The 113,793-nt window shown below is 73.2% G+C and carries 99 protein-coding genes and 1 riboswitch (1 of these 100 only partly in view); of the genes, 29 read left to right on the plus strand and 70 right to left on the minus strand.

The window, feature by feature from the left end; all coding sequences use genetic code 11:
• The first annotated feature begins 355 nt into the window (after window positions 1-355).
• Both AB0927_RS16595 and ptsP read left to right on the plus strand, forming a co-directional pair.
• Window positions 356-805 (plus strand): PTS glucose transporter subunit IIA, encoded by a 450-nt coding sequence (locus tag AB0927_RS16595; RefSeq protein ID WP_366668302.1) that lies wholly within the window; start codon window positions 356-358, stop codon window positions 803-805.
• Window positions 806-885: 80 nt separating this feature from the next.
• A complete protein-coding gene (gene ptsP, locus AB0927_RS16600) occupies window positions 886-2,556 on the plus strand; it encodes a phosphoenolpyruvate--protein phosphotransferase (protein ID WP_366668303.1) in 1,671 nt (556 codons plus the stop codon).
• A gap of 67 nt (window positions 2,557-2,623) precedes the next feature.
• On the opposite strand, the gene AB0927_RS16605 is transcribed toward ptsP, so the two are convergent.
• Entirely contained in the window at window positions 2,624-3,517 is an 894-nt protein-coding gene (locus tag AB0927_RS16605; protein WP_366668304.1) for a hypothetical protein, read from the minus strand.
• A gap of 161 nt (window positions 3,518-3,678) precedes the next feature.
• Entirely contained in the window at window positions 3,679-5,646 is a 1,968-nt protein-coding gene (locus tag AB0927_RS16610; protein ID WP_366668305.1) for an acetoacetate--CoA ligase, read from the minus strand.
• A gap of 211 nt (window positions 5,647-5,857) precedes the next feature.
• Here AB0927_RS16610 and AB0927_RS16615 point away from each other — a divergent pair, with 211 nt between their 5' ends.
• Window positions 5,858-8,206, plus strand: a complete 2,349-nt coding sequence (locus AB0927_RS16615) for a glycoside hydrolase family 31 protein (protein WP_366668306.1) — start codon at window positions 5,858-5,860, stop codon at window positions 8,204-8,206.
• Window positions 8,207-8,243: 37 nt separating this feature from the next.
• Here AB0927_RS16615 and AB0927_RS16620 read toward each other — a convergent pair whose 3' ends face one another.
• The 6 genes from AB0927_RS16620 to AB0927_RS16645 all read right to left on the minus strand — a co-directional run bounded on the left by AB0927_RS16620 (window position 8,244) and on the right by AB0927_RS16645 (window position 16,932).
• On the minus strand, window positions 8,244-8,777 hold the full coding sequence (locus AB0927_RS16620) for an NUDIX domain-containing protein (protein ID WP_366668307.1): 534 nt from the start codon (window positions 8,775-8,777) through the stop codon (window positions 8,244-8,246).
• A gap of 106 nt (window positions 8,778-8,883) precedes the next feature.
• The gene (locus AB0927_RS16625; protein WP_366668308.1) at window positions 8,884-9,489 is read right to left on the minus strand and encodes an ATP/GTP-binding protein; all 606 of its coding nucleotides are present in this window, start codon (window positions 9,487-9,489) and stop codon (window positions 8,884-8,886) included.
• Window positions 9,470-13,174, minus strand: coding sequence for a hydantoinase B/oxoprolinase family protein (locus AB0927_RS16630; protein WP_366668309.1), 3,705 nt, complete (start codon window positions 13,172-13,174; stop codon window positions 9,470-9,472). The genes AB0927_RS16625 and AB0927_RS16630 overlap by 20 nt, the downstream gene beginning before the upstream one ends.
• 24 nt (window positions 13,175-13,198) lie before the next feature.
• Window positions 13,199-13,594, minus strand: a complete 396-nt coding sequence (locus AB0927_RS16635) for a DUF742 domain-containing protein (RefSeq protein ID WP_366668310.1) — start codon at window positions 13,592-13,594, stop codon at window positions 13,199-13,201.
• 9 nt (window positions 13,595-13,603) lie between these two features.
• Complete coding sequence (locus AB0927_RS16640; RefSeq protein ID WP_366668311.1) at window positions 13,604-14,038, minus strand: roadblock/LC7 domain-containing protein; 435 nt, start codon at window positions 14,036-14,038, stop codon at window positions 13,604-13,606.
• Window positions 14,035-16,932 carry a nitrate- and nitrite sensing domain-containing protein gene (locus AB0927_RS16645; protein WP_366668312.1) on the minus strand — a complete coding sequence of 966 codons (2,898 nt, stop codon included), beginning with the start codon at window positions 16,930-16,932 and terminating at the stop codon, window positions 14,035-14,037. The genes AB0927_RS16640 and AB0927_RS16645 overlap by 4 nt, the downstream gene beginning before the upstream one ends.
• A gap of 407 nt (window positions 16,933-17,339) precedes the next feature.
• Here AB0927_RS16645 and AB0927_RS16650 point away from each other — a divergent pair, with 407 nt between their 5' ends.
• The gene (locus AB0927_RS16650; protein ID WP_366668313.1) at window positions 17,340-17,780 is read left to right on the plus strand and encodes a hypothetical protein; all 441 of its coding nucleotides are present in this window, start codon (window positions 17,340-17,342) and stop codon (window positions 17,778-17,780) included.
• 201 nt (window positions 17,781-17,981) lie between these two features.
• Window positions 17,982-18,761, plus strand: a complete 780-nt coding sequence (locus AB0927_RS16655) for an IclR family transcriptional regulator (RefSeq protein ID WP_366668314.1) — start codon at window positions 17,982-17,984, stop codon at window positions 18,759-18,761.
• A 31-nt stretch (window positions 18,762-18,792) separates the two neighbouring features.
• Here AB0927_RS16655 and AB0927_RS16660 read toward each other — a convergent pair whose 3' ends face one another.
• From AB0927_RS16660 to AB0927_RS16675, 4 genes are all read right to left on the minus strand, one after another.
• The gene (locus AB0927_RS16660) at window positions 18,793-23,436 is read right to left on the minus strand and encodes a hypothetical protein (protein ID WP_366668315.1); all 4,644 of its coding nucleotides are present in this window, start codon (window positions 23,434-23,436) and stop codon (window positions 18,793-18,795) included.
• 55 nt (window positions 23,437-23,491) lie between these two features.
• Entirely contained in the window at window positions 23,492-24,370 is an 879-nt protein-coding gene (locus AB0927_RS16665; RefSeq protein WP_366668316.1) for a hypothetical protein, read from the minus strand.
• 94 nt (window positions 24,371-24,464) lie between these two features.
• Window positions 24,465-25,988, minus strand: a complete 1,524-nt coding sequence (locus AB0927_RS16670; protein ID WP_366668317.1) for a hypothetical protein — start codon at window positions 25,986-25,988, stop codon at window positions 24,465-24,467.
• Between the two features lie 129 nt (window positions 25,989-26,117).
• A complete protein-coding gene (locus AB0927_RS16675) occupies window positions 26,118-26,819 on the minus strand; it encodes a GntR family transcriptional regulator (protein WP_366668318.1) in 702 nt (233 codons plus the stop codon).
• Window positions 26,820-26,945: 126 nt separating this feature from the next.
• On the opposite strand from AB0927_RS16675, the gene AB0927_RS16680 reads away from it, so the two are divergent.
• From AB0927_RS16680 to AB0927_RS16700, 5 genes are all read left to right on the plus strand, one after another.
• Window positions 26,946-28,247 carry an MFS transporter gene (locus AB0927_RS16680; protein ID WP_366668319.1) on the plus strand — a complete coding sequence of 434 codons (1,302 nt, stop codon included), beginning with the start codon at window positions 26,946-26,948 and terminating at the stop codon, window positions 28,245-28,247.
• The gene (locus AB0927_RS16685) at window positions 28,244-29,083 is read left to right on the plus strand and encodes a putative hydro-lyase (protein ID WP_366668320.1); all 840 of its coding nucleotides are present in this window, start codon (window positions 28,244-28,246) and stop codon (window positions 29,081-29,083) included. The genes AB0927_RS16680 and AB0927_RS16685 overlap by 4 nt, the downstream gene beginning before the upstream one ends.
• 92 nt (window positions 29,084-29,175) lie before the next feature.
• Entirely contained in the window at window positions 29,176-29,934 is a 759-nt protein-coding gene (locus AB0927_RS16690; protein WP_366668321.1) for a 5-oxoprolinase subunit PxpA, read from the plus strand.
• Window positions 29,931-30,548 carry an allophanate hydrolase subunit 1 gene (locus AB0927_RS16695; protein ID WP_366668322.1) on the plus strand — a complete coding sequence of 206 codons (618 nt, stop codon included), beginning with the start codon at window positions 29,931-29,933 and terminating at the stop codon, window positions 30,546-30,548. The genes AB0927_RS16690 and AB0927_RS16695 overlap by 4 nt, the downstream gene beginning before the upstream one ends.
• Window positions 30,545-31,414, plus strand: a complete 870-nt coding sequence (locus tag AB0927_RS16700) for a biotin-dependent carboxyltransferase family protein (RefSeq protein ID WP_366668323.1) — start codon at window positions 30,545-30,547, stop codon at window positions 31,412-31,414. The genes AB0927_RS16695 and AB0927_RS16700 overlap by 4 nt, the downstream gene beginning before the upstream one ends.
• A gap of 97 nt (window positions 31,415-31,511) precedes the next feature.
• On the opposite strand, the gene AB0927_RS16705 is transcribed toward AB0927_RS16700, so the two are convergent.
• Together AB0927_RS16705 and AB0927_RS16710 are read right to left on the minus strand one after the other, a co-directional pair.
• Window positions 31,512-32,930, minus strand: coding sequence for a HEAT repeat domain-containing protein (locus AB0927_RS16705; protein WP_366668325.1), 1,419 nt, complete (start codon window positions 32,928-32,930; stop codon window positions 31,512-31,514).
• Between the two features lie 301 nt (window positions 32,931-33,231).
• On the minus strand, window positions 33,232-33,624 hold the full coding sequence (locus tag AB0927_RS16710) for an ankyrin repeat domain-containing protein (protein WP_366668326.1): 393 nt from the start codon (window positions 33,622-33,624) through the stop codon (window positions 33,232-33,234).
• Window positions 33,625-33,888: 264 nt separating this feature from the next.
• Here AB0927_RS16710 and AB0927_RS16715 point away from each other — a divergent pair, with 264 nt between their 5' ends.
• Entirely contained in the window at window positions 33,889-34,083 is a 195-nt protein-coding gene (locus tag AB0927_RS16715; RefSeq protein WP_366668327.1) for a hypothetical protein, read from the plus strand.
• Window positions 34,084-34,130: 47 nt separating this feature from the next.
• Window positions 34,131-35,786: a hypothetical protein gene (locus AB0927_RS16720; protein ID WP_366668328.1), complete on the plus strand. Its 1,656-nt coding sequence runs from the start codon at window positions 34,131-34,133 to the stop codon at window positions 35,784-35,786.
• A 77-nt stretch (window positions 35,787-35,863) separates the two neighbouring features.
• Here the strand turns inward: AB0927_RS16720 and AB0927_RS16725 are convergent, their stop codons facing one another.
• Entirely contained in the window at window positions 35,864-37,375 is a 1,512-nt protein-coding gene (locus AB0927_RS16725; RefSeq protein ID WP_366668329.1) for a PLP-dependent aminotransferase family protein, read from the minus strand.
• Window positions 37,376-37,476: 101 nt separating this feature from the next.
• Here AB0927_RS16725 and AB0927_RS16730 point away from each other — a divergent pair, with 101 nt between their 5' ends.
• The 4 genes from AB0927_RS16730 to AB0927_RS16745 all read left to right on the plus strand — a co-directional run bounded on the left by AB0927_RS16730 (window position 37,477) and on the right by AB0927_RS16745 (window position 40,966).
• Window positions 37,477-38,130 (plus strand): hypothetical protein, encoded by a 654-nt coding sequence (locus AB0927_RS16730; RefSeq protein ID WP_366668330.1) that lies wholly within the window; start codon window positions 37,477-37,479, stop codon window positions 38,128-38,130.
• Window positions 38,127-38,894 (plus strand): glycerophosphodiester phosphodiesterase, encoded by a 768-nt coding sequence (locus tag AB0927_RS16735; RefSeq protein WP_366668331.1) that lies wholly within the window; start codon window positions 38,127-38,129, stop codon window positions 38,892-38,894. Before AB0927_RS16730 ends, AB0927_RS16735 begins: the two co-directional genes overlap by 4 nt.
• Before the next feature lie 57 nt (window positions 38,895-38,951).
• A complete protein-coding gene (locus AB0927_RS16740) occupies window positions 38,952-40,313 on the plus strand; it encodes an MFS transporter (RefSeq protein WP_366668332.1) in 1,362 nt (453 codons plus the stop codon).
• Window positions 40,314-40,591: 278 nt separating this feature from the next.
• On the plus strand, window positions 40,592-40,966 hold the full coding sequence (locus AB0927_RS16745; protein ID WP_003977404.1) for an RNA polymerase-binding protein RbpA: 375 nt from the start codon (window positions 40,592-40,594) through the stop codon (window positions 40,964-40,966).
• A 94-nt stretch (window positions 40,967-41,060) separates the two neighbouring features.
• Here the strand turns inward: AB0927_RS16745 and fxsA are convergent, their stop codons facing one another.
• The 4 genes from fxsA to AB0927_RS16765 form a co-directional block, all read right to left on the minus strand.
• Window positions 41,061-41,624, minus strand: coding sequence for an FxsA family membrane protein (gene fxsA, locus AB0927_RS16750; RefSeq protein WP_366668333.1), 564 nt, complete (start codon window positions 41,622-41,624; stop codon window positions 41,061-41,063).
• A gap of 61 nt (window positions 41,625-41,685) precedes the next feature.
• Window positions 41,686-42,483, minus strand: a complete 798-nt coding sequence (locus AB0927_RS16755; RefSeq protein WP_366668334.1) for a polyprenol monophosphomannose synthase — start codon at window positions 42,481-42,483, stop codon at window positions 41,686-41,688.
• Between the two features lie 609 nt (window positions 42,484-43,092).
• The gene (locus AB0927_RS16760) at window positions 43,093-44,682 is read right to left on the minus strand and encodes an amidohydrolase (RefSeq protein WP_366668335.1); all 1,590 of its coding nucleotides are present in this window, start codon (window positions 44,680-44,682) and stop codon (window positions 43,093-43,095) included.
• A gap of 112 nt (window positions 44,683-44,794) precedes the next feature.
• Window positions 44,795-45,235: an Lrp/AsnC family transcriptional regulator gene (locus tag AB0927_RS16765; RefSeq protein ID WP_146468978.1), complete on the minus strand. Its 441-nt coding sequence runs from the start codon at window positions 45,233-45,235 to the stop codon at window positions 44,795-44,797.
• A 215-nt stretch (window positions 45,236-45,450) separates the two neighbouring features.
• On the opposite strand from AB0927_RS16765, the gene AB0927_RS16770 reads away from it, so the two are divergent.
• The gene (locus tag AB0927_RS16770) at window positions 45,451-45,885 is read left to right on the plus strand and encodes a hypothetical protein (protein WP_366668336.1); all 435 of its coding nucleotides are present in this window, start codon (window positions 45,451-45,453) and stop codon (window positions 45,883-45,885) included.
• A gap of 100 nt (window positions 45,886-45,985) precedes the next feature.
• The gene (locus tag AB0927_RS16775) at window positions 45,986-46,228 is read left to right on the plus strand and encodes a hypothetical protein (RefSeq protein WP_366668337.1); all 243 of its coding nucleotides are present in this window, start codon (window positions 45,986-45,988) and stop codon (window positions 46,226-46,228) included.
• On the opposite strand, the gene AB0927_RS16780 is transcribed toward AB0927_RS16775, so the two are convergent.
• Window positions 46,191-47,363, minus strand: a complete 1,173-nt coding sequence (locus tag AB0927_RS16780; RefSeq protein ID WP_366668338.1) for an acyl-CoA dehydrogenase family protein — start codon at window positions 47,361-47,363, stop codon at window positions 46,191-46,193. The genes AB0927_RS16775 and AB0927_RS16780 overlap by 38 nt on opposite strands.
• A 466-nt stretch (window positions 47,364-47,829) precedes the next feature.
• Here AB0927_RS16780 and AB0927_RS16785 point away from each other — a divergent pair, with 466 nt between their 5' ends.
• On the plus strand, window positions 47,830-48,003 hold the full coding sequence (locus AB0927_RS16785; protein WP_366668339.1) for a hypothetical protein: 174 nt from the start codon (window positions 47,830-47,832) through the stop codon (window positions 48,001-48,003).
• A gap of 9 nt (window positions 48,004-48,012) precedes the next feature.
• Here AB0927_RS16785 and AB0927_RS16790 read toward each other — a convergent pair whose 3' ends face one another.
• The 4 genes from AB0927_RS16790 to AB0927_RS16805 all read right to left on the minus strand — a co-directional run bounded on the left by AB0927_RS16790 (window position 48,013) and on the right by AB0927_RS16805 (window position 52,433).
• The gene (locus AB0927_RS16790) at window positions 48,013-48,153 is read right to left on the minus strand and encodes an SCO1431 family membrane protein (RefSeq protein ID WP_366668340.1); all 141 of its coding nucleotides are present in this window, start codon (window positions 48,151-48,153) and stop codon (window positions 48,013-48,015) included.
• 102 nt (window positions 48,154-48,255) lie between these two features.
• Complete coding sequence (locus AB0927_RS16795; protein ID WP_366668341.1) at window positions 48,256-49,641, minus strand: peptidase C39 family protein; 1,386 nt, start codon at window positions 49,639-49,641, stop codon at window positions 48,256-48,258.
• A 214-nt stretch (window positions 49,642-49,855) separates the two neighbouring features.
• Window positions 49,856-51,385: an amino acid permease gene (locus AB0927_RS16800; protein ID WP_366668342.1), complete on the minus strand. Its 1,530-nt coding sequence runs from the start codon at window positions 51,383-51,385 to the stop codon at window positions 49,856-49,858.
• 91 nt (window positions 51,386-51,476) lie between these two features.
• Entirely contained in the window at window positions 51,477-52,433 is a 957-nt protein-coding gene (locus tag AB0927_RS16805) for a hypothetical protein (protein WP_366668343.1), read from the minus strand.
• 279 nt (window positions 52,434-52,712) lie between these two features.
• On the opposite strand from AB0927_RS16805, the gene AB0927_RS16810 reads away from it, so the two are divergent.
• Entirely contained in the window at window positions 52,713-53,333 is a 621-nt protein-coding gene (locus tag AB0927_RS16810) for a hypothetical protein (RefSeq protein ID WP_366668434.1), read from the plus strand.
• 427 nt (window positions 53,334-53,760) lie between these two features.
• Window positions 53,761-55,623 carry an AAA family ATPase gene (locus AB0927_RS16815; RefSeq protein WP_366668435.1) on the plus strand — a complete coding sequence of 621 codons (1,863 nt, stop codon included), beginning with the start codon at window positions 53,761-53,763 and terminating at the stop codon, window positions 55,621-55,623.
• Between the two features lie 97 nt (window positions 55,624-55,720).
• Here the strand turns inward: AB0927_RS16815 and AB0927_RS16820 are convergent, their stop codons facing one another.
• The 9 genes from AB0927_RS16820 to AB0927_RS16860 form a co-directional block, all read right to left on the minus strand.
• Window positions 55,721-56,800, minus strand: coding sequence for a hemolysin family protein (locus AB0927_RS16820; protein WP_366668344.1), 1,080 nt, complete (start codon window positions 56,798-56,800; stop codon window positions 55,721-55,723).
• Complete coding sequence (locus tag AB0927_RS16825) at window positions 56,797-58,131, minus strand: hemolysin family protein (RefSeq protein ID WP_366668345.1); 1,335 nt, start codon at window positions 58,129-58,131, stop codon at window positions 56,797-56,799. The genes AB0927_RS16820 and AB0927_RS16825 overlap by 4 nt, the downstream gene beginning before the upstream one ends.
• 225 nt (window positions 58,132-58,356) lie before the next feature.
• Window positions 58,357-58,812, minus strand: a complete 456-nt coding sequence (locus AB0927_RS16830; protein WP_366668346.1) for a PH domain-containing protein — start codon at window positions 58,810-58,812, stop codon at window positions 58,357-58,359.
• Between the two features lie 10 nt (window positions 58,813-58,822).
• The gene (gene hisG / locus AB0927_RS16835; protein ID WP_366668347.1) at window positions 58,823-59,680 is read right to left on the minus strand and encodes an ATP phosphoribosyltransferase; all 858 of its coding nucleotides are present in this window, start codon (window positions 59,678-59,680) and stop codon (window positions 58,823-58,825) included.
• A 66-nt stretch (window positions 59,681-59,746) separates the two neighbouring features.
• Window positions 59,747-60,019, minus strand: a complete 273-nt coding sequence (locus tag AB0927_RS16840; RefSeq protein WP_007491392.1) for a phosphoribosyl-ATP diphosphatase — start codon at window positions 60,017-60,019, stop codon at window positions 59,747-59,749.
• 34 nt (window positions 60,020-60,053) lie between these two features.
• Window positions 60,054-60,539: a 6,7-dimethyl-8-ribityllumazine synthase gene (gene ribH / locus AB0927_RS16845; RefSeq protein ID WP_366668348.1), complete on the minus strand. Its 486-nt coding sequence runs from the start codon at window positions 60,537-60,539 to the stop codon at window positions 60,054-60,056.
• 48 nt (window positions 60,540-60,587) lie between these two features.
• Window positions 60,588-61,931 (minus strand): bifunctional 3,4-dihydroxy-2-butanone-4-phosphate synthase/GTP cyclohydrolase II, encoded by a 1,344-nt coding sequence (locus tag AB0927_RS16850; RefSeq protein ID WP_366668349.1) that lies wholly within the window; start codon window positions 61,929-61,931, stop codon window positions 60,588-60,590.
• Window positions 61,928-62,569 carry a nicotinamide mononucleotide transporter family protein gene (locus tag AB0927_RS16855; protein ID WP_366668350.1) on the minus strand — a complete coding sequence of 214 codons (642 nt, stop codon included), beginning with the start codon at window positions 62,567-62,569 and terminating at the stop codon, window positions 61,928-61,930. Before AB0927_RS16855 ends, AB0927_RS16850 begins: the two co-directional genes overlap by 4 nt.
• Window positions 62,566-63,171: a riboflavin synthase gene (locus AB0927_RS16860; RefSeq protein ID WP_366668351.1), complete on the minus strand. Its 606-nt coding sequence runs from the start codon at window positions 63,169-63,171 to the stop codon at window positions 62,566-62,568. The genes AB0927_RS16855 and AB0927_RS16860 overlap by 4 nt, the downstream gene beginning before the upstream one ends.
• Window positions 63,172-63,331: 160 nt before the next feature.
• Window positions 63,332-63,462: riboswitch (FMN riboswitch) on the minus strand.
• A 342-nt stretch (window positions 63,463-63,804) separates the two neighbouring features.
• On the opposite strand from AB0927_RS16860, the gene AB0927_RS16865 reads away from it, so the two are divergent.
• Window positions 63,805-64,551, plus strand: a complete 747-nt coding sequence (locus AB0927_RS16865; RefSeq protein WP_366668352.1) for an NAD(P)H-binding protein — start codon at window positions 63,805-63,807, stop codon at window positions 64,549-64,551.
• 217 nt (window positions 64,552-64,768) lie between these two features.
• Here the strand turns inward: AB0927_RS16865 and AB0927_RS16870 are convergent, their stop codons facing one another.
• Window positions 64,769-66,484 carry an ROK family protein gene (locus AB0927_RS16870; RefSeq protein ID WP_366668353.1) on the minus strand — a complete coding sequence of 572 codons (1,716 nt, stop codon included), beginning with the start codon at window positions 66,482-66,484 and terminating at the stop codon, window positions 64,769-64,771.
• A gap of 113 nt (window positions 66,485-66,597) precedes the next feature.
• On the opposite strand from AB0927_RS16870, the gene AB0927_RS16875 reads away from it, so the two are divergent.
• Complete coding sequence (locus tag AB0927_RS16875; RefSeq protein WP_366668354.1) at window positions 66,598-67,800, plus strand: MFS transporter; 1,203 nt, start codon at window positions 66,598-66,600, stop codon at window positions 67,798-67,800.
• Here the strand turns inward: AB0927_RS16875 and AB0927_RS16880 are convergent.
• The gene (locus AB0927_RS16880; protein WP_366668355.1) at window positions 67,760-68,218 is read right to left on the minus strand and encodes an acyl-CoA thioesterase; all 459 of its coding nucleotides are present in this window, start codon (window positions 68,216-68,218) and stop codon (window positions 67,760-67,762) included. The two genes, AB0927_RS16875 and AB0927_RS16880, sit on opposite strands and share 41 nt — an antisense overlap.
• Before the next feature lie 213 nt (window positions 68,219-68,431).
• Between AB0927_RS16880 and AB0927_RS16885 the strand changes: the two genes are divergently transcribed.
• The 3 genes from AB0927_RS16885 to AB0927_RS16895 all read left to right on the plus strand — a co-directional run bounded on the left by AB0927_RS16885 (window position 68,432) and on the right by AB0927_RS16895 (window position 71,562).
• Complete coding sequence (locus AB0927_RS16885; protein WP_366668356.1) at window positions 68,432-69,829, plus strand: solute carrier family 23 protein; 1,398 nt, start codon at window positions 68,432-68,434, stop codon at window positions 69,827-69,829.
• A gap of 79 nt (window positions 69,830-69,908) precedes the next feature.
• On the plus strand, window positions 69,909-70,604 hold the full coding sequence (locus tag AB0927_RS16890; protein WP_366668357.1) for a DUF5995 family protein: 696 nt from the start codon (window positions 69,909-69,911) through the stop codon (window positions 70,602-70,604).
• A gap of 28 nt (window positions 70,605-70,632) precedes the next feature.
• Window positions 70,633-71,562, plus strand: coding sequence for an LLM class F420-dependent oxidoreductase (locus AB0927_RS16895; RefSeq protein ID WP_366668358.1), 930 nt, complete (start codon window positions 70,633-70,635; stop codon window positions 71,560-71,562).
• A gap of 26 nt (window positions 71,563-71,588) precedes the next feature.
• Here AB0927_RS16895 and AB0927_RS16900 read toward each other — a convergent pair whose 3' ends face one another.
• The 10 genes from AB0927_RS16900 to AB0927_RS16945 form a co-directional block, all read right to left on the minus strand.
• Window positions 71,589-73,301 (minus strand): FAD-dependent oxidoreductase, encoded by a 1,713-nt coding sequence (locus AB0927_RS16900; RefSeq protein ID WP_366668359.1) that lies wholly within the window; start codon window positions 73,299-73,301, stop codon window positions 71,589-71,591.
• A gap of 78 nt (window positions 73,302-73,379) precedes the next feature.
• Window positions 73,380-74,168, minus strand: a complete 789-nt coding sequence (locus AB0927_RS16905) for a carbon-nitrogen hydrolase family protein (RefSeq protein ID WP_366668360.1) — start codon at window positions 74,166-74,168, stop codon at window positions 73,380-73,382.
• Between the two features lie 204 nt (window positions 74,169-74,372).
• Complete coding sequence (locus AB0927_RS16910) at window positions 74,373-75,041, minus strand: DUF4232 domain-containing protein (protein ID WP_366668361.1); 669 nt, start codon at window positions 75,039-75,041, stop codon at window positions 74,373-74,375.
• A 102-nt stretch (window positions 75,042-75,143) separates the two neighbouring features.
• Window positions 75,144-75,527: a DUF742 domain-containing protein gene (locus AB0927_RS16915; RefSeq protein ID WP_366668362.1), complete on the minus strand. Its 384-nt coding sequence runs from the start codon at window positions 75,525-75,527 to the stop codon at window positions 75,144-75,146.
• Window positions 75,528-75,534: 7 nt separating this feature from the next.
• The gene (locus AB0927_RS16920; RefSeq protein ID WP_366668363.1) at window positions 75,535-75,972 is read right to left on the minus strand and encodes a roadblock/LC7 domain-containing protein; all 438 of its coding nucleotides are present in this window, start codon (window positions 75,970-75,972) and stop codon (window positions 75,535-75,537) included.
• On the minus strand, window positions 75,962-78,487 hold the full coding sequence (locus tag AB0927_RS16925; RefSeq protein ID WP_366668364.1) for a nitrate- and nitrite sensing domain-containing protein: 2,526 nt from the start codon (window positions 78,485-78,487) through the stop codon (window positions 75,962-75,964). Before AB0927_RS16925 ends, AB0927_RS16920 begins: the two co-directional genes overlap by 11 nt.
• A gap of 180 nt (window positions 78,488-78,667) precedes the next feature.
• Window positions 78,668-79,120 (minus strand): Lrp/AsnC family transcriptional regulator, encoded by a 453-nt coding sequence (locus AB0927_RS16930; protein WP_366668365.1) that lies wholly within the window; start codon window positions 79,118-79,120, stop codon window positions 78,668-78,670.
• Window positions 79,121-79,151: 31 nt separating this feature from the next.
• Window positions 79,152-80,609, minus strand: coding sequence for an amino acid permease (locus tag AB0927_RS16935; protein ID WP_366668366.1), 1,458 nt, complete (start codon window positions 80,607-80,609; stop codon window positions 79,152-79,154).
• A gap of 82 nt (window positions 80,610-80,691) precedes the next feature.
• Entirely contained in the window at window positions 80,692-82,134 is a 1,443-nt protein-coding gene (locus tag AB0927_RS16940; protein WP_366668436.1) for a GuaB1 family IMP dehydrogenase-related protein, read from the minus strand.
• A gap of 160 nt (window positions 82,135-82,294) precedes the next feature.
• Entirely contained in the window at window positions 82,295-82,723 is a 429-nt protein-coding gene (locus tag AB0927_RS16945) for a hypothetical protein (protein WP_366668367.1), read from the minus strand.
• 1,528 nt (window positions 82,724-84,251) lie between these two features.
• Here AB0927_RS16945 and AB0927_RS16950 point away from each other — a divergent pair.
• A complete protein-coding gene (locus tag AB0927_RS16950; RefSeq protein WP_366668368.1) occupies window positions 84,252-84,554 on the plus strand; it encodes a hypothetical protein in 303 nt (100 codons plus the stop codon).
• 7 nt (window positions 84,555-84,561) lie between these two features.
• On the opposite strand, the gene AB0927_RS16955 is transcribed toward AB0927_RS16950, so the two are convergent.
• The 7 genes from AB0927_RS16955 to fmt all read right to left on the minus strand — a co-directional run bounded on the left by AB0927_RS16955 (window position 84,562) and on the right by fmt (window position 92,464).
• The gene (locus tag AB0927_RS16955) at window positions 84,562-86,571 is read right to left on the minus strand and encodes an NB-ARC domain-containing protein (RefSeq protein ID WP_366668369.1); all 2,010 of its coding nucleotides are present in this window, start codon (window positions 86,569-86,571) and stop codon (window positions 84,562-84,564) included.
• A 105-nt stretch (window positions 86,572-86,676) separates the two neighbouring features.
• Window positions 86,677-86,997, minus strand: coding sequence for a barstar family protein (locus tag AB0927_RS16960; RefSeq protein ID WP_366668370.1), 321 nt, complete (start codon window positions 86,995-86,997; stop codon window positions 86,677-86,679).
• Window positions 86,994-87,476 carry a ribonuclease domain-containing protein gene (locus AB0927_RS16965; protein WP_366668372.1) on the minus strand — a complete coding sequence of 161 codons (483 nt, stop codon included), beginning with the start codon at window positions 87,474-87,476 and terminating at the stop codon, window positions 86,994-86,996. The genes AB0927_RS16960 and AB0927_RS16965 overlap by 4 nt, the downstream gene beginning before the upstream one ends.
• A gap of 391 nt (window positions 87,477-87,867) precedes the next feature.
• Window positions 87,868-88,911 (minus strand): sugar-binding domain-containing protein, encoded by a 1,044-nt coding sequence (locus tag AB0927_RS16970; RefSeq protein WP_366668373.1) that lies wholly within the window; start codon window positions 88,909-88,911, stop codon window positions 87,868-87,870.
• Window positions 88,912-89,001: 90 nt separating this feature from the next.
• A complete protein-coding gene (rpe, locus tag AB0927_RS16975) occupies window positions 89,002-89,688 on the minus strand; it encodes a ribulose-phosphate 3-epimerase (protein WP_366668374.1) in 687 nt (228 codons plus the stop codon).
• Between the two features lie 175 nt (window positions 89,689-89,863).
• Entirely contained in the window at window positions 89,864-91,285 is a 1,422-nt protein-coding gene (locus tag AB0927_RS16980; protein WP_366668375.1) for a transcription antitermination factor NusB, read from the minus strand.
• Between the two features lie 246 nt (window positions 91,286-91,531).
• Window positions 91,532-92,464, minus strand: a complete 933-nt coding sequence (gene fmt, locus AB0927_RS16985; RefSeq protein WP_366668376.1) for a methionyl-tRNA formyltransferase — start codon at window positions 92,462-92,464, stop codon at window positions 91,532-91,534.
• Window positions 92,465-92,746: 282 nt separating this feature from the next.
• On the opposite strand from fmt, the gene AB0927_RS16990 reads away from it, so the two are divergent.
• Window positions 92,747-93,289 carry a hypothetical protein gene (locus tag AB0927_RS16990; protein WP_366668377.1) on the plus strand — a complete coding sequence of 181 codons (543 nt, stop codon included), beginning with the start codon at window positions 92,747-92,749 and terminating at the stop codon, window positions 93,287-93,289.
• Window positions 93,290-93,400: 111 nt separating this feature from the next.
• Here the strand turns inward: AB0927_RS16990 and AB0927_RS16995 are convergent, their stop codons facing one another.
• From AB0927_RS16995 to pyrR, 14 genes are all read right to left on the minus strand, one after another.
• Window positions 93,401-95,566 (minus strand): primosomal protein N', encoded by a 2,166-nt coding sequence (locus AB0927_RS16995; RefSeq protein ID WP_366668378.1) that lies wholly within the window; start codon window positions 95,564-95,566, stop codon window positions 93,401-93,403.
• Window positions 95,567-95,681: 115 nt separating this feature from the next.
• Window positions 95,682-96,899 (minus strand): methionine adenosyltransferase, encoded by a 1,218-nt coding sequence (metK, locus tag AB0927_RS17000; RefSeq protein ID WP_366668379.1) that lies wholly within the window; start codon window positions 96,897-96,899, stop codon window positions 95,682-95,684.
• A gap of 248 nt (window positions 96,900-97,147) precedes the next feature.
• On the minus strand, window positions 97,148-98,350 hold the full coding sequence (gene coaBC / locus AB0927_RS17005) for a bifunctional phosphopantothenoylcysteine decarboxylase/phosphopantothenate--cysteine ligase CoaBC (RefSeq protein ID WP_366668437.1): 1,203 nt from the start codon (window positions 98,348-98,350) through the stop codon (window positions 97,148-97,150).
• 102 nt (window positions 98,351-98,452) lie between these two features.
• Window positions 98,453-98,725 (minus strand): DNA-directed RNA polymerase subunit omega, encoded by a 273-nt coding sequence (gene rpoZ / locus AB0927_RS17010; RefSeq protein WP_005319902.1) that lies wholly within the window; start codon window positions 98,723-98,725, stop codon window positions 98,453-98,455.
• 53 nt (window positions 98,726-98,778) lie between these two features.
• Complete coding sequence (gene gmk / locus AB0927_RS17015) at window positions 98,779-99,336, minus strand: guanylate kinase (RefSeq protein WP_366668380.1); 558 nt, start codon at window positions 99,334-99,336, stop codon at window positions 98,779-98,781.
• Between the two features lie 61 nt (window positions 99,337-99,397).
• Window positions 99,398-99,721, minus strand: coding sequence for an integration host factor (locus AB0927_RS17020; protein ID WP_037651003.1), 324 nt, complete (start codon window positions 99,719-99,721; stop codon window positions 99,398-99,400).
• 269 nt (window positions 99,722-99,990) lie between these two features.
• Window positions 99,991-100,845 (minus strand): orotidine-5'-phosphate decarboxylase, encoded by an 855-nt coding sequence (gene pyrF / locus AB0927_RS17025; protein ID WP_366668381.1) that lies wholly within the window; start codon window positions 100,843-100,845, stop codon window positions 99,991-99,993.
• Window positions 100,842-101,948, minus strand: coding sequence for a quinone-dependent dihydroorotate dehydrogenase (locus tag AB0927_RS17030; protein WP_366668382.1), 1,107 nt, complete (start codon window positions 101,946-101,948; stop codon window positions 100,842-100,844). Before AB0927_RS17030 ends, pyrF begins: the two co-directional genes overlap by 4 nt.
• A gap of 84 nt (window positions 101,949-102,032) precedes the next feature.
• Window positions 102,033-105,341 (minus strand): carbamoyl-phosphate synthase large subunit, encoded by a 3,309-nt coding sequence (carB, locus tag AB0927_RS17035; RefSeq protein ID WP_366668383.1) that lies wholly within the window; start codon window positions 105,339-105,341, stop codon window positions 102,033-102,035.
• A complete protein-coding gene (carA, locus tag AB0927_RS17040) occupies window positions 105,334-106,476 on the minus strand; it encodes a glutamine-hydrolyzing carbamoyl-phosphate synthase small subunit (RefSeq protein WP_366668384.1) in 1,143 nt (380 codons plus the stop codon). Before carA ends, carB begins: the two co-directional genes overlap by 8 nt.
• Window positions 106,473-107,033, minus strand: coding sequence for a hypothetical protein (locus tag AB0927_RS17045; RefSeq protein WP_366668385.1), 561 nt, complete (start codon window positions 107,031-107,033; stop codon window positions 106,473-106,475). The genes carA and AB0927_RS17045 overlap by 4 nt, the downstream gene beginning before the upstream one ends.
• The gene (locus AB0927_RS17050) at window positions 107,030-108,316 is read right to left on the minus strand and encodes a dihydroorotase (RefSeq protein ID WP_366668386.1); all 1,287 of its coding nucleotides are present in this window, start codon (window positions 108,314-108,316) and stop codon (window positions 107,030-107,032) included. The genes AB0927_RS17045 and AB0927_RS17050 overlap by 4 nt, the downstream gene beginning before the upstream one ends.
• Before the next feature lie 5 nt (window positions 108,317-108,321).
• The gene (locus AB0927_RS17055; RefSeq protein WP_366668387.1) at window positions 108,322-109,296 is read right to left on the minus strand and encodes an aspartate carbamoyltransferase catalytic subunit; all 975 of its coding nucleotides are present in this window, start codon (window positions 109,294-109,296) and stop codon (window positions 108,322-108,324) included.
• Between the two features lie 89 nt (window positions 109,297-109,385).
• Window positions 109,386-109,958, minus strand: coding sequence for a bifunctional pyr operon transcriptional regulator/uracil phosphoribosyltransferase PyrR (gene pyrR, locus AB0927_RS17060; protein WP_366668388.1), 573 nt, complete (start codon window positions 109,956-109,958; stop codon window positions 109,386-109,388).
• 253 nt (window positions 109,959-110,211) lie between these two features.
• On the opposite strand from pyrR, the gene bldD reads away from it, so the two are divergent.
• The gene (bldD, locus tag AB0927_RS17065; protein WP_014671524.1) at window positions 110,212-110,715 is read left to right on the plus strand and encodes a transcriptional regulator BldD; all 504 of its coding nucleotides are present in this window, start codon (window positions 110,212-110,214) and stop codon (window positions 110,713-110,715) included.
• A gap of 254 nt (window positions 110,716-110,969) precedes the next feature.
• Here the strand turns inward: bldD and nusB are convergent, their stop codons facing one another.
• The 4 genes from nusB to AB0927_RS17085 form a co-directional block, all read right to left on the minus strand.
• The gene (nusB, locus tag AB0927_RS17070) at window positions 110,970-111,398 is read right to left on the minus strand and encodes a transcription antitermination factor NusB (protein ID WP_366668389.1); all 429 of its coding nucleotides are present in this window, start codon (window positions 111,396-111,398) and stop codon (window positions 110,970-110,972) included.
• 2 nt (window positions 111,399-111,400) lie between these two features.
• On the minus strand, window positions 111,401-111,967 hold the full coding sequence (efp, locus tag AB0927_RS17075; RefSeq protein WP_366668390.1) for an elongation factor P: 567 nt from the start codon (window positions 111,965-111,967) through the stop codon (window positions 111,401-111,403).
• A 44-nt stretch (window positions 111,968-112,011) separates the two neighbouring features.
• Window positions 112,012-113,118 carry an aminopeptidase P family protein gene (locus AB0927_RS17080; protein ID WP_366668391.1) on the minus strand — a complete coding sequence of 369 codons (1,107 nt, stop codon included), beginning with the start codon at window positions 113,116-113,118 and terminating at the stop codon, window positions 112,012-112,014.
• An 86-nt stretch (window positions 113,119-113,204) separates the two neighbouring features.
• Window positions 113,205-113,793, minus strand: the 3' portion of a protein-coding gene (locus AB0927_RS17085) for an AAA family ATPase (protein WP_366668392.1). 404 nt of this gene lie beyond the right edge of the window; 589 of the gene's 993 nt are visible here — the last part of the coding sequence; its start codon lies off the right edge, out of view — the gene reads right to left on this strand; its stop codon occupies window positions 113,205-113,207.

A 113,793-nucleotide genomic window follows, 5' to 3' on the forward strand; every position in this document is an offset into this window, starting at 1 on the left:
TATCTGGCGTTGACTTTTGGCACGCTGTTGAGTTCTCAAGGAACGGTCGCTTCCTTTGTACTCACCCTCGCGGGCTTTCCTCCGGGCGCTTCCCTCTCGTGTTTCAAACTCTATCAGGCTTTTTCCGTCTCTCTGACCACCGTTCTGCGAGCATGCAGAAGGAGATCCAGATTCAGGACCCGATGAGTTTGTTTTCGAGCAGGGGTACGACTGTACACGCGGCCTCGAACGCCGTGCAAATCCGTTGGGTTGGTGGTCTAGACCACTAGCTGCTAGCTTTCATCCGGAACCGCCACTTCACATGACATACCCTGCTGCTCAGGCCCGCGAGCAGCTCCACTTCTGGGAGGCTCCCATGACCACCGTGACGTCCCCTCTGGCCGGACGTGCCATCGGACTGGCCGCCGTGCCGGACCCCGTCTTCTCCGGGGCGATGGTCGGCCCCGGCACCGCGATCGACCCGGTGCGTGAGCCCTCCGAGGCCGTGTCCCCGGTGGACGGCGTGATCGTTTCCCTGCACCCGCACGCCTTCGTCGTGGTCGACGCCAGCGGGCACGGCGTGCTCACCCACCTCGGCATCGACACCGTGCAGCTCAACGGCGAGGGTTTTGAGGTGCTCGTCAACAAGGGCGACACCGTGACCCGCGGTCAGGCCGTCGTGCGCTGGGACCCCGCGGCCGTCGAGGCGGCGGGCAAGTCTCCGGTGTGCCCCGTGGTCGCACTGGAGGCGACGGCCGACGCCCTGTCCGACGTCCTCGAGAACGGTGAGGTGACGGCCGGCGCCGTCCTCTTCTCCTGGAACTGACAGCAGTGCCGTCATAGGGACGGCGTACAGGACGACCACCGCGGCGGCGGGGCCCGCCGCACTATCCGGAGACGGGTGAGATGGAGACAACGCTGCGAGGCGTCGGTGTGAGCCATGGCGTGGCGATCGGCGAGGTCCGGCACATGGGCACGGCGGTGCTGGAGCCGCCGGCCAAGCAGATCCCCGCGCAGGAGGCGGGGCGCGAGCAGGGCCGCGCCCGCCAGGCGGTCGACGCCGTGGCCGCGGATCTGATGGCGCGCGGCAACCTGGCCGGCGGCGAGGCCCAGGCGGTGCTCGAGGCGCAGGCCATGATGGCTCAGGATCCCGAGCTGATGGCGGACGTGGACCGGCGGATCGCCGTCGGCAGCACGGCCGAGCGCGCGGTCTACGACGCGTTCGCGGCGTACCGGGAGCTGCTGGCGAACGCGGGCGAGTACCTGGCCGGCCGGGTGGCCGACCTCGATGACGTGCGGAACCGTATCGTCGCCCGGCTGCTCGGGGTGCCCATGCCGGGCGTCCCGGACAGCGACCACCCCTATGTTCTGGTGGCGCGGGACCTGGCGCCCGCCGACACCGCGCTGCTCGACCCCTCTCTGGTGCTCGGGTTCGTGACCGAGGAGGGCGGTCCCACCAGTCACAGCGCGATCCTGGCGCGGGCTCTCGGGGTGCCGGCCGTGGTGGCGCTGCCCGGTGCGGTCGAGCTGGCCGAGGGCACGGTGGTCGCGGTGGACGGCAGCACCGGTGAGGTGTTCGTGCACCCGAGCGAGGAGAAGAAGACACGGCTGACCGCGGAGGCCGCCGAGCGCCGGGCCGCGCTGGCCGCCTCGACCGGTCCCGGCGCCACGGCGGACGGTCACAAGGTGCCGCTGCTGGCCAACGTGGGCGGTCCCGCGGACGTGCCGGCGGCGGTGGCGGCCGGGGCCGAGGGCGTCGGTCTGTTCCGTACCGAGTTCCTGTTCCTGGACGACAGCGAGAACGCTCCTTCCGAGGAGAAGCAGCTCGCGGCCTATCGGCAGGTGCTGGAGGCGTTCCCCGAGGGCCGGGTGGTCGTGCGGGTGCTGGACGCGGGCGCGGACAAGCCGCTGGCCTTCCTGACTCCGGCGGACGAGCCGAACCCGGCGCTGGGCGTGCGCGGGTTGCGGACGCTGCTGGACCACCCCGATGTCCTGCGCACCCAGCTGACCGCGCTGGCGAAGGCCGCCGAGGGGCTGCCAGTCCACCTTGAGGTGATGGCGCCCATGGTGGCGGACCGCGCGGACGCGCGGGCGTTCGCGGACGCCTGCCGTGCGGCGGGCCTGCGCGCCAAGTTCGGGGCCATGGTGGAGATCCCGTCGGCGGCGCTGCGCGCGCGGTCGATCCTGCGGGAGGTCGAGTTCCTGTCGCTGGGGACCAACGACCTCGCGCAGTACACGTTCGCGGCGGACCGGCAGGTGGGTGCGGTGTCGCGGTTGCAGGATCCGTGGCAGCCGGCGCTGCTGGACCTGGTCGCGCTGTCCGCGGAGGCGGCCCGTGCCGAGGGCAAGAGCTGCGGGGTGTGCGGCGAGGCGGCGTCCGATCCGCTGCTGGCCTGTGTGCTGACCGGTCTGGGTGTCACCTCCCTGTCCATGGGCGCGGCGTCGCTTCCCTATGTCCGGGCGACGCTCGCGAAGTTCACGCTGGCGCAGTGCGAGAGGGCCGCGGCGGCGGCGCGGGCGGCGGACAGCGCCGAGGAGGCGCGGAGCGCGGCTCAGGCCGTGCTGTCCGGCGAGTAGCGGCCGTGCCGCGCAGGGGCGTCCCGCCTTCGGGTGGGGCGCCCCTGCCGTGTCCTGGTGTCTGTGGTCAGTGGCGATGGTCGTGCGGCGCGCTGCCCTCCCCCAGGTCCGGTGGTGCGCAGTAGTCGACGCCCGGTTCCGGGGCGATGAGGTCGCCGGACTCGGCGTCGGTGCAGTAGGCGTCGAACACCTCGGCCGCGGTGAGCGGTTCGAGGGTGCCGGCGCGCAGCCGCCAGCCGTGGACCCGGTCCGCGGTGCCCGGGGCGCTGGTGCGCAGGACGAGTCCGCCGGGGCTTCGGGTGGCGAGGCCCAGGGCGAGGACGCTGGTGAACTCCAGGGCCTCGGAGTCGTCCAGTCGGGTGGCGCCGTGGGTGTCCTCCTCGCCGTGCAGGACGGCGACCAGGGTTTCCGGTGGTCCGGAGACGGTGCACACCAGGTGCCGGTCGCCGGGTGGCGCGGTGTCGAAGATGCGGACCACGAGGTCGGAGGCGCGGGTGAAGGCGGCCCGGCCGATGTCCTCGCCGCAGGTGGGGCACGGGCCGAGGCGGGTCAGGAGCGTGGTGGCGTACTCCCAGGTGGCCCGGCGTACGGCCTCGTCCACGAGGGCCGGCACCAGGGCGGCGAGCGGGCCGCCGTCGTAGGGGACCGTGGGGCCGGTGGCGGCGAGGGCCGCGGTGAACCGGGTCCGGGTCGCGGGGAGGTCGGGGTCGAGTCCGGTCTCGGCGCAGTACGCGGCGTAGTCCTCGGGGTCGAACAGGGCGAGGGTGGTGTGACCGCCGTACGCGGCGCGGTCCTTGAGGACGGCCTCGACCTGCTGGAGGTAGGTCGCGTGGTCGTCGAAGGTGAAGCTGCGGTAGCGCCGCATGGCGCGGAAGTCGTGTTCGTCGGCGAGGAGGCCGATGGTGCCGGCGATCTCGCGGCGCAGGACGCTGCGCATGGTCCGGTGGTCGGTGTGCGCCATGTTTCCCCCATGTGTGCGCGGTCGATCAATGCTCACTCACCGTAACCGGGAGCACTGACAACGGCCGGGCCGAGCGCTTTGACCTGTGGCTTTCCTGCACATGGGGTGGCCCCGGACGCCGCCGTCGTGCTCGGTGGGCCCGGGGCCGTTCGCGAGGGGGGTCAGCCGCGCTTGCGGGCCAGCTCCTCGTAGAAGGCGAGCAGGGTGAGGTCGTCGATGGAGCCGGGGTTGACCGCCTTCTCCAGCGGGGTGCCCTGGAGGAGGCGCTTGACCGGGACCTCGATGCGCTTGCCGGTGAGGGTGTGCGGGACTCCGGGCACCTCGATGATCTCGTCGGGGATGTGGCGGGGCGAGAGCTGTTCGCGGATGGCCCGCTTGACCTTGTCGAGGAGCGCGTCGTCCAGGGCGGCGCCCGGCGCGAGGTGCACGAAGAGCGGCATCCAGTAGCCGCCGTCGGGCTGTTCGATGCCGATGACCAGGGATTCCCTGATCTCGGGCAGCCGCTCGACCACCTCGTAGATGTCGGCGGAGCCCATGCGGACGCCCTGCCGGTTGAGGGTCGAGTCGGAGCGGCCGTGGATGATCACGGTGCCGCGCCCGGTGAGGGTGATCCAGTCGCCGTGGCGCCAGACGCCGGGGTAGGTGTCGAAGTAGCTGTCGTGGTAGCGGCTGCCGTCGGGGTCGTTCCAGAAGCGGATCGGCATGGACGGCATGGGCTTGGTGACGACGAGCTCGCCGACCTCGTCCACGAGGGGGCCGCCGCCCGGGTCCCAGGCCTGGAGGTCTGTGCCGAGGGCGGCGGCCTGGAGTTCGCCGGTGTACACGGGCAGGGTCGGTACGGCGCCCGCGAAGCAGGAGCAGACATCGGTGCCGCCGCTGACGGAGGCGATCCAGAGGTCTTCGCGTACCTCGTCGTGCAGCCAGCGGAAGCCGTCGGGGGGCAGCGGGGAGCCGGTGGTGGCGACGCACTTGAGGCGGGAGACGTCGTAGTCGCGGGCCGGGTGGACGCCGGCTTTGCGGCAGGCCATGACGTAGGCGGCGGAGGTGCCGTAGAGGGTGGCGCCGGTGCGTTCGGCGACCTTCCACTGGGCGCCCGTGTCGGGGTACCCGGGGCTGCCGTCGTACAGAACGATCGTCGTACCCGTGAGCAGGCCGGAGACGAGGAAGTTCCACATCATCCAGCCGGTCGAGGTGTACCAGAAGAAGCGGTCCTCGGGGCCGAGGTCGCAGTGCAGGCCCAGCTGCTTGAGGTGCTCGACCAGGATGCCGCCCTGGGACTGGACGATGGCCTTGGGCAGGCCGGTCGTGCCGGAGGAGTAGAGCACCCACAGCGGGTGGTCGAAGGGGACCTGCTCGAAGACGGGTTCGGCGTCGCCGGAGGTCAGGGCGGACCATTCGAGGGCGCCCTCGGGTGCCTCGGTGCCGAGCAGCGGGATGTGGACGACGGCCCGCAGGGTGGGCAGTTCGCGGCGCAGTTCGGCGACGATGTCGCGGCGGTCGTGTTCCTTGCCGCCGTAGCGGTAGCCGTCGACGGTGAACAGGACGACGGGCTCGACCTGCTGGAAGCGGTCGAGGACGCTGCGGGCGCCGAAGTCGGGGGCGCAGGAGGTCCAGACGGCGCCGACGGCGGCGGTGGCGAGGAGGGCGACGACGGCCTGCGGGATGTTGGGCAGGTAACCGCTGACGCGGTCGCCGGGGCGTACGCCGAGGGCGCGCAGTTCGGCGGCGAGCGAGCCGACCTGCCCGCGCAGTTCGGCCCACGTCACGGGCCGCGGCTCGTGGGTCTCGTCCACGTACAGCAGCGCGGGCTGGTCGGCGCGCTCGGCGGCGGCGCGCAGGGCGTGTTCGGCGTAGTTGAGGGTGGCGCCGGGGAACCACTGGGCGCCGGGCATGGCGCGGTCGCCGAGCACCTGGGTGTACGGGGTGGAGAAGCGGACGTCGAACCACTCGGTGACGGCCTTCCAGAAGGCGTCCAGGTGGTCGACGGACCAGCGGTGCAGCGCGGCGTAGCCACCGTCGGCCGGGGCCCCGTGGTGAGCGGCGGCCCATGCCTGGAACGCGGTGATGCGTGCCTGGGCGATCCGCTCGGGATCGGGCTGCCAGAGCGGCTGGGGGTTCGCGGTCGACATGGGCGGCTCCCGGACTGTACGCGTCGTGTGCGTCGGTCCGCGCACGGCTGGATGTGCGCGTGACGCGGCTGACAGGGACGATGCCATGTGATCGACTTCCGCACCAGGGTGAGCTTCCTATCATCCGCCCGGCGAAACGGCGGGTCCGGCTGAGGTGAACGGAAATTGAACGGCGCGCGCGGGTGCGGCGCTCGGTGGCAGGGTGAGCAGCATGGACGGTCGTGACCTGGTGCGTTCGGTGCGTGTGATCGGTTCGGGACGGGCGGCTCAGGGGGTGCGGGCGGCGTGGCGCAGACGGCGCATCGACGCCGCCGGGCTGCCCCGGCGGGGGGCGGAGCGGGCGCGGGTTCCCGGGCGGGTGGAGAGTGTGGCGCCGGGTCCCGGTGGCGGGGTGATCCGGTTCAGCCGGTCCGAGCTGCGGGTCACGGTCGCGGTGAACGGCGCGGTGTTCTGGGGCTGGGACGGGGCGGCGCCGGAGCCGTCGTACGCGCTGGCGGGGAGCTGCCCCGAGCCGGATCCGCGGGCGGTGCTCGAACCGGACAAGGACGGCGGCTGGCGGGTGGTGGCCGAGCGGGTGACGGTGGTCGTCTCGCGGCACGGTGCGGTGGAGGTGTGCACCCCGGGCGGCCTGGTGCTGCGCCGGGAGCTGCCGCCGCGCTGGTGGGAACCGGTCGGCGGGGGCCCGGCGCGGTGGATGCAGCGCTCGGAGGTGGCGGCGGACGCCCGGTTCTTCGGGCTCGGCGGGCGCGCGTCCGGGCCGCGGCTGCGGGACGGGTCGTACCGGCTGTGGAACACCGATCCCGGCGGTTCGTTCGGACCGGGTGACGATCCGCTGTATCTGACGATGCCGGTGCAGCTGGTGGTGGCGGACGCGGGGACGCATCTGGTGTTCCACGACACCACGTGGGACGGCACGGTGGTGCTGCGCGAGGGCGAGGAGGGCGCCGGGTCCGGGCACGACCGGGCGGGGCGCTGCGAACTGCGGATGGACGGCGGGCCGTTGCGCTGCTGGGTGATGGTGGGCCCGCCGGCGCGCGTGCTGCACACCTGGGCCTCGCTGACCGGGGCGCCCGCGCTGCCGCCCGCCTGGGCGCTCGGTCACCATCACGCGCGCTGGGGGTTCGGCAGCGAGCAGGAGGTGCGCCGGATCGTCTCGGGCTACCAGGAGCGCGGGCTGCCCCTGGACGCGGTCCATCTGGACATCGACCACTACGACGAGCACCAGGTCTTCACCGTCGACCGGGAGCGGTTCCCGAAGCTGCCGGTGCTCGCGGAGGAGCTGCGCCGGGACGGGATCCGGCTGGTCTCGATCGTCGACCCGGCGGTGAAGGCGGCGCCGGGCAACGCCGTGTACGACGGTGGCACGGCCGTGGACGCGTTCGTGCGGGACGCCTCGGGGCGGCCGGTGCGGGGGGTGGTGTGGGCCGGCGAGTCGGTCTACCCGGACTTCACGCACCCGCGGGTGCGCGAGTGGTGGGGCGGGCTGTACGAGGAGCGTCTGGAGCAGGGCTTCGCCGGGTTCTGGCACGACATGAACGAGCCGGTGTCCTTCCACGCCTTCGGCGAGCCGACGCTGCCGCGCTCGGCCCGGCACGCCCTGGAGGGGCGCGGCGGGGACCATCGCGAGGCGCACAACGTGTACGGGCTGTGCATGGCGCGCGCGGGCTACGAGGGGCTGCGCGAACTGGCGCCCCGGGAGCGGCCGTTCCTGTTCACGCGGTCGGGCTGGGCGGGGATGCAGCGCTACGGCGGCACGTGGTCGGGCGATGTGGCGACGGGCTGGCCGGGGTTGCGGGCGTCCTTGTCGCTGGTGCTGGGGCTCGGCCTGTGCGGGGTGCCGTACTCGGGCCCGGACGTGGGCGGTTTCGACGGCAGCCCGTCGCCCGAGCTGTATCTGCGGTGGTTCCAGCTCGGCGCGTATCTGCCGCTGTTCCGCACCCACGCGAGCCTGCGGGCCGGGCGCCGTGAGCCGTGGGAGTTCGGGCCCGAGGTGCTGGAGCACGCGCGGGCGGCGCTGCTGGAGCGCCGACGGCTGCTGCCCTACTTCGTGACGCTCTCCCATCTGGCCCGGCGCACCGGCGCGCCCTATGTGCGGCCGGTGTGGTGGGGCGCGCCGGAGGACCGGGCCCTGCGCGACTGTGAGGACACGTTTCTGCTGGGTGACGGCCTGCTGGTGGCGCCCGTGCTGGAGCCGGGCGCGGACCGGCGCGTGGTGCGGCTGCCGCGGGGGCGGTGGTACGACACGGCGACGGAGCGGGCGTACGAGGGCCCCGGGCAGGTCGTGGTGGACGCGCCGCTGTCCCGGATACCGGTGTTCGCGCGGGCGGGCGCGGTGCTGCCCGTGCGCGGCGACGACGGGCTCGAACTGGAGGTGTGGGCCCCGGCGCCCGGCCGGACCGGGGGCGGTCTGGTGGTGCCGGACGCGGGCGACGGCTGGGACGTGCCGGAGGTCGAGCGGTACGTGGCCCGCAGGCAGGGCGGGACCGTGGTGGTCACGCGGGAGGGGGAGGGCGGCGCGAGCGGGCCGGCGTGGCCGGTGCGGGTACGGGGGCTCGGGTGAGCCGGGCGCCCGGGGCGGCCCGGCTCGGTCCGGTGCCTCAGTAGCGGCCCTCGAACCACGCCCGCACGGCGGCGCTGTGCAGGGGGAAGGCGAGGTCCTCGGGGCGGCGCAGCAGGTGCCAGCCCGCCGTCTCCGCTGTGGGGCCGGAGGGGGGAAGGACGTCGGCCGGGCGTTCGGGCAGGAGGCCGAAGAGGAGGAGGTGGCCGTCGGGGGAGCTCATGGCGTCGACGAGGCGGACGTCGCGGGCGGCGGCGTCGATGCCGGTCTCCTCCTTGAGCTCGCGGACGACGGCCTGCTTCCAGTCCTCGCGGTCGTCCACGTAGCCGCCGGGCAGGGCCGTGCCGCCGCGGGCGGGGGCGATGGTTCGGGTGATGACGACCAGGGCGGTGCCCTGGGTGTCGTACACGGGCTGGAGCGCGATCGCCACGGGCAGCGGGTTGCGGTAGGCCGCGGTGCCGCAGGACGGGCAGGTGCGCGGCCAGCCGGTGACGCCCTCTCCATAGGGCACCCCGCAGGCGGAACAGTGCGATCCCGGCGCGGAGTTGGCAGTTGATTGTTGGTTTTCGGACACGCGCGGACTGTATCCGATCAAAGGAAGAGCGTCTTCGGCGCGTGGCGTTGCGCGGGCTTGCCCCCTTCCGGCGGGGCGAGCCGAGGGTCCCGGCCGGTCTCCTCGCTCAGCTGGTGACCGGCTGGCGGGGCTCGGCCGAGTACCGCATGGCGTGCTGGATGAGGTCGATGAGCACGTCCCTGGCCGACTCCCGGTCGCGGGCGTCGCACAGCAGCACGGGTACCCCGGCGTCCAGGTCGAGCGCCTGGCGGACCGAGTCGGCGGGGTAACGGGCGGCGCCGTCGAAGCAGTTGACGGCGACCAGGAAGGGGATGGAGCGCCGCTCGAAGTAGTCGACGGCGGCGAAGCAGTCCTCCAGGCGGCGGGTGTCGGCGAGCACGACGGCGCCGAGCGCGCCCTCGGACAGCTCGTCCCACATGAACCAGAACCGCTCCTGGCCGGGCGTGCCGAAGAGGTACAGCACCAGGTCGTCGCGCAGGGTGATGCGGCCGAAGTCCATGGCCACGGTGGTGGTGTTCTTGGCCTCCACCCCGCTGATGTCGTCGACCGGCCGCCCGGCCTCGGTGAGTTGCTCCTCGGTGCGCAGCGGCCGGATCTCGCTGATCGCGCCGACCAGGGTGGTCTTGCCGACGCCGAAGCCGCCCGCCACCAGGATCTTGAGCGTGACGGGCTCGACCGGGAAATTGCCGTGCTCAGAACGCCCGAGGACCATCGTTCACTTCTCCTGCTTGCTGGGGTTCGGGCGACGGCCGGCCGTAGCCGCCGCCACCGGGGGTTTCGATGACGAGGACGTCGCCGGGGCCGACGTCGGTGGAACCGCTGCCGCCGAGGTCGGTGACCGTACCGTCGGTGCGCTCCACGCGGTTGGCCCCGAGCGCTCCGGGTTCGCCGCCCGCCATGCCGTACGGGGGCACGCGGCGGTGCTGGGAGAGGGCCGAGACGGTCATCGGTTCCAGGAACCGGATGCGGCGCACCGCGCCGTCGCCGCCGCGCCAGGTGCCGGCGCCGCCGCTGGCGCCCCGGACGGCGAACTCCTCCAGGCGGACGGGCAGTCGCCACTCCAGGATCTCGGGGTCGGTCAGCCGGGAGTTGGTCATATGGGTCTGGACGACGTCGGCGCCGGGGAAGCCGTCGCCCGCGCCGGAGCCGGAGGCGACGGTCTCGTAGTACTGGTGGCGTTCGTTGCCGAAGGTGACGTTGTTCATCGTGCCGGAGCCCTCGGCCTGGACGCCGAGCGCGGCGTAGAGGGCGCCGGTGATGGCCTGGGAGGTCTCCACGTTGCCCGCGACGACGGCGGCCGGCGGTTCGGGCGCGAGCAGGGAGCCGGGCGGCACGACGATGTCCAGGGGGCGCAGGCAGCCGTCGTTGAGCGGGATGTCGTCGGCGACCAGGGTGCGGAAGACGTACAGGACGGCCGCGTTGACGACGGCGAAGGGGGCGTTGAAGTTGGTGGGGAGCTGCCCGGAGGTGCCGGTGAAGTCGATGGTGGCGCGGCGCTCGGCCCGGTCGACGCGGACCTCGACGCGGATGACGGCGCCGGAGTCGGTCTCGTAGGCGTAGGCGCCGTCGTCCAGGGCGTCGATGACGCGGCGCACGGCTTCCTCGGCGTTGTCCTGGACGTGCCGCATGTAGGCCTGTACGACGTCGAGGCCGAACTCGCCGATCATGCGGCGGACTTCGTCGACGCCCTTCTGGTTGGCGGCGATCTGGGCGCGCAGGTCGGCGAGGTTGGTGCGGGGGTTGCGGGAGGGGTGGGGCGCCTCGGTGAGCAGGCGCCGGGTCTCCTCCTCGCGGAAGCGGCCGCCCTCGGCGAGCAGCCAGTTGTCGAAGAGGACGCCCTCTTCCTCGATGGTGCGGCTGTGGGCGGGCATGGAGCCGGGGGCGATGCCGCCGATCTCGGCGTGGTGGCCGCGTGAGGCGACGTGGAAGAGGAGCCGGGGCCGGCTCTCCGGGTCCGCCGGGGCGTCGGTGTCGAACACCGGGGTGATCACGGTGACGTCGGGCAGATGGGTGCCGCCGTGGTACGGGTCGTTGACGGCGTAGGTGTCGCCCGGCCGCATCGAGGTGCCCCGGCGGCGGATGACCTCCTTGACGCTGGTTCCCATGGAGCCCAGGTGGACGGGGATGTGGGGGGCGTTGGCCACCAGGTTGCCGTCCGGGTCGAACAGGGCGCAGGAGAAGTCCAGCCGCTCCTTGATGTTGACGGACTGGGCGGTGGACTCCAGCCGGGCGCCCATCTGTTCGGCGATCGACATGAAGAGGTTGTTGAAGACCTCCAGGAGGACCGGATCGGTTTCCGTGCCCGGACGGGAACTCCCTGTGATCGCCGCCCGTTCCATGAGCAGATGTCCGTCGTCGGTGGCGGTGGCCCGCCAGCCGTCGTCCACGACGGTCGTCGCGCCGGCCTCGGTGATGACCGCGGGGCCGGTGACGTTCTCGCCGGGGGGAAGGGCCTCGCGGCGGTGCAGGGGGACGTCGCGCCAGGAGCCGCCGGTGTGCAGGCGGACGCTCCCGGGAGCGGCGGGCCGTCCTTCGTACGGGGCGAGGGCGGACAGATCGGGGGGTGCGGTGATGCCGGTGGCCTCGGCGGAGAGGGCTTCCACGACGATCGGGCGGTCGAGGGTGAAGGAGTAGGTGGCGCGATGGCGCTCTTCGAACGCGCGCCGCATGGTCCCGGGTTCGGCCAGCTCGACGGTGAGGGTGGTGTCGGTGCCGTCGTAGCGGAGCTGGGCGCGGTGGGTGACCCGGATGCGGTCCTCGGGGACGTCCTCGGCCACGAGTTCGGCGCGGGCGGCGGCCTCCAGGTCGGCGGCCGCCTTACGGATGCCGGGCATGGCGGCCTGTTCCAGGGGGGCCTCGACGGACTGTTCGCGCATGGCGGTGGTGTCGGCGAGGCCGATGCCGAGCGCGGACAGGACGCCGGCCATGGGGGGCACGAGCACGGTGCGGATGCCGAGCGACTCGGCGACCCGGCACGCGTGCTGGCCGCCCGCGCCGCCGAAGGTGGTCAGCGCGTAGCGGGTGACGTCGTGGCCCTTCTGGACGGAGATCCGCTTGATCGCGTTGGCGATGTTCGCGACGGCGATGCGCAGGTAGCCCTCGGCCACCTGCTCGGGGGTGCGGTCGTCGCCGGTGGCCCGGTGGATCTCGCGGGCGAGGGCGGCGAACCGGTCGCGGACCAGCGCGGCGTCCAGGGGCTGGTCGCCGCCGGGTCCGAACACAGCCGGGAAATGGGCGGGTTGGATCCGCCCGAGCATCACGTTGGCGTCGGTGACGGTGAGCGGGCCGCCGGCCCGGTAGCAGGCGGGGCCGGGGTCGGCGCCCGCCGAGTCGGGGCCGACGCGGTAGCGGGAGCCGTCGAAGTGGAGCACCGAGCCGCCGCCCGCGGCCACGGTGTGGATGTCGAGCATCGGGGCGCGCAGCCGCACGCCCGCGACCTGGGTGTCGAAGACCCGCTCGTACTCGCCGGCGAAGTGCGAGACGTCGGTGGAGGTACCGCCCATGTCGAAGCCGATGACCCGGTCGAAGCCCGCCCGCTGGGACATGCGGGCCATGCCGACGATGCCGCCGGCCGGCCCGGACAGGACGGCGTCCTTGCCTCGGAACTGTCCCGCCTCGGTGAGCCCGCCGTTGGACTGCATGAACATCAGCCGCACGCCGCGCAGTTCGTCGGCCACATGGCGGACGTAGCGGTGCAGCACCGGCGAGAGGTAGGCGTCGGCCACGGCGGTGTCGCCGCGCGGCACCAGCTTCATCAGCGGGCTGACCTCGCTGGACAGGGAGATCTGCGGGAAGCCGGTGCGGGCGGCGAGTTCGCCGATGGCGCGTTCGTGGGCGGGGTGGAGGTGGCTGTGCAGACAGACGACGGCGACGGCGCGGATCCCGTCGTCGTACGCCTCCTGGAGCCGCGGCGCCAGCGCGTCCAGGTCGGGGGCGCGCAGCACCGTGCCGTCGGCCGCGATGCGTTCGTCGGCCTCGATCACCCGCTCGTAGAGCAGTTCGGGCAGGTCGATGCGGCGGGCGAAGATGCGCGGGCGGTTCTGGTAGGCGATGCGCAGGGCGTCGCGGAAGCCGCGGGTGATGACCAGGAGGGTGGGTTCGCCGGTGCGTTCCAGGAGCGCGTTGGTGGCCACCGTGGTGCCCATGCGGACGGCCTCGACGGGTGCCGCGGAGTCGCCGAGGAGCGCGCGGATGCCGGCGACGGCCGCGTCGGGGGCGTCCGCCTCGGGGGCGTCCGCCTCGGGCGCGGGGCCGCCGTCGTCCGTGCCGGGCCCGGGGTGCGGGCGGGCCGGTTTACCGGAGAGCACCTTGTGCGTGAGCAGACGGCCGTCCGGGCGACGCGCGACGATGTCGGTGAAGGTGCCGCCTCGGTCGACCCAGAACTGCCAGCCTGTCACGTCAGTACTCCGCTTCCGCGCCGGTCACAGCGCCCGCAGGCCGTTGATCACGTCGCGCAGAATACTCTCGTCCGGCAGTTCGGCCGGGGGCACCGGCCGGGTGACATGGACGAGTTCCGCGTGCACGAGATCGCCGATGAGGACCCGGACGACGCCGATGGGCAGGTCGAGCTCCGCGGCCAGCTCGGCGACCGACTGCGGGGTGTCGCGGCACAGGTCCACGATGTCCACGTGTTCGGGCGAGAGCGTCGGATCCGTCTCCGGGTCCCCGGCGGCGGGCTCGGTGACGACCACCGCGATCAGATCGAGGCGGTGCTGGGCCGTACTGGTGGTACGGCCGCGCGTCATGGCGTAGGGGCGGACGACCGGTCCCGCGTCGTCGTCGAACCAGTGGCTGCTCACCTGACCGTCTTGGCTCATGTCATCCCACTACCCGCCCGTGGGCAGGCCCGTGCGCGGGGCGGTGCCCAGGTGCACACCGACCCTCTTGACCAGGAGCGTCATCTCGTAGGCGACCTGGCCCACGTCGGAGTCGGCGTCGGACAGGACGGCGAGACAGCTGCCGTCGCCGGCGGCGGTGACGAACAGGAAGGCGTCGTCCAGTTCGATGACCGTCTGGCGGACGCCGCCCGCGTCGAAGTGACGGCCCACGCCCTTGGCCAGGCTGTGGAAACCGGACGCCACGGCGGCCAGGTGCTCGCCGTCCTCCCTGGTCAGGTCCTTGGACACCCCGGTGGGCAGGCCGTCGCCGGAGAGGATGACGGCCTTGCGGATGCTGGCGACACGGTCGACCAGGTCGTCCAGGAGCCAGTTCAGCTCCCCGTTGCCCGTCGCCGTGTGGTCGGTCGCCTTCGGTGCGGTCATCGACCGTCCCCCTTAGTGGTTCCTTGTGCTGTGCCGGTGCGGGCAGTCTCGCCCGTGGCATTCTCCTCACGGCCGCGCTGCCAGCCGCGCTGGAGCGAGGCCATCCGGCTGCGGACCTCGTCGGCGTCGCGGTCGGCGGGCGCGTCGGTGCGCCCGGAACGCCGTTCGGGGTCCTGCCTGAGCTGGGGGACGAGACTGGCCTGCCGCACGCGGCGGGGCAGGGTGCCGTCGCCGGGTCCGGTGGCGCCGTCGGCGTCGTCGCGGGGTGCGCCGGAGGGGGTGCCCGGGCCGCTCGGGGTGCCCGCCGCCGGGCGGGTGCGCCGGGGAAGCGAGGGGCCGCCGAAGGGCCGTCCGGCGCCGGTGGTCCCGCCGGGGCCGGCGGCCGGGGCGCTCTCGTCCGCCGCGCCGCGGTCGGCCGGTGCCGCGGGGTGCGGGGCGGCGGTCGCCCGGCGGGGCAGGGGCAGCGGCCCGCCGCGGTACGGCTCCCGGTCGGCCCGGTGCGCCTCGCGGGCGGAGCCGGACGCGTCGTGGTCGGAGCCGTACCGGTCGGAGCCGTACCGGTCCCGGTCGGTGGGGGCCGCTTCCGTGGTGGTCCGGTGGCCCTGCTCGGGGCGGTGGGGGCGCTGGTCGGTGACCGGCTTGCCGTGCGAGCTGACCAGCTTGGGCACGTGGCGGCGCGGCAGCGGGACGAGTCCGTGCTCGCCGCTCTCCTCCCCCGCCGGGCGGTCGCCGGCCGCCTCCTCGGCGAGGCCGTCGGCCCCCGTCAGGGCGCGGCGGTGGCGGAAGAGCCCGCCGCGTTCGCTGTCCTCGTCCGCCAGGGCGCCGGGGAAGTCGTCCAGGGCGTCGAGGCCGACGGGCGACTCCAGCTCCACGGGACCGTCCAGGACGGTGGTGGGCGGGCCGGAGCGCGGCAGTGCCGCCCGGGAGCCGTCGGCGGCGCGCCCGGAGTTCCTCGCCGCCCGCTCCCGGTCGAGGCGGAATCCGAGGCCGTTGGTGTCCGGGACCTCGTCGCTGAGCAGCGCGTCGGGGATGAAGACGATGGCGGTGGTGCCGCCGTAGGGCGAGGGCTGGAGGGAGACGCGGACGTTCTGGCGCTGGGCGAGGCGGCTGACCACGAACAGGCCGAGCCGGTCGGTGTCGGAGAGTTCGAACTCGGGGGTCTCGGCCAGGCGCAGGTTGCTGTCCAGGAGCGCCTCGGGCGTCATGCCGAGTCCCCGGTCGTGGATCTCCAGGGTGAAGCCGTTGGCCACGCGCTCGCCGATGACCTGGACGGCGGTGTGCGGGGGCGAGAACAGCGTGGCGTTCTCCAGGAGTTCGGCCACGAGATGGGTGAGGTCGGCGACGGCCGGGCCGGTCACGGCGACCCTCGGCAGGCGCCGTACCTCGACGCGCTCGTAGTCCTCGACCTCGGCGACGGCGGCGCGGACCACGTCCATCAGCTGCACGGGGCGGCGCCACTGCCGGGAGGGTGCCGCGCCGGAGAGGATCACCAGGCCCTCGGCGTGCCGGCGCATGCGGGTGGTGAGGTGGTCCAGCCGGAAGAGGTCGGCGAGTTCGTCGGTGTCCTCGGTGCGGCGTTCCATGGTGTCGAGGAGGGTGAGCTGCTTGTGCAGCAGCACCTGGCTGCGGCGGGCGAGGTTGACGAAGACCTCGGAGACGCCGGCGCGCAGTTCGGACTGCTTGACGGCGGCCTCGACTGCGGCGCGCTGCAGGGTGTTGAGGGCCTGGCCGACCTCGCCTATCTCGTTCTTGTCGTACTCCAGGCGCGGCACCTCGGTCTCCACGTCGACCTGTTCGCCGGCCGACAGGCGGCGCATCACGCCGGGCAGCCGGACGCCGGAGGCCTCGTGCGCCTCCAGGCGCAGCAGGCGCAGGTCGCGGATGAGGCCGCGGCCGATCCGGACGGACAGGACGAGGGAGAAGAGGAGGGCGAGCAGGCCGAGCAGGCCCGCCACGGCGGCCTGGGCGATGACCCGCATGGCGACGGGGTGCATACGGTCCTGGAAGCGGTCGCCCGCCTGGTCGTCCAGGGTGCCGAGGTCGTCCAGGGCGCTGCCCGCGGCCGCGTCCCAGCTCTTGGCGGTGACGCTGCCGGGGGCGCCGGAGCCGGTCTCGATGACGGACTGCTCGGCCGAACGCAGCGGGGCGGTACCGGCGTTGCTCCAGAACCGCTCGTAGCGCTCGCGTTCGGCCGCGGGGAGCAGCGGCAGGCTGATGTCGTAGAGCAGGGTGCGCTGGGCGACGAGGTCGGACAGCTCGCGGGTCTCCTCGCGGGTGAGCCGGCCCACCACGAGGGAGGAGCCGAGCAGGGCGTCCTCGCGGGAGAGCAGCTCACGGGCGCGGATGAGGTTGACCAGGGCGTGCGACTGCTTGTCCATCTCGACGTCGTCGATGCCGTCGAGCCCGGCGAGCAGCGAGAAGCAGGGGTCGATCAGGCGGTTGTAGAGGTCGAAGGCCTGGGCACGGCTGAGGGTGCCGCCCTCGGTGCTGTGGCGCAGCGAGTCCAGGCCGCCGAAGGCGTCAAGGACGGCGGTGAGGTGTTCGCCGCCCTGGGTGCCGAGGCCGCTGCGCAGGTCGCGCTGCCGCGCGTTCTTGCGAACCTTCGCGATCGCACGGTCCGTGGCGGCGCGGGTGCGCTGGAGTGCCAGCAGGGAGTCGGAGGCGCGCGGGTCGGCGAGGTAGACGAGGGTCTGGCGGCGCTCCTGTTCGAGGACGCGGACGGTGTCCTCGGTGGGGTAGCCGATGTTCTCCATGACGTCCGACACCCGGAAGAGCTGGGTCACGTCGCGGCCCGTGACCACCGTGGCGAAACCCCAGACGGCGGTCAGGGACAGCAGCGGCACGAGAAGCAGCGCCACGATCTTCCGGCGGATCGACTTCCCGCGAAAGCGCATGGCCTCCCCCAGCTCGACCCCCGCGGACCGGGGGTGCGCATGTGCGTCAACAAACGGCGCGAGCCTACTACCGCCATACAGGTAACTCGAAGGCATGTCCGGAAGGTGAACTTCCGTATCGGCGCCGTCTCGGGGCGAGTTGTCCGGGCATTGCGGGAGATTGCCACCGCGATCCGGCGGGTACCCCGGAGCCGGACACCATGGGCGGGGAACGGCGGTTGGCTGGAATTTTTCCCAAGGTGGGAATCTTCGTGGGGCCTTGTTCGTCCTTCTCCATGGGAGTTGGTGCGGATTGGGCCGCAAAGGCCCCGTCCCGCATCCCGGCGGCGTAAATCCGCGCAAGCCGGGCAGCTAATGGGGAGTCGGGTCTTCGGACATCGGGGCGAGGGGTCACCCGGCGGTGGGGAGTGAGTGACACGGTGAAGGGCACTGCGGAGCGGTACGGGACACGGCGGGACCGTCAGCCGTTGTGGGTCGAGGAGCCCGCGCGGCGGCATCCGCTGCCGGATCCGGTGCGGACGGCGGCGGTGCGCGCGCTGATCATCATCTCGGTCACGCTGATACAGGCGATGGTGGCGTTCCTCTGCGCCATGGCGGGGTCCTGGCCGGCGTTTCCCATGGTGATCAGCAGCGTGGCGAGCACCTTGGTGGCCACCTGGGCGGTGGTCGACGTCTGGGTGACCCGCCAGGTGTGGAACCAGCGGTACGGCGTGGTCTCCGAGCCCAGCAGCACGGCCCGCGCGCTGCGCCGCGAGCGGCGGGCCCGCCGGCGCCAGGAGCGGACCGCGCTGCGGGAGCAGGAGCGGATACGGCGACGGGGCGGCGCGGGGCAGCTGTCGCATCCCTGAACCGGCCCGCCGGGCCGCGCCCGCCCGTCTCGCCGGTCCCGTCTCATCCGATCCCGTCAGCCGGTCCTGTCTCATCCGGTCCCGTCTCTTCCGGCCCTGCCGGAACCGGCCACTTCGGTACGATGAAGTTTCGTATGGCGCAGCCACACGCGCTGTGCGCAACAGATCCCGGACCGGCCGACAGAGGGTGGGAGCCGAACCATGGCCCACGCGCGGAAGCAGGGAGCGGCCGGTGCGGTGCAGTCGGTGGACCGTGCCGTGAGCGTGCTGGAGATCCTCGCCCGTGACGGCGAGGCGGGCGTCACCGAGATCGCCGCGGAGCTGGACGTGCACAAGTCCACGGCGTTCCGGCTGCTCGGCGTCCTGGAGAACCGGGGCCTGGTGGCCCAGGTGGGGGATCGCGGCAAATACTGCCTGGGGGCCGGCGTCCTGCGCCTGGCCGGGGCGGCGGCGGTGCGGCTGGACATCTCCCAGGAGGGCGTCCCGGTCTGCCGCGAGGTCGCCGACGAACTGGGCGAGACCGTGAACATCGCGGTGCTGGACGAGGACGCAGCCGTCAACATCATGCAGGCCCGCGGCACTGCCTCGGTGGCCGCGCAGAACTGGCTGGGCCGGCGCACCCCGCTGCACGCCACCTCCAGCGGAAAGGTACTGCTCGCGCACCTGCCGCCCGCCCCGCGCGAGGACCTGCTCGCGCGACCGCTGCACCGGTTCACGGAACACACCGTCACCGGCGCCGCGCCGCTGCGGGCCGAGCTGGCCACCGTGCTGGAGCAGGGCTACGCCCTGACGGCCGAGGAGCTGGAACCGGGCCTCGCCGCGGTGGCCGCGCCGGTGCGGGCGCACGACGGCGAGGTGATCGCGGCGATCAGCGTCTCCGGACCTGTGTACCGGCTGAACCCGGACCGGCTGGCGGAGGTGGCCCGGCGGGTCGTCGCGGCGGGCACGGAGCTGTCCCGCCGCATGGGGTACGGCTTCTGACGGGCCGCCGGGCGACGGCCCGTCGCAGGACCTACGCGTTCACCGCCGGCTTCTTGAACATCCGCGTCGCCGTGATCTCGCTGTGCCCCGCCTCCCCCGGCTGGGGCTGCTGGGGCAGTCCGGGGCGGAGGTGTTCCTCGACGCTGATGTACTTCAGGCCGGCCCGGAGGTCCGCGTCGTTGCGCAGCCGGATGACCAGCGGGAACTCGGCGAGGGCCGTGGTGTCGAACAGGCCCGTCGTGTAGAGGAGCTGGACGCCGAGGGCGTCGGAGACGGCTCGCTGGAGTTCCAGCAGGTAGGTCGCGTTGGCGCGGCCGATCGGGTTGTCCAGGAACAGGGTGCCCGCGTGCCGGTGCTTGTCGCGGCCCCGGTCGTTCGAGCGCAGCGCGGCCATGGTGCAGTACAGGGCGATGGCCGCGGTGAGCAGCTGGCCGCCGGAGAAGACGTCGCCCATCTGCCCGACGGGGACGCGCTCGGCGCGCAGCACCGCGTCGGGCTTGAGGATCTCGACGGCCACGCCCTTGGGCTGCAGGGCCGCGGCGACCCCGCGCAGCAGCAGGGACATGCCGTCGCGGCGCAGGTCGGAGTTCTTCCTGACGGCGGCGCGGGTGGCGTCGTCGATGACCTCGCCGAGCCGTTCGGTGAGCGTGGCCTGGTCGGGTTCCTCGAAGCGGATGCGCAGGAACTCCTGGCCCGACCACTCGCCGAGCCCCTCCGGGAGCCGGGAGAGCCGCTGGGCGGAGCGCAGGGTGGCGAGGGCCGACTCCACGAGGCCGCGCAGCCGGTCCACGATCGAGTCGCGGTTGCGCTCAAGCTGGGCCAGCTCGTCGGTCAGGACGCGCAGCCGGGGCGCGAAGGCGTCCGCCCACTTCTGCGCGTGCTCGGGCAGCGCGGCGGCGGGCAGCTCGCGGATCTGCTGCCGGGCCGGGGTGCGCACCTGCTCGTAGCGCGTGGAGTTGGCGTGCCGGACCAGTACGTCGCTCGCCTCGCGCACGCCGGCCTCGGCGGCGGACAGGTCGGCGGCGCAGCCGCGCAGCGAGCGGCGGGCCTCGGCGGCGGACTGCCGGGCCTCCTCCAGGCTGCCGGGGTACGGCTCGGGCTCGTCCTGCTCCTCCTCGGTGGCCTGCTCGCGCAGCAGGTCGCGGAGCATCGCGGCGATCTCGTCGAAGCCGCCGGCCGCGTCCTCGGCGGCGCGGTGGGCGGCCAGCAGTTCACCGTGGGCGTCGCGGGCCTGGGCCAGCGCCTCGGTGCGGGTGGCGAGTTCGGTGGTCGCGGTGCGCAGCAGCGCCTGGGCGTGCCCGGCGTCGCGCGGCACCTGGTCCCCGGGCAAGGCGGTGTGCGCCTCGCCGTCCTCGGGGGCGTGCCGCTCGGCCTCGCCGCGCAGCCGGCCGAGCTGCTCGCTCGCGGTGGACATCCGGGTCTCCAGCAGCTGCACCAGTTCCTCGGCGCGGGCGGCGGCCGCCTGCCGGGAGGGGCCGTCGGAGCCGTCGGGCGACTGGAGGAGCTGCTCGGCGCGGGTGCGGACCTTGTTGCTGAGCCGGTCCAGTTCGGCGCGGGCGGCGCTCTCGTCGCTCTCGGCTCGGGCCTGTTCGGCGCGCAGGTCGGCGCCGACGCCGACCTTCTCGTACACCTGGGAGGCGGCCCGGTAGGCCTCGCGCAGCGCGGGCAGCGAGGCCGTGGGCGCGTCGGTGTCCTCGGCGGGTACGTCGTCGGGGGCGCCGGCGATCTCGGCGCGCTCGGCGCGCAGGGCACGCGCGGTGCGGCGGGCGTCGTCGGCGGCGCGCTGGGCGGCGCGGCGGTCCTCGTCGGCGGCACGGGCGCGTTCCAGGCAGGTCTGCGCACGGGCCTCGTACTCGGTGGCCTCGTCGGCGAGTTCACGCAGCCGGGCCTGCCAGCCGGCGCGTTCGCGCAGCCGGAAGGCGAGTCCGGCGAGGGCGTCGGCGGCGCGCCGGGCCTTCTGCGCGGCCTCCTGGCGCTCGTCGCGGAGCCGGGTGGCCTCGGCGGCGGTCTCCTCGGCCTCCGCGCGCAGGGTGCGGGCCTCGGCGAGTTCGGCCTCGGACTCCGCGGCGAAGGCGCGGGCCTCCTCGGCGGCGCGGGCCAGTTCGAGCAGGCGCCCGGCGGGGCAGCCGGTGCGCCAGGAGGTGAGCCGGGCGGCGAGTTCGCGGTCCTTGCCGAGCCGGGCGGCCAGCGCCCGGATCTCCTCGTCGCGCTCGGTGGCGCGGGCGCGCAGGGCCTGGCGCTCCTCGTCGGCGGCGTGCTCGTCGTGCATGGCCGGGTTCGGCGGCACCAGGAACACGCCGTCCGGGGCGGTGCCCTCGGCGGGGGCCGGGGCGAGCAGGGCGGCGGCGGTGCCGACGGCCACGGCGGAGCGGGGCAGCAGGGCCGCGTCGCCCAGCGCCTCGCGGGCCCGTGCGTGGGTGTCGGGGTCGGTGATGATGACGCCGTCGACCAGTTCGGGCCGGGCGGCGAGCACACGGGCGTGGTCGGCCGGGTCGACGGCCTGGGCGAGGTAGCGCCAGCCGGGCAGCGCGGGGATGCCGTGCTCGCCGAGGAACTCGACGGTGGCCAGGACGTCGGGGCCGGGCGGCAGCAGCCCGCCGTCACCGAGGGCGCCGAGGATGCGGGCGTCGTCGGCGGCGGCCGTCCGCAGGTCGAAGAGCTGGCGTTCGGCGGTGGCGACCGCGTCGTCCAGGAGTTCGCGCAACTCGTCGGCGCAGCGGTCGAGTTCGGCGGCGGTGAGCGGGCCGGTGGGGATGCGGTCCTGGTCGGTGCGCGGGGCGCCGCCGGGCTCGTCGGTGCGCTGGGCGGGCAGGCCCGCCCGGGGTGGCGTACCGGGCAGGCCGAGGAGTTCGGCGAGGCGTTCCTCGGCGGCGAGCGCGTCCGCGAGGCGCCGTTCGGCGTCGTGGGCGCGCTCGGCCGCGGTGGCGGCGTCGGCGGCGCGGGCCGCGGTCAGCTCGGCGCGGGACTCGGCGGCGGCCGTCTCGCGGGCGTGCTCGGTGGCCGCGCGGGCGGCCTCGCGGGCGGTGTCCCAGGCGGCGACGGTGGTCTTCTCGGCGTCGGAGGCGGCGAGCGCGGCGCGGGCCGGGTCGGCGTCGGGGGCGGTGTCGTCCAGCCACCCGGCGCGGACCGCCTCGGCGGTCTCCTGCTCGACCTCGGTGAGCCGCTGGCGCAGGTGTCCGGCCTCGCTGCGGGCGCGCTGGGCCTCGGTGGCGGCCGCGGTGGAGTCGCGGTGGGCCGCGTCGCCCGCCTCCTGGAGGGCGGCGGACCGTTCCTCCTCCTCGTTGGCGAGGTTCTCGGCGCCCTCGGCGGCCGTGTGCAGGACGCGTACGAGGTCCACGGCGGCCTTGGCGCGGGCGGCGAGGGCGGGCGCCGCGTCCCGCTCGGCCTCCTGGATGGCGGCGGAGACGCGGGCGACGCGGTCGGCGGCGGCGCGGTGGCGCAGCACGGCCTCGGCGGCCTGCCAGGCGGAGTGCAGGGTGCGCGCGTCGGCCAGCTCGCGCTTCTGCGCTGCGGCGGCCTTCTCGGCGGCGGCGAGGGCCAACGAGGCGTGCCGGTAGGCGAGTTCGGCGGCGATCAGGGAGCTGCGCTCGCGGGCGCCCTCGGAGTGGGTGACGGCGTACGCGGCGGCCGTGACCCGCTGGGCGAGGTCGGCGGCCCGGATCCGCTCCTGGACGGCGCGCGCGGACAGCCGCCGGGCGAGGGCGCGGGTACGGCGTTCGGCCCCGGCGTGGATGTCCCGGGCGCGGCCGCGCGCGTCGGCGGCCTCCACGATCCGGCCGAGCAGGTCGGCCGAGCCGGCCGTGAAGTCGCGTTCGGCGATCAGTTCGGCGCGCCGGCCGAGCTTGTTGCCGAAGCCGCTGACCAGGTCGGCGAGGCCGTCGGTGTCCCGGGTGTCGGTGACCGCGCGCAGCAGCAGGTCGGTGAAGTCGGAGTCCTTCTTGACCGCGAAGAGGCCGGCCGCCTCGCCCTCGTCTGCGTTCATCTCCCGCTGGTAGCGGAAGAGTTCGGGGTCGAGGCCGAGGTCGCCGAGGTGCTCGGTCCAGCGCTCGTGGATCTCCTCCCAGTGCACCTCCAGGTGCGGGTAGGCCTTGCCGCTCTCCGTGAGGGCGTCGCGGAAGCCCTTCATGGTGCGGCGGCGGCCCTGGGCGCCGGACGCGCCCTCGGCGGACGGCCGTACGGCGGTGGACTCGGCCACGGGCAGGTTGTCCAGGCTGAGTCCGGGGCCGGGCCGGAAGGAGTACCAGGCCTCGGCGAACTTGCGCGGGTCGTTGGAGACCTGGCGGCCGCGCCACTCGCTGACCTTGCCGACCACCACGCACTCGCCGGTCTGCACGTGCTGCCACTCCAGGGCCACGTGGCCGCAGTCGTCGGCGAGCAGGAACTTGCGCAGCACACCGGAGCTGGCGCCGCCGAGGGTGTTGCGGTGGCCGGGGAGCATCACCGAGAAGATCAGCTTGAGCAGGACCGACTTGCCGCCGCCGTTCTCCAGGAACAGCACGCCCGCGGGCGCGGGGCGGCGCGGCGGCCCGGACGGCTCCTCCTCGAAGAACTCCGCCTGGGTGGGCGCCGGTTCGGGCACGGGCTCGCCCACGCCCCGCAGGTCAAGCACGGTGTCGGCGTAGCGCGCACCGGCGGGCCCGATGGAGTAGAGGCGGACCCGGGACAGCTCGTACATGGCGGACTCTCGTAAGTCTGGTGAAGGGTGCGGTCGTTCGGGGGCGCGGGGCGCGTCAGGAGTGGAAGGGGAGGCCCGCGTCGGCCACCAGGTCCAGGTCGTCGGTGTCCTCGGCGGGCAGCAGGCTGGCGGTGCCGTCGGTCACCGGGACCACGCCCAGTTCGAGGAGTTCGGCCATGGCGGCGGTGCCGGCCATGTCGCGGACCTGGAGCTGGTAGCGGGCGGTGGTGCGGTAGGTGCCGCCGCCCTCGTCGCCGGTGCGCTGGAGGAAGCCGGAGTCGGTGAGGAAGGCGAGGGCCTTGGCGACGATGCCGGTGGTGGAGGAGGCGGGCCGGCGGGCGTCCTTGGTGGCGCCGGTGGCGCTGCGTCTGGCCCAGATCCGCCAGGCGGCCTCCAGGCCGGGTGCGTCGGTCGCGGGGTCGGTGTTCTCGCCCTGCTCCTCGGCGCGCTCCTCCAGGCGGCGGCAGGCCTGCCGGACGAACGCGTCGACGCCGTTGACCGTGACGCGGCCGACGTAGCCGTCGTCGGCCAGGTCCTCGGGGCGCGGGAACGCGAGGGCGGCGACGGCGAGATGGGCGAGTCCGTGCAGGAAGCGGTCGCCGGAGTCGGCGGTGGTGCGACGCGCGTAGTCGCCCATGCGGACGGCGAACACCGAGTCCTCGGCGGCGGTCACGGCCATGCCCGCGCGCGGGGACACCTCCAGGACGACGAGTCCCAGACCGGTGGCGACGGCGTCGGCGAGCCGCGCGAACGCGGGGTCCTCGCGGTAGCGGCGCAGCAGTTCGGTGTAGTCCTGGTCGCGGGCGGGCTGCAGCTTGGGCTGGAGCCCGTAGGCGACGAGCCGCGCCGCGTCGGCGGCGTCGGCGGGGGTGACGGCGGCGGTGGCCGACGGGGCCGGGGCCTCGGTGTCACTCCACTCGACGTGCTCGCTCACGGCTTTGACTCCTTGTCGCTTTCTGTCTTGCTCATGCTGCTTCCGGACCGCTCACGCGGCCGCTGACGGCCTGCTCAGGCCGCTGATGGCCGGCTCACGCCGCTCGGTCCGCCGCCATGCCGGCCGCGTCCAGCAGCGCCATGCCGACGATCAGGTCGGCGCCGCCGAACTCGGGGTCGTCCAGTTCGGTGCCGTCGTCCACGGCGAACAGCAGCCGCTCCTCGCCCTGCCGGTAGGCGGTGCCGACGGCGGGGCTGGCCGCGTGGACCGCGAGCAGGGCGACCAGGTAGGCCAGGTCGGGGTCGCCGGTGCGCCGGGCCTCCGCGAGCAGCCCGGAGAGCCGGCGCGGGGCGTCGGCGGGCAGGTCCAGCAGCTCCATGGCGGTGGCGAGCTGCTCCTCGCTGAAGCGGCTGTCGTCCGGCGTGGCGATCAGGTCGGGCTCGGGCATCTCCGCGCCCAGGTGCTCGCGCTCCACGGGCGGGGTCAGCAGGATGTCCACGAGGTCGGCGACCCGCACCGACACCGGCGTGCGCAGGCCCGTGCCCCGGGCGAAGAAGGCGTCCGTGACCCGGGTCGCCCGCTCGACGGGCAGGGTCAGCACCGGGGCGACCAGATGGCCGTAGAGGTCGATGCCCGACGTGCTCGCGGGCGTGGCGAAGGCCTGCCGGTCCTGTTCCGCGCGGAACAGCGGGCCCGCCTCCAGCAGCCGGGACTGGAGCTGGGTGTGCCGGCGGATGCAGTCCTTGACGATGTCGACCAGCTCGGCGGCGCGCCGCTTGTGCTCGGGCTCCTCGGTCTCGTCGCGGGCCTTGCGGATGTTGGTGAGGATCGCGTTCTCGTGGCGGTAGCGGTCGGCCACGTGGTCCAGGGCCTCGGCGATCATGTCGGGCACGGCGCTGAGCCAGTCGACCGCGCGCACGTTGCGCCGGGTGGCGTCCAGGGCGCGGCGCAGGGTCTCGGAGTACTGCACCGTGCGGTAGCGGGCCTGCTCGGCGGCGAGCTGCGCGTCGGCGAGCCTGCCCCGGTTGATCAGTACCTCCAGCTTGACCTCGGCGGCGATCTGGGCGCTGGTGACGTCGGTGTCGAGGGCGCCGACCAGGACGTTGACCGCCTCGTCGGTGGTCCGCAGGTACACCGTGCCGCCGGGGCCCGGGACCTCCTCGATCAGCTTGAAGTCGTAGTCGCGGCGGACATAGGTGCCGTCCGCCGTGAAGGTGCCGTAGACGGCGCGGAAGCCGCGGTCCACGCTGCCGACGTTGATCAGGTTCTCCAGGACCCAGCGGGCCACGCGCTCGTGCTCGGCCGCGGGGCGGTGCGGGGCCTGGGCGGCGATGCGCGGGATCAGGCGGGCGACGATCTGCTCGTGGTCGGCGCCGGTGTCGAAGTCCATGTTCAGCGTGACCAGGTCGATGGCGGCGAGGGCCACCTCGGCCATGCCGTACACCGAGTACTCGCCGGCGAGGCTGCCCTTGCGCGCGTCCAGGTCGTGCAGCGGCGCGGTGCACGCGAGCGCGCGCAGCCGACGGGCCAGGCCCTCGTCGGCGGCGGGGCCGGGCGCCGGCCGCGCGGCGGCGCTGAGCTGGGGCGGAGCGGGGTCCGTCGGTACCGGGGAAGTCACGGTGCACAGAGTAGGTCCTCGGTCCGACATCCACCCAAACGGGAAGCTCCGCCGGTTCGGCCGACGGACGCGCGGCCGTCTTCCGGGTGCCGGTCCGCCCGCCGCGGGAGCGCTCGGTCGCCCGCGCCGCTACGGGGCGCTTTCCTCGCCGACCCGGCGCCGGTACACCTCGACGACGCGTTCGAGGGAATCCGCCAGGTACCTCTCCAGCATCCCCTCGGCGCCGCCGCGGTCCCCCGTCTCCAGCGCCTCCAGGATCTCGCGGTTGCGGGTCAGGTACGGCCCGTGCAGCCGCCGCGGGTCGTCCACCAGGTGGAACGCCAGCCGGAGTTCGGCGAAGACGCTGCGCATCAGCTCGTCGGTGCGCTCGCTGCGGGCCAGGGCGACCAGTTCCTGGTGGAAGTGGATGTTGGCCGTACCCACCGCTTTCCAGTCATCCTCGGCGGCCGCCGTCTCGCCCGCGGCGACCGCGTCGGCCGGTCCCCGCAGGGGGTACGGCGGGTCGCCGAGGCCGCGTACGACGGCGCACTCGACGAGGGCGCGGGTGCGGTAGATGTCCTCGACGTCCTCGACGGTCAGGACCCGTACGAACACGCCCCGGTTGAGCTCGTGGACGAGGAGCCGTTCATGGGTGAGCAGCCGGAACGCCTCGCGCAGGGTGTTGCGGGAGACGCCGAGCGCCCCGCCGATGCTGTCCTCGGACAGCCGGGTGCCGGGCGGGAAGTACCCGTCGGCGACACGGCTCCTGAGGATGTCCGAAACCCTCTCCGCCGTGCTCGTACGGCCCAGGAGGGCGCGGTCGTCGGCCAGTCCCGCCAGCTGCTCTGCCATGCCCGGAATTCAATCGCAGACACCGGGACGAAACAACACGGGTATTGAAGGATCGTTGAACGATCCTCTACGGTGCTCGACACGGCTCACTTCACCGCACCCTCCGTCCCCTTCTGCGAGGTGCCCATGAGCACGACTCCTCCTCCCGCCACCGCCCCGCCGGCCGAACAGGCCGAGCAGGACGGCGCGTTCGGCTGGCTGCGCGACCTCGGCCCGCACGGGCGGCGCGCGTTCGCCGGAGCCTTCGGCGGATATGCCCTGGATTCCTACGACTACTTCACGCTGCCGCTGAGCATGGTGGCGCTCTCCGCGTACTTCGGTCTGGACAGCGGCCAAACAGGGCTGTTCACCACCGTCACGCTGGTCGTCTCGGCGGTCGGCGGCGCCCTCGCGGGCGTGGTCGCCGACCGGGTCGGCCGGGTCCGGGCCCTGGTGATCACGGTGCTCACCTACGCGGTCTTCACCGTGGCCTGCGGCTTCGCGCCCACCTACGAGACGCTGCTGGTCTTCCGGGCGCTCCAGGGACTCGGCTTCGGCGGCGAGTGGGCGGTCGGCGCGATCCTGGTGGCCGAGTACGCCTCCGCCCGCCACCGGGGCCGTACCCTCGGCGCGGTCCAGAGCTCCTGGGCGGTCGGCTGGGCGCTGGCCGCCGTGGTCTACACGCTGGTCTTCTCCTTCGCGGACTCCGCCCTGGCCTGGCGGGTGATGTTCTGGACCGGCGCGCTGCCCGCGCTGCTGGTGCTGTGGCTGCGCCGCCGGGTGCACGACGCGCCGGTGGCCCTCGCGGCCCGCGAACAGGACCCGCACCGGGGCTCGTTCACCGCGATCTTCCGGCCGGCCCGCGCCGGCGCCCCGGGGCTGCTGCGCACCACGCTCCTGGCGAGCCTGCTGTCCACGGGCGTGCAGGGCGGCTACTACACGCTGGCCACCTGGGTGCCGACGTACCTGAAGTCCGGCCGCGGCCTGTCGGTCGTCGGCACCGGCGGCTACCTCGCCTTCCTCATCTGCGGCGCGTTCCTCGGCTACCTGACCGGCGGTCACCTCACCGACCGGCTCGGCCGGCGCGCCACCATCTGGCTGTTCGCGCTGCTGTCGGCCGTCTGCGTGCTGGCGTACGCGCACATCCCGCAGGGCGCCGACACCGTGCTGCTGGTGCTGGGCTTCCCGCTCGGGTTCTGCATGTCGGCCATCTTCAGCGGCTTCGGCTCCTACCTCAGCGAGCTGTACCCGACGGCGGTGCGCGGCACGGGACAGGGCTTCACGTACAACACGGGCCGCGCGGTGGGCGCGGTCTTCCCCACGCTGGTCGGCTTCCTGGCCGACGGCTGGGGCGTCGGCGGCGCGCTGGCCTTCGGCGCGGTCGGCTACGGGCTCGCGGCACTGGCGCTGCTCGGACTGCCCGAGACGCGCGGGAAGGAACTGGCATGACACGGGTGCAGCGCACCGGGGACCGTCCCGTCACCACGCTCGACGAGCGAGCGTCCGCCTGGAGCCCGCGGACCGCGCGGGCCCGGTTCCGCGCGGGTCTCGCCGGCCCCACGGCCGGCGTCGCGGCCGGGCACACCCAGGCCAACCTGATCGCGGTGCCCGCCGACTGGGCGTACGACATGCTGCTGTTCTGCCAGCGCAACCCCAAGCCCTGTCCGGTGCTCGACGTCACCGACGCCGGTTCCCCGACGACGGTGCTCGCCGAGGACGCCGATCTGCGCACCGACCTGCCGCGTTACCGGGTGTGGCAGGACGGTGAGCTGGTCGCGGAGCCGTCCGACGCGCGCCCCTACTGGCGCGGGGACCTGGTGGCCTTCCTGATCGGGTGCAGTTTCACCTTCGAATGGGCGCTGAGCCGGGCGGGCGTGCCGATCCGTCACGTCGAGCAGGGCCGCAACGTGCCGATGTACCTCACCGAGCGCCCGTGCCGCCCGGCGGGCCGGCTGCGCGGGCCGATGGTGGTGTCCATGCGGCCGGTGCCGCCCGAGCGCCTCGGGGCCGCGATCCGGGAGAGCAGCCTGCTGCCGGCCGTGCACGGCGGGCCCGTGCACTGCGGGGACCCGGCCGGCCTCGGCATCGCGGACCTGGACCGGCCGGATTTCGGCGACCCGGTGACCCTCCAGGACGGCGACATCCCGGTGTTCTGGGCCTGTGGCGTGACCCCGCAGGCCGCGGTGATGGCCTCCCGCCCGCCGTTCGCGATCACCCACGCCCCGGGCCAGATGTTCCTGACCGACGCCCGCGACGAGCAGTACCGGCTGGTCGGCGTCGACTGACGCCGCCGTGCCGGAGACGACCGGCCGGCCGCGGCGCGGGGGCCGCGCCGCACCTGGGAACGACCCGACGAACCGGAGACACGGAAACGACCATGAGCGCGATCGATCTGAACGCCGACCTCGGCGAGGGCTTCGGCCGCTGGCGGCTCACCGAGGACGAACAGCTGCTGTCCGTCGTCACCAGCGCCAACGTGGCCTGCGGCTTCCACGCCGGGGACGCGGCCACCATGCGCCGGGTGTGCGAGCTGGCCGCCGACCGCGGGGTGGCGATCGGCGCCCAGGTCTCCTACCGGGACCTCGCCGGGTTCGGGCGGCGCGCGATGGAGGTGCCGCCCGCCGAGCTGACGGCCGAAGTGGCCTACCAGATCGGGGCGCTGGAGGTGTTCGCGCGCGCCGCCGGGGCCCGGGTGGCGTACGTCAAACCGCACGGCGCGCTCTACAACCGGGTCGTGCACGACGAGGAGCAGGCGGGCGCGGTGATCGACGGCGTGCTCCTCGCCGACCCCGCGCTGCCGGTCCTCGGCCTGCCCGGCTCCCGGCTGCTGGCCCTGGCCCGGAAGGCGGGCCTGCCGGCCGTGCCGGAGGCGTTCGCGGACCGCGCGTACACCGACGAGGGCACGCTGGTGCCGCGCGGCCGGGACGGCGCGGTGGTGAGCGACCCGGAGGCGGTCGTACGGCGCTCGGTCGGGCTCGCGCGCTCCGGTGTGGTCGACGCGCACTCCGGCGCGCGTATCCGGGTGCGCGCCCGCTCGCTGTGCCTGCACGGCGACACGCCCGGCGCGGTGGAGCTGGCCCGGCGGGTGCGGGCGCGGCTGGTCGCGGCGGGCGTGCGGGTGGAGGCCTTCACATGAGGGCGCTGCCGGTCGGCGAGGACGCGCTGCTGGTCGAGGTGGCCTCGGTCGAGGAGGCGCAGGCCCTGCACGCGGACCTGCTGCGGCGCCGCGCGGAGGGCGCGCTGACCGTCCGCGAGATCGTGCCCGCCGCGCGCACGGTCCTGCTCGACGGACTGCCCGACCCGGCCCGCTGGGCCAGCGAACTGGCCTCGCGCGCGGGGGCGCCGCCGGCGCCGCGGGCGCGCGCCCTGGTCGAGATCCCGGTGCGCTACGACGGGCCCGACCTCGCGGCCGTCGCCGCGCACTGGCGGGTGCCCGAGCGGGAGGCGGTCCGCATCCACGCGGGCACCGAGTTCACCGTGGCCTTCTGCGGGTTCGCGCCCGGCTTCGGCTATCTCACCGGGCTCCCGGCCCGCTACCACGTCCCGCGCCGGGCCACCCCGCGCACGGCGGTCCCGCCCGGCGCGGTGGCGCTCGCGGGAGCGTACGCCGGGGTGTACCCGCGCACCTCGCCGGGCGGCTGGCAGCTGATCGGCGCCACCGACACCGTGCTGTGGGACCACACCCGCGAACCGGCCGCGCTGCTGGCCCCGGGCACGCGGGTGCGGTTCGTGCCGGTGGAGGGGGCATGAGCGACCGTGCGCTCGTCGTCGTACGGCCCGGGATGCTGACCACCGTGCAGGACCTCGGGCGGCCCGGGTACGCGCATCTCGGGGTGCCCCGCTCGGGGGCGCTGGACCCGCCCGCGGCGGCGCTCGTCAACCGGCTGGCCGGGAATCCGCCGGACGCCGCCGTGCTGGAGACGACGCTCGACGGCTGTGCGCTGCGCCCCCGTTCCACGGTGACCGTGGCGGTCGGCGGGGCGCCCTGCCCGGTGGCGGTCGGCGGCCGCCCGGCGGCGTGGGGCGCGCCCGTCGTGGTGCCCGCCGGGGAACTCCTGGAGGTGGGCGCGGTGTCGGCCGGGGTGCGCGGCTACGTCGCCGTCCGCGGCGGCATCACCGTCGAGCCGGTGCTCGGCAGCCGCGCCACGGACCTGCTGTCCGGCCTCGGCCCGGCCCCGCTCGCCGAGGGCACGGTGCTGCCGCTCGGCCGCCCGGCCGGGCCGCCCGCGCGCGTGGACACCGCCCCGCAGCCGGGCCCGCCCGCGGAACTCGTGCTCCGGGTGGCGCCGGGCCCGCGCGCGGACTGGTTCACGGCCCGGGGGTGGCACGACCTGACCGCGCGCGCCTACCGGGTGTCCTCGGCGAGCAACCGCATCGGCCTGCGCACCGAGGGGCCGGCCCTGGAACGGGCCCGGCAGGGGGAACTCCCCAGCGAGGGAATGGTGTTGGGCGCCGTGCAGGTGCCGCCGGACGGCCGCCCGGTGGTCTTCCTCGCCGACCATCCGACGACCGGCGGCTACCCGGTGATCGCGGTGGTCCGCGCCGCCGACCTCCCGGCGGCGGCCCAGGCGGCGCCGGGGACGCCGCTGCGGTTCGTGCCGGCGGGCCGCCGCTGACCGGTTCGCCGGCCTCCGTCCCGTGAGCGTCGTGCTCCAACGGGTGGTCGCGCCGGGCGCCGGCGCGCGTCGCGTACGCGGGCGTCCCGGATCCTCGTCAGCCCGCCGACATGTCCGGCCCGAAGCGGCTCCGTACCGCCGTCTGCACCTCGTCCTCCTCGGCAGGGTCGGCGGCGAGCCGGCGGAGGCGTTCGACGACGCGGGTGTCGCCGGTCTCGGCGTGGCGGGCGGCGAGTTCCCGGGTGGTCTCCTCGCAGTCCCAGAGGCATTCGACGGCGAAGCCGCTGGCGAAGGAGGGGTCGGTGGCGGCGAGGGCGCGGGCGGCGCGGCCGCGCAGGTGGGAGGAGGCGGTCTCGCGGTAGATGTGGCGCAGCACCGGTGCCGCGCAGGCGATGCCGAGGCGTCCGGTGCCGTCCACCAGGGTCCACAGCGTGGGCGCGTCGGGGCCCTCGCCGCGCACGGCCTCGCGCAGGGCGCCGAGGACGAGCGGGCTGTCCTGGGCGCCGCCGCGGCAGGCGAGCATGCGTCCGGCGGCGGCGCCGAGCACGTCGGGGCGCTGCGCCCAGCCCCGCGCCCGGTCCGCGGCCGCGATACTGCGCATCCGTTCGAAGGCGTCGACGGCCGCCTCCACGACGACCGCGGTGCCGTCCGCGACCGCGGCCTCGATCAGATCGAGTGCCCCGGGGTCATTGCTGTCGGCGAGATAGCGCAGGGCGGTGCAGCGGGCCCCGTCGGTGCCGGCGCGGGCGGCCTGGAGGATCTCCGGCCGGTCCTCGGGTCCGGCCACGGCGACCAGACAGCGGGCGGCGGGCACATGGAGGGCGGCGCCGCGGTCGAGGCCCTGCTGGGCCCACTCGAAGACGGCGCGCACGCTCCAGCCGGGCCGGGGCCCGGTCGGCCGCATCTGCCGTTGCCAGCGGTCGAAGGAGCCGGCCTCGTGGGCGGCCCGCACCCGCGCGCCGATGCCGTCGCGCGGGTCCTCGGCCCACAGCCGCCAGGGCCGCGGCTCGAAGGCGTCGCGCACGACGGTGGCCAGCTCGGCCTCGCCCTCCGGGTCGGCGGGAAAACGGGCGAGCACGGGGACGGCGAGGGCGCGCAGCCCCGCGTCGTCGTCCCGCAGCGCCAGCTCGTCCAGCGCCCAGGCCCAGTTGGCGCCCTGCGCGGCGTACCGGCGCAGCAGGTCGAGGGCGTCCCGGCGGCCGTACGACGCGAGGTGCCCGAGCACCGCGAGGGCCAGGCCGGTGCGGGACTCCTCGGTGTCGAGGTGGTCCTCGGGGTCGAAGAGGTGTGCTTCGACGGCGTCCAGCTCGCCGTTCAGGTCGAGGAAGAGCCGGGCGTAGTACAGGGAGCGGTTCTCCACCTGCCAGTCGTGGCGGGGATCGCGCAGCACACAGTGGTTCAGGGCCGCGAGCGCCTCGGCGCGGGGGGCGGTGAGCGCGTGCAGCGTGCCGTCGCCGCGGCCCCGCTGGAGCAGGCCGAGCAGCGTACCGCTGGGCGCTATGACCGGATCGAACATGGGAAACAGCCTCACATCAAGCGTCGACGCAACCGGGGAACACGCAACTACCTGGCCGCGTGACACAACGTCGGAGCGTCCGCCGTCTCTTGCTTGCTGTAGCCCATCTCTCTCTGCCTCTCGTCGGTGGCCCATGCGGACCGCGTCACGGTCCGCGCGGTGCGGCAACACCTGCCCAGCCATCGCGTCCGTGAATCACGTCGTCATGATGACCCGCGCTGTGAGCTGCCGCGACCGTATTTCCGGCGGCCCTGCACCGCCTCCCCCGTTTTCGGTGTCGTTGCTGGTCAGAATCCCGGCGTCAGCTGATGCCGAAGAGTTCGAGCACCTCGGCCCGACCGAACATCCGGGCGGTTTCGACGGCGGACGGCGTGCCCGCGGCGGGGTCGGCGCCGCCCTCCAGGAGGGCCTTGACGACCTCCGTCTCGCCCTTGAAGACCGCGCCCGCGAGCGGGGTCTGGCCCCGGTCGTTGACCCGGTTCACCTCCGCGCCGCGGGCGAGCAGCGCGCGCACCGCGTCGGCGTGGCCGTGGTAGGCGGCGAGCATCACCAGGGAGTCACCGCGGTCGTTGGTGAGGTTGGCCGGCACGCCCGCGTCGACGTACGCCACGAGCGCCTCGGCCTGCCCCTGCCGGGCCAGATCGAAGATCTTGGTCGCCAGCTCCACGACCTCGGGGTCGGGGGCTTCACTCATCGGCCGGACCGCCTCTCTTACAACCGTTCAGGTGAACCGCAAGGGTACTGGCTCGTGCCTCGCATGACCCGTTGTGCCCGACGTGAAGATCACTACGGGTGGGGTCGTCCGCAGGCGCCCCGCCCGCCCGGGCACCGGAGCGGTTCCACCGGTCGGGCGAATAGTCACGATATTCACCCGGTTGCGCTCTTTATCGTATAGACACATGCTGTGATCCTGGAAGTACTGATGGTGACTGTCCCCCTCGACACCAGGAGGCACCCAATGATCCTCTCCATGTCAGGCGTCGTCCTGCTCGGCACCGTCATGTTCCTCTACTTCCGCAAGGACGGTCTCAAGGGCTCGCACGCCTGCGTCTCGACGCTGTTCGGGTTCTACCTGTCCAGCACGGCCATCGCGCCGAGCATCAAGGCCGGCGGCGAGAGCCTGGCCGGCCTCCTGGGCGGCATCAAGTTCTGACGCCGGCCCCGCACGTCCCGCCCGTACGCACCACTCAGGAGACAGCAGTGGCCCGGCGCCCCCTCCCCCGCATTCTGAGCAAGGACGGCGCGCGGCTCGCCCGCACGCAGCTGGCCCGGAGCCGGGAACTGGCCCGGACGGCGGCCGACAGCGCCACCGACGTCCTCCATCCGCTGATCACCCTCTCCCGCGGGCTGCGCCTGCTGGCCTCGGCCGGGCGGCGCAGGTGGACCGCCACCCCGAAGGACCGGCGCGGGCCGCTGATGTTCCTGGTGGCCTGCTTGGTCCTGGTCGTGGCACTGGCGCCGTACGGGCCGCTGCTGGCCGTCGTCACCGTGATGGCGGCGTCGGCCTGGCTGGGCCGCGACCGCACCCCGGCGGCGCCCGAGGGGCCGGACGAGTCCCAGGCCGAGCGGCTCCAGGCGCTGTACGAGGCGCTGGTGCCGTACCTCTCCGTCCCCGAGGACCCCGCGCCGCTGTACGCGCACGGTGGGGAGTGGCAGAAGGCGTTCCCCGCGCACGAGTTCGACGACGCCGGGCGGGTCGGGCAGCTCGTGCTGCGCTATCCCGCGTACTTCCCGGACGGCGAGCCCGAGGCCCGCGCGCGGATCGAGCAGGTGCTCGCGGCGAAGGCGGGGCGCGGGCGCGAGTACCGCTTCGGCTGGGACGAGGAGGGCAACCAGCTCGCCGTGACCGCGCTGCCCCCGCTGCCCGCCGACATCGTGGCCCAGCGGTTCGTGACCGCGCCCGGGGAGAGCGTGCTCGGCTTCACCGACCCGAGCGAGGTGCAGCGCACGCTTCCCCTCTCCTTCGGGGACTACGGGGACGCGTACGGGGAGCAGCGCGACGTGCCGCCCGTCGTCTGGCGCACCGGCGCCCGCTCCACCGAGCCCCACCTGCTGGCGGTCGGCCAGCCCGGCAGCGGCACCTCCACCCTGTTGCGCTCCCTTGCCCTGCAGGCGCTCCGGCACGGCGACGTCCTCATCGTGGACGGCGGAGGCACCGGCGAGTACGCGTGCCTGACCGGCCGGGACGGGGTGCCGGCCGTGGAGTGCGCGTTGCCCGGGGCGCTGACGAGCCTGGAGTGGGCCGCGCAGGAGACGGAGCGGCGGCTCATCGCGATCAACCTCGCGCGGCAGGCCGGCGACCCGCCGCCGGCCGACACCCGGCGCCCCTTGTGGATCCTCTTCGACCGGCCGAGCGCCTTCGCGCACCTCGCGGAGGCCGACGGCCGCGAGGATCCGCAGACCCTGCTCCGGGTGCCGCTGCGGCACGGGCGGGCGGCGAACGTGACCGTCGTCGTCGCCGAGCAGTACGACGGCCTCGACGCACTGAGCGACGCGGTACGGCAGCACACGCGGGCGCGGGTCGCCCTCGGGCCCGCGGCCGTGCGGCAGCTTGAGGCGGTACTGGGCGCCCCGCCGCGTACGACCCCGCCGGCCCAGGTGCCGCCGGGGCGGGGGTACGCACGGCTGGGCCACGGCCCGGTGCACCGGCTTCAGGTGCCGCGGACGCCGGACCCGTACGACGACGCGACGAGCGAGGGGGACCGGCGGGCGGTACTGGACCTGCTGCCACCACGAACCGCACGGCCGGCCCGGCCGATCAACCTGACCAAGACGCCACCGGCACCGGCGGAGCCGGTGACCCCGGAGCCGATCGCCGCGGAGCCCGTCGCTGCGGAGCCTGTGGCCGCCGAGTAGACGGCGCTTCGGCCGGGGCCTCCCGTGGCCGGTCACGCGGCCCATACGGCCCCCGGCCCGCCCCGGCCCCGTATCCGCTACGCGACGAACGTGCGCGGTGAGTCCGTCGCCGTTCCCGTGCCGCCCGTCTCCACCAGACGGGCCGCCGCGGCGAGGCGGACCGCGGCTTCCTCCGCCACCGCTCCGCCGACCGTGAACGGCAGCCGGACGTACCCCTCGAACGCGCCGTCGACGCCGAAGCGGGGTCCGGACGGTACCCGGACGCCGGTTCGTTCGCCCGCCTCCGCGATGCGGGAGCCGGAGAGGCCGCCCGCGCGGACCCAGAGGGTCAGGCCGCCCCGGGGGACCGCGAACTCCCAGTCCGGCAGCTCGCGGCGGAGCGCGGGGACGAGGGCGTCCCGGTTCTCCCGGGCCTGCGCCCGCCGCAGTGCCACCGCCTGCTCCCAACCCCCCGTGCTGAACAGCCAGTTGACGGCGAGCTGCTCCAGCACCGGCGTGCCCATGTCGGCGTACGCCCGCGCGGCGACCAGGCTGCGGACGATGTCCGGCGCGGCCCGCACCCACCCGATCCGCATCCCCGCCCAGAACGCCTTGCTGGCCGAGCCGACCGTGATCACCGTGGAGCCCGCGGGGTCGAACGCGCACACCCGGCGCGGCATCCGCCCCTCCCCCAGCTCCTCCTCCAGCCACAGCTCGCTCATCGTCTCGTCGGCGACGAGCACCGTGCCGGCCGCGCGCGCCGCGTCCACGAGACGGCGCCGCTGGTCCTCGTCGGCCAGCGCCCCGGTGGGGTTGTGGAAGTCGGCGACCACATAGGCCAGTCGCGGCGCGGCCTCCCGCAGGACCTGGCGCCAGCGGTCCATGTCCCACCCGGCGAGCCCCTCGGCCATCGCGACGGGCACCAGCCGCGCGCCCGCCTCCCGCATCAGCTGGAGGATGTTGGCGTAGGAGGGGGACTCGACGGCGATGCGCTCGCCGCGGCCCGCGAAGAGATGGCAGATCGCGTCGATGGCGCCCATCGCGCCGGTCGTCACCATGATCTGTTCCGGCATCGTGGGGATCCCGCGCGTGGTGTAGCGCTCGGCGATCATCGCGCGCAGGGCGGGCAGCCCGGCCGGGTAGTCGCCGTGCGTGTGCGCGTACGGGGGCAGTTCCTCCAGCGCCCCCCGCACCGCGCGGGTGAGCCAGGGCTCGGGCGCGGGCAGGGAGGCGCAGCCCAGGTCGATCATCGAGCCGAGGGCCTCCGGGGGCAGCGGCTCCAGACCGCGCGCGGGCACCGGGTTGCCGGCCGGCACCGCGGTCCAGCTGCCCGCGCCGCGCCGGGACTCCAGGAAGCCCTCGCCGCGCAGCGCCTCGTAGGCGGCCGCGACGGTGGTGCGGCTGACCGAGAGGGAGAGGGCCAGCTCGCGTTCGGCGGGCAGCCGGGCGGCGACCGGGACGCGCCCTTCGAGGACCAGCAGCCGGATGCCGTCGGCCAGCGCCCGGTAGGCGGGCGGGCGGCGGCTGCCGGGCCCGGCCGGCCGTTCCTGCTGGGAGCCGAGCAGCCGGGCGAGCTGCGCGGCCCCCACTGCCGAGGTCCACTGCGCCATGAGATCAGTCCACCTTCCCCGAATTGGCCATGGATGGCCTTTCACCCCAAGCCACAGAGTGGCATGCGTCAGGCCACCACCACTACTCAGGGGGGTATGTCGTGTCCGCTCCCGGGCATATAGGCCGTCGTCTGGTCCAGCTCTACGCCGGGCTCGCGCTCTACGGCGTCAGCTCCGCGTTGCTCGTCGCCTCGGGGCTGGGCCTGGAGCCCTGGGGGGTGCTGCACCAGGGGCTGGCGGGACGGACCGGGCTGAGCATCGGCGAGGTGTCGATCGTCGTGGGGGCGGCGGTGCTGCTGCTGTGGATCCCGCTGCGCCTGCGCCCCGGCCTCGGCACCGTCTCCAACGTCTTCCTCATCGGCCTGGCCCTGGACGGCACCCTCGCGCTGCTGCCGGCGGCGCACTCGCTCCTCGCGCGCGTCCCGCTGATGTTCGCCGGGGTCCTGCTCAACGGCGCGGCGACCGGCCTGTACATCGCGGCGCGCCTCGGGCCGGGTCCGCGCGACGGGCTGATGACGGGTCTGCACCGGCGCACCGGGCGCTCCATCCGGCTGATGCGCACGGCGATCGAGGTGACGGTGGTGGCCACCGGGTTCGTGCTGGGCGGCACCATCGGCGTGGGCACCGTGCTGTACGCCCTGTCCATCGGCCCGCTGGCCCAGTTCTTCCTGCGGGTGTTCGCGCTGCCAGTGGCATCGAGCAGCAGCACGATCGTTGCCGAAAGGACACCCGGCGGAGCGATACTGCGTCGGTGACCACCGCGATACGCCACCCCTACCTCGACCACCCGGGCCCCATCGCCTTCGCCCATCGCGGCGGAGCCGCCGACGGGGTGGAGAACACCGTGGCGCAGTTCCGCCGCGCCGTGGAACTGGGCTACCGCTACATCGAGACCGATGTGCACGCCACGGCGGACGGCCGGCTCGTGGCCTTCCACGACTCGACGCTGGACCGGGTCACCGACGGCGCGGGCCGGATCGCCGACCTGCCCTGGGCGGAGGTCCGGCGGGCGCGGGTGGGCGGCCGTGAACCGGTGCCGCTGTTCGAGGAGCTGCTGGAGACCTTCCCCGAGGTCCGCTGGAACATCGACATCAAGGCGGAGCCCGCGCTGCGTCCGCTCCTGGACCTGCTGGAGCGCACGGACGCCTGGGACCGGGTCTGCGTCGGCTCGTTCTCCGAGGCGCGGGTGCTACGCGCCCAGCGGCTGGCCGGGCCGCGCCTGGCCACCTCCATCGGCACCCGCGGGGTGCTGGGCCTGCGGCTGCGCGCCTGGGGGCTGCCGGCCGCGGTGCGCCGCTCGGCCGTGGCGGCACAGGTGCCCGAGGCCCAGTCGGGCCTCCCGGTGGCCGACGCCCGCTTCGTGCGCGCCGCCCACGCGCGCGGGCTCCAGGTGCACGTGTGGACGATCAACGAACCGGAACGCATGCACCGGCTGCTGGATCTGGGAGTCGATGGCATCATGACCGATCACATCGACACGTTGCGCAAGGTCATGGAGGAGCGCGGGGTCTGGTTCTGAGCGGACCGGACGACCGGCCGCCCTTGCCTTCGCAGGGGAGCGGAAGCGAGGGCACGGATGGGGATCGACACCGTGCGCGCGGAGGCGGCGGACGACACCGCCGACCTCCGGCGCCAGCAAAGAGGCTGGTACTTCTACGACTGGGCGTACGCCGTCTACTCGGCATGCGTCCTGACCGTCTTCGTAGGGCCGTATCTCACCTCGGTCGCCGAGCACGCGGCGGACGCCGACGGCTATGTGCACCCGCTGGGCATACCGGTGCGGGCGGGGTCGTTCTTCGCCTACTCGGTGTCCCTGTCGGTGATCCTCGCCGTCGTGGCCATGCCGCTGGTGGGCAGCCTCGCCGACCGCACGGGACGCAAGAAGCCGCTGTTCGCGGCGGCGGCGTACACCGGGGCCGCGGCGACCATGAGCCTGTTCTTCGTGAACGGCGGGCGGTATCTGCTGGGCGGGGTGCTGCTCGTCGTGGCCAACGCCTCGGCGGCCGTCGGCGCGATGCTCTACAACTCCTACCTGCCGCAGATCGCCCAGCCCGAGGAACGCGACGCGGTCTCCTCGCGCGGCTGGGCCTTCGGCTACGGCGCGGGCGCACTGGTCCTCGTCGCCGACCTGGTCCTGTACTCGGGGCACGACTCCTTCGGTCTCTCCGAGGGGCAGGCGGTGCGCGTCTGCCTGGCCACGGCGGGTCTGTGGTGGGGCGCCTTCACCCTCGTACCGATGCGCCTGCTGCGCGACCGGCGGCCGGGTACGGCGGGCGGCCCGGCGGACGCGGCCCCGTCGACGGGGCTGCGCCAGCTGGCCGCGACGGCGCGGGACATGCGCCGGCACCCGCTGACGCTGGCCTTCCTGCTGGCCTACCTGGTCTACAACGACGGCATCCAGACGGTCGTCTCCCAGGCGTCCGTCTACGGCTCCGAGGAGCTGGGGCTCGGGCAGTCGACGCTGATCGTCGCGGTGCTGCTGGTGCAGGTGCTGGCCGTGGCGGGGGCGCTCGGGATGGGCCGCCTCGCCCGGAAGTACGGCGCCCAGCGCACCGTCCTCGGCTCGCTGGTGGCCTGGGCGGCCATGCTCGCCGTCGGGTACTTCGTGCCCGCGAAGGCGCCGGTGTACTTCTTCGCGCTGGCCGGCGGCATCGGCATGATCCTCGGCGGCAGCCAGGCGCTGTCCCGGTCGCTGTTCTCCCACCTGGTGCCGCCGGGCAAGGAGGCCGAGTACTTCTCGGCGTACCAGGTCAGCGACCGCGGCATGAGCTGGCTCGGGCCGCTGCTGTTCGGCATGACCTACCAGCTCACCGGCAGCTACCGCTACGCGATCATCTCCCTGGTGGCCTTCTTCGTCATCGGCTTCGTACTGCTCGCCAGGGTCCCGGTGCGGCGGGCGATCGCCGCGGTGGGCAACCCGGTACCGGAGAAGATCTAGCGCCGATTTCGCGCTCGGCACGAAAGGGCGGTAGTGTACGCGTTTGGCCTGCCAGGCGGACCGTTACTGCGCGTCAAAGATGCCGAAACGCTGGGTGACATCTACTAGTAGATGTGACAAACCGGGCGCCTGTGGGTAGAAGAAGGGGCGGCTACGACGGCGACGCATGACCCGGAACGGGACTCGGAACGGGAATCTTTACCGCCGACCGGACGTTGACCGGATGACGACGACAGCGACACCTGTCCTGTGGGCGACAAGCCCGGGAGGCACGATTCATGAGTGAGCGAGCTCTTCGCGGTACGCGCCTCGTGGTGACCAGCTACGAGACGGACCGCGGCATCGACCTGGCCCCGCGCCAGGCCGTGGAGTACGCATGTGAGAAGGGGCATCGCTTCGAGATGCCCTTCTCGGTCGAGGCGGAGATCCCGCCGGAGTGGGAGTGCAAGGTCTGCGGGGCCCAGGCACTTCTGGTGGACGGCGACGGCCCGGAGGAGAAGAAGGCCAAGCCCGCGCGCACCCATTGGGACATGCTGATGGAGCGGCGCACCCGTGAGGAACTCGAAGAGGTCCTCGAGGAGCGTCTGGCCGTGCTGCGCTCGGGGGCGATGAACATCGCCGTGCACCCCCGGGACAGCCGCAAGTCGGCATAGCGGGCAAGCCGCACAGCGCACATACGCGAGACCGCGGGCGCCGTACGTCTGAGGACGTACGGCGCCCGCGGTCTGTCTGCCGTGTTCCCGGGGGCTACCGGTTGAGCGGCGGCCGGTGGCCGCCGTCCGGGCCCGGGCGGTCGAAACCGTCCTCGCGGATCACCTCGCCCTGCACCACCTTGCCGTCGGGGCGGTGCATCCGGGCCTGCTGGAAGGCGTCGCCGAGGCCGCCCGGGGCGGCGGCGCGCAGCCTCTTCTCGACGGTGTTCTCCGCAAGGCGGCTCACCGCCTTCTGGACCGGCGGCAGCAGCAGGAGCAGGCCCAGGACGTCGGAGATCATGCCCGGGATGATCAGGAGCAGGCCGCCGAGCATGGTCAGCCCGTTGCCCTCCCCGCGCTTCGGCGAACCGCCCCGCTGGAGCGCCTCGTTCAGGTTCTGGAAGGCCCGCCTGCCCGCCCGCTTGATCACCAGGGAGCCGGCCACCACACCCGCCACGAGCAGCAGGAACACGGTCATGCCACCCCCGGCGCCCGCGACCAGGGTCAGCAGCCAGATCTCCAGCACCAGCCACGCGGCGATGCCCAGCGGCAGATACCTGCGCAGCCGGGAGCGCCGGGGCCGGGCGGTGTGCGGGGAGGTCGGAACGCCAGTCGTCATACCCCCAGTGTGCCTGGCTCCGGCTCAGCGCCGGATAAGGGGCCGGGCCACCACGAAAGGGCTACGGGGTGTGCTTGTCCTTGCCTGCGAGCTTGGCGACGCGGTCCCCTGCGCCCCAGGCGGTGACCCGCCACAGCGCCTCGACCAGGATGTCCTTGCTCATCTTGGAGTCGCCCAGCTCGCGCTCCACGAAGGTGATCGGGACCTCGATCACGTGGTAGCCGGCCTTGACCGCGCGGCGGGCGAGGTCGACCTGGAAGCAGTAGCCCTGCGAGGCGACCTCGTCCAGGCCCAGGCCCTTGAGCGTCTCGGCGCGGAAGGCGCGGTAGCCGCCGGTGATGTCGCGCAGCGGCAGATCGAGGGCGAGCCGGGAGTAGAGGCTGCCGCCGCGGGAGATGAACTCGCGGGACTTGGGCCAGTTGACCACCCGGCCGCCGGGCACCCAGCGGGAGCCGAGCACCAGGTCGGCGCTCTTGAGGGCGGTCAGCAGCCGGGGCAGCTCCTCGGGCTGGTGGGAGCCGTCGGCGTCCATCTCGACCAGCACGCCGTAGTCGCGCTCCAGGCCCCAGCGGAAGCCCGCGAGGTAGGCGGCGCCCAGGCCCTCCTTGCCCTTGCGGTGCATCACCTGGACGTTCTCGTCCTCGGCGGCCAGCTCGTCGGCGAGCTTGCCGGTGCCGTCCGGGCTGTTGTCGTCCGCGATCAGCACGTGCGCCTCGGGGACGGCCTTGCGCACCCGGCCGACGATGGTCTTGATGTTCTCCGCCTCGTTGTAGGTCGGGATGATCACCAAGGCCGTGCCGAGCGGACCGAACTGCCTCCCCTGGGCCTTGGCCGCGAGAGTCCCGTCGCCGTCGTTCACTGCTGCCCCTTCTGGTCGTACGCAGGCGTCCACCATAGTGGCCGCCGCCTGGGTGGATGTGACAGCGCGTACGTATGGCGGTGTCGATTGCACAAGAGTGGGGTAAGAACGTTCTTTTCGGGGTGTTCCCGCCCTGTTCGTGTCACGTTCTTTTCCTCTTCCGACTGTTCGGACGGCCCCGCACGCGCAGGGGTTGCCTCTGCCGTGCTGCGGATGGGGGCCCGGCGCCCTTCGGGCCGACCTGGGACCCGCTGGCTGCGGATCGACCGAAAGCCGTTGTCTACTGAGGCCGGGCCCCCCACCCGGGTCACACCTGGCCGACCGGCTGGAACGCTTCCCCGCCGGCGCGGACGCTGAGCCTGGCTGCCAGTGGCGGTGCCCCGGTGCGGGGCGCCGTCCCTGACCCAGCGGCGCGGCGGGGAGGTGCGCGAACGCTTCCCGGTCGGGCGTCCGGTGGTGGACTCGGACGAACCTACCGGCCCTCCGCGCCCGACTGTCAACAGCTCCCTGGCCTGCGCGGACGCCGAGGCGTCCGGGAGCGGTGCGGAGGATGCGCAGGTCGCGCGAGCGGGCCCGGCGCGGGGGCGGCGGCCACGCCACCCCGGGAGATCACTCGCCCGGCCGTACGAAGACCGTCCGGCCGCCCACCACGGTGCGCAGGCAGCGCGGCAGCTCGCCGCCCGGGGTGAGGTCGGGCAGCCCGGGGGTGCCGGAGCGCGGGTCGGTCGACCAGCGGGCCACCCGGTCGTCGGGGGCCTGCACGACCAGCTCGCCGGTGCGCCAGACCGCGAAGTCGGCGGGCGCGCCCGGCACCAGGACGCCCGCGTCGTCCCGGCCGATCGCCCGCCAGCCGCCCCGGGTGTGCGCCGTGAAGGCGGCACGCACCGAGACACGGTGCTCGGGCGTGTGGTGGAAGGCGGCGGCGCGGACCGTGCCCCACGGGTCGAGCGGGGTGACGGGGCTGTCGGAGCCGAAGGCCAGCGGGACGCCGGCGCGCAGCAGGGCCGCGTACGGATTGAGGGTGCGGGCCCGCTCGGCCCCGAGCCGGTGGGCGTACATGCCGTCCTCGCCGCCCCACAGCGCGTCGAAGGCGGGCTGCACGGAGGCGATCAGGCCCAGCTCGGCGAAGCCGGCCACGGTCTCGGGGCTGAGCATCTCGGCGTGCTCGACGCGGTGCCGGGCGGCCCGGATCCGGGCGAGGCCGACCTTCTCGGCGGCGGCGCGCACGCCCTCGACCACGGAGGTCACAGCGGCGTCGCCGATCGCGTGGAAGCCCGCCTGGAGGCCCGCCTCGGTGCAGGCGATCACATGGGCGGCGATGGCGTCGGTGTCCAGGTAGGCGGTGCCGGTGTGGTCCGCGTCGGCGTACGGCTCGTGCAGGCACGCGGTGTGCGAGCCGAGGGCGCCGTCGGCGAAGAGGTCGCCCGCGGCGCCGATCGCGCCCAGCTCGCGGGCCTTGTCGACGTCCTGTTCGGCCCAGTACCCGAGGACCCGGGGGCCCGGCAGGTCCGCGGCGAGCCTGAGCAGGCCGGTGAAGTCGTCCTCGGAGGAGATCTGCGGCCCGCCGCACTCGTGCACCGAGCCGATGCCGAGGGAGGCGGCGTGCGCCAGGGCGGTGCGCTGGGCCTCCTCGCGCTGGGCGGGCGTGATCGCGGCGAAGGCGGCCGCGCGTACGGCGTGGTGGGCGTCGCGGGTGAGGGGTTCGTCCGCGCGGGGCAGGTCGCCGCCGACCAGGTCCAGCAGGGCGGTGGTGACGACGGCCGAGTGCACGTCGATGCGGGAGAGGTACAGCGGGCGGCCCCCGGTGGCCTCGTCCAGCTCCGCGCGCGTCGGCGGGCGGCCGCCGGGCCAGCGGGCGGCGTCCCAGCCGTGGCCCAGCAGCACGCGGTCACCGGGGCGGGCGGCGGCGAACTCCCGGACCAGGGCGAGCGCGGCGTCCAGGGAGGGGGCGGCGCTCAGGTCGAGGCCGGTCAGCGCGAGACCGGTGGCGGTGGTGTGCACATGGGCGTCCGTGAACGCCGGGGTGACCAGGGCGCCGTCGAGGTCGATCACCTCGTCCACGCCGTCGGCGAAGGCGTCCGCGGCGCCCTCGGAGCCGACCCAGGCGATGTGGCCGGACTCCACGACCATCGCGGTGGCGAAGGGGTCGGCGGGGCTGTGGACGTCGCCGTGGCGCAGGAGGAGGGTGCGGTCGCTCATAGGCGACAGTTTCCCTCGGCCGCCGGGGGGTGTCGCACCTGGGGCGGCTTCGGACGGTCCCCCGGCACGGCGGCGGCCGCCCCGGGAGACCCGTCCCGCGGGCCGGTCGCCGTCAGAGCTGCGGCGGGCGGGCCTCGTACGGCGTGGACAGGACCACCGTGGTACGCGTCGACACCCCCGCCAGGCTCCGCAGGCGCGCCAGCAGCTCCTCCAGTTCGTGCGGGGTCGCCACGCGGACCTTGAGGATGTAGTTCTCGTCGCCGGCGACGCTGTGGCAGGCCTCGATCTCGGGCACGCCGGCGAGCCGGTCGGCGATGTCGTCGGGGGCGCTGGGGTCGAACGGTTTCACCGAGATGAAGGCGGTGAGGGACAGCCCGACCGCTTCCGGGTCGACCACCGCGGCGTAGCCGCGGATGACGCCACGCTGTTCGAGCCGGCGCACCCGCTGGTGCACGGCCGACGTGGACAGGCCCGTGGCCTTGCCCAGGTCTGTGTAGCTCATCCGCCCGTCCTTGACGAGCAGCTGCACGATCTGACGGTCCAGCTCCTCCATGGCGCCAAAACCTACAGGGCGTTCGATCTCCTCGGACAGCCGACGGGCCTCCGCCGACGGCCCCACGGTCATCTGCACGCGGCATGTGACGAACACCACACCTTTCGAACAGGCTCCGTGATGTTCTCGTGATTACCGCCGAGACCGGGCGGGAAGTGCTTGCTGTGGTCGAGGCCGCCGCGCCTTTCACGGCCCAGCCTTAGGGGGAGAATCCCATGCAGAGTGTCAAGCGCCCTGGTCGATCCGCGTCCAAGCGGCAGCAGTCCATGCTCGAACCCGAGCCGGAGGGTGTCGAACCCGACGCCTTCGAGGACGAGCTGGACTTCTACGACACCTTGGAGATGTACCGGGTGATCTGCCCGGACTGCGCACAGCCGATCGCGCTGCTGGCGGACGAGGAGATCCTGCCGGAGCACGCGCTGTGCGCCTCGCCGTGGAACCCGTTCGGGCTCACGGTGTGCGCGGGTACCGGCCGGTCCGCGGCCGACGCCCGCCCCGCGGACGAGACCTTCACCCCGCAGGAGCAGGACACCGCCCTGCTGCTGACGCTCCCCCAGGGTCTGAACTGGCGGACGCAGCCCTTCTCGCACGTCGGCGGTCCGGGCTCGCGCCCGATGCGGGTGCCGGAGATGCGCCGCCGGGCCGCCTGAGCCCCGCGCACCGGACCCGGTCCGACGCCGGACGTTCCTGGACTGACGCTCGATTCGGGCGGGCGGTGACCTGTGCGCCGGGCGGCGCGTTCTTCCGGGTATGACACCCTCGCACTCGGCCACCGGGCGTCGGCGCCACATCTTCGTCCCGCGCCCCGCGGTACCGATTTCCTCCGGCGCTCCGCAGGACCCGCCCATCTACCGTGACCTGATGCGCGCCTGGGCCGACCGGGGCCGCACCCTGCCGGGCCGCCAGGACCCGGAGTGGGTGCGGCTGGCGGCGCCGACGGTGCGTACGGGCCAGTTCAGCGGGCCTCGGGTCCCGCCACGTGACGGGCGATGACCATCCGCTGGATCTGGTTGGTGCCCTCCACGATCTGGAGCACCTTGGCCTCGCGCATGTAGCGCTCGGCCGGGAAGTCGGCGGTGTAGCCGTATCCGCCGAGGATCTGTACGGCGTCCGTGGTGACCTTCATGGCGGTGTCGGTGCAGTGGAGCTTGGCCATGGCGGCCTGCTTGGCGAACGGCTTGCCGGCGTCGCGCAGCCGGGCCGCCGCGAGGTAGAGGGCACGGCCCGCCTCGATCTGGGTGGCCATGTCGGCGATCATGAAGCGCAGGCCCTGGAAGTCGGCGACGGGGTGGCCGAACTGCCGTCGCTCGGTGGCGTAGCCGACGGCTTCGTCCAGTGCGGCCTGGGCGACGCCGATGGCGCAGGCGGCGATGCCGAGGCGACCGGAGTCGAGGGCGGACAGGGCGATGGTGAAGCCCTGGCCCTCCTCACCGATGCGGCGGTCGTCGCCGACGCGGACGCCGTCGAAGTGGACCTGGGCGGTGGGCGAGCCCTTCATGCCCATCTTCTTCTCGGGGGCCGCCGCGCTCAGGCCCGGGGCGTCGCCGGGCACGAGGAAGGCGGTGATGCCGCGGGGGCCGTCCTCGCCGGTGCGGGCCATCACGGTGTAGAAGTCGGCGATGCCGCCGTGGGTGATCCAGGCCTTGGTGCCGGTGATCACCCAGCCGTCGCCGTCTCGCACCGCTTTGGTGCGCAGGGAGGCGGCGTCGGAGCCGGAGGAGGGTTCGGACAGGCAGTAGGCGCCGAGGAGCCCGCCACCGAGCATGGCGGGGAGGTGCTCGACCTGCTGCTGCTTGGTGCCGTAGGTGGCGAGCGCGTAGGAGGCGAGGGTGTGCACGCTGAGGCCGAGGCCGACGGTGAGGCGGGCCGCGGCGAGTTCCTCCAGGACCTGGAGGTAGACCTCGTACGGCTGGTCGCCGCCGCCGTGCTCCGCGGCGTACGGCAGGCCGAGCAGGCCCGATGACGAGAGCAGGGTGAAGATCTCGCGCGGGAAACGGCCCGCGTCCTCCTCCTCGGCGGCCTTCGGGGCGATCTCCCGCCGTGCCATCTCCCGGACGAGGGTGAGCAGGTCCCTCGCCTCGTCCGTCGGCAGTTGGCGCTCCACCGGCTGCGGGTCGCGGTCGGACATGACGTCGGTCTCCTCCCTGGTCGGGAACCGGCGGCACGGCCCGCGCGTCAGGGCGGCTCCGCCTGATCATCCCGTTACGGCCGCGGCCCGTGCTCCCGGATCGCGGAAGCCCGCTGACCAGCGGCTGCGCTGAGTATGCCCGAACATCGGACTCCCGTCACCAGTTAACGACCGCTCACTCGAACATTCCAGCCGGAACCCCCGGGACCGGAATCCGGAGCCGCCCGGGACCGGAATCCGGGGGTGCCCGCGGCCGGGCGGCGGGGCGGCCGGAGCCGGGCGGGACACGGGGAAGTCCGGCGGGGATACCGGAACGGCGGACGGCCGGTATCCGAGAAGAGGGCCGGCCAGTGACACGAGGAGGCACGCCGGTACGGCCGGAAAGATGCGGCCCTCGTTGACCGTAGTGGTCTAGTCCTCCTACGGTGCTCGCCCGGTGTTCCTCTCACGGGTACGAGGAGGCACGATGCGGATGCGCAGGACCCAGCCGTCCCGGGTGCGGAGGTTCGTCTCGGCCGTGTGCGCGGCCGCACTCGGTTTCGGGTTGCTGGTCGGGGCGGGTGCCGTCAGCGGGGACCGGGGCGGCACCGGGGCCGGCCGGCCCGGCGGCGAGCCCGGGTTGATCAAGTCGCTGGAGTAGGGGCCGGGTTCAGAGGAGCCCGAGCCGGGTGACCAGCATCGCGATGACCGCGACGAGGACCCAGCCCAGCACGTGTTCGAGAATCTTGGGCCCGTCGTCCCGGGGGCCGCCGGTGCGGACGCGGGTGGCGGTGGCGGAGTGTGCGGTCATGCTGGTACTCACAGAGGTCGGACGTACAGAGCGATTCCCCCACCCCATCCGTCCACCTTGCCACCCGCGGCCGCGTGTGCGGCGATGAGCTTGCTCACACGGTCAGCGCACACCCACCGCGGCCAGGGCCTTGCGCTGGTGGGCGCTCGGATGCGCCGGGAAGTAGAGGTAGCAGACCCCTCCGGTGCCGGAGGAGACCCCGCCGGAGGCGTTGTACCGCTTCGTCCTCAGCCAGATGTTCTCGAACTCCCGCCGCTGGTACACCCGTCGCACCGCGTCGTCGCCCGGCGAGGCCGGGTCGTTGGCGATCACGTCGCCGTCCGCGGTGAAGCCGATCACGGTCATGAGGTGCCCCGACGTGCCGTAACCCGCCCCGGTCAGTTCGGTCTTCAGGAACGACTGGGACGTTATGGCCGGGATGCCGGCCGCGACCAGGGTCTCCAGGTCGCTCAGCGAGGCGAGCCGGGTGACGACGCCCTGGAGGCCGTCGAAGGTCGCCGCGTAGGCGGCGTTGAACGGCCAGTTGCCGCAGCCCGCGTACTGGTAGTCGTACGTGTAGCGCGCGGCCGCGTCCACCTGCGGATCGGCGTAGGACGGGTCGATCCAGGACAACTGGTCGGCCGTGAGCCGGCCGCCCCAGTACTCGATGATCATCTGCGAGGAGGTCGGACTGCACCAGGCCTCGCCGCCGTTGTCGTACTGCGGGTACTGGCCCTTGTGGATCTCCTGCGAGTAGCGCGGCACGACCAGTTCCTGCGCGAGGCCGGGCGTGGAGGCCGGGACGGTGAAGCGGTCGGGGATGTCGGAGCCCATCGCGCCGAGCCGCCACACGGTCGGCGTGAGCCGCGTGCCCGGCCTGCGGTAGAGGGTCAGGCGCAGCCGGTAGGAGACGAGGCGCAGGCCGGTGCTCGCGTCGTCGATGGCGAAGGTGTCGGTCCAGATGCTGCTCCTGCCGTCGCTCTGGCCGTCCACCGAGGTCCGCTTGATGTCCTGGTCCCCGGTCGCCCAGCGGCCCATCACGTACCAGGGCGTGTCGCCGCCGTCGGAGTACGTGCCGCTCAACTCCACCTGGAGCCACGTGCCCTCGGGCGTGTGCGCGTTCCAGGAGGCGATGACCTCGGTGGCGGGGACCGCGAGCCGGTACAGCGGGGAGGTCCAGGTGGCGTACTCCCAGGTGGCGGTGGTGCCGGTGTGCGGATCGGTGTAGTCGGTGGAGCCCGCGGGAGCGCCGATCACCACCCCCGGCCGGGGGCCGGAAACCGGGCGGGTGCCCTGAGAGGCGCCGCTGCGCCACTCCCTGTACGTGGTCCAGGCGTGGTAGTCGACGGGGCGGGCCGCCCCTGCGGACTCGTCGACGTCGACGGCCGCACGCGCGGTGGTGCTCCCCCGCTGTACGGCGGCCGCTGCGGGCGTGGCGGCGCCGGCCACCGCGGCGGCGACCGCGACGGTCAGAACCGTTCTGCGGGACGGCTGTTGGGCTCTGCTCATGGGCGCGAATACCCCCAGGTGTCCGGAGTCGGGGCTGGATCATGTGCACGTCGTGCGCCAACTATGGAGCAGCCGCAGGGCCCCTGCCAGCACTTGGGCGGATGCCGCGCCATGAATATTGGTCTGATCCGGTGGCGGCGCGTGCGCGGGGGTGACAAAGGCCCCGGCCCCGGTACCGAAGCGGTGCCGGGGCCGGGGCCTGGTGTGCGGCGGGTCAGACGAGGTCCATGGCGGCGATCTCGTCGGGACGGCCGTAGCTGATCGGGCCCTGGAAGCGGCGGCGGGCGGTGGCGAACCACCAGATCGTGGCCACGAGCAGGACGACGGCGAGCGCGATCGGCGCGTAGTTGAAGGAGTCCACGGTGATCGGGGACGCCTGCGGCAGCATGAACAGGACGCTGCTGAGCACGATCCAGATCACGGCGAGCCAGCCGACCGGCTTGCTCCAGCGGCCCAGGTGCCAGGGGCCCGCCTGGAAGGCGTCGCCGAGCCGCAGCCGCAGGAAGATCGGGACGGCGTAGGCGAGGAAGAGGCCGACCACGTTGACGCTGACGATCGCGGTGAAGGCGGTGTGCGACCACCAGCCGGGCACGATGAGGGCGAGCGAGCAGGCCACCGCGAGCCAGACCGCCTTGACGGGCGTCCGGGTGCGGGTCGAGACCGAGTGCCACCAGCGGGAGCCGGGCATGGCGCCGTCGCGGGAGAAGGCGAAGATCTGGCGGGTGTTGCTGGTGAGGTTGGCCAGTCCGCAGAAGAGCATCGCGCCGATGACGATGAGGAGCATGACCTTCGCGGTGGTCAGGCCGAGGCCGTCGATCAGGATCTGGACGGGCGGCGCGCCGTTGGCGGCCTCGTCGGCGTAGTCCCTAATGCTGTAGACCAGTGCCAGCATCAGGATCAGACCGGTGATCGCCGAATAGCCGATGGCGCGGGTGATCCCCTTGGGCGCGTTGACCGTGGCCCGCACCGTTTCCTCGGACATGTGGAAGCTGCCGTCGAAGCCGGTGAAGGTCCAGCTGGTGACCAGCAGGCCGAGCATGCCGCCGTAAAGTCCGCTCGTGAAGCCGGTGTTGTTCTCGAAATGCGTGACGAACGACGCGGACTGGTGATGATCCGGTATCACTATGAGTGCGCCCACGATCACGACGAGTCCGATCAGCAGCCACCAGACGGAAATGCGGTTGAGGACGGCGACGAGCTGGACGGTGTAGGTGTTGGCGAGCCCCTGCAACACGATGATCAAGGCCGTGATCAGCACCGTCTGATGGACGGTCGGCTGGTAGGAGGGCCACTGCAACTGCACGAAGGCCTGGATGAAGGTGGCCGCCGCGTACCCGGTGGCGGCGGTGCCGCCGATCTGCCCGACGAAATTCAACCAGCCCGTGTACCAGGACCAGGCGCCCTTGTGGCGCTTGGCGAGTTTACCGGCGGAGAAATAGAGGGCGCCGCTCGTCGGATACGCGGAGGCGACCTCGCCCATGGCCGCGCCGATGAGCAGCACCATGATCGATACACCGATCCAGCCGAACACGAGAATGCGGGGGCCACCCGCGTTCATGCCGAATCCGAAGGACGAGAAGATGCCCGAAAGGACATTGATGATGGTGAAGGAGATCGCGAAATTGTCGAACGCCTGGAAACGGCGGGTGAGTTTCCGCGGATAACCCATCGCGTGCAGGGTCGCGTCGTCGTCGAGCACGACCGCGTCTTCTCCGGCACGGGCGGTGGCCCGGGGAGCAGACATCCGTTCTGACACAGATCGACCTTTCTCTCGGTGCCTCGTGAGCGCTCCGGGCGGCTCCCGAGGAGGGGGGACGGGGGACGGGCAAGGGGGGTCAGGCGGGCCCGGGCACGGGCAGCCCGCAGGCGCGGCGGGCCCGCGAGAGCTGTTCGGCGGGGTCACCGAAGGCGCTCCAGGGCATGCGCGAGGCGTACGGGCCCATCGCCGTGAAGACCGCCCGGGCCTCGAACTCGCGCTGGCCCATGACCAGCGCGTGCGCCAGATAGGCCAGGTCGAGCACCGGGGTGAAGCGGTAACCGGCCATCGTCGGCAGCCAGTTGTGGTAGATCGCGAGCGCGGTGGAGCGCCACTGGGGCTGTTCCCAGACGCGGTCGGCGAGCAGTTGGGTCGGGTTGTAGCTCTCCACCAGGGCGACCAGGGGCAGCAGGCGCAGCGCGGAGTCGGCGGGCGCGCGCTGGCTGAGGAAGGCGGCCACGTCCCAGGCGGCGTTCACCGAGCCGCCGTAGCGGGCGAAGAAGGCGGAGAGGAAGCGGTGGTGGGCCTCGCGGTGCCACGGGTCCAGGGAGAGGATGTGCGCGAACAGGCGCCAGGGGCCGGGCGGGGCGGTGAGCAGGCCCTGCGGAGCGGGGTCGCGCAGCCGGTGCAGGCGGGCCATGGCGAGCTTGGCGACCCAGGGGGTGGGGTCCTGCGGGGCCAGGGCGGCGGCCCGTTCGCAGGCGGTGAGCGCTATACGCTCCAGCGCCTCGGCGCGGTCGTCGTGGCCGTCGGCGGCGCGCAGCGCCCGCTGGACGGCGACACGGGCCCACATGAGGGCCGCCTCGGGCGAGGGCTCCTCGTCCAGCCAGCGCTCGACCAGGTCGGTGCCGGCCGCCTCGGAGGCGAGGACCAGGGAGCGGTGGGCGCGCAGCGCGAAGTCGTGGCGTGTCTCGGCCAGGGCCTCGTACGCGTGGCGATAACGTCCGGCGCGGACATCGACGCAAACGGCGGCCAGGACTCGGTCGTCTGCCGCCGGGTGCCACACATACTGCCCCTCGAATAACTCCGCGGCCATGTCCCCTGCCTTGTCCCCGTACGGTGTCCGCGGCTACCGCTTCTCGCGGTGGCGCAGGAGGCACCTTACTCAGCACGGAGGACCGCCGGGAACGCCGAATTCGACATATCGGTCAGGGATTCGAGAATGTTTATCGAAGTGCACGAGGAGGCACCCCGGGCGATGGTTCAAAGCGTAACCGTCTTTCGTCCGGCGGCCTCGGGGTGACCACCACTATGCGCCACTACTAGACTCTTTCCGGAAAACCCCCCACACCGCATCACACCTTCGGGAATCGTCATTCAGCACCTCGCCGCCCGGCTGCGCGGGCTCCCGCCGTCCCTCGGACCGGTCCGGCTGATCGGCGTCGACGGGCACGCCGGCTCCGGGAAGTCCACCTTCGCCGGGCGGCTGGCCGCCGCGCTGGACGGGGCGCCGGTGCTCCATCTCGACGACATCGCCAGCCATGAGGAGTTGTTCGCCTGGACCGGCCGGCTGCTGGCACAGGTGATCGACCCACTGTCCCGGGGCGAGGCCGCCGCCTACCTCCCCTACGACTGGCACACCCGCGCGTTCGGCCCGGCGCGCCCGCTGCCGCCGGCGCCGGTGGTCCTCGTGGAGGGGGTCGGCGCGGGCCGTCGGGCGCTGCGGCCGTTTCTGGCCGAACTGCTGTGGATGGAGCTGCCCCGCGAGGAGTCCTGGGACCGCGGCCGGCGGCGGGACGGGGCGGCGCAGCGGGAGTTCTGGGACGGCTGGGTCGAGGCCGAGCGGGCGCACTTCGCCGACGACCCCACCCGCCCCCACGCCGGGCTCCTGGTGCGTCAGACGGCCAGGGGATACGAGGTGCTGCCGGGGCCCGCGCGACCCCAGGAATCAGGCCACGGTGTGACCCACAGTGATCCCCCCACCATCATGTGGTGAAAATGTGAAGACCCTTGTCGGCCAACTTCGCCAAGTGTGCCAACTCCGCTTGACCCGGCGGCCGTACAGGTCTTACGTTCTCAATGTGCGGTGATTCGAAGCCGCCCGAAGACGCGAAGCCCCCGGTTGTTCCCCCGTGATCGGGGGCTTCGTTCTGCCCGCGCACCGATTTCCGGGCCCCTTGCGCGCCGATCTCGTCACCCTCGGTCACGAAACACCCCCATCGCGTCCGCTCCCACCTCGCCAAACGGGCTGTGCGGCACCCTTCGGCGCGCGGCACCCACGCGGGTACGATGCCCTTGGTGCGACCTTCGGCGGCAGCCTCGCGCACCTGCAACTCCGGTCCGCGGCACGGCGGTTCGGCCGCGGCGGCCGCTGGGCGACCGTCCGGTGGTGAACCACGGGTGCACGGTCTGTGGGGGACGTGATGGACTTCGGCACGCAGGGCCCCGAGGCCCCGGCCGACCTCGCCTGGCTGCGCGGGGTCGACGCCTACACGATGGGCGCGTACCCGCAGGCCGAGGAGGAGTTCCGGGCCGCGGTACGGATGGACCCGGGTATGGCGGACGGCTGGCTCGGGCTGCACGCGCTCCGGGTCGACACCACCACCGCCCTGCTGCGGATGTTCCGCCACCGCGAGCGCTTCGGCGAACAGCGCGCCCGGCACCGCCGCGCGCTCAACTCCTGGTACTGGCTGGGCTGGTGGGTGCAGCCGGTGCTGGAGAGCCCGCGCGATCTGCTGCTGGCGCACGCCTCGCACTGGCTGGACGGCCGGCACGTGCCCGAGCTGGACCGGGCGCTGGCCGGGCTGCCCCCGGTCGACACCGACCCCCAGGTCCGCTTCCTGCACGCCTGCCGCGCCTATCTGGTCAAGGACTGGGAGCAGCTCGTACGGCACACCGATCCGCTGCTGGACGACCCGTTGCTCGGCATAGAGGCCGGGCTGTTCGGCGGCATGGCCCGGGTCCGCCTGGAGATGTACGGCCAGGCCGAACCGCTGCTGTCGGCGGCGCTGATGCGCTGCCGCAGCGAGCAGCCGCAGCGCAAGGAGCTGCGCTACTGGCTGGCGCGGGCGCACGAGGGCACCGGCCGCTCCGCCGCCGCGCTGCCCCTCTACCGGGCCGTGCACCGGGTGGACCCCGCCTTCATGGACACCTCGGCGCGGCTCGCGGCGATCGCCGAGGGGGACGGGTACGACGAGGCGGCCGACCTCGCCGCGATCACGCTGACCGGCGCGGGGCAGGACACGGTGGACGGGCCGGACGGGTTCGATCCGTTCTTCGGCACCGAGGGGCGGGATCTGCGGCTGCCGGAGCCGGACCTGCCGACCGGGCCGCTGCCGGCCGTCACCGACCCGGGGGTCCGTGACCGGGGCGGTGTTCCCGGCTCCCCCCTGCCCTCCGGGCCGACCGATCCCGCCTTACTGGAGCAGGCGCTCGCCGAGCTGGAGCGGATGGTGGGGCTCGAACCGGTCAAGCGTCAGGTGAAGGCGCTGTCCGCGCAGTTGAACATGGCGCGGCTGCGGGCCGGGCAGGGGCTGCCCGTGCAGCCGCCGAAGCGGCACTTCGTCTTCTCCGGGCCGTCCGGGACCGGCAAGACGACGGTGGCGCGCATCCTCGGGCGGGTCTTCTACGCCCTCGGGCTGCTCGGCGGGGACCACCTCGTCGAGGCGCAGCGGGCCGATCTCGTCGGCGAGTACCTCGGGCAGACCGCGGTGAAGGCCAACGAGCTGATCGACTCCGCGATCGGCGGGGTGCTGTTCGTGGACGAGGCGTACTCGCTCTCCAACTCCGGCTACGGGAAGGGGGACGCGTACGGGGACGAGGCGCTGCAAGTGCTGCTGAAGCGGGCCGAGGACAACCGGGACCACCTGGTGGTGATCCTCGCGGGGTATCCCGAGGGGATGGACCGGCTGCTCGCGGCGAACCCGGGGCTGTCGTCCCGCTTCACGACCCGGGTGGACTTCCCCTCGTACCGGCCCGGGGAACTCACCGAGATCGGGAAGGTGCTGGCCGCGGAGAACGGGGACCTGTGGGACGAGGAGGCGCTGGAGGAGCTGCGGTCGATCGCCGGGCACGTGGTCGATCAGGGGTGGATCGACGAACTGGGGAACGGGCGGTTCCTGCGGACGCTGTACGAGAAGAGCTGCGCGTACCGGGATCTGCGGTTGTCGGCGTATCCGGGGTCGTTGTCCCGGGAGGATCTGGCGACGTTGCGCCTCGCCGACCTGATGCAGGCGTACGGGGAGGTGCTGTCGGGGCGGGGGCCGCAGGATCCGTCGCCGGCATAGGACGGCGGCGCGTCCCCGGGGGCGCGGGGAACCGCGCGGCCGGCCCGCCACCGGGCCGCACCCGCACAGCTCCCCGCACCACCCTCCGGGCTACGGCCTACACCGCGAGCGCGCCCTCCGGCTCGCCGCTCGCCCTCGGCTCGGTGAGCTTCACGTCGCGGTGCGCGGGGTCGCGCACCTCGCCCACCAGCATCTCCAGGACGTCCTCCAGCGCCACCAGCCCCAGCACCTTCCCGGACGCGTCGGCCACCTGGGCCAGGTGCGTGGCGGCGCGGCGCATGACCGTGAGGGCGTCGTCCAGGGGAAGCTCGGCCCGCAGGGTCGTCATCGGGCGCCAGATGTTCTGCGGCACCGCCCGCTCGGAGTCCTCCAGGTCGAGGACGTCCTTGACGTGGACGTACCCCATGAAGGCGCCCTTGTCCGTCGCCGCGACCGGGAAGCGGGAGTATCCCGTGCGCGCGGTGAGCCGCACGATCTCCCCCGGTGTCACCGCGGGCGTCACCGTGACCAGGGACTCACGGCGCAGCAGGACGTCGGTGACCGGACGGGAGCCCAGTTCCAGGGCGTCCTCCAGGCGTTCCATCTCCTCGGGATCGAGCAGGCCCGCCTGTCCCGAGTCCTCCAGCAGCCGGTTGAGCTGCTCGCTGGTGACGACCGCCTCGACCTCGTCCTTGGGTTCCACGCGGAACAGCCGCAGGACGGCCTGGGCGACGGCGCCCAGGGACACCGTGATCGGCTTGCACACGCGGGCGAACCAGACCAGGCCGGGGCTGAGCCACAGCGCCGCCTTCTCGGGCGCCGCCATCGCGAGGTTCTTCGGCACCATCTCGCCGATGACCAGGTGGAAGAAGACCACCGCGGCCAGCGCGATGACGTAGCCCAGCGGATGGATCACGCCGTCCGGGAGGTGGACCGCCTCGAACACCGGTTCCAGCAGGTGCGCCACGGTCGGTTCGGCGACCGCGCCGAGCGTCAGGGAGCACACGGTGATCCCGAACTGCGCCGCGGCCATCATCTGCGGCAGCCGCTCCAGGCCGTACAGCACCTGCCGGGCCCGTGTGGTGCCGAGCGGTTCGATCTGGCTGCGGCGGACGGAGACGAGCGCGAACTCGGCGCCGACGAAGAAGCCGTTGGCGAGCACGAGCAGCGCCGCCAAGGCCAGTTGGAGCACGCTCATCGCACGGCCTCCGCGATGTTCGCCGCCGGGGCCGTCCTGACCAGGCGGACCCGTTCGGCCCGGTAGTGGCCGACCTGGCGGACCGCGAGCCGCCAGCCGGGCAGCTCGGCCCGGTCGCCGGGGGCCGGGATCCGGCCGAGCAGGTCGGCGACCAGCCCGGCGACGGTCTCGTACGGCCCCTCGGGCACGTCGAGGCCTATGCGCTGAAGGATGTCGACCCGGCAGCTCCCGGCCACGTCCCAGGCGGGCCTGCCGTCCTCGGGCGGGGCGGCGGCCAGCTCGGGCACGTCCTTGGCGTCGTGCTCGTCGCGGACCTCGCCGACCAGTTCCTCGACGATGTCCTCCAGGGTGACCACGCCGGCCGTGCCGCCGTACTCGTCCACCACGACCGCGATGGGCTGTTCGCTGCGCAGCCGGGCCAGCAGGGGCTGGACGGGCAGGGTCTCGGGGACCAGCAGCGCGGGGCGGGCGATGCGGCCGACCGGGGTGCGCAGCCGGTCGTGCGCCGGGACGGCGAGGGCGTCCTTGAGGTGGGCCATGCCGACGATCTCGTCGATCTTCTCCCGGTAGACGGGGAAGCGGGACAGTCCGGTGGCCCGGGTGAGGTTGACCACGTCCTCGGCGGTGGCCGAGTTCTGCAGCGCGCTGACCTTCACGCGCGGGGTCATGACGTGCTGGGCGGTCAGCTCGCCCAGCGAGAGGGTGCGCACGAACAGGTCGGCGGTGTCCTGCTCCAGGGCGCCGGCCTGTGCGGAGTGCCGGGCCAGGGAGACCAGTTCGCCGGGGGTGCGGGCCGAGGCCAGTTCGTGGGCGGGTTCGACGCCGAGGGCGCGGACCAGCCGGTTGGCGACGGTGTTGAGCGCGGCGATCACCGGCCGGAACAGCCGGGAGAAGTGGTGCTGGGGGCCCGCGACGAAGCGCGCGACCTGGAGCGGCCGGGAGACCGCCCAGTTCTTGGGCACCAGTTCGCCGATCACCATCTGGAGGGCGGAGGCCAGCAGCATGCCGACGAGCACGGCGGCGCCGGAGACGGCGCCGTCGGGAAGGCCGAGCGCGGCGAACGGGCCGCGTAGCAGCCGGCCCAGGGCCGGTTCGGCGAGCATGCCGACGACCAGGGAGGTGATGGTGATGCCGAGCTGGGTGCCGGAGAGCTGGAAGGAGAGTTCCTTCAGCGCCTCCACGACCGTACGAGCGCGCTTGTCGCCGTCGGCGGCGGCCTTCTCGGCCTCGGGGCGCTCGACCGTCACCAGACCGAACTCGGCCGCCACGAAGAATCCGTTGGCGAGAATCAGCAGGAAAGCGGCTGCGAGGAGCAGCAGAGGGGTGGTCACGATGCCGCCGCCTCCCCGGTATGCCGGGTGGGGGCGGCGCAGGTACTACAGGACGATCCGTCCATCGCCGGAGGGATTCACTCCTCGGGTCGCAGGAACCCCTGGCACCGGGCGGCGCACAGGGGCGGAGGCGCTGTCGGCGCGGCCTCCGCCCACCAGATTAATCAAGACCGGGCCGGGCGGGCAGGGTGGGCGACCCGGAGTCGGCCCGGAGTCGCCCCCGAGTCAGCCCTGATCTTTCTCCAGACGGGCGGCCGAGTGGGCCTCGGCGAGCGCCCGCAGCGCACCGGCGTCGGCGATCGCCCGCTGCCTGGCGATGCCCGGCTGGATGCCGAGCACGGGCAGGCTGGTGCCGTCGCTGAGGTTGAGGAACACCCAGGGATCGCCCGGACGGAGGTTCACCTGAAGGATCTCCGCCCAGTCGAGGCGCCGCTTGCTGGCGATGTTGACGACGGTGACGCCGGTGTCGTCCGCGACGACCTTGATCCGGGCGAGCTGGGCGAGCACCCAGAAGATCAGCGCCCCGGTGACCACGAAGCTCATCCGCTCCCCCGGGCCGAGGCCCTCCAGCAGCAGGGCGACCCCCGAGATGGTGAGGAAGATCGCCACGGCCGCGGTGAGCAGGATGGCCCGGGTGTGGCCTGGCCGGAAGGTGACGGGAAGGGTGGGCAGGTCGGACATCACGTACCCCTCAGAGGCGGCAGGCGTGGATGGCCGTGGTCAGGATGGCGCGGGCGCCGATGGCGTAGAGGTCGTCCATGATCCGCTGCGCCTCCTTGGCGGGGACCATGGCGCGGACCGCGACCCAGCCCTCGTTGTGCAGCGGGGAGACGGTCGGGGACTCCAGGCCGGGGGTGAGCGCGACTGCCTTCTCCAGCTGCTCGACCCGGCAGTCGTAGTCCATCATCACGTACGTCCGGGCGACCAGGACGCCCTGGAGGCGGCGCAGGAACTGCTGGACCTTGGGCTCGGCGGCCTCGTCCGTGTCCGCGCCGGTGCGGCGGATCACGATCGCCTCGGACTTCATGATCGGCTCGCCGAAGACCTCCAGGCCCGCGTTGCGCAGGCTGGTGCCGGTCTCCACGACGTCGGCGATGACCTCGGCGACGCCCAGCTCGATCGCGGTCTCCACGGCGCCGTCCAGGTGCACGACGGAGGCGTCGACGCCGCTGTCGGCGAGGTGCCGGGCGACGATGCCCTCGTACGAGGTGGCGACCGTACGGCCCTTCAGGTCCTCGACGCCGCTCGCCGTGCCCGGCTTGCCGGCGAAGCGGAAGGTGGAGCGGGCGAAGCCCAGCGGGAGGATCTCCTCGGCGTCCGCGCCGGAGTCGACCAGCAGGTCACGGCCGGTGATACCGATGTCGAGGCGGCCCGAGGAGACGTAGATCGCGATGTCGCGGGGGCGGAGGTAGAAGAACTCGACCTCGTTGCCGGGGTCGACGATCCGCAGTTCCTTGGACTCGCGGCGCTGCTGGTAGCCGGCCTCATGCAGCATGTCCGCCGCAGGGCCGGACAGGGAACCCTTGTTGGGGACGGCGATGCGCAGCATGAGGACGGCTTCCTTTGCGTGAAGGGGTTGGTGCGGTGATCCGCGGCTCGGCGCGGGGAGGGGCGGTCAGAGGTGGGCGTAGACGTCGTCCAGGGAGATCCCGCGGGCGACCATCATCACCTGGACGTGGTACAGCAGCTGGGAGATCTCCTCGGCTGCCGCCTCCTTGCCCTCGTACTCGGCGGCCATCCAGACCTCGGCGGCCTCTTCGACGACCTTCTTGCCGATGGCATGGACACCCTTGCCGACCAGTTCGGCGGTGCGGGAGGTGGCGGGATCGCCGTGGGCGGCCTTGTGCTGGAGCTCGGTGAAGAGCTCCTCGAACGTCTTCTTGGACATGGTGGTCCTTACCCTACGCGCTCCGGCCGGCGCCTCAGTGCCAGGGTTCGGATACCGAACGCAGCGTCGCGGCCGTGGAGACCGCCGCGGTCACCGCCTCGTGGCCCTTGTCCTCGCTGGAGCCCTCGATGCCGGCCCGGTCCAGGGCCTGCTCCTCGGTGTCGCAGGTGAGCACGCCGAAGCCGACGGGGACGCCGGTCTCCACGGAGACCTGGGTGAGGCCCTGGGTGACGCCCTGGCACACGTACTCGAAGTGGGGGGTGCCGCCGCGGATGACGACGCCGAGGGCGACGACCGCGTCGTAGCCGCGCGCGGCGAGCACCTTGGCGGCCACCGGGAGCTCGAAGCTGCCCGGGACCCGGATCAGGGTCGGCTCGTCGATGCCCAGTTCGCCGAGGGCGCGCAGGGCGCCGTTCACCAGACCGTCCATCACCTTCTCGTGCCACTGCGCCGCGATGACCGCGACCCTGAGGTCGCCGACGTTGCTCACGGACAGTTCCGGTGCGCCCTTGCCGCTCACGTCTCTCCTAAGTGCCTTGCTGGGTTGCTGACTTGCTGGGTTACGGGGTTACTGGTTCGGGCAGGTGGCCGCGGCGGCCGGGGCGGGGCCCGGCACGACGGGGGTGGCCGGGGTGTCCAGCCAGGGCAGGTCGTGGCCCATGCGGTCCCGCTTGGTGCGCAGATAGCGCAGGTTGTGCTCGCCCGCCTGGACGGGCATCGGCTCCCGCCCGACGACCCGCAGGCCGTGGCGCTCCAACGCCTCCGCCTTGTCGGGGTTGTTGGTCATCAGCCGGACGCTGCGCACGCCGAGGTCGGCGAGGATCTGGGCGCCGGCGCCGTAGTCGCGGGCGTCGGCGGGCAGGCCGAGTTCCAGGTTGGCGTCGAGGGTGTCGCGGCCCTGCTCCTGGAGTTCGTAGGCGCGCAGCTTGGACAGCAGGCCGATGCCGCGTCCCTCGTGTCCGCGCAGGTAGACCACGATGCCGCGGCCCTCCTCCTGGATGCGGGCCAGGGAGTTGTCCAGCTGGGGACCGCAGTCGCAGCGCAGGGATCCGAACACGTCGCCGGTGAGGCACTCGGAGTGGACGCGGACCAGGACGTCCTCGCCGGTGCCGATCTCGCCGTGGACGAGGGCGACGTGTTCGACGCCGTCGAGGGTGGAGCGGTAGCCGTGGGCGGTGAAGGTGCCGTGCCGGGTGGGCAGCCGGGTCTCGGCCTCGTGGCGGACGGTGGGCTCGGTGCCGCGGCGGTGGGCGATCAGGTCCTCGATGGAGATGATCGTCAGGCCGTGCTTGCGGGCGAAGGGGATCAGCTCGGGCAGCCGGAGCATCCGGCCGTCCTCGCCGGCGATCTCCACGATGGCACCGGCCGGGCGCAGCCCCGCGAGCCGGGCGAGGTCGACGGCGGCCTCGGTGTGGCCGTTGCGTTCCAGGACGCCGCCGGACCGGGCGCGCAGCGGGAAGACGTGGCCGGGGCGGACGAAGTCGGCGGGCTCGGCGGTGCCGCTGGCGAGGAGCTGGAGCGTGGTGGCGCGGTCGGCGGCCGAGATGCCGGTGGTCACGCCGTGCGCGCCGGAGGCGTCCACGGAGACGGTGAAGGCGGTCTTCATCGACTCGGTGTTGTCCTCGACCATCTGCGGCAGCCGCAGCCGGTCGAGTTCGGCGGCCTCCATCGGGGCGCAGACCAGGCCCCGGCACTCGCTCATCATGAAGGCGACGATCTCGGGGGTCACCTTCTCGGCGGCGATGACGAGGTCGCCCTCGTTCTCCCGGTCCTCGTCGTCGACGACGATCACGGGGCGGCCCGCGGCGATGTCGGCGATGGCCTGGGCGACGGGGTCGAGCGTGAACTCCTCGATACCGTCGCCCTCGTAGGAGCCGGAGTAGGGGTCGTAGAGCGGGGTGACCGAGGTCATGCCGGTGCTCCTTCCAGGACGGGCCGGGGGGTCTTGCGCGAGCGCAGCCACCAGTCGCGCATGCCCCACAGGACGAGCGCGCCGTAGATGACGTAGACGAAGCCGGAGAAGGCGTAGCCGTTGGCGAAGTTGAGGGGGACGCCGACGAGGTCGACGAGCAGCCAGGCGAACCAGAACTCGACCATGCCCTTGGCCTGGGCGTACATCGCGACGACGGTGCCGACGAAGATGTAGGCGTCCGGCCAGGGGTCCCAGGACAGTTCCGGGAACGCGGTGAACAGCAGCGCGACGGCGACGGTGCCGACGGCGGCGGCGCCGAGGAGGGCGGCCCGCTCGCGCCAGGTGGCGAACCGGGGGGAGATGTGGCCGTCGCCGGCCTGGCCCCGGCCGCGGTTCCACTGCCAGAAGCCGTAGAGGGCGACCACCATGACGACGGCCTGCTTGCCGGCGCTGCCGGTGAGGTGGCCGTAGAAGGCGGCGAAGAGGACGAGGCCGGAGACGAACTGCACCGGCCAGCTCCACAGCGAGCGGCGCCAGCCGAGGGCGAGGGCGATCAGGCCGAAGAGGTTGCCGATCATGTCGGACCACAGGATGTGCTGTCCGAACAGGGTGAACGCCTCGGTGTTGAGCGAGTTCACTGACCGGCCCCCTGACCCGCGGCGAGCAGCCGCTCCACGTACTTGGCGATGACGTCCACCTCAAGGTTGACCGGGTCGCCGGGCTGCTTCACGCCGAGCGTGGTCAGGGCGAGGGTGGTGGGGATGAGGCTGACGGTGAAGTGGTCGGGGCCCGCGTCCACGACCGTGAGGCTGATGCCGTCGACGGTGATGGAGCCCTTCTCGACCACGTAGCGGGCGAGGTCCGCGGGGAGCGAGATCTTCACGATCTCCCAGTGGTCGGAGACCGTGCGCCCCAGCACTTCGCCGGTGCCGTCGACATGGCCCTGCACGATGTGTCCGCCAAGGCGGGCGCCGACGGCGGTGGGGCGTTCGAGGTTGACCCGGGAGCCGACGCCGAGCGCGCCCAGGCTGGAGCGCTTCAGGGTCTCGGCCATGACGTCGGCGGTGAACTCGTCACCCTCGTGGTCGACGACGGTGAGACAGACGCCGTTCACGGCGATGGAGTCGCCGTGCCGGGCGCCCTCGGTGACGACGGGGCCGCGGAGCCGGAAGCGGGATGCGTCGCCGAGGTTCTCGACGGCGGTCACTTCGCCCAGCTCTTCGACGATTCCGGTGAACACTTCCCGGGTCCTCCTGCCTCATGGGGCACGGACTCCGGGGCCTGTCGATGACGACAGAATCTACGGATGAACACACGATCGGGACGTCGCCGGAAAGGACCCGCCCACAGGTGGACGAGCCCAGAAACGGCGGCGCGCACACGGAACGCATGCCCGCCCGCCGCGCACTGCCTCCCATCCGGACTTTAACCGTCGGTCCAGGAATTTCACCTGGTCAACCGGTCGCTGGAGGCGACCGGGTCGCGGACTGTAACCGCCGGTTCGGACTTTCACCGACCCCGGAGTGCGCTGCTTCTGGTACAGAGCCAGTGTGCCACGCCGGACGGCCGCACCGACAGGGGGTTCGTGTGGGTTCGCTCACACTCCGTGCCGCCGGTCTTGCACGGTGCGGGACCCCTGCCCAACTCCCCTTTTCGCGGCGCGCGTTGACCCGTCCTCCCCCATTGACCTTAATGGTCTAGTCCTTTTAGGGTGCGGGCGGGCCCGGCGGCGGTGACGACGGCCCTTGCCCGCCGCCGGGCCGCCAGGGCCCGGAAGCACGGGCGATGTCACATTTCCGGGCGGCCGCCCGGTCTCAATCCGGTGAGGGCGTCCCGGCAGGGGGCGTCCCGGTCCGGAAGGGACGGAAACAGCATGAGCACGATCCTGGTCACCGGCGGCACGGGCACCCTCGGCCGGCATGTCACCGAGCGGCTGCGAACGGACGGGCACGGGGTACGGGTGCTCAGCAGGCACGCCCGGCCGTACGGCGTCGACCTGCGCGCGGGCGGGCCGGACCTGGACGCGGCGCTCGCGGGGGTGCCGACGGTGGTGCACTGCGCGAGCAGCCCCCGGGGCGGCGACGAGGAGGCGGCCGAGCACTTGATCGAGGCGGCGCGGCGGGCGGGGGTGGAGCATCTGGTGTACGTCTCCATCGTCGGGGTGGACCGGGTGCCGTACGGCTACTACCGGACCAAGTACGCGGTGGAGCAGCGGATCGAACGCTCCGGACTCGGGTTCACGATCCTGCGCGCGACCCAGTTCCACGACCTGCTGGTGACGCTCTTCGAGGCCCTCGCCAAGTCACCGGTGCTGCCGCTGCCGGCGCGGGTGTCCGACCAGCCGGTCGAGGTCACCGAAGTCGCCGCGCGCCTGGCCGGGTTGGCCCTCGCCGCCCCGGCCGGCCGGGTTCCCGACATGGGCGGCCCCGAGATCCGCTCCCTCGACTCCCTGGCCCGCGCCTACCTCCGCGCCACGGGCCGCCGCCGCGCGGTGACCAACCTCCCCCTCTTCGGCTCGACGTACCGCGCCTTCCGCACGGGCGGCCATCTGGCCCCGGAACTGGCGACGGGCAAGGGAACGTTCGAGGAGCACCTGGCGAGGCGGTTCGGGCGGGAGTAGGTGCCGAGGCGGGCCACCGGACGCGTGGCCCGAGCCCTGCCGACCGGCGGAGCGGACCTCCGGTACGCGGGCACGCAGGGGCTCCCGGCGGGGGAACGGCGGTCCCGGGCGGCTACGACGGGACGGGTAACCGGAGCGGGTTGGCCGACAGGGTGTCCTGGGCCCGGCCGGAAAGCGGCGGTCGGCCGCCGCTCGGGCGAACGGCAGCCCCGGACGACTACGACGGGACCGGCGAGCGGAGCGGGTTGACCCACAGGGTGTCCTGGGCCCGGTCGCGGGCCGTCAGCAGGGCGCCCCGCAGCACGGCCGAGCCGCCGAGTCCGCCGGCGCGGACCTCGGTGGGCAGGGGCGACATCCGGCGCAGGCGCTCCGCCACGAGCCCGGCGAGGACGTCGCCCCCGGCGCGGCCGATCTCACCGCCGAGGACCACGCAGCCGGGGTCCAGGACGGCGACGACGGAGGCGACGCCGATGGCGATCCGCTCGGCGAGGGCGACGAGGAAGCGCTCGCCGGCATCGGCTCCCGCCGCCGCGGCGGCCGTTCCCCCGGCCGTTTCCCCCGCCGGGACGGGGCCCGGTCCCGGCGGCCCGTCCGCCGCCTGGGTTCCCTCCCTCGGCGCTGGAGCCTTGCCCCACACCGGCTCGCCTCCGGCGCGCCCCTCCTCCGGGCCCGGCGCGCCGTCCGCGCCCCGGGCCCGCGCAGACTCGTCCGCCGCCGGAGTTCCCTCCCCCGCGGATTCCTCTCCCGCCCCACCCGCCGGCGCCCCTCGCTCGGCCGGTCCCGCCGCCGTCCCGGCGGTTTCCCCGGCGGTTTCCCCCACCAGGGCGGGCCGCCGCCCCGCCGCCGGAGTTCCCTCCCCCGTCGCCGGGTCCTTCGCCCACGTCGGCTCTCCTCCGGCCCGCCTCTCCCCCGGTCCCGCCACGCCATCCGCTCCCCGGCCCCCGGCAGACTCATCCGCCGCCTTCAGGCCCCCAGCAGATCCGTCCCTCGTCTCCCGGCCCCAGAGAGCAGGCCTGGCCCCGTCCCCCGAAGACATCCGCGCCACCGCGTCCCGGACGACGTCCGCCGCGCCCGGTCCGTCCGCGGTCGCCGGGGTCGGCAGGCCGTGCTGCGCGGCCAGGGAGACGACCGAGGCCGCGCCCGCCAGGGCGTGGAAGCCGCCGGCGCAGTCCGTCGCGGAGGGGAGGGTGGCCGTGCCCGGGACCGGGAGGAAGCCGATCTCGCCGGTGCCGCCGGAGGCGCCGCGGCGGAGGGTGCCGTCGAGGACGACCGCGGCGCCGGTGCCGTGCCCGAGCCAGAGCAGGACGAAGGTGTCGCGGTCGCGGGCGGCGCCCTCGCGTTGTTCGGCGAGGGCGGCGAGGTTGGTCTCGTTCTCCACGGTGACGCGCGCGCCGGGCAGCCCTTCCTGGAGGGCCGCGGCGAGGCTGCGGTGCCAGGCGGGCAGACCCGCGGAGTCGCGCAGGTCGCCGATGGCCGGGTCGATGAGGCCCGGCGCGCCGATGCCGACGGTGTGCAGCCCGTCCACCCCGGCCCGGGCGAGGGCCCCCCGCACCGCCGCCACCACGCGCCGTACCGCCGGCCCGGTTCCGGTGTCGCCCTCGATCGGCACGGACGCCTCCGCGAGCACCCGCCCCGCCAGATCGGCGACCAGCACGACGACCCCCTCGGTGCGCACGTCGAGCGCCGCCAGATGGGCGCGGTCGGCGGCGATGCCGTAGAGCCGGGCGTTCGGCCCCCGGCGGTCCGCGCCGGACTCCCCCACGACGGTGATCAGTCCGGCGGCGCCGAGCCGTTCCACGAGGTCGGCGACCGTCGGCCGGGAAAGCCCCGTCAGTTGCTTCAACTGCCCTGCTGTCAACGGACCTTGCTCCTGGAGGAGGCCCAGGGCCAACCGGTCGTTGATGGCCCGGGCGGTGCTCGGTGATGCGGCCATGGCGGGGATCCTTCCACATCGGCGGGCCTGCCCTTGCGGCACAGGGGGCCCTATCTATCAGGCAGGGTCCCTGATAGTTTACGTCGCACGAACTTCCGGGGAGGAGCGCAGACATGGGTGACATGAGCGAGGTGCGGCGCGCGCGGTACGCCGTCGCGGCCGTGTTCGCCGTCCACGGCGCCGTGACGGGCTCCTTCGCGACCCGTGTGCCGTGGGTCCAGGACCACGCCTCGCTCGGCGCGGGCCGGCTGGGCTTCGCGCTGGCCTTCACCGCGTTCGGCGCCTCGTGCGCGATGCCGCTCGCGGGCCGCATCAGCCACCGTTTCGGCAGCCGCAACGCCCTGCGCGGGCTGATCGCCCTGTGGACCCTCTCCCTGGTCCTGCCCGCCCTCGCGCCGAACCTGCCCGCCCTGTGCCTGGCGATGTTCGTCTACGGCGCGTGCGCGGGCATGGCGGACGTGGCCATGAACGCGCTCGGCGTCGAGGTCGAGCGGCGGCTCGGCAGGTCGGTGATGTCGGGCCTGCACGGGATGTGGAGCGCGGGCGCCCTGACCGGCTCGGCGGCCGGCACCCTCGCCGCCCACCTCGGCGCGGACGCGCGCGTCCACTTCCTGCTGGCCTCGGCCGTCCTGACCGTGCTCGGCGTGCTCGCCTGCGCCTGGGTGCTGGACATCCAGCCCGCCGAGGACGAGGAGCCGCCGCCCCGGTTCGCGCTGCCGCCCCGCTCCGCGCTGCTGATCGGCATGGTCGGCTTCTGCGCGGTGTTCGCGGAGGGCGCGAGCATGGACTGGTCGGCGGTGTTCCTGCGGGACCGGCTGGACAGCTCGGCCGGCCTGGCGGCGGCGTCGACCACCGGCTTCATGCTGACGATGGCCGTGGCCCGGATCGCCGGGGACGCGCTGGTGAACCGGTTCGGCGCGGTGCGCACGGTCCGGGCCGGCGGGGTGCTGGCGGTCCTCGGCGGTCTGCTGGTCGTCCTCGCCGGGCATCCCGCGGTGGCGATGGGCGGCTTCGCCCTGATGGGGCTCGGCATCGCGATCGTCGTACCGCTGTGCTTCGCCGCCGCCGGGCACGCCGGGCCCAACCCCAGTCAGGCCATCGCGGGCGTGGCGACCATCACCTACACCTCGGGGCTGATCGCGCCCAGCCTGATCGGCGGGGTGGCGCAGGCGACCAGCCTGGTGGTCTCGTTCGGCGTGGTGACGGCGCTCGCGTGCGGGCTCGCGCTGTGCGCGGGCGTGCTGCGCTCCGCCGAGCGCGGGGTGGCGCGGGAGGTCAGTCCTCGGGCCGCAGCAGTTCCCGGGCCACGGACCTGAAGCCGTCGCTCCACGGCGCCGGGCGCAGGGTCGCCGCGTCGAGCCGGACCAGCACCCGGGTGCCCCGGGCGTAGGTCTGGCTCCCGTCGGCCGAGCAGAAGCGGAAACCGTAGGTCAGCCCGGTGGTGCCGAGCCGGTCCAGCCACAGGTGGACGGCGTAGCGGCCGGGGCTGGTGACCGGTGCCTCGTAGCCGATGCGCAGTTCGCGAACGGCGTTGCAGGCGTCGCCGGCCGCCGCCCAGTCGCCGTCGAAGCGGACGCCGTGCTCGTGCCACAGCTCGGTCCAGGCGCGCTCCACCAGCAGCGGGTAGCGGGCGTTGTGCAGCAGTCCGAGCGCGTCGAGGTCGTCGAAGTGGACGGTGACCGGGATCAGCCGGCCGTAGGAGACGGCGGGGGCGGACGGGGCTTCGACGGTCAACGCGGGACTCCTGAACGAGGCGGTGGGGGGTGGCCCTCCGGGGGCCGATCGTCCATACTAAGCGACCGCTCAGCACTCCCCCCGGGACACCCCCGCGCGGACGTGTGCGCGGACCGCGCCGCCGACCAGCGACAATGGTGCGGATAATCCCCCGTCCACCCGGCCCCCACGGCTGCCCGGACGCACCACGGAAACAGAAAGCGAAACCCCACCATGGACCTCGGCGTGCGCTGGAAACTGCACGGTGATGGGCGCACGCCCGCGCCCGGAGCGGTGGTACGGCCCGACGAACGGCTGTCCTGGCCCCGGACGGTGGGCCTCGGCGCCCAGCACGTCGTCGCCATGTTCGGCGCCTCCTTCGTGGCGCCGGTACTGATGGGCCTGGACCCCAACCTGGCGATCATGATGTCCGGCGTCGCCACGGTGATCTTCCTGCTCGCCACCCGCGGCCGGGTGCCCAGCTACCTCGGCTGCTCACTGTCGTTCGTGGGCGTGGCCGCCGTCATCCGCGCGCAGGGCGGCACGAGCGCCACGGTGACCGGCGCGACCCTCGCCGTCGGCGTCGTGCTGTTCCTGGTGGGCCTCGCGGTGCAGCGGTTCGGGGCGCGGATCATCCACGCGGCCATGCCCCCCATCGTGACCGGCGCGGTCGTGATGCTGATCGGCTTCAACCTGGCCCCGGTGACCGCCTCCACCTACTGGCCGCAGGACCAGTGGACGGCGCTGCTCGTGATGCTGTTCACCGGGCTCGCGGTCGTCTGCCTGCGCGGCTTCTGGTCCCGGATCGCCATCTTCCTCGGCCTGATCTTCGGCTACGGCATCTCCTGGGTCCTCGACCGGGTCTTCGGCAAGATCCACTCCGTGGACGGCAGCGGCAAGCTGACCGACCACTGGCGCCTGGACCTGTCGGGCGTGTCCAAGGCCGACTGGATCGGCCTGCCGCACTTCCACGGCCCGTCCTTCCAGTGGTCGGCGATCCTGGTCGCGCTGCCGGTCGTCATCGCGCTGGTCGCGGAGAACGCCGGCCACGTCAAGGCCGTCGGCGAGATGACCGGCGACCCGCTGGACGACGAGCTGGGCACGGCGATCTCGGCCGACGGCGTCGCCTCCGTGCTGTCGACCGCGGTGGGCGGCCCGCCGAACACCACCTACTCCGAGAACATCGGCGTGATGGCCGCGACCCGCGTCTACTCCACCGCCGCGTACTGGGCGGCCGCCTGTTTCGCCCTGCTGTTCGGTCTGTGCCCGAAGTTCGGCGCGGTCGTGGCCGCCATTCCGGGCGGTGTCCTCGGCGGCATCACCGTGATCCTCTACGGCATGATCGGCCTGCTCGGCGCGCAGATCTGGCTCAACGCCAAGGTGGACCTGCGCAACCCGCTGAACCTGGTGCCGGCCGCCGCGGGCATCATCATCGGCGTGGGCAACGTGAGCATGAAGTTCACCAGCAACTTCTCCCTCAGCGGCATCGCCCTCGGCACCCTGGTCGTCATCACCGGCTACCACGCGCTGCGCGCCTTCGCCCCGGCCCACCTCAAGCAGCAGACGCCGCTGCTGGACGAGGGCACCTCCAGCTACGACCCGGAGTCCCCGGAGTCCCCGACCGCCAAGTAGGAACAACCCGTTCCCCCGTTCCGGCGACGCGCCGGGCCGGTCGGCACCTCGGCCGGTCCCGGGCTGCGACCCTTCCCCCATGTCGCAGTCGTCCGCCGTCATCGGCCCCGCCGACACCGTCGGCACCGTCGTCGCCCGGATGCGGGCCCTGGCCGCCGTCCTGCCCGAGCGGGACGGCGTCGCCGTCTTCAACCGCGTCTACCTCGCCGTCACCGAGGAGATCGACCGGCGCCTGGGCGCCGGGGAGTTCCCCGATCCCCGGGCGGCCGCGGCGCTGGACGTGCGGTTCGCCGAGCGCTATCTCAGCGCGGTCGGCGCCGCCGAGGCGGACCTCGGACCGCCCGCCTGCTGGCGGCCGTTGTTCCAGTTGCGCCACCATCCCCACGTCACGCCGCTCCAGTTCGCGCTCGCCGGCGTCAACGCGCACATCGGACACGACCTCGCCCTCGCCGTGGTGGACGCCTGCCGCACCCTGGGCTGCGAACCCGCCGAGCTGGAGGACGAGTTCGACCATGTCGGCGAGATCCTCACGGCACTCGAGGAACGGGTCCGCGAGGATCTGATGCCGGGCCCCGATCTGCTCCAGCTCGCCGACCCGCTCACCCATCTGCTGGGCGCCTGGAGCCTGGAGCGGGCCCGGGACGCGGCCTGGGCGGCGGCGCGGTCCCTGTGGGCGCTGCGCCACTGCCCGGACATCGCCGGGGAGTTCACCGAACGGCTGGACGCGGCAGTGGGGTTCGCGGGCAGGATGCTGCTGACGCCACTCGCGCGCTGAGAGAACCCGATCGCAAAGGAGCGACGGCATGGCGACCCGGCTCGGTCTCGGTCTTCCCCAGATGCGGCAGTTCTCGATCGGCGAGGACGTCCCGGAGGTGGCACGCGCCGCCGAGAGAATCGGCTACGACAGCCTGTGGGTCTTCGAACGGGCCCTGTTCCCGGAGCCCGCTTCCCAGGGGCTGTACGACATCGACGGCCTGCCCTGGCCCGACCAGTACCGGTCCGTGGCGGAGCCGCTGGTCACCCTCACCCTGGCCGCGGCGGCCACCGAGCGCGCGGAACTGGGCACCAGCGTGCTGGTGGCGCCGCTGCACCTGCCGTTCCAGCTGGCCAAGGCGCTGGCCTCGCTCGACGCGGCGAGCGGCGGCCGGGTGCTGGCGGGGCTCGGCACCGGCTGGTCGCTGGACGAGTACGCGGCCTCGGGCGTACGGCCCTTCGAGGAGCGCGGCGCGGTGCTGGACGAGATCATCGACGTGTGCCGCGCGGTGTGGGGACCGGACCCGGTCGCCCACGACGGCCCCCTGACGACGATCGCCCCGGCCGTGGTCGGGCCCAAACCGGCGCGGCCGATCCCGATCCTGCTGGCCGCGGGCAACCCGCGGGCCTGGCGGCGGCTGGTGGACCGGGCCGACGGCTGGCTGCCGGTGGCCGTCGGCGGCGAGCGGGTCGCCGCCCAGTGGCGGCGGCTGCGGGAACTGGCCGAGGAGCGGGGCCGTACCGAGCCGATCCGCAGGGTGCTGCGGGTGAACGCGGTCCGCCTGCCCAAGGCGTACGAGGGCGCAGGACGCCGGCCGTTCCAGGGCAGCGCCGAGCAGATCGTCGAGGACCTGGTGGAGTACGCGGAGGCCGGTCTGGAGGAGATCCTCCTCGACCTCCAGGGCACCGCGCGGGACGCGGCGGAGCTGACGGACGTCGCCGCCGAGGTGTTCGAGAAGGCGCGGGCGGCCGGGGTCTGACCGGCCTCCCGGTCCCGCTGTCCCGGTCAGTCCTCCGGCAGCTCCACCGGCGCGATCTCGTCGTAGACGTCACCCGGGCCGGGGTTGGTCGCGTCGGTCTCGCCGCCGAAGTGGTGCATGACGCCCCAGACCGCGTTCAGCGCGGTCTGGACGGCGCCCTCGGCCCAGCCGGCCGTCCAGGAGATGTCGTCCCCGGCGAGGAAGATGCCCCGCTTGTCGGCGGGCAGCCGGTCCTGCATGAAGTGCGTGAACAGGCGCCGCTGGTAGCGGTAGTGGCCGGGCAGGTTGGCCTTGAACGCGCCCATGAAGTAGGGCTCGTTCTCCCAGGAGACGGTCACCGGGTTGCCGATGATGTGCTTCCTGATGTCGACGTTCGGGTAGATCTCGCCGAGCGAGTTCAGCATGACCTCCATCCGCTCGTTCGCGGACAGCGGCAGCCACTTCAGGCTGTCGTCGCACCAGGTGTACGACAGACAGATCACGGCGGGCTTGTCCGGACCGTCGTCCAGCAGATAGGTCCCGCGGGTCATGCGGTCGGTGAGCGTCATCGACATGACGTCCCGCCCCGTCGGGTTCCCCCGGTCGTCGACGGCCTCGTCCAGCCAGAACGACCGGTCGACGGGCACGAAGAGCTTGCTGGACTCCATGTAGTGGGTGCGCTCGATCGCGGTCCAGTGGTCGATCGGGAAGAGCGAGTCGTCGCAGGCGATCTTGGACAGCAGCATCCAGGACTGGGCGGTGAAGATCGCCGCCTGGTAGGTGCGGATGTCGCCGTCGGAGTCGGTCACGGTGATCCGGTTGCCCGCGGTGCGGTGCAGCCGGGTCACCGCCGGGCGCGGCTCGCCGTCCATGTGCAGGGAGCTCAGCGAGGTGCCGTACGGCCAGTGGACGATCTTCGCCGGCTCGCGCTCCCACAGGCGCAGCGGCAGTTGCTGGGAGCCGCCGACGATGCCGCGGTGGTGGTCGTCGGCCTCGGTGTAGACGACGCGCAGGATCTCCAGGATGGAGTTGGGGAAGTCGGTGTCCCAGCCGCCGGTGCCGAAGCCGACCTGGCCGAAGATCTCGCGGTGCCGGAAGGACTTGAAGGCCTCGGAGTCGCACAGGAAGCCGTAGAAGGTCTGGTTGTCGAGCTTCTCGACCAGCTTCGCCCAGATCTCGCGGATGCGCGGCACGTCCCGCTCGCGCATGGCGCGGTTCATGTCGGAGAAGTCGGCGCCCTCTTCGAGGCACTTGTTCCAGGCGGCGGCGACGTCCCGGTAGACCTGGGGCAGGTCGTCGATGGTGACGGCGTAGTGGGACTCGCCCTTGAGGTCCACGACGGTCGACGGGGTCGCCTCGGCCAGCGGGTTGGGGAAGGGCCTGGTGGCGAGGCCGACCAGGTCGATGTAGTGCTGGAGGGCGGTGGAGGACGGCGGGAAGCGCATCGCTCCCAGTTCGCAGGCGAGCGCCTCGTCGCAGCCCTCGAAGCCGACGGTGCGCAGCCGGCCGCCGAGCTGGTCGGCCTCGTAGACGACGGGCTTGAGGCCCATCTTCATCAGCTCGTAGGCGGCGACGATGCCCGACAGGCCGCCGCCGATGACGGCGACCTCGGTGCCGTGCTCGGTCGCGGGGATCTGGCCGAGGCCCGCCGGGTGGGCGAGGTAGTCGTCGTACGCGTAGGGGAAGTCCGGGCCGAACATGGTGATCGGCGGCTGCTGCCCGTCGGTGTGCTCGACGGCGTTGGGCACCGTGGACGTCATGGGGTACGGACTCCTTGCGCGGAAGAACTGAGGAAGAGCGGGAGAACGGAGAAAGAGGGGACGCGAGTCGGGGGAGCGTCAGACCAACGAGCCGTACAGGCCCGGTCGACGGTCCCTCAGGTAGGGGTTGGCCTCGCGGGAGGCGGCCAGGAAGGCGGGGTCGGCGTCGGCGAACACCAGTTGCCCGGCGCGGCCCGCACGGGCGCGGGCGACGCCGTCGGGTCCGGCGAGGACGGAGAGGCCGACGAACTCGAACTCGCCTTCCCGGCCGACCCTGTTGACGTACGCGACGTACATCTGGTTCTCGAAGGCGCGCACCGGGATCATCGACTCGGCGACGAACTGGTACGGGTGCATCTGCGCGGTCGGGACCAGCAGCAGGTCGGTGCCGGCCAGGGCGTGGGCGCGGACGTTCTCCGGGAACTCGACGTCGTAGCAGATCAGCAGGCCGACGGTGAGGCCGTTCACCTCGGCCTGGACGAGCTGCCGCTCGCCCGGGGTGAAGTGGTCGCGCTCGAAGGGGCCGAAGAGGTGGGTCTTGCGGTAGTTCGCGAGCCGGGTGCCGTCGGCGGAGATCAGCTGGGCGGAGTTGTGGACCGTGTCGCCGTCGCGCTCGGGGTAGCCGTAGGCGATCGCGAGGCCGTGCCGGGTGGCGATGGCGGCGATCGCGGCGGCCGAGGCGCCGTCGGCGGGCTCGGCGAGGCGGCCGACGGCGTCGCCGATCGCGTAGCCGGTGAGGAACATCTCGGGTGCGGTCAGCAGCACGGCGCCCGCGGCGGCGGCCCGGCCCGCGGCCTCGTCCAGAACCGTGAGGTTCTCGGCGACGGAGCCGGGGTGGCCGGAGCTCTGGAGCAGGGCGGTGCGCATGCGTCTACCTCACCGGTCACACAGGGGTTGGGGGTCAGATAGACGGTACGGTCGGCGCGCTCGGCCGGACAAGGAGCAGCCGTTGCGCGCCGGTGCGCGGTTCGTTGCGTGCGCGGGCGGCCGGGCGGCGATTCGTTGCGCGCCCTCGGTGAGTGCCCGCTCGGGGGTGCTGTGCGGGCGCCCCCGTGCGTGCGTGGGCCCGCGTTACTTGCCGGTGCCGACCGGGTCGACGTAGATGCTGGAGCCGCTGCTGCTGCCGTCGGTGACGGGGATGTTGATGCCGGCGTTCAGGGTCGTGGAGTGGGTCTCGTTCGGCGGGGTGACGACGAGCTGGGTGAAGGTCACGCCGGAGCCGCCGGAGTTGTTCGGCGGGTAGTGCAGGGTGAAGCGGGACTCGGCGCCCGGCTGGAGGGTGACCGTGGGCACGGCGAGCTTGCTGCGGCCGGCGCTGACCGTGCCGTCCTTGCCCTTCAGGTCGACGCCCGGGAAGCCGTGCAGGAAGCAGTTGGCCGTGCCGGTGTTCTTCAGGTGCACGATCAGCTCGCCCTCGGCCATGGCGCCGGAGGCGCTGAAGGCCAGGTGGGCGGTGGTGCAGGCGGCGCCGGACGCGCGGCCGCGGCCCGAGGGGGCGGGGACGGCGCTCGGCTTGCCGCCGTCCTGACCGGTGGAGCCGGTGGAGCCCGTGGCGCCGGTGGAGCCGTCGGAGCCCTGGGAGGAGGAGCCGCCCTGGGTGCCGGAGGCGTCCGAGGCGGCGGCGCTCGGCGAGGAGGAGTCGCTGCCGCCGGAGGAGTTGTCGTCGCTGCTCCCGCAGGCGGTGAGCGACAGGCCCGCGGCGATGGCGACGGCGAGCAGCGAGATCTTCTGGACGCGCATGATTCCCCTTAAGAGGTACGGCTGACGTGCTGTTCTCTGAGACAGCCGGGCTGTGCCGGGGGTTCCGGTCAAGACCGGAACCCTACCTGGCTGTTACAAAGACTAGATGTCGCGCAGCCGCTCCATGATCTCGCGCAGCAGCCCGGGGTCGGCGGCCGGACCGCCGGCCGGGGCGCGGCGGGGGGCGTCGATGCGGACGAGGCCCGCCTCGGCCAGGTCGCCGAGCAGCACCCGCACCACGGTCAGCGGCAGGTTGGCGTCCGCGGCCAGCTCGGCGACCGGGCGCGCCCCGCGCCGGACCAGTTCGAGCAGGGCGGCGCTCGCGTGGTCGACGCCGGTCCCCGCCGCGTCCGCCGTCTCCAGTGCGGTGACCCGGGACATGAGATCGATGGAATGCCGGTCCGAGGGGCGGGTACGGCCCCGGGTCACCGTGTAGGGCCGCACCATCGACCCGGTCTCGTCCTCGTACCAGTGCTCGTCGCTCACGGCGGGATCATGGGGTTGCACGGGCTGCCGCGTCCAGATGGCTGCCGAGACGACGCACCAACAGGGCCATTTCGTGGGCGAGTTGACCGACGTCGGTGTTGGCCTCGCTGAGCACGGCGAGCCGGCTGCCGTGTCCGGCCGGGGTGATGAACAGGTAGGCCTCGTCCAGCATCACCATGGTCTGGCGCACCGAGCCTGCCGCGAACCGCTCCCCCGCCGACCGGGCGAGGCCGTGGAAGCCGGAACAGACGGCGGCGAGGTGCTCGATGTCCTGCGGGGCCATGCCCTCCGAGCTGCTCAGCGCGAGGCCGTCGGCGGTGAGCAGCACGGCCTGGCGGACGTGGTCGGTGCGCGCCACGAGGTCGTCCAGCAGCCAGCCGAGGTCCGTGCCGGGGGTTCCGGCGGGTGCGGCGGGCTGCTTCGGGGTCTGGTCGTCACCGTGCATCGTCGGTGTCCGTCCCTTCGTCGGCGTGGGTGGTCACGGTGTCGTCGCCGGGTGCGCCGGACCGTGTGGGCATGCCCTTGCGGCCCTGGTCGAGTCCGCGCTGGAAGGCACCGAAGATCGCCCGCATCTCCTCGGCGTCGACCTGCCGCCGGGGCTTCTCCCCGGGCTGCGGCTCGTCGCGCAGCCCCGGCACGAGGGAGGCCTGACGGACGCGGGTGGGAAGGAGGGTGGCGGCGTCGGGGGCACCGGGACCGGCCGCGGCCGGCGCCTCGGACCGGCCACCGGCCTCGTGCGCGCCGGGCCTCCTGACGGGCGGGGGCTCGTCGTGCGCGGGCCCGGGGGCGCTGGCGCGCGCGGGCCCGGGAGGACCGGCGTGCGCGGGTGCCTGCCAGGGGGTGCCGTCTCGGGACGGCTCTTGCCGGGACACCCCGGCCTCGGACGCCGCCGTACCGTCCCGCGTGGGTTCGCTCCGGCGCCGCGAGGGCAGGGGGCGTGCCTCGCCGTGCTCCTCGGGCGGCAGCGGCACTCGTACGCCCCCGTGCCCGGGGCGCTCCACCGGCACCGGTCCGGCCTCCGGACGGGCGGTGCCCTCCGTCGGCCGGGGCTCCGCCAGGACCGTCCACGGGAGCAGCACCACCGCCGTCGTCCCCCCGTACGGGGAGTCCCGGAGGCTGACGTCGATGCCGTGGCGGGCGGCGAGGCGGCCGACGACGTAGAGGCCGAGGCGATCGTGCCGGGTGGGGTCGAAGCCGTCGGGGTCGGTGAGGGTGCGCTCCGCGTGGGCGTGGGCCTCGGCGTCGAGGCCGAGCCCGCGGTCGTCGATCTCCAGCACGAAGCCGCCGCCGACGCGCCCGGTGCGCAGGGTGACCTGGGTGTGCGGCGGGGAGAACACCGTGGCGTTCTCCAGGAGTTCGGCGATGAGATGGACGACGTCGGCGACCGCGTCCGCCGCGATCCCGGTGTCCGGCATCGGCGGCACGACGACGCGCGCGTAGTCCTCGATCTCACCGACCGCGGAGGAGACGACGTGCGCGATGGGCACGGGCCGGCGCCAACGGCGGCCGGGCGCCGAGCCGGAGAGGATGATCAGGCTCTCCGCGTGCCGCCGCATGCGGGTGGTCAGGTGGTCGATGCGGAACAGCTCGCGCAGGATGTCGGGGTCCTCGGTGCGCCGTTCCAGCGTGTCCACGAGCTTCAACTGCCGGTGCACCAGCGCCTGGTTGCGGCGCGCGATGTTGAGCAGCACCGCGAACAGGCCCCGGCGCAGGGTCGCCTGCTTCACGGCGGCCTCGACGGCGGCCAGTCGGGCGGTGTTGAAGGACCGGCCGACCTGTCCGATCTCGTCGTCGCGGTCCTCGGCGGTGGCGAGCGGCGGCGCCTCGGCCGCCGCGTCCACCTCCTCACCGGCGCTCAACCGGCGCATGACGTCGGGAAGTTGCCGGGTGGTGAGCACGTCGGCGGCGTCCCGCAGCGCCTCCAGGCGGCGCGAGATGCGCCGGGCGCCGCGCACCGCGAGCCACAGCGACAGCCCCACGGCGACCAGTCCGGCACCACCGGCGACGGCCGCCTTGGTCAGCTCCTGGTACGCGAACGCCCGCCCGCGCGCGGCGGAGTTGTCGCCTGCCGCGGTGCACAGGTCGCGGTACTGCTTGACGATCCGGTCGACGGTCGAGCGCCAGCTGTCCGCCGCGACCGCCCTGGACGCCCCGCCGGCCCCGGCCCGCAGCAGCGCGTCCTCGCCCTGGTTCAGCGAGCGGTACAGGTCGCCGCGCTGGAACGTGTCGAACAGGGCGCGGGAGTCGGCGGGCAGGTCGGGCACATAGGTCTGCTGGAAGACGCGCCGGTCCTCGATGGTCTGGGTGAGCGCGTTGTACTGGCCGGGCGTCAGGGTGGTGCCGGCCGCCCGCGCCCCGGCCACCAGCGCGTCCTCGCGGGAGACGAACTCGCGCACCCGGACCAGTTCGAAGACGGTCTGGGTCTCGCGGGCGAGCTGCCCGGCCTGGAGCGCGGTCAGCGTGGACTGGACGTCGAAGGCGGGCTCCACGAGCGCGCTGTACTGGTCGACCGCCTGGTCCCAGGTGATCTGCCGGGTGAGCACGCGCCGGCGCAGGCCGTCCAGCTTGTCGGTGGCCGCGACCATGGCGTCCAGCGACTGCCGCTGGCGCTGGGTGAGCCGGCTCCGGTCGCCGCCGCGGATCGCCTGCCGCATGGTGTCGACCACCTGGTCGGTGTGGCGCTGCTGGCCGAGCAGCCGGCCCGCGTCCGCGGCGTCGCGGCCCCCGCCGCCCAGGTAGGCGGCGGACATCCGCCGCTCGATCTGGATCTGCCCGATCGCGGTGTCGACGGGGGTGCCGAAGTCGTCGTACACGCCCTGGACCCGGATCAGCGCGCGCAGCTCCGCGGTGACGGACACCATGGCGAAGCCCCACAGGGCCATCAGGGCGATGGCCGGTGCGAGCGCGAGCGCCACGATCCGGGTGCGGACGGTGGTGGGACGGCCGAAGGGCCAGCGCATGGAAGACCTACCGGTTACCAGTCAGTAGAGAGCTCGCACAACTTACGGGACGGTCACCTCGAACCGCAACGGTGACCTGCGGTAACCCCAGGTCAGCTCACAGGAAACACAGAGGCGGCGAGGGCCTCCGCGCCCTCGGAGGGCCACTCGTTTTCGGCCAGTCCGGCAACGGGCCGGGGTCTATCCCGGCGCCCCGGAGGAGAACCTCCGCAGCAGCGGCGACAGCACCAGCACCGACTTGGTCCGCTCGACGAACGGTTCGCCCGCGATCCGTTCCAGCACCCGCTCGAAGTGCCGCATATCGGACGCGAAGACCTGTGCGATGGCATCGGCGTCCCCGGTGACGGTCGACGCCGCCACCACCTCCTGGTACCGCTCCAGCCCCCGCAGAATCGTTTCCGGCGAGGTGTTCCGGCGGCAGTAGATCTCGATGTACCCCTCGGTCTCCCAGCCGAGCGCCGCCGGATCCACCCGCACGGTGAATCCGGTGATCGCTCCGGTGGCCCGCAACCGGTCGACACGCCGCTTCACCGCGGGCGCGGACAGTCCGACCAGCTGCCCGATGTCCGCATAGGAGCGGCGGGCGTCCTCGGCGAGGGCGTGCACGATGCGTTCGTCGAGTTCGTTCAGCACAGGGGGCGGTTCACTTACTTCTTCGGTCCGTTCACTTCTCTGCCGCCACCGCGCGGTCGTCACCGGTCGCGAGACGGGAACGGCGAAAGCCGTACAGGAAGTAGAACACGAGCCCGACCGCCAGCCAGACGGCGAACACCGTCCAGGTCACGGCGGACAGGCTGCCCATGAGCCACACGCAGAAGAAGAAGCCGAGGGCGGGCAGCAGCGGCGACAGCGGCACCCGGAACGTCCGGCGCATGCCCGGCCGCGTCCGGCGCAGCACCACCACCGCCACGTTGACGAGCGCGAAGGCGAACAGCGTGCCGATGCTGGTGGCGTCGGCCAGTTGCCCCAGCGGGACGGCCGCGGCGAGGAGGCCGCAGAACAGGGACACGATGACGGTGTTGGCCCGCGGGGTGCCGCTCTTCGGGTGCACCCGGTCGAAGATCCTCGGCATCAGGCCGTCGCGGGCCATGGCGAACAGGATGCGCGTCTGGCCGTAGAGCACGGTCAGCACCACGCTCGCGATGGCGATCACCGCGCAGAAGGCCAGCAGGGTCGCCCAGAAGCTCTCCCCGGTGACGTCCCGCATGATCTGGGCGAGCGCGGCCTCGGAGCCGCTGAAGGAGCGCCACGGCTTGGCGCCGACCGCGACGGCCGCGACCAGCACGTACAGGGCCGTCACGATGACCAGCGACAGCATGATGGCGCGGGGCAGGTCGCGGGGGGCGTTCTTCGCCTCCTCGCCGGCGGTGGAGGCGGCGTCGAAGCCGATGTAGGAGAAGAACAGCGTGCCGCCCGCCGCGCTGACGCCCGCCATGCCGAGCGGCATGAAGGGCTGGTAGTTCCCGGCCCTGACGCCCATGACCCCGACGGCGCAGAACAGGATCAGCGCGGCGATCTTCACACACACCATCACGGTGTTGACCCGCGCGGACTCCTTCGCGCCGCCGAGCAGGAACACCATGGCGAGGAGGACGACGAGCAGCGCGGGCAGGTTGAAGACGCCGCCGTGGCCCGGCGGGGCGGACAGGGCGGCCGGGAAGGTGGCGCCGACGGTGCCGCTGAGCAGCTCGTTCAGGTACTGGCCCCAGCCGACGGCCACCGCGGCGACCGAGACGCCGTACTCCAGGAGCAGGCACCAGCCGCAGACCCAGGCGATCAGCTCGCCCATCGTGGCGTAGGCGTAGGAGTAGGAGGAGCCGGCGACCGGAATGGCGCCCGCCAGTTCGGCGTAGGACAGGGCCGAGAACAGCGCGGTGAGACCGGCGAGCACGAAGGACAGGATGACGGCGGGGCCCGCCTTGGGGACGGCCTCGCCGAGCACCACGAAGATGCCGGTGCCGAGCGTGGCCCCGATGCTGATCATGGTCAGCTGCCACATCCCGAGGGAGCGCCGCAGCGTTCCGCCCTCGCCCCGGCCGCCCTCGGCGACCAGCAGCTCCACGGGCTTGCGGCGCATCAGGCGCGCACCGAGGTCCGCGGGCGGCTGCTGACGCGTGATCATCGAATCCACGGTACGACATGACGGAACATCCCGCTCCGGACGCGGACGGCCCCCGCCGTTCCCCGACGGCGGGGGCCCGCGGTCAGCTCCAGCTGGCGTGCAGGGGCTTGCCCTCGGCGTATCCGGCCGCGCTCTGGATGCCCACGATGGCCCGCTCGGCGAACTCCTCCAGCGAACCGGCACCGGCGTAGGTGCAGGAGGAGCGGACGCCCGCGATGATCGAGTCGATCAGGTCCTCGACACCCGGGCGGCCCGGGTCGAGGAACATCCGCGAGGTGGAGATGCCCTCCTCGAACAGCGCCTTGCGCGCGCGGTCGTACGAGGACTCCTCGGACGTGCGGTTGCGCACCGCGCGCGCGGAGGCCATGCCGAACGACTCCTTGTACGGGCGGCCGTTCGCGTCGTGCTGGAGGTCGCCCGGGGACTCGTAGGTGCCCGCGAACCAGGAGCCCACCATCACGTTGGAGGCGCCGGCGGCCAGGGCCATGGCCACGTCGCGCGGGTGGCGGACACCGCCGTCGGCCCACACGTGCTTGCCGTACTTCCTGGCCTCTGCGGCGCACTCCAGCACGGCGGAGAACTGCGGGCGGCCCACGCCGGTCATCATGCGGGTGGTGCACATGGCGCCGGGGCCGACGCCGACCTTGACGATGTCCGCGCCGGCGTCGATCAGGTCCCGGACGCCCTCGGCGGAGACGATGTTGCCCGCGGCGATGGGCACCTGCGGGTCGAGCGCCCGCACCACCTTGATCGCGCTGATCATCGACTCCTGGTGGCCGTGCGCGGTGTCGATGACGAGCGTGTCCACGCCGGCGTCGAGCAGTTCCTTGGCCTTGCCCGCCACGTCGCCGTTGATGCCGACGGCGGCGGCGATGCGCAGCCTGCCCTTCGCGTCCACGGCCGGGGTGTACAGGGTGGCGCGCAGGGCGCCCTTGCGGGTGAGGATGCCGGCCAGCCTGCCGTCCTTGTCGACGGCCGGGGCGTAGCGGCGGTTGTGCGTGTCGAGGATGTTGAAGGCCTCGCGCGGGTCGATGTCCGCGTCCAGCAGGAGCAGGTCCTTGGACATGACCACTTCGAGCTGGGTGAAGCGGTCGACGCCGGAGAGGTCCTCGTCGGTGACGACGCCGATGGGCCGCTGGTCGCCGTCCACGACCACGCCCGCGTTGTGCGCCCGCTTGGGCAGCAGCGCGAGGGCGTCGGCGACGGTCTGGTGCGGGGCCAGCACGATGGGCGTGTCCAGGACCAGGTGGCGGCCCTTCACCCAGGAGACGACCTCGGTGACCACGTCGTTCGGGATGTCCTGCGGGATGACCACCAGGCCGCCGCGGCGGGCCACCGTCTCGGCCATGCGGCGCCCGGCGATGGCGGTCATGTTGGCGACGACGAGCGGGATGGTCGTTCCCGTGCCGTCCGGCGAACTGAGGTCCACGCCCTGCCGGGAGCCCACGGCGGAGCGGCTCGGCACCATGAACACGTCGTCGTACGTCAGGTCGTACGTGGGCCGGATGTCGTTGAGGAAACGCACGTGCTGCACATCCCAGTCGTTCAGAGGTGACCCCCCGACGGGTGCGCCAGGGGGAAAAGAGCACGTACTTCATTCTCCCATGACCCGGTCCGGCTCGTCCCCGGGCAGAACCTCCAGGGTGCCCGGCGCGCCTTCGGAGGATCCGCCGAGGGCCCTGCGGTCACCGCAGCGCGGTGCGGGCCTCGTGCAGGAAGGCCTCGCGGGCCCGGTCCAGCGCGTCCGGGCGGCCGTCGCGCCGTATCTGCTCCATGAGCGCGGTGGCCGCGGCCGCCACCTCGGCGGGTCCTTCCAGGAGGACGAGGTCGTGGGCCCGCCGCACGTCGGTGCGGTCCCCGGGCCGCCCCTCGCCGGTCCGGCGGGTCTCGGTGACGGCGCCCGCCGCCTCCAGGAAGCGGACGTACGCCTGCCGCCGCTGGTCGTGGACGCGCGCCGCCCGCTGCTCGACGGTGCTCAGCCGCAGCGCCTCCAGCGCGGCCGCCGCCTGGCGCTGTCCCGCCTCCCGCGTGGAGCGCGCCGATATGACGCTGCCGCCGAGCGCGGCGCCGGCGCCGATGAGCGCGGCCAGCAGGGCGATGAGCCACTCGTTCATGGGGTGCATTCTGCATGGACACGGCGCATCGCCGGGCCGATTCGGCCGTCCTCGGTACGATCACCTGGCCGGTCCTGCGAGTCCCGGCGAGCCTGCCTCCGCCTGTCCCACGGAACACCCCACGCGACAGGGGCACGCCAAGTAGACGGGAGAGACACGTGAAGGACGGGCGGGCGACCGGCGACGAGCGCACCGTCCTGTTCGCCGCGCGGTCGCAGAACGCGTTGCACCGGCTGCTCGACACGCTGCCCGTCTTCGCGGGCGACGACCGGATCCACCGTTACTTCACCCTCGTCCCCGGTTCCGAGTTCTCCGTGGACGCGCTGGTCGCCATCGACCGGGCGGGGGGCCGCACCCTGCCGTGGGCGGAGGCGGTCGACCGGACCTTCGCGCTGGTCCTCGCCGCCAGCCCCAAGGGCGACCTGCGCGCCCTGCACGGGCCACGCGTGCTGCTTCCGCACGGCGCCGGGTTCAACAAGTCGTTGCCGGGCGAGGGCACCGAGGACTCGGCGTCCGGGCTGGACCCCGCCCATCTCCTGCTGCCCGACGGCGCCCCGCTGGCCACCCGGTACCTGTTCTCCCACCCCAGCCAGATCGCCCGCCTGTCCCTGGCCGGCCCCGCGGTGGCGGCCCGTTCGACGGTCGTCGGCGATCCCCTGATGGAACGGTTCCTGGAGTCGCAGGACCGCCGGGACCGCTACCGCGCCGCCCTGCGCACGGGCGCCCGCACCCTCGTCGTGCTGCTGTCCACCTGGGGACCGGAGTCCCTGATCGGCCGCCGTCCCGGCCTGCCCGCCGAACTGGCCGCCGCACTCCCCCACGACGAGTACCAGCTCGCCCTGGTCCTGCACCCGAACGAGCGTGCCCGGCGCGGGACGCTCGACCTGAACGAGTACCTGGACCCCGCCCGCCAGGCCGGCCTGGTCCTGCCCGCGGTCCACGAGGAGTGGGCGTCGGTCGCCATCGCGGCGGACCTCCTCGTCACCGACCACGGTTCGGCGGCCCTGTACCCGGCGGCGCTCGACCGCCCGCTGCTCGGCGCCTACGACGGCGGCAGGGAACTGCTGCCGGGCAGCCCGATGGCCGCCCTCCTCGCCGGCGTGCCGCGCCTTTCCGGCTCGGACCCGGCGGCGCGGCTGGCGGCGGCACTGCGCGCGCACCGTCCGGGCAGCGTCCGCGCCCTCACGAAGTCGGCGTTCGCCGAGCAGGGCCGGGCACTCGACCGGCTCCGGGAGACGGTCTACGGCATGCTCGGCCTCACCCCGCCCGGCCACCCGGTACTGCCCCGGCTGCTGCCTGACCCGACCCCGGCACCGGCCACGCCCGCCGCCTTCCTGGTACGGATCGAGTACGACGGTGACGGCGCCCTGCGCGTGCTGCGGCACCCGGCGCACCTCATCCCGCCCGCACCCGCCCATCACCTCGCCGCCGAAGTGGGCACCGCGCACCGGAGGTTCACCCAGAGCGCCGCGCTGCTGCACCGCCGCGCGGGCGGCCGTCCCGGTGCGCTGACCGAGCCGGCGGACGAGTGGACCCTGCGGATCCTGCGGACCATCCCGGCGGCCGGCGCAGCGCCGCGGTCGTCGTCTCGGACACCCACGCGCTGCTGCGGCCCCGCTCCGGGCCCCTGCTGTCGGTGCGGATCGGGCCGGGCCCCGGGGCGCGGCGGGCCGCGCCGGTCGACCCGGTGCCCGTTCTGTCGGCGGTGCACGCCGCCCTCCTCGCCGGGCGGGACGGCGCGGACGCGCGCCTCGTCTGCGCGGTCGGCCCCCACCGGGTGGAGGTCCGCGTGGCCCCGGCCACCGCCGAAGAGGCCGCCCTGCCGGTCTGACAGCGGCTCAGCCGAGGCCCAGCCGCTCCCACAACTCCCGTGCCGCCGACCGGTGTTCCTCAGCCTCGGCCGCCTCGCCCAGGCTCGCGGCGAGCTCCGCGAGGGCGTCCAGGACCCTGGCCTCGTCCCGCACGCCCCGCACCGCGCGGGTGCCCTCCAGTGCCGCCCGGTAGCGCGCCCCCGCCTCGTCGGCCCGGCCGAGCCGTGCGTACACCCCGCCGAGGGCGAACTCCACGCGACCGGTGAGCCGGGTGCGGCCGTCGGCGGCGAACTCCGTGCGGGCCCGCTCCAGCAATGCGGCGGCGCGCTCCAGTTCGCCGAGGTGGGCGAGGGCCTCGCCGAGCCGGTACCGCTGGAGGGTGGCGCCGTAGGCGTTGCCGATCTCCTCGTGCACCGCCCCGGACGCCTCGAACTGCCGGGCCGCGTCCGCCCAGTCGCCGCGGGCCGAGCTGAGCATGCCCAGGAACTCCCGGGTGGAGGCGGCGAGTCTGCGCTCCGGCGCCGAGGTGCCGAAGGCGGCCCGGACGGTCGTCCACGCCTGGGTCAGCTGCCGCTCCGCCTCCTCGAACTCCCCCTGCTCCCACAGCGGCCGGGCCAGCTGGCAGCGCATCCGGACCAGCAGCCGCGGCTCGCCTGCCTGCTGGGCGGCGGCCACGCCCGCGCGGAAGGCGTCGATGTGGTCGCCGTAGTGCGGGTGGTTGAGGAAGTGGGTCCACAGCGGTTCGCACAGCGCCGCCGCCTCCGCGAGACCCCAGTCCCCGTCCCCGGCGGTGCCGGCGGTGTGGGCGACGCGGACGCAGCCGAACAGGACGTGCCGTTCGGCCTCCAGCCAGTGGTAGGCGCGGGCCGCCGCCTCGCCCCGGGCGTCCCCGGGCCGCTCGAAGAGCACATCCTGGGTGCCGGGCACCGGCTCCGCCTCGGCCGCGGTCCTGAGGCGTGGCCCGGCCGCGGCCAGGTCCGCGCGCTGGGCCTGGCGCAGGTACCAGCGCACGAGCCGCCGTAGCGCCTCCGCGCGCTCGGCCTGGTCGGCGCCCGCCTCCGCCCGGCGGCGGGCGTGGGCGCGCAGCAGCTCCGGGAGGCGCTCGCGGCCGTCGGCGCCCCGGCCGTCCAGGAGTCCGGCGGCGCGCAGTTCGGCGAGCGCGTCCTCGGTGGTGTCGGGGTCCCGGCCGAGCAGGACGTCGGCGGCGGCGACGGTGAAGGAGGGGCCGGGGAAGTGGCCCAGCAGCCGGTAGAGGCGGGCCGCGTCGGGGCCGAGGCTGTCGTAGGCCGCGTCCCACACCTGTTCCACCACGGGGACGCCCCGCTCCCTCAGTTCGGTGCCGAGCCGGTCGAGGAGCCGGGCCAGCGGCGGTTCCTGGTGGCGGCGCAGCCAGTATCCGGCGATGTGCAGCGCGGCGGGCAGGCCCGAGCACAGGCGGAGCAGTCGGCGGGTCTGCTCCGGTTCGGCGGCGAGGCGGGTGTCCTTGGTGACGCGTTCCAGCAGTTCCAGGGCGTCGGCGGCGTCGAGCGGAGCCAGTGGGAACTCGTCGGCCGCGCCGGCCTGGAGGTCGTAGAGCGGCCCGTGGCTGGTGACGATCACCAGGCTGTCGCCCGAGGCGGGCAGCAGCGGTTCGACCTCGGTGCCGTGTCGGGCGTTGTCGATGACGACCACGAGCCGTTTGCCGTGGGTGAGGGACCAGTACTGGCGGGCCCGCTCCCGGAACACGGGCGCGATCCACTCCGCGCCGAGGCCGCGCAGCAGTTCGCCGAGGACGTCGGCGATCTCCACGGCGCCGTCGCGGCGCACGTCGTCCAGGTCGACGTAGAGCACGCCGTCGGGGTGGTGCTGGTGCAGGACGCGGGCGAGGCGGAAGGCCAGTTCGGTCTTGCCGGTGCCGGCGTGGCCGCGCAGCAGCAGGCACAGCGGGCGGGTGCCGCCGTCCGCCGACCGCCGGTCCATGACCAGTTGCCGGGCCCGCGCCTGCTCCCGCTCGCGGTCCACAAAGTGCGCCGGCTCCGCCGGAACCTGATACACCACGTCTGACTGGCCCCCGTCCCGCATCGCTCCGTATCACCACGAGCCTATCGGCAAGGGGGAGTTGACATGCCGTGACGCGGGGGGTGTCGGCAGGGCGGGGTGGCGTCAGTCCAGGGCGAGGGCCACCGTGACCGGGGCGGTGCTCCCGCTCGCCTCGGTGAACACCTCCCGGGCCACCCGCCACTCGTCGGGCCGGGTCCGCGCGTACGGCTCCCACCCGGCGACGACGAGCAGCAGCCCGCGCTCGGCCGCCTCGGCCGGCCAGACCGAGGGGTCGCGGAGGCTGTCGAGGAGCGCGTCCCAGTTCCGGCCGAACCAGCCGGGCAGGCGCAGGGCCCGCGCCACGGCGTCCATCAGGCCGGCCTTGTCCGTGACCGCGGTGAGGTCCAGGGCGACGACCGTGCGGTCCGCGAGGTCCTCGGTCATCTCAGCACCGCCCGGAACGAGTCGTAGTGATCATCGGTGTAGTAGAACTCCCCGCCCTGTCCGGTGATGATGCGCCGGGCGCCGCGGTCGGGTGAGCCGGGTGTCTCCACGGTGTACTCGTGGTAGTAGCCGCGCCGGTGCTCGGGCAGGTGCCGCTCGAAGTTCCCGAAGACGATCCCGTCCCGTGCGTAGGGGTAGGGCCCGCCCCGGTCGATGAGCGCCAGCGTGCGGCGCGCCTCGGCCGGCAGCCGCGCCTCGGGCACGGTCGCCATGCCCTTGGCCCAGCCGGGGGCGGCGACGGAGCCGGAGGACGAGCCGGTGCGTGTCCCGGTGCCCGTGGTCGTGCCCGCGCCGGAGGCGCATCCGGCGAGCAGGACGGCGAGGACGACGAGCATCCCCGCGAGGAGGCGGGACAGGGGCCGGCCGGGCACCCGGCAACGGGGCCGCGCGGACGGTGGGGGCGCGAAGCGGGACGGCATGCGGACGATGCTGCCACGACCCGTGCGGCGGTACGACGACGGCGCGGCGGCCGGCCGACGGGACGGGTCGGGTCGGGTCGGGTCGGGTCGGGTCGGGTCGGGTCGGGTCGGGTCGGGTCGGGTCGGGTCGGGTCGGGTCGGGTCGGCAACGAGAGGGCCCGGCCGGGGCCACCGGGACCGGGCCGGGCCGGGGCCGGGGTCGAGGCCGGGGCCGTCGGTATCGCCTCCGCCCGTCCACGGGACCGCCCGGCAGCGCACCCCGGGCCCGGTCGCCGGACCACCGGCAACCAGACCACCGGGAACCGGACCAGTGACGCCCCGGCCCGACCGCCGGGCCGGCGACGCCACTCCCCCGCCCGAAGGACCTCGCCCCGGGCTTCCCCCTTACCGCCTACTGGCCGTCAGGGTCCTGGCGGGTCAGCGCGGCCTTCGGCGTCGGGCCGGCCGTCATCAGGTAGTCCGCGGCCGAGGTGTCCGTGACCAGGCTGGTGACCAGTCCGGAGCGGAGCACCGCGTCGATCGCGGCCGCCTTGCGCTGGCCGCCGGCGATCGCGACGACCTCCGGGATACGGCGGAGCTGGTCGGCCTTGACGGTGATGCACCGCTCCCCGAGGTCCCGCCCGATCCGGCGCCCCTCGGCGTCGAAGAGGTGCGCAGCCATCTCGGCGGCGACGCCGAGCGAGGCGTAGTGCGCCCGCTCCTCGTCGCTGAGCATGTCGTGCACCGTCGAGATGCCCGGCTCCCAGGAACCGATGGAGACGCAGGCGACCGTGACCTTGTCGAAGTACTCGAAGGCGCGGGCGATCCCGGTCTGGCTGCGCAGGGCCGCCGCGGTGGCCGCGTCCGGCAGCAGCATCGGCGCGTAGATCGGGTGGGCGTCGCCGCCCGAGACCTGCGCGGCGCGGCGGACGGCCTCGACCGAGCCTCGCTCCGAGGTCCCGGCGTCGTACACACCCGTCAGCTGCACCACGGTACACGGCGGCAGCCGGTCGAGCGCGGCGGCCATGTGGATGGTGGAGCGGCCCCAGGCCATGCCGAGCACGTCCCCCTCGTTGACCAGCTCGCCGAGCAGGTCCGCGGCGACCTCGCCGAGGTTCTCGGGGTCGGGGGTCTCCTCGGCCTCGGCCGGGGACTCGACGACGACGGCGTGCCGCAGGCCGTAGCGGGCGCGGAGCGCGTCGGAGCGCTCGGCGTCCAGCTCGGCCGGTACCCGGATCTCGATGCGTACGAGATCCCGTTCGAGAGCCGTCTCCAGGACCCGGGCCACCTTGAAGCGGCTGACGCCGAACTCCTCGGCGATCTGGATCTTGGACTTGCCCTCAAGGTAGAAGCGGCGGGCCATGGCCGCCGCCTGGACCAGCTCAGCGGGTCCCATCCGCATGGCTGACCGGCCCGCCGACATACCCGACACGGCGATCTCCTCACTGCTGTTCACACTCTGGATTCGCCGTTCATCCTTGCAGATTCGGCGCAACTGATCCGCCCTGATGGGCGGCCTTCTCTCAACCGTTCACGTAGCCGTGGTTCAGTGGTCGCATGCCCAGGACGCCTTTGCGGTGGCCGTCTCCGCCTGGGCGCGCAGGGCACGCACCGCCTCCGCCGGGTCCTTCGCCCCGTAGACCGCCGAGCCGGCCACGAAGACATCGGCGCCCGCCTCCGCGCACCGCTCGATCGTGGCCGCCGAGACACCGCCGTCGACCTGCACCCAGAGCTGGAGGCCGTGCTTGGAGATCAGCTCACGGGTGCGGCGGATCTTCGGCAGCATGATGTCGAGGAAGGCCTGGCCGCCGAAGCCCGGCTCGACGGTCATGATCAGCAGCATGTCGAGTTCCGGCAGCAGATCCTCGAAGGGCTCGATCGGCGTCGCGGGCTTGAGCGCCATGGCGGCGCGCGCACCCTTGGCGCGGATCTCACGGGCGAGGCGGACCGGGGCGGCGGCCGCCTCCACGTGGAAGGTGACCGACGAGGCGCCCGCCTCCACGTACTGAGGAGCCCAGCGGTCGGGGTCCTCGATCATCAGGTGGCAGTCCAGCGGGGTGTCCGTCGCACGGGCCAGGGACTCCACCACCGGCACGCCGAGCGTGAGGTTGGGGACGAAGTGGTTGTCCATGACATCGACGTGGAGGTAGTCGGCGCCCTGGACAGCCTTGGCCTCCTCCGCCAGGCGGGCGAAGTCGGCGGACAGGATGCTGGGGTTGATCTGCACGGCCATGCCCCCAAGACTGCCATGTCCGAGGCGGTGATGTTCCCGCCGGTCCACAGGCGAGACCGTTCATCATACCGATCCGTTGTTTGTCGGATGGTCTGCCCGTGCCTGTGGATAACCGACGGCGACGAAGCCGACGCACGCGGTGAAATGAGGACCGCGCAGCCGCTCTTCGCGACCGTCAGCCGGCGGTCCGGCGGATCAGCGCGAGGTACATCGCGTCAGTGCCGTGCAGATGCGGCCACAGCTGGATGTCCGGGCCCTCGCCGAGCGCGGGGACCCCGGGCAGCAGCGGACGGGCGTCGAGGAGTTCGGCGTCCGGGTGCTGCTTGAGCACGTCGGCGACGACCGCGCGGGTCTCGGCGAGGTGCGGAGAGCAGGTGGCATAGCCGACCACGCCGCCGACGCGCACCGAGTCGAGCGCAGTGCGCAGCAGGGCGCGCTGGAGAGGAGCGAAGTTGTCCAGGTCTTCGGGACGCCGGCGCCAGCGCGCCTCGGGCCGCCGGCGCAGCGCGCCGAGCCCGGTGCAGGGCACGTCCACCAGCACCCGGTCGAAGCTGCCGGACCGCCACGGCGGCCGCGTACCGTCCGCCGCGACGACCTGGTACGGCCCCGGGTTGCCGGCCAGCGCCTTCGCGACCAGCCCCGCCCGGTGCGGCTGCTTCTCCGAGGCGAGGAGTACGGCACCCCGCTCGGCGGCGAGCGCCGCCAGCAGCGCGGCCTTGCCGCCGGGTCCCGCACAGCCGTCGAGCCACTTGGTGTCCGGCCCCTCCAGGGGCGCGTTGGCCAGCGCGAGGGCGACCAGCTGGCTGCCCTCGTCCTGCACCCCGGCGCGGCCCTCGCGCACCGCCTCGACCGCGCCCGGCTCACCGCCCTCGGCCAGCCGCACGGCGTACGGCGACCAGTGCCCGGCCTCGGCGGCCTCCTCGCGCAGCAGCTCCTCGGTGGTGGCCCGGCCCGGCCGCGCGACCAGCGTCACCCGGGGCCGCTCGTTGTCGGCCGCGAGCAGCTCCTCGATACCGGCGCGCCCGCCCCCCAGCGAGTCCCACAGCGCGGAGACGACCCAGCGGGGGTGGGAGTGCACGACGGCGAGGTGGTCCTCGGGATCCTCGTCGTAGGGCGGCGCGACCTTGCCGATCCACCCGTCGAGGTCGTCCTGGGCGACCTTGCGCAGGACCGCGTTGACGAACTTGGCCCGCCCGTCGCCGAGCACCACCCGGGCGAGTTCCACGGTGGCGGACACGGCGGCGTGCGTCGGGATCCGCGTCCCGAGCAGCTGGTGCGCGCCGAGGCTCAGCACGTCCAGCACCGGCGGGTCCACCTCGCGCAGCGGCCGGTCGACACAGGCGGCGATCACGGCGTCGTACGTGCCCTGCCGGCGCAGCGTGCCGTACACCAGCTCGGTCGCGAGCGCCGCGTCACGCGCGTCGAAGTCGCTCTTCTCCCGCGCCTTCCTCAGCAACGGGGGCAGCACGAGGTTGGCGTAGGCGTCCCGCTCGTCCACCGCCCGCAGCGCCTCGAAGGCCAGGATGCGGACGGGGTCCTTCTGCGGACGCCGGTAGGGCTTGGCGGGCTTACGACCCCGCCGCGACTGCTCGCTCACGAAAAAGGTGCTCCGGAAGTGAAAGGGGGTGTGCGGCCAAGCCTACGTCGACGAGGGGGCGGAGGGCGCTGGGGTGGGGAGGGGGAGGGGGTGGGGGGGAGGGCCCCCAGAGACGGAACGCCGCCCAGACAGCCGGACCCCCGAAAGACACCCCGGAATGCCCGGCATGCCGGAGCCCCCCGCCCTCCATCCGCACGCCGCGCCGAAAAGCCCCCTCGGCCCGTCGTCGCGCCCGCCCGGTCCGGTTCAGCCGCCCAGGGTCTCGCCCTCGCCGATCCGTACCCCGCGGGCCCAGTCGGCCGCGCGCATCGGCTTCTTGCCCTGGGCCTGGACCCAGAGGAGTTCGACGGCGTGGGAGCCGGTGCCCGCGTGCACGTTGTTCTTGCCCGCCGCGAGCCGTCCCGGTGCGAGGTCGGTCCGCTCGGGCACGGGGGTGACCTGGATGAGTTTGAGCCGCTCGCCGCGGAAGGTGGTCCAGGCGCCGGGCGCCGGGGTGCAGCCGCGCACGACCCGGTCGACGCGCAGTGCCGGCGCGGCCCAGTCCACCTCGGCGTCCTCGACGTTGATCTTCGGCGCCAGGGTGATGCCCTCGGCCGGCTGCGGCACGGCCTTCAGGCTGCCGTCCTCGATGCCGTCCATGGTGGCCGCGAGCAGCCCGGCCCCGGCGAAGGCCAGCCGGGTGAGCAGGTCGCCGCTGGTGTCGGTGGGCCGGATCACCTCGGTCACCGTCCCGTACACCGGCCCGGAGTCCAGGCCCTCCTCGATGAGGAAGGTGGACGCGCCGGTGATCTCGTCGCCCGCCATGAGCGCGTGCTGCACGGGCGCGGCGCCGCGCCAGGCGGGCAGCAGCGAGAAGTGCAGGTTGACCCAGCCGTGGGCGGGGATGTCGAGGGCGACGCGGGGCAGCAGGGCGCCGTAGGCGACGACGGGGCAGCAGTCCGGGGCGATCTCCGTCAACCGCGCGAGGAACTCGGGGTCCCGCGGCTTGGCCGGCTTGAGCACCTCGATGCCGGCCTCCTCCGCCCGCTCGGCCACGGGCGACGCGACCAGCCTGCGGCCCCGGCCGGCGGGGGCGTCGGGCCGGGTGACGACGGCGGCCACCTCGTGCCGCCCGGAGGCGAGCAGGGCGTCCAGGGCGGGAACGGCGACCTCGGGGGTGCCTGCGAAGACGAGCTTCATGGGCGGGATCGGGCCTCTCGGGCGGGGATCGGACGGGCAGCGCACCAGTCTATGGCCGCCCGGGACCGGCACCTCGCGGAGCACGGCGGCAATCAACTCGCCCGGCTTCCGGGTCAACTGGAAACGGGCGGCGCGCGGGTGGGACTGACGGCGTACGCATATGCCCGCACGCCCCCACCCCGTGACCAGCGGAGCGCAAACGCGTTGGTCAAGAGAGAGTTGACCACATAGGGCCGCTTCAGCCGCCCGATTCCTTTCAACGCCGGTTCGAGAGGCTTGTTCATGGCCGACCACGCAACCCACGACGCCCAGGCTCGGGCCAGCCTGCACTTGCTGGTGCGGGACATCGAGCGGGTCCGCCGGCAGGTGGACGCACTGCGCACCCTCACCGCCCAGTTGGGCAACGTCTACCGCCCACGCCGCACCGGCCCGTCCACGGGCTTCGTCGTCTACGGACGCGCCCCCGCCCCGACGGTCCGCCTCGCCCAGGAACTCCGGGACAGTGTCGAGACCCTGGTCACGGCCGCCGTGGACTTCGACCGCTCGCTCGGCTTCTCCTGGGACGCGGTGGGCTCGGCGCTCGGGGTCACCAAGCAGGCGGTGCACCGCCGTTACGGGGCCCGCCGCGCCGCTGCCCAGGCGGCCGCGGAGGCCGAGCGGGCCCCGGAGCCGTCCGGCACCCGCACGCTCGACGGGAACCCCGGGCTGCCCGTGGTGCCGACGGTTCCCGCCGCCCGTTCCATGCCCACCCAGCCGACCGCGGGCAGGCCGGCGCTCCGGGAGGACGTCCGCCCGACGGCCTTCCCGGGCCCGCGCAACGGCTGACCGGCCCCGCCCGCCCTGCCGGGAACTCCCGGTGAACTCCCGGGAGTCCAGCGGAAGCCTCCGGGCGGGCTCCCCGAGGGGCCGGCCTCCGGCGGGGCGCAGCCCCCGCCCTCAGCCGATGTCCGGCGGATCGATCCGCACCCTCACCCGCGCCGCCTCCCCGCTCCCCCGCGCCATCCGCGCGGCCTGTGCGGTCTTCAGGGCGGAGGCCAGTGCCGAGCCGCTGCCCGGCGGAACCCGGACGAGGGCCCGCTCCCAGTGCTCGCCGGCAGGCGCCGCGCCGGGCCTGCGGGGCGCCCCGGGCGGGGCGGGCGGCAGCGGTACCGGGCCCAGTACCTCGGCGTCCGGCGGCAGTTCGACCGCGGCGAGGAATTCCGCGACGGCCGCCGGCGTGCCGGACACGGCCGCCATCCGGGACACCGGCGGGAAGCCCAGTTCGGCCCGTTCGGACAGCTCGCGCAGCGCGTGCCCGACGGGGTCCCAGCGCACCAGCGCCTGCACGGGCCGCAGGGTCGGCTCGGCCACCACGACCACCGTGCCGCCCTCGCCCTGCGGCCGGACCAGCGCCGCCGCCGCGATCCACCGGCGCAGCGCGTCCTCACCGGCCCGCAGGTCGGGTCGTACGAGCATGGCCCAGCCGTCGAGCAGCAGCGCCGCCGCGTAGCCGCCCTCGGCGACGGGTTCGGCGCCCGGGGTGCTCACCACCAGCGCGGGGGTGCCCGGCACGGTGTCCAGCACGTGTTCGCGTCCCGAGGTGCGCACCGGCACGGCGGGGAAGGCCCGGCCCAGTTCCTCGGCGGTGCGCCGGGCGCCCACCACCTGGGCGCGCAGCCGGAAGCCGCCGCACTCGGGGCAGTGCCAGGCGCCCTCCTCACGCCCGCACCAGCCGCACCGCAGCACGCCCGCGTCCTGCCCCTGAAGCGGCCCGGAGCAGTGCCGGCAGCGCGCCGGGGCCCGGCACTGGGCGCAGGCCATGCGCGGCGCGTACCCCCGGCGCGGCACCTGGACCAGCACCGGCCCGTGCCGCAGGCCCTCGCGGGCCGCCTGCCAGGCGAGGGTGGGCAGCCGGGCGGCGCGGGCGGCCTCGTCGCGGGCGAGGTCCTCGTCCCCGACGGTGCGTACGAGGGGCACGGACCGCCGTATCCGCTCCCGTCCGGCGGTCAGGGGGCGCGCCCAGCCGCTCTCGACCAGTTGGGCCGCCTCCACGGTGCAGGCGAAGCCGCCGAGCAGGAAGGCGCACTTGTCGAGGGTGGCGCGCAGCAGCAGGACGTCGCGTGCGTGCGGTTGCGGGGCGTGCTGCTCGCTGTGGCTGTCGTCGCCGTCGTCCCAGATCGCGACGAGCCCGAGGTCGCGTACGGGCGCGAACATGGCCGCCCTGGTCCCGACGACCGCCCGTACGGATCCGCGCCGTACCGCGAGCCACTGCGCGTACCTCTTCTCGGGGCCGGCGTCGGCGGTGAGCAGGGCGTGGTGTCCCTGCCCGAGCAGGGCGGTCAGCGCGGTGTCGACGCGTGCGGCGGCCCGTCCGTCGGGTACGACGACGAGCGCGCCGCGTCCCGAGGCGAGTGTGGCGGCGACGGCGCGGGCCAGTTCCTCGCTCCACAGCGGTCCCGGCAGGGCGCCCCACACCGCCCGCGGGGCGCCGCCGGAGGCCAGTGCCCCGAGGAAGGCGCCGCCCTGCTCGTACCGCGCCCAGGAGCCGGGGTCGGGTGCCTCGGGGGGTGGCAGGGGTGCGGGCGAGGGTCGTTGTTCGGCGCGGGCGCTGCGGGGCGGTACGGCGAGCTGGAGCACGTCGGCGAGGCTGCCCGCGTACCGGTCGGCGACGGCGCGGGCGAGGCCCAGCAGTTCCGCGCCGAGGACGGGTTCGGGGGAGACGACCTGGGCGAGCGCGGCGAGGGGGCCCGAGTAGTCGGACCCGGCCCGGCGTTCGACGAGGAAGCCGTCGATGAGGCCGCCGCCCTCCCGGCGGCCTTCGCGCACGCGGTGCCGTCCGGCGCCGAACCGCACGCGCACCCGTACGCCGGGCTGGGCCTGTTCGTCCAGTTCGGCGGGGACCGCGTAGTCGAAGTAGCGGTCGAGGTGGAGGACGCCCTTGTCGACCAGCACGCGGGCGACGGGCAGCCGCTCGGCGAGGGCGGCGCCCCGCCAGGTGCGCGGCTTGGCCCGGGGCGTCTTCGCCTTGCGCACGCTTTCCCGGATGAGGGCGAGCTGCTCCGGCGGCGCCCCTTCGGCCCCGCCGTCCCCGTCCGTGCGGGGTCGTCCGTTCTCGCTGCTCACGCTTGCATTCTTACCAAACCCGGCTGACAACGCCCCGGCTGCGGCCGGGGGCCCCGAAAGCGCCGGGGCCCGGCCCCCCTGGAGGGGGGCCGGGCCTCGTCGCGCGGTCTCGGGATCAGACGCCCGCGGCCTTGCGCAGGGCGTCCACGCGGTCCGTGCGCTCCCAGGTGAAGTCGGGCAGCTCGCGGCCGAAGTGGCCGTAGGCCGCGGTCTGGGCGTAGATCGGGCGGAGCAGGTCCAGGTCGCGGATGATCGCGGCCGGGCGGAGGTCGAAGACCTCGTCGATGGCCTTCTCGATCTTGTCGGTGTCGACCTTGTGGGTGCCGAAGGTCTCCACGAACAGGCCCACCGGCTCGGCCTTGCCGATCGCGTACGCCACCTGCACCTCGCAGCGCGAGGCCAGACCCGCCGCCACGACGTTCTTGGCGACCCAGCGCATCGCGTACGCGGCCGAGCGGTCCACCTTGGACGGGTCCTTGCCCGAGAACGCGCCGCCGCCGTGGCGGGCCATGCCGCCGTAGGTGTCGATGATGATCTTCCGGCCGGTCAGGCCCGCGTCGCCCATCGGGCCGCCGATCTCGAACCGGCCCGTCGGGTTGACCAGGAGACGGTAGTTCTCCGTGTCCAGCTTGATGCCGTCCTCCAGCAGCGCCTTCAGCTCCGGCTCCACCACGAACTCGCGGATGTCGGGGGCGAGCAGCGACTCCAGGTCGATGTCGGAGGCGTGCTGCGAGGAGACGACGACCGTGTCGAGGCGGACGGCCTTGTCGCCGTCGTACTCGATGGTCACCTGCGTCTTGCCGTCCGGGCGCAGGTAGGGGATCGTGCCGTTCTTGCGGACGTCCGACAGGCGCTTCGACAGCCGGTGCGCGAGGAAGATCGGCAGCGGCATCAGGGTCGGGGTCTCGTCCGACGCGTAACCGAACATCAGGCCCTGGTCGCCCGCGCCCTGCTTGTCCAGCTCGTCGCGCTCGCCCTCGGCACCCTCGACGCGGGACTCGTAGGCCGTGTCGACGCCCTGCGCGATGTCCGGGGACTGCGCGCCGATGGAGACGGACACGCCGCAGGAGGCGCCGTCGAAGCCCTTCTTCGAGGAGTCGTAGCCGATCTCCAGGATCTTGCCACGCACCAGGTTCGCGATGTCCGCGTACGCCTTGGTGGTCACCTCGCCGGCCACATGGACCAGGCCGGTGGTGATGAGCGTCTCCACGGCGACCCGGGAGGCCGGGTCCTCGCGCAGAAGCGCGTCGAGAATGGTGTCGCTGATCTGGTCAGCGATCTTGTCGGGGTGACCCTCGGTCACGGACTCCGAGGTGAACAGGCGACGGGACACAACGCTCCCTGTGGTTGCAGCGGCTGCTGGCTGATCATTTGCAGTCGACGCGGGGCTGCGCCCGGTCGACCTTGGAACAGTTTATCGGTCGCACTCGGCCGATGGGCCACTGTCTCGCCTCTCGGGAGCGCTGTGACCTGCGGCACTGGCATTCTGCCCAATGGCCGACGACCTTGGCCAGGGTAACGGTCCCCGACTTGAGCATGGCTTGAATCCGTCCCCGGATTCGCCCGGTCGGCCACTTCGGTTCAGTCCAGGCGGGCCACGACCAGGTCCCAGACGACGTCGGCCAGGGCCTCCTTGGGCCCGTGCGGGACGGGGTTCTCGCTGCCGTCGGCGCCGAGCACGACGGCCTCGTTCTCCTCGGAGCCGAAGGTCTTGCGCTCCCCCACCTCGTTGACGACGAGCAGGTCACAGCCCTTGCGGACGAGTTTGGCGCGACCGTTGGCGAGGACGTCGTCGGTCTCGGCGGCGAAGCCCACGATCACCTGTCCGGCCCTGGCCCGTTCGGCGGAGACCTCGGCGAGGATGTCCGGGTTGCGGACCAGCACGATGGGCTCGGGCTCCTTGTCGTCCTTCTTCTTGATCTTGCCGGTGGCGTAGGCCGCGGGGCGGAAGTCGGCGACGGCCGCGGCCATGACGACGGCGTCGGCGTCCGCCGCGGCCTTCAGCACGGCCTCGCGCAGCTGGACGGCGGTGCCGACCCGTACGACGTCGACGCCCGCGGGGTCGGGCAGGTGGGTGTTGGCCGCGATCAGCGTCACCCGGGCGCCGCGGGCGGCGGCGGTGCGGGCGAGCGCGTAGCCCTGCTTGCCGGAGGAGCGGTTGCCGAGGAAGCGCACCGGGTCCAGGGGTTCGCGGGTGCCGCCCGCGGAGACCACCACATGGCGTCCGCGCAGGTCGGGCTCCTGGACGCCGCGGGCGAGCACCCGGCGGCAGACCTCGAAGATCTCCGTGGGGTCGGGCAGCCGGCCCTTGCCGGTGTCGACGCCGGTGAGGCGGCCGACGGCGGGTTCGACGACGACGGCGCCCCGGCGGCGCAGCGTGGCCACGTTCTCCTGGGTGGCGGGGTGTTCCCACATCTCGGTGTGCATGGCCGGGGCGAAGACCACGGGGCAGCGGGCCGTCAGGAGGGTGTTGGTGAGGAGGTCGTCGGCGAGGCCGTGGGCGGCCTTGGCGAGCATGTCGGCGGTGGCGGGGGCGACCACGACGAGGTCGGCGTGCTGGCCGATGCGGACGTGGGGCACCTCGTGCACGGAGTCCCAGACCTCGGTGGCGACGGGGTTGCCGGACAGGGCGGAGAAGGTGGCGGCGCCGACGAAGCGCAGCGCGGACGCGGTCGGCACCACGCGCACGTCATGGCCCGACTCGGTGAACCTTCTCAGCAGCTCACAGGCCTTGTACGCGGCGATGCCACCGCTGACCCCAAGTACCACCCTCGGCTTGTCCACCATGCCTCCTCGGTCCGGAAAACCTGCAACACCCATGACACACCACAGGCCCGGCAGGGTGACTGCCGGGCCTGTGGATAAATCATCTGCGGTCTGAAAGAACTACTGCGCCGGGCCCTCGATGGCCTCGGAGGTCAGCAGACCGGCGTTGATCTCGCGCAGGGCGATCGAGAGCGGCTTCTCGTGGACGTGGGTGTCGACGAGCGGACCGACGTACTCGAGGAGGCCCTCGCCGAGCTGCGAGTAGTACGCGTTGATCTGGCGAGCACGCTTGGCCGCGTAGATCACGAGGCTGTACTTCGAGTCGGTGGCCTCGAGGAGCTCGTCGATCGGCGGGTTGATGATGCCCTCGGGCGCGGTGATGGAAGAGGACACGCTCTACCTTCCGATGGATGGAAAAGAATCAGTGATCATGATCAGCGTCACGATTACACAACGTCCATCAAGGCTAGCAGCTCACGGGCCACGTCCTCGACGGAGGTGTTGACCAGGGTCTCGTGGAACTCCGGCTCGGCCGCCAGTTCGGTCCTGGCCGCCTCCAGGCGGCGCTCGATGACCTCGGGCGGCTCGGTGCCCCGGCCGGTGAGCCTGCGCACCAGCTCCTCCCAGGAGGGCGGAGCCAGGAACACCAGCCGGGCGTCGGACATGGACTCACGGACCTGGCGGGCGCCCTGGAGGTCGATCTCCAGCAGGACGGGCTCGCCCTTCTCCAGCCGCTCCAGGACGGCCGCGCGGGGCGTGCCGTACCGGTTGCCGGCGAATTCGGCCCACTCCAGCAGCTCGCCGTTGGCGATCAGCTTGTCCATCTCCTCGTCGGTGACGAAGAAGTAGTGGACTCCGTGCTGCTCGCCGGGGCGCGGCGTGCGGGTGGTCGCCGACACCGAGAGCCAGACCTCGGGGTGTTCCTTGCGCATATGGGCGACGACCGTGCTCTTGCCGACCCCCGAGGGGCCGGAGAGCACGGTCAGCCGCGGACGTTCACTCATGCAGCGATTATTCCAGCAATCCCGGGGTGCCCGGGACTCCCGGTCCGGTGCGGGCCCGGACTCAGGCGCCGGTGCTGCCGAACTCACGCTCCAGGGAGGCGATCTGGTTGGAACCGAGACCCCGCACGCGGCGGCTCTCGGAGATGCCCAGACGCTCCATGATCTGCTTGGCGCGGACCTTGCCCACGCCCGGCATGGACTCGAGCAGCGCGGAGACCTTCATCTTGCCGATGACGTCGTTCTCCTGGCCCTGCTTGATGACCTCGTGCAGGGAGGCGCCGGAGTGCTTGAGTCGATTCTTGACCTCGGCCCGCTCCCGGCGAGCCGCGGCGGCCTTTTCGAGCGCGGCTGCGCGCTGTTCAGGGGTAAGGGGCGGAAGAGCCACGCCTACGTCACCTCGGATGTCGAACTGTCGGATACGGACCGGTGAGGAACCTAGTCGCCCCACACCTGGGGAGCCACGAGCAACACGCTTGCCCGTTCACCCTCGCTCGGAGACTAGCGGCCAAGTCCGCCAGAGTCAGCGAGAACAGCGGAAAAGTCCTGGTCAGCCTCCGTCAGGCCGGACATTTCAGACAAACTGCCCTCGTTTTGAGGATGTATTCACACTCAAGTCGGCACCGGTCCGCTCAGCCGAGCACCTGACGGCGGGGATCAGGCCCCCGGGACGGCCGTCCGGATCTCCTCCGTGAAGCGTTCGGCCGCGCCGCGCAGCGCCCCCACGTCGGGTCCGTGCCGCAGCACGCCCCGGCTGACGTTCGGCACGACATTGCGCACGGCCGCCCCGAAGACCCCCGGGAGGTCGGCCGGGGTCGCGCCCTGGGCGCCGATGCCGGGCGCGAGCAGCGGGCCGTTGATGTCCAGATCGTAGGCGGACAGGTCGCCGAGCGTGGCGCCGACGACCGCGCCGAAGGAGCCCAGCGGCTCCTGTCCCGCGTTCTCGGCCGCCAGGTGCGCCAGCATGGTCGCCCCCACGCCGCGGCCGTCGGCGCGCACCGCGTGCTGCACCTCGCCGCCCTCCGGGTTTGAGGTCAGCGCGAGCACGAACAGCCCGGAGCCGTTCTCCTTGGCCAGCGCCACGGCCGGGCTCAGCGAACCGTAGCCGAGGTACGGCGAGACGGTCAGCGCGTCGGAGAACAGCGGGGCGTCCCGGCGCAGGAACGCCTCGGCGTACGCGGCCATGGTCGAGCCGATGTCGCCGCGCTTGGCGTCCATCACGACCAGGGCGCCCGCCGCGCGCGCCTCCTGGACCGACTTCTCCAGGACGGCCAGGCCGCGCGAGCCGAACCGCTCGAAGAAGGCGATCTGCGGCTTCAGTACGGCCACCCGGTCGGCCACCGCCTCCACGACGGTGCGGCTGAACCGCTCCAGGCCCGCCACGTCGTCGCCGAGGCCCCACTCGGCGAGCAGGGAGGCGTGCGGGTCGATGCCGACGCACAGCGGGCCGCGCTCGTCCATGGCGCGGCGCAGCCGGGCGCCGAAGGGCTCGATCGGGCTCGTGCTGGTCATCGGGGCTTCCTCACGTCGGCGCCGACCGCGTCGGCGAGGGTGGCGTACGGGCTGGTGCGCAGCCGGGCGGCGAGGCCCTTGTGGATCGCGCGGCACCAGAAGGGGCCCTCGTAGACGAAGGCGCTGTAGCCCTGGACCAGCGTGGCGCCGGCCAGGATGCGCTGCCAGGCGTCCTCGGCGGACTCGATGCCGCCGACGCCCACCAGGGTGAGCCGGTCGCCCACCCGCGCGTACAGGCGGCGCAGGACGGCCAGGGAGCGGGCCTTGAGCGGCGCGCCGGACAGGCCGCCGGTCTCCCCGGTCAGCGACGCCGGGGACCGCAGGCCCAGGTCGTCGCGGGCGATGGTGGTGTTGGTGGCGATGATGCCGTCCAGGCCCAGTTCGACGGCCAGGTCGGCGACGGCGTCGATGTCCTCGTCGGCGAGGTCCGGGGCGATCTTCACCAGGAGGGGGACGCGGCGGTGGGCGACCGTGCGGTCGGCGGCCGCGCGGACCGCGGTCAGCAGCGGGCGCAGGTGGTCGACCGCCTGGAGGTCGCGCAGGCCGGGCGTGTTCGGCGAGGAGACGTTGACGACCAGGTAGTCGGCGTACGGCGCGAGGCGCTCGGCGGACTTCACGTAGTCGGCGACGGCCTCCGCCTCCGGGACGACCTTGGTCTTGCCGATGTTGACGCCGACCACGGTCCTGAAGACGGGTTCGCGGGTGGCCAGGCGGGCCGCCACGGCCAGCGAGCCGTCGTTGTTGAAGCCCATGCGGTTGATCAGCGCGCGGTCCGCCACGAGCCGGAACAGCCGCTTCGGGGAGTTGCCGGGCTGGGGCTCGCCGGTGACCGTGCCGATCTCGACGTGGTCGAAGCCGAGCATCGACATCCCGTCGATCGCCACGGCGTTCTTGTCGAAGCCGGCCGCGAGTCCGAACGGGCCGTGCATCCGCAGCCCGAGGGCCTCGGTGCGCAGTTCCTTGTGGCGGGGCGCGAGGGCCGCCGCGACGAAGGTGCGCAGCACCGGGACGCGCGCGGCGAGCCGGATCCAGCGGAAGGCGAGGTGGTGGGCCTTCTCGGGGTCCATCCGTGTGAAGACCAGACGGAAGAACAGCTTGTACATCTGGGAAGTCCTCTGGGTTCTCATGCGGACCGAGGGGTCCTCATGAAGAGGGGGACACCGTTTCCGGTGTCCCCCTCGGGGCTGCTAGTCGCGGGCCGCGGTCAGGTGTTCCGCGTGTTCCTGGAGCGAGCGGACGCCCACGTCTCCGTAGTTGAGGGCGTCGATGCCCTGGACGGCCGCGGCGAGCGCCTGGACGGTCGTCAGGCACGGCACGGAGCGGGCGACGGCGGCCGTACGGATGTCGTAGCCGTCGAGGCGGCCACCGGTGCCGTACGGCGTGTTGACGATGAGGTCGACCTCGCCGTCGTGGATGAGCTGGACGATGGTCTTCTCACCCTGGGGGCCGGTGCCCTCGGACTGCTTGCGCACCACGGTGGCGTTGATGCCGTTGCGCTTGAGGACCTCGGCGGTGCCGGAGGTGGCCAGCAGCTCGAAGCCGTGGGCGACCAGCTCGCGGGCCGGGAAGATCATCGAGCGCTTGTCGCGGTTGGCGACCGAGATGAACGCGCGGCCGCTGGTGGGCAGCGGTCCGTAGGCGCCCGCCTGCGACTTGGCGTAGGCGGTGCCGAAGACGGAGTCGATGCCCATGACCTCGCCGGTGGAGCGCATCTCCGGGCCGAGGACGGTGTCCACGCCGCGGCCGTGGATGTCGCGGAAGCGCGACCACGGCATCACGGCCTCCTTGACGGAGATCGGCGCGTCCAGCGGCAGCTCGCCGCCGTCGCCGTTCTTCGGCAGCAGCCCCTCGGCGCGCAGTTCGGCGATGGTCGCGCCGAGCGAGATCCGGGCGGCGGCCTTGGCGAGCGGCACCGCGGTCGCCTTCGACGTGAAGGGGACCGTGCGGGAGGCGCGCGGGTTGGCCTCCAGGACGTAGAGGATGTCGCCGGCCATCGCGAACTGGATGTTGATCAGGCCGCGCACGCCGACGCCCTTGGCGATGGCCTCGGTGGAGGCGCGCAGCCGCTTGATGTCGAAGCCGCCGAGGGTGATCGGGGGCAGGGCGCACGCCGAGTCGCCGGAGTGGATGCCGGCCTCCTCGATGTGCTCCATGACGCCGCCGAGGTACAGCTCCTCGCCGTCGTAGAGGGCGTCGACGTCGATCTCGATGGCGTCGTCCAGGAAGCGGTCGACGAGGACCGGCCGGGACGGGCTGATCTCGGTGGACTCGGCGATGTAGGCGGCGAGGCGGGTCTCGTCGTAGACGATCTCCATGCCGCGCCCGCCGAGCACGTACGACGGCCGGACCAGGACCGGGTAGCCGATCTCGTCGGCGATGGCCTTGGCCTCCGAGAAGGTGGTGGCGGTGCCGTGCTTGGGGGCGGGCAGGCCCGCCTCCGCCAGGACGCGGCCGAAGGCGCCGCGGTCCTCGGCGGCGTGGATCGCCTCCGGGGAGGTGCCCACCACCGGCACGCCGTTGTCCTTGAGGGCCTGCGACAGACCGAGCGGGGTCTGGCCGCCGAGCTGGACGATGACGCCCGCGACCGGGCCGGCCTGCTGCTCGGCGTGGACGATCTCCAGGACGTCCTCCAGGGTGAGCGGCTCGAAGTACAGCCGGTCGGAGGTGTCGTAGTCGGTGGAGACGGTCTCCGGGTTGCAGTTGACCATCACGGTCTCGTACCCGGCGTCGGACAGCGCGAAGGAGGCGTGGACGCAGGAGTAGTCGAACTCGATGCCCTGGCCGATGCGGTTGGGGCCGGAGCCCAGGATGATGACGGCCGGCTTCTCGCGCGGGGCGACCTCCGACTCCTCGTCGTAGGCCGAGTAGAAGTACGGCGTCTTCGCGGCGAACTCGGCGGCGCAGGTGTCGACCGTCTTGTAGACCGGGCGGATGCCGAGGGCGTGCCGGACCTCGCGGACGACGTCCTCGCGCAGGCCGCGGATCTCGGCGATCTGCTGGTCGGAGAAGCCGTGCCGCTTGGCCTCGGCGAGCAGGTCGCCGGTCAGCTCGGCGGCCTCGGCCAGCTCGTCCGCGATCTCCTTGATGAGGAAGAGCTGGTCCACGAACCAGGGGTCGATCTTCGTGTACTCGAAGACCTCCTCGGGGGTGGCGCCGGCCCGGATGGCCTGCATGACGGTGTTGATCCGGCCGTCGGTGGGCCGTACGGACTCTTCGAGGAGGCCGTACTTGTCGCCGGGCTCGCCCACGAAGGTGAACTGGCTGCCCTTCTTCTCCAGCGAGCGCAGCGCCTTCTGGAAGGCCTCGGGGAAGTTGCGGCCGATGGCCATGGCCTCGCCGACCGACTTCATGGTGGTGGTCAGCGTGGAGTCGGCCTGCGGGAACTTCTCGAAGGCGAACCGGGGCGCCTTGACGACCACGTAGTCGAGCGTGGGCTCGAAGGAGGCCGGGGTCTCCTGGGTGATGTCGTTGGGGATCTCGTCCAGGGTGTAGCCGACGGCCAGCTTGGCGGCGATCTTGGCGATCGGGAAGCCGGTCGCCTTGGAGGCGAGGGCCGAGGAGCGGGAGACGCGCGGGTTCATCTCGATGACGATCACCCGGCCGTCCACGGGGTCGACCGCGAACTGGATGTTGCAGCCGCCCGTGTCGACGCCGACCTCGCGGATCACGGCGATGCCGATGTCGCGCAGGATCTGGTACTCGCGGTCGGTGAGCGTCATCGCGGGCGCGACGGTGATGGAGTCACCGGTGTGCACGCCCATGGGGTCGAAGTTCTCGATGGAGCAGACGACCACGACGTTGTCGTTCTTGTCGCGCATCAGCTCCAGCTCGTACTCCTTCCAGCCGAGGATGGACTCCTCCAGGAGTACCTCGGTGGTCGGCGAGAGGGTGAGGCCCTGGCCCGCGATGCGGCGCAGCTCCTCCTCGTCGTGCGCGAAGCCGGAGCCGGCGCCGCCCATGGTGAAGGAGGGGCGGACGACGACCGGGTAGCCGCCGAGCGTCTCGACGCCCTTGAGGACGTCGTCCATGGAGTGGCAGATCACCGAGCGGGCGGACTCGCCGTGCCCGATCTTGCGGCGGACCTCCTCCACGACGCCCTTGAACAGGTCGCGGTCCTCGCCCTTGTGGATGGCCTCGGGCTTGGCGCCGATCAGCTCGACGCCGTACTTCGTCAGGACACCGTTCTCGTGCAGCGAGATGGCGGTGTTCAGGGCCGTCTGGCCGCCCAGGGTGGGCAGCAGGGCGTCGGGACGCTCCTTGGCGATGATCTTCTCGACGAACTCGGGGGTGATCGGCTCGACGTAGGTGGCGTCGGCGATCTCCGGGTCGGTCATGATCGTCGCCGGGTTGGAGTTGACGAGGATGACGCGCAGGCCCTCGGCCTTGAGCACGCGGCATGCCTGGGTGCCGGAGTAGTCGAACTCGGCGGCCTGGCCGATGACGATCGGGCCGGAGCCGATGACCAGGACGGACTGGATATCGGTGCGCTTAGGCACGCTGGCCCTCCATCAGGGAAACGAAGCGGTCGAACAGGTAGGCGGCGTCGTGCGGGCCGGCCGCCGCTTCGGGGTGGTACTGGACGGAGAAGGCGGGCTGGTCGAGCAGCTGGAGCCCCTCCACGACGTCGTCGTTCAGGCAGACGTGCGAGACCTCGGCGCGCCCGAACGCGGTCTCGCTGACCTTGTCGAGGGGCGCGTCGACGGCGAAGCCGTGGTTGTGCGCGGTGACCTCGACCTTGCCGGTCGTGCGGTCCTGGACCGGCTGGTTGATGCCCCGGTGGCCGTACTTCAGCTTGTAGGTGCCGAAGCCGAGGGCGCGGCCGAGGATCTGGTTGCCGAAGCAGATGCCGAACAGCGGCGTCTTGCGCTCCAGGACGGCGGTCATGAGGGCGACCGGGCCGTCGGCGGTCGCGGGGTCGCCGGGGCCGTTGGAGAAGAACACACCGTCGGGGGCGACGGCGTAGATCTCGTCGGCGGTGGCGGTGGCGGGCAGGACGTGCACCTCGATGCCGCGCTCGGCCATGCGGTGCGGGGTCATGCCCTTGATGCCGAGGTCGATCGCGGCGACGGTGAACTTCTTCTCGCCGACCGCGGGGACGACGTACGCCTCCTTGGTCGCGACCTCCTCGTAGAGGCTCGCGCCCTTCATGTGGGGCTGGGCCTGCACCCGGGCGAGGAGTTCGGGCTCGGCGGCGATCGCCTCGCCGGAGAAGATGCCGGCGCGCATGGAGCCGCGCTCGCGCAGGTGGCGGGTGAGGGCGCGGGTGTCGATGCCGGAGATGCCGACGACGCCCTGGCGCTCCAGCTCGTCGTCCAGGGAGCGCCGGGAGCGCCAGTTGGACGGCACGCGCGCGGGGTCGCGGACCACGTAGCCGGAGACCCAGATGCGGCCCGACTCGTCGTCCTCGTCGTTCCAGCCGGTGTTGCCGATCTGCGGGGCGGTGGCGACGACGATCTGGCGGTCGTACGACGGGTCGGTCAGGGTCTCCTGGTAGCCGGTCATGCCGGTGGAGAACACGGCCTCGCCGAAGGTCTCCCCCACGGCCCCGTAGGCGCGGCCGCGGAAGGTGCGGCCGTCCTCCAGGACGAGTACGGCGGGAGCCTTCGCGGCTCCCCTGGTGGAGGTCGTCATCGTGCGCCTTCCGTGTCGTTGATCATGTGGTTCAGGCTGTCGACCCATTCGGGGTGCTCGGCCGCTCGGTCGGAGCGGAAGCCGGAGTCGATCAGTTTGCCGCCGTGCTCCCAGGTCACCACCAGCAGTCCGCCCTCGGTGAGGACCTTGCCGGCGATGCCCTTGTCGAGGCGGGCCTCGCGCAGGGCGGTGGTGGGGATGAAGAAGTCGTCCGCGCCGGGGCGTTCGACCTCCAGGCCCGCGTCGGTGAGGGTGAGCCGGGCCAGGCTGCGGGTCCCCAGGCCGTGGGCCACGATGCGGTCCAGCCACTGCCCGGCGGTGGTGGAGCCGTGGTAGCGGCCGCTCATGCTCAGTTTCACCGGACCGGTCTCCTCGGGCGCGCCCGGGAGCTCCGGGATGTCGCCCTGGAGGGTGGCGCGCCATTTCCAGCCCTCGCGCATCAGCCAGTAGACGAGCGCGATGAAGAGCAGGATTCCGACGAGCCAGCCGATACGAGCCGGCCAGTCGGTGACCGAGGCCGATTTCCTGGCCTCGGCCAGGAGGATTACAGGTGTCACGTGAGCTTCCCGTCGACGAGCGTGGCCTTGCCCCGCAGCCACGTGTGCGTCACACGGCCCGGCAGCTCGCGTCCCTGGTAGGGGGTGTTGCGGCTGCGCGAGGCGAAGCCCGCGGGGTCCACCTGGCCACGGTATGCCGTGTCGACCAGAGTGAGGTTGGCAGGCTCACCGGCCGAGACGGGACGGCCGTGTCCGGTGGCCTGTCCGATCCGCGCGGGCTTGGCGGACATGCGGTCGGCGACGCCGGCCCAGTCCAGCAGGCCCGTGTCGACCATGGTCTCCTGCACCACCGACAGCGCGGTCTCCAGGCCGACCATGCCCATGGCGGCGGCGGCCCACTCGCAGTCCTTGTCCTCGTGCGGGTGCGGGGCGTGGTCGGTGGCGACGATGTCGATGGTGCCGTCGGCGAGGGCCTCGCGCAGGGCCATGACGTCGCGCTCGGTGCGCAGCGGCGGGTTGACCTTGTACACCGGGTTGTAGGTGCGCACCAGTTCGTCGGTGAGCAGCAGGTGGTGCGGGGTGACCTCGGCGGTGACCTGGATGCCGCGGGACTTGGCCCAGCGGACGATCTCGACGGAGCCGGCCGTCGAGAGGTGGCAGATGTGGACGCGGGAGCCGACGTGCTCGGCGAGCAGGACGTCCCGGGCGATGATCGACTCCTCGGCGACGGCCGGCCAGCCGCCCAGGCCCAGCTCGGCGGAGACGACGCCTTCGTTCATCTGGGCGCCCTCGGTCAGCCGCGGCTCCTGGGCGTGCTGGGCGACGACGCCGCCGAAGGCCTTCACGTACTCCAGGGCGCGGCGCATGATCACCGCGTCGTCCACGCACTTGCCGTCGTCGGAGAAGACGGTGACCCCGGCGACCGACTCGTGCATGGCGCCCAGTTCGGCGAGCTTCCTGCCCTCCAGGCCGACGGTGACGGCGCCGATGGGCTGGACGTCGCAGTAGCCGTGGTCCCGGCCGAGCCGCCAGACCTGCTCGACCACACCGGCGGTGTCGGCGACGGGGAAGGTGTTGGCCATGGCGAACACGGCGGTGTAGCCGCCGCTCGCGGCCGCGCGGGTGCCGGTGAGGACGGTCTCGGAGTCCTCGCGGCCGGGCTCGCGCAGATGGGTGTGCAGGTCGACCAGGCCCGGCAGCAGCACCTTGCCGTCGGCCTCGATCACCTCGGCGCCCTCGGCCGGCAGTCCGGTGCCCACCTGGGCGATGGTCTCGCCGTCGATCAGCACGTCCTGCGGCTCGCCGCCGAGCACCTTCGCACCGCGGATCAGGATCTTGCTCATGGTTCTTACTTCTCCTCGGTGCGGTGGGCGGCGGCGGGCTCGTTGCCGCCGAGCAGCAGGTACAGGACGGCCATCCGGATGGACACGCCGTTGGCGACCTGCTCCACGGCGGTGCAGCGGTCGGAGTCGGCGACCTCGGCGGTGATCTCCATGCCGCGCACCATCGGGCCGGGGTGCATCACGATGGCGTGCTCGGGCAGCCTGGCCATGCGGTCGCCGTCGAGGCCGTAGCGGCGTGAGTACTCGCGCTCGGTCGGGAAGAAGGCGGCGTTCATCCGCTCGCGCTGCACGCGCAGCATCATCACCGCGTCGCTCTTGGGCAGCGTGCTGTCGAGGTCGTACGACACGTCGCAGGGCCAGGACTCGACGCCGACCGGCAGCAGGGTGGGCGGGGCGACCAGGGTGACCTCGGCGCCGAGGGTGTGCAGCAGGTCGACGTTGGAGCGGGCGACCCGGCTGTGCAGGATGTCGCCGACGACGGTGACGCGCCTGCCGGACAGGTCCTGGCCGAGGCCGGCGTCGCGGCCGACCAGGCGGCGGCGCATGGTGAAGGCGTCCAGGAGGGCCTGGGTGGGGTGCTGGTGGGTGCCGTCGCCGGCGTTGATCACGGCCGCGTCGATCCAGCCGGAGGTGGCGAGGCGGTAGGGCGCGCCGGAGGCGCCGTGCCGGATGACGACGGCGTCGACGCCCATCGCCTCCAGGGTCTGGGCGGTGTCCTTCAGGGACTCGCCCTTGGAGACGCTCGACCCCTTGGCGGTGAAGTTGATGACGTCGGCGGACAGCCGCTTCTCCGCGGCCTCGAAGGAGATCCGGGTGCGCGTGGAGTCCTCGAAGAAGAGGTTCACGACGGTGCGGCCGCGCAGGGTCGGCAGTTTCTTGATCGGCCGGTCGGCGACCCGGGCCATCTCCTCGGCGGTGTCGAGGATCAGGACGGCGTCGTCGCGGGTGAGGTCGGCGGCCGAGATGAGATGACGCTGCATCTGTCAGGCTCCGTAGGGCAGTTCGGGAGGATAGAGGCAAATCGGAGCGCGGGTGGGTACGCCGAAGCGACCCTTGTGCGCCTGACCTGCTACTGGTCGGCCGGCTTCACACCGAGCAGCACGGTGTCGCGACCGTCCTCCTCGGCGAGCTGGACCTTGACCGTCTCCCGCAGCGACGTGGGGAGGTTCTTGCCGACGTAGTCGGCGCGGATCGGCAGTTCGCGGTGGCCGCGGTCGACCAGGACCGCGAGCTGGACCGCGCGCGGGCGCCCGATGTCGTTCAGGGCGTCGAGGGCGGCGCGGATGGTGCGGCCGGAGAAGAGCACGTCGTCGACGAGGACGACCAGCTTGCCGTCGAGGCCGTCACCGGGGATCTCGGTGCGGGCCAGCGCACGCGGCGGGTGCATGCGCAGGTCGTCGCGGTACATGGTGATGTCGAGGGAGCCGACCGGGATGGCTCGGTCGGTGATCTGCTCCAGCTTGGCGGCCAGCCGCTGGGCGAGGAAGACGCCGCGGGTGGGGATGCCGAGGAGTACCACGTCGTCGGCGCCCTTGGCGCGTTCGACGATCTCGTGGGCGATACGGGTCAGTACCCGTGCGATGTCGGGGCCCTCGAGAACGGGCCGGGCATCGGTTGCCTGCGGATGGGCGTGCGTGTCCATAGAAAACGGACCTCCTTCTCCGCCTCACGGGACGGACCTTAAAGGACGTCGGAATTGCGCCATCCACGGTAGCAGGTCGCCGGGACCGCCTCGGGTCACCCCCTTGGCTCAACGGGTCTTCACTACCACGGAAGCGTCGGGGTGGCCCATTCGGCTTGACGCAGAAGAATCACGCTGCGTAACCTCACAGTGAGTTACCAAACGCGCGGCGGGAAGACAGCCGGCCGCGTCGACACAGTGTCCGGGGAGCTATATGTCCAGCGAATACGCCAAACAGCTCGGGGCCAAGCTCCGGGCCATCCGCACCCAGCAGGGCCTTTCCCTCCACGGTGTCGAGGAGAAGTCCCAGGGTCGCTGGAAGGCCGTGGTGGTGGGCTCGTACGAGCGCGGCGACCGTGCCGTGACCGTGCAGCGCCTTGCCGAGCTGGCCGATTTCTATGGCGTCCCGGTGCAGGAGCTTCTGCCGGGCACCACGCCGGGCGGTGCCGCCGAGCCGCCGCCGAAGCTGGTCCTCGACCTGGAGCGGCTGGCCACCGTGCCGGCCGAGAAGGCGGGCCCCCTCCAGCGCTACGCGGCGACGATCCAGTCCCAGCGCGGCGACTACAACGGCAAGGTGCTCTCCATCCGCCAGGACGACCTGCGCACACTCGCCGTCATCTACGACCAGTCCCCCTCGGTCCTCACCGAGCAGCTGATCAGCTGGGGTGTGCTGGACGCGGACGCCCGCCGCGCGGTCGCCACGCACGAAGAGGCGTGACGGCGCGGAGCCTTTAGCAGAAACGTGTCGCCGGGATGGCCTGAACCTGACGGTTCGGGTCACCCCGGCGGCTTTTTCGCGCCTGCCGCCGGCGTCTCGCCGTACGGGGAGGCGCTGGACATGCCCAAGGGGCGCGGGGAACCGCGCGACCGGCCACGGACTACCCGTGGCCGCCGTATCGCGGTTCCCCACGCCCCTTCAGGTCTTTCCGGCCTTCCAGCCGGGCCCGGCGGAGCCGGGGCCGGGGCCGAGGGCTAGGCCCGGCGGAGCGAAGGCTTCAGCTCCTTGAGCCGTCCCAGCAGACCGTTGACGAACGAGGGCGACTCATCGGTCGAGAACTCCTTCGCCAGTTGCACCATCTCGTCCAGCACGACGGCGTCCGGGGTCTCGTCCACCCAGATCAGCTCGTACGCGCCCAGCCGCAGGATGTTGCGGTCCACGACCGGCATCCGGTCGAGGGTCCACCCGACCGCGTACTGGGCGATCAGCTCGTCGATGCGCCGCGCGTACTCGGCGTAGCCCTCGACCAGCTGCATCGTGTACTCGCTGACCGGTGGCTGCCGGGTGTCCGACCGGGACAGCCGGACCCAGTCGGCGAGGACCGTCAGGACGTCCGCGCCGCGCTGGTCGCCCTCGAAGAGGATCTGGAAGGCGCGCTTGCGGGCCGTGTTGCGGGCAGCCACGGTTAGCTGTTCACCCGGCCGAGGTAGTCGCTGGTGCGGGTGTCGACCTTGATCTTCTCACCGGTGGTGATGAAGAGCGGAACCTGGATCTGGTGACCGGTCTCCAGGGTGGCGGGCTTGGTGCCGCCGGTGGAGCGGTCGCCCTGGACGCCCGGCTCGGTCTCCTGGATGACCAGCTCGACGGCGGCGGGCAGCTCCACGAAGAGCACCTCGCCCTCGTGCGTGGCGACGGTGGCGGTGAAGCCCTCGATCAGGAAGTTGGCGGCGTCGCCGACGGCCTTGCGGTCGACCATCAGCTGGTCGTAGGTCTCCATGTCCATGAAGACGAAGTAGTCGCCGTCCATGTACGAGAACTGCATGTCGCGCTTGTCGACAGTGGCCGTCTCGACCTTGACGCCGGCGTTGAAGGTCTTGTCGACGACCTTGCCGGAGAGCACGTTCTTGAGCTTGGTGCGCACGAAGGCCGGGCCCTTGCCGGGCTTGACGTGCTGGAACTCGACGACGGACCAGAGCTGGCCGCCTTCGAGCTTGAGCACCAGGCCGTTCTTGAGGTCGTTCGTGGAAGCCACGGTTGCGGAATCTCCTGGACTGACGTACGACCCCGGGTCACGCGCTACAGCGCGAGCAGCTCCTTGGTCGTGATGGTGAGTAGCTCGGGTCCGCCGTCCGCCTCGGGGCGTACGACGAGCGTGTCATCGATCCGGACACCGCCCCGGCCCGGAAGGTGGACCCCCGGTTCGACGGTGACCGGCACGCAAGCGTCCAGTTTACCCATGGCCGCGGGGGCGAGCTGCGGGTCCTCGTCGATTTCGAGTCCGACACCGTGACCGGTGAGCGGTGGCAGGGCCTCCGCATAGCCCGCGGAATCCAGCACCTGACGTGCCGCGCGGTCCACGTCACGGTGGGCGGCGCCGGGAGCGAGGGCCTCGCGCCCGGCGCGCTGGGCGGAGAAGACCAGGTCGTAGAGCTGGATCTGCCAGTCCGCCGGGGAGGTGCCGATCACGAACGTGCGGCCGATCTCGCAGCGGTAGCCGCGGTAGGTCGCGCCGAGACAGACGGAGAGGAAGTCCCCCTCCTCCACGCGCCGGTCGGTGGGCCGGTGACCGCGGCGGCCGGAGTTCGGGCCGGTGGCGACGGAGGTGGGGAAGGCCGGGCCGTCGGCGCCGTGGTCGACCAGGCGGCGCTCCAGCTCCAGGGCGAGGTGCCGCTCGGTGCGGCCGACCAGGATGGACTCCAGCAGTTCGCCGAGGGCCTGGTCGGCGATCTCGGCGCCGATGCGCAGGCAGGAGATCTCCTCCTCGTCCTTGACGACCCTGAGCTGTTCCACGGCGCCGCCGATGTCGGCCAGGCGCAGGGCCGGGGCGGCGGCGGCGATGGCTCGGTGCCGGGCGACCGTCAGATGGTGTTCCTCGACGGCGAGGGAGTCCGCGCCCTGGCTGCGGGCGAGGTCGGCGGCGGTCACCGCGGTGTCGCCGCCCTGCGCGGACAGGACGTGCACCCGCAGGGCCTCGTCCGGGCGGCCCTCGAAGGGGCGCTCGTCCGGCGGGATCGCGCACACCAGGAGGTCCTCGCGGCCGCCGAGGAGCAGGACGGCGCCGCGGGGGGCGGCGGCCGCGAGGTAGCGCACGTTGGCGGGGCGGGTGACCAGCGCTGCCGCGGTGCCGGCCGCGTTGAAGTGGTCCCGCAGGCGGGAACGGCGGTTCGCGTACACCTCTGACATGAGATGAGCGTAGGAGTTTTATGCCATTTGTGCCGATTTATGGGGGCCGAGTGGGGTCGGGAGCGGGCGGTGCCGGTCCCCCGTGATCACCAGCTCGGGGGGCTCGCTATGGCCCTCGCCAGGACCTCGTCCAGGACCCGTGCCGTGCCCGGGACGTCCAGCTGGGAGTTGTCGATGATCGGGAGGCCCGAGCCGTACCAGCCGGCCATGCGGCCGTGGATGCGGGCGACCTCCTCGTCGGTCAGGCGGCGGTTGCCGGTGCGTTCGGCGTTGCGCTCCAGGACGATGTCCAGGCCGGGCAGCAGGACGACCGGAAGCAGACCGGGTCCCACATGGCGCTTCCAGCCGCCGAGGCCGACGACCGGGCGGTCCGGGAAGACGGCGTCGTCCAGGATGCAGGAGATGCCGTTGGCCAGGAAGTTGCGCGCGGAGAAGCCGCAGGTGCGGCGGGCCAGGCGGTACTGGGCCTCGGAATGGTCGTTCCAGCCGGACTGCGGATCGGCGAAGCCGGAGCGGACCCACTCACGGACGTCGTCCAGGCTGATGTGGGCCGTGGGCACGCGGCGGTGGTCCGCCCAGTACTTCGCCACGCTGGTCTTGCCCGCACCGGCGGGACCGATCAGCAGGACGGCCAGCGTGGTGGTCGTCGGATCGGGCAGCGCGGTGGCGGCCGGC

The sequence above is a fragment of the Streptomyces sp. NPDC048106 genome (genome assembly GCF_040706415.1).
Classification (GTDB): domain Bacteria; phylum Actinomycetota; class Actinomycetes; order Streptomycetales; family Streptomycetaceae; genus Streptomyces.

Excerpts from the sequence above, each read along its gene's own strand:
- AB0927_RS16595 (WP_366668302.1), top strand. The coding sequence starts at position 356 with ATGACCACCGTGACGTCCCCTCTGGCCGGACGTGCCATCGGACTGGCC.
- ptsP (WP_366668303.1), top strand. The coding sequence starts at position 886 with ATGGAGACAACGCTGCGAGGCGTCGGTGTGAGCCATGGCGTGGCGATC.
- AB0927_RS16605 (WP_366668304.1), bottom strand. The coding sequence starts at position 3,517 with ATGGCGCACACCGACCACCGGACCATGCGCAGCGTCCTGCGCCGCGAG.
- AB0927_RS16610 (WP_366668305.1), bottom strand. The coding sequence starts at position 5,646 with ATGTCGACCGCGAACCCCCAGCCGCTCTGGCAGCCCGATCCCGAGCGG.
- AB0927_RS16615 (WP_366668306.1), top strand. The coding sequence starts at position 5,858 with ATGGACGGTCGTGACCTGGTGCGTTCGGTGCGTGTGATCGGTTCGGGA.
- AB0927_RS16625 (WP_366668308.1), bottom strand. The coding sequence starts at position 9,489 with ATGGTCCTCGGGCGTTCTGAGCACGGCAATTTCCCGGTCGAGCCCGTC.
- AB0927_RS16635 (WP_366668310.1), bottom strand. The coding sequence starts at position 13,594 with ATGAGCCAAGACGGTCAGGTGAGCAGCCACTGGTTCGACGACGACGCG.
- AB0927_RS16640 (WP_366668311.1), bottom strand. The coding sequence starts at position 14,038 with ATGACCGCACCGAAGGCGACCGACCACACGGCGACGGGCAACGGGGAG.
- AB0927_RS16645 (WP_366668312.1), bottom strand. The coding sequence starts at position 16,932 with ATGCGCTTTCGCGGGAAGTCGATCCGCCGGAAGATCGTGGCGCTGCTT.
- AB0927_RS16655 (WP_366668314.1), top strand. The coding sequence starts at position 17,982 with ATGGCCCACGCGCGGAAGCAGGGAGCGGCCGGTGCGGTGCAGTCGGTG.
- AB0927_RS16660 (WP_366668315.1), bottom strand. The coding sequence starts at position 23,436 with ATGTACGAGCTGTCCCGGGTCCGCCTCTACTCCATCGGGCCCGCCGGT.
- AB0927_RS16675 (WP_366668318.1), bottom strand. The coding sequence starts at position 26,819 with ATGGCAGAGCAGCTGGCGGGACTGGCCGACGACCGCGCCCTCCTGGGC.
- AB0927_RS16680 (WP_366668319.1), top strand. The coding sequence starts at position 26,946 with ATGAGCACGACTCCTCCTCCCGCCACCGCCCCGCCGGCCGAACAGGCC.
- AB0927_RS16685 (WP_366668320.1), top strand. The coding sequence starts at position 28,244 with ATGACACGGGTGCAGCGCACCGGGGACCGTCCCGTCACCACGCTCGAC.
- AB0927_RS16690 (WP_366668321.1), top strand. The coding sequence starts at position 29,176 with ATGAGCGCGATCGATCTGAACGCCGACCTCGGCGAGGGCTTCGGCCGC.
- AB0927_RS16695 (WP_366668322.1), top strand. The coding sequence starts at position 29,931 with ATGAGGGCGCTGCCGGTCGGCGAGGACGCGCTGCTGGTCGAGGTGGCC.
- AB0927_RS16700 (WP_366668323.1), top strand. The coding sequence starts at position 30,545 with ATGAGCGACCGTGCGCTCGTCGTCGTACGGCCCGGGATGCTGACCACC.
- AB0927_RS16705 (WP_366668325.1), bottom strand. The coding sequence starts at position 32,930 with ATGTTCGATCCGGTCATAGCGCCCAGCGGTACGCTGCTCGGCCTGCTC.
- AB0927_RS16710 (WP_366668326.1), bottom strand. The coding sequence starts at position 33,624 with ATGAGTGAAGCCCCCGACCCCGAGGTCGTGGAGCTGGCGACCAAGATC.
- AB0927_RS16715 (WP_366668327.1), top strand. The coding sequence starts at position 33,889 with ATGATCCTCTCCATGTCAGGCGTCGTCCTGCTCGGCACCGTCATGTTC.
- AB0927_RS16725 (WP_366668329.1), bottom strand. The coding sequence starts at position 37,375 with ATGGCGCAGTGGACCTCGGCAGTGGGGGCCGCGCAGCTCGCCCGGCTG.
- AB0927_RS16740 (WP_366668332.1), top strand. The coding sequence starts at position 38,952 with ATGGGGATCGACACCGTGCGCGCGGAGGCGGCGGACGACACCGCCGAC.
- AB0927_RS16745 (WP_003977404.1), top strand. The coding sequence starts at position 40,592 with ATGAGTGAGCGAGCTCTTCGCGGTACGCGCCTCGTGGTGACCAGCTAC.
- fxsA (WP_366668333.1), bottom strand. The coding sequence starts at position 41,624 with ATGACGACTGGCGTTCCGACCTCCCCGCACACCGCCCGGCCCCGGCGC.
- AB0927_RS16760 (WP_366668335.1), bottom strand. The coding sequence starts at position 44,682 with ATGAGCGACCGCACCCTCCTCCTGCGCCACGGCGACGTCCACAGCCCC.
- AB0927_RS16765 (WP_146468978.1), bottom strand. The coding sequence starts at position 45,235 with ATGGAGGAGCTGGACCGTCAGATCGTGCAGCTGCTCGTCAAGGACGGG.
- AB0927_RS16770 (WP_366668336.1), top strand. The coding sequence starts at position 45,451 with ATGCAGAGTGTCAAGCGCCCTGGTCGATCCGCGTCCAAGCGGCAGCAG.
- AB0927_RS16775 (WP_366668337.1), top strand. The coding sequence starts at position 45,986 with ATGACACCCTCGCACTCGGCCACCGGGCGTCGGCGCCACATCTTCGTC.
- AB0927_RS16780 (WP_366668338.1), bottom strand. The coding sequence starts at position 47,363 with ATGTCCGACCGCGACCCGCAGCCGGTGGAGCGCCAACTGCCGACGGAC.
- AB0927_RS16785 (WP_366668339.1), top strand. The coding sequence starts at position 47,830 with ATGCGGATGCGCAGGACCCAGCCGTCCCGGGTGCGGAGGTTCGTCTCG.
- AB0927_RS16790 (WP_366668340.1), bottom strand. The coding sequence starts at position 48,153 with ATGACCGCACACTCCGCCACCGCCACCCGCGTCCGCACCGGCGGCCCC.
- AB0927_RS16795 (WP_366668341.1), bottom strand. The coding sequence starts at position 49,641 with ATGAGCAGAGCCCAACAGCCGTCCCGCAGAACGGTTCTGACCGTCGCG.
- AB0927_RS16800 (WP_366668342.1), bottom strand. The coding sequence starts at position 51,385 with ATGTCTGCTCCCCGGGCCACCGCCCGTGCCGGAGAAGACGCGGTCGTG.
- AB0927_RS16805 (WP_366668343.1), bottom strand. The coding sequence starts at position 52,433 with ATGGCCGCGGAGTTATTCGAGGGGCAGTATGTGTGGCACCCGGCGGCA.
- AB0927_RS16815 (WP_366668435.1), top strand. The coding sequence starts at position 53,761 with ATGGACTTCGGCACGCAGGGCCCCGAGGCCCCGGCCGACCTCGCCTGG.
- AB0927_RS16820 (WP_366668344.1), bottom strand. The coding sequence starts at position 56,800 with ATGAGCGTGCTCCAACTGGCCTTGGCGGCGCTGCTCGTGCTCGCCAAC.
- AB0927_RS16830 (WP_366668346.1), bottom strand. The coding sequence starts at position 58,812 with ATGTCCGACCTGCCCACCCTTCCCGTCACCTTCCGGCCAGGCCACACC.
- hisG (WP_366668347.1), bottom strand. The coding sequence starts at position 59,680 with ATGCTGCGCATCGCCGTCCCCAACAAGGGTTCCCTGTCCGGCCCTGCG.
- AB0927_RS16840 (WP_007491392.1), bottom strand. The coding sequence starts at position 60,019 with ATGTCCAAGAAGACGTTCGAGGAGCTCTTCACCGAGCTCCAGCACAAG.
- AB0927_RS16850 (WP_366668349.1), bottom strand. The coding sequence starts at position 61,931 with ATGACCTCGGTCACCCCGCTCTACGACCCCTACTCCGGCTCCTACGAG.
- AB0927_RS16865 (WP_366668352.1), top strand. The coding sequence starts at position 63,805 with ATGAGCACGATCCTGGTCACCGGCGGCACGGGCACCCTCGGCCGGCAT.
- AB0927_RS16870 (WP_366668353.1), bottom strand. The coding sequence starts at position 66,484 with ATGGCCGCATCACCGAGCACCGCCCGGGCCATCAACGACCGGTTGGCC.
- AB0927_RS16875 (WP_366668354.1), top strand. The coding sequence starts at position 66,598 with ATGGGTGACATGAGCGAGGTGCGGCGCGCGCGGTACGCCGTCGCGGCC.
- AB0927_RS16885 (WP_366668356.1), top strand. The coding sequence starts at position 68,432 with ATGGACCTCGGCGTGCGCTGGAAACTGCACGGTGATGGGCGCACGCCC.
- AB0927_RS16890 (WP_366668357.1), top strand. The coding sequence starts at position 69,909 with ATGTCGCAGTCGTCCGCCGTCATCGGCCCCGCCGACACCGTCGGCACC.
- AB0927_RS16895 (WP_366668358.1), top strand. The coding sequence starts at position 70,633 with ATGGCGACCCGGCTCGGTCTCGGTCTTCCCCAGATGCGGCAGTTCTCG.
- AB0927_RS16900 (WP_366668359.1), bottom strand. The coding sequence starts at position 73,301 with ATGACGTCCACGGTGCCCAACGCCGTCGAGCACACCGACGGGCAGCAG.
- AB0927_RS16905 (WP_366668360.1), bottom strand. The coding sequence starts at position 74,168 with ATGCGCACCGCCCTGCTCCAGAGCTCCGGCCACCCCGGCTCCGTCGCC.
- AB0927_RS16910 (WP_366668361.1), bottom strand. The coding sequence starts at position 75,041 with ATGCGCGTCCAGAAGATCTCGCTGCTCGCCGTCGCCATCGCCGCGGGC.
- AB0927_RS16920 (WP_366668363.1), bottom strand. The coding sequence starts at position 75,972 with ATGCACGGTGACGACCAGACCCCGAAGCAGCCCGCCGCACCCGCCGGA.
- AB0927_RS16925 (WP_366668364.1), bottom strand. The coding sequence starts at position 78,487 with ATGCGCTGGCCCTTCGGCCGTCCCACCACCGTCCGCACCCGGATCGTG.
- AB0927_RS16935 (WP_366668366.1), bottom strand. The coding sequence starts at position 80,609 with ATGATCACGCGTCAGCAGCCGCCCGCGGACCTCGGTGCGCGCCTGATG.
- AB0927_RS16945 (WP_366668367.1), bottom strand. The coding sequence starts at position 82,723 with ATGAACGAGTGGCTCATCGCCCTGCTGGCCGCGCTCATCGGCGCCGGC.
- AB0927_RS16960 (WP_366668370.1), bottom strand. The coding sequence starts at position 86,997 with ATGACCGAGGACCTCGCGGACCGCACGGTCGTCGCCCTGGACCTCACC.
- AB0927_RS16965 (WP_366668372.1), bottom strand. The coding sequence starts at position 87,476 with ATGCCGTCCCGCTTCGCGCCCCCACCGTCCGCGCGGCCCCGTTGCCGG.
- rpe (WP_366668374.1), bottom strand. The coding sequence starts at position 89,688 with ATGGCCGTGCAGATCAACCCCAGCATCCTGTCCGCCGACTTCGCCCGC.
- fmt (WP_366668376.1), bottom strand. The coding sequence starts at position 92,464 with ATGAAGCTCGTCTTCGCAGGCACCCCCGAGGTCGCCGTTCCCGCCCTG.
- AB0927_RS16990 (WP_366668377.1), top strand. The coding sequence starts at position 92,747 with ATGGCCGACCACGCAACCCACGACGCCCAGGCTCGGGCCAGCCTGCAC.
- gmk (WP_366668380.1), bottom strand. The coding sequence starts at position 99,336 with ATGAGTGAACGTCCGCGGCTGACCGTGCTCTCCGGCCCCTCGGGGGTC.
- pyrF (WP_366668381.1), bottom strand. The coding sequence starts at position 100,845 with ATGACCAGCACGAGCCCGATCGAGCCCTTCGGCGCCCGGCTGCGCCGC.
- AB0927_RS17030 (WP_366668382.1), bottom strand. The coding sequence starts at position 101,948 with ATGTACAAGCTGTTCTTCCGTCTGGTCTTCACACGGATGGACCCCGAG.
- carA (WP_366668384.1), bottom strand. The coding sequence starts at position 106,476 with ATGACGACCTCCACCAGGGGAGCCGCGAAGGCTCCCGCCGTACTCGTC.
- AB0927_RS17050 (WP_366668386.1), bottom strand. The coding sequence starts at position 108,316 with ATGAGCAAGATCCTGATCCGCGGTGCGAAGGTGCTCGGCGGCGAGCCG.
- AB0927_RS17055 (WP_366668387.1), bottom strand. The coding sequence starts at position 109,296 with ATGCAGCGTCATCTCATCTCGGCCGCCGACCTCACCCGCGACGACGCC.
- pyrR (WP_366668388.1), bottom strand. The coding sequence starts at position 109,958 with ATGGACACGCACGCCCATCCGCAGGCAACCGATGCCCGGCCCGTTCTC.
- bldD (WP_014671524.1), top strand. The coding sequence starts at position 110,212 with ATGTCCAGCGAATACGCCAAACAGCTCGGGGCCAAGCTCCGGGCCATC.
- AB0927_RS17080 (WP_366668391.1), bottom strand. The coding sequence starts at position 113,118 with ATGTCAGAGGTGTACGCGAACCGCCGTTCCCGCCTGCGGGACCACTTC.